Genomic DNA, 98,862 nt, shown 5'->3' on the forward strand with positions numbered 1-98,862 from the left:
GCCATGAGCATTTCCAGCATTATTGATTAAAATATCAATAGATTCAAATTCTTTGGGAAGCTCTGAAATGTTTTTAAATACGCTTTCTTTTTCTCTTACATCGAAACACAGCGTATGAACTTTTACTACAGTTTCTAATTCACTTTTTAACTGATCCAAACGCTCCTGTCTTCTTCCACATAATATTAAATTTATTTGATGTTTAGCAAGTTCAAAAGCGGTTGATCTTCCTATACCGCTAGTTGCTCCTGTTATCAATGCCGTTTTCATATATCGAATTATTTTGTTTAGTTTCTTTTTTTGCAACATTCATCTTCCTCCTTCGTCTTTTTAGAACATCATCGCGAAAGCCGATGAAAACTGTTACGTCCGTTTTTCAGTAAAAGATTTAAATATACTGTAAAATTTGGGCGTAAGCGTATTTTAGGAGGATACATTTAACCTATAATTAACAAGAACAAGAAAAATATTTTAACAATTTGCATTGCTGAAACATGAATGTTAAATTCACGCCTTTAAAAAAAAGAATAGATGGAAGAAAATAGTTCTATTGATATTGCTTCAATCAATGAGAAGATACAAAGAGAATCTGCCTTTGTCGATCTACTTACTTTAGAAATGAATAAAGTAATTGTAGGTCAAAAACATATGGTAGAACGATTACTTATAGGATTACTAGGACAAGGACATATTTTGTTAGAAGGGGTTCCCGGATTAGCAAAAACACTAGCTATTAATACCTTGTCTAAAGCGGTACAAGGAAGCTTTAGTCGTATACAGTTTACTCCAGACTTATTACCTGCAGATGTGGTAGGAACCCTTATTTATAATATGAAAGAGAATGATTTCTCTATAAAAAAAGGACCTATTTTTGCAAATTTTGTTTTGGCAGATGAGATTAATCGTGCTCCAGCAAAAGTTCAAAGTGCGCTGCTAGAAGCAATGCAGGAGAAACAAGTTACTATAGGAGATGAAACCTTTGTACTGGATAAACCATTTTTAGTAATGGCAACACAAAACCCTGTAGAACAAGAGGGTACTTATCCATTGCCAGAAGCACAGGTAGACCGTTTTATGCTAAAAACAGTGATTGATTATCCTAAGTTGGAAGAAGAGCAATTAATCGTTAGGGCCAATCTGAAAGGTAGTTTCGAAAAAGTAAATCCTGTGGTGTCCATAGATCAAATTCTTAGTGCGCAGAAAGCAGTAAGAGAAGTGTATATGGATGAAAAAATAGAAAAATATATACTCGATATTATTTTTGCTACTCGTTATCCTGAAAAATATGGTTTAGAAGATCTAAAACCTCTTATCAATTTTGGAGCTTCTCCAAGGGGAAGTATCAATTTAGCAACCGCTGCAAAATGTTTCGCTTTTATAAAAAGAAGAGGATATGTAATTCCTGAAGACGTTAGAGCAGTAGTACACGATGTATTACGTCATCGTATTGGAATTACTTACGAAGCAGAAGCAGAAAATGTTACTTCGGAGGACATTATCAATAAGATTGTAAACGAGATCGAAGTACCATAGGATTGTCATTCCTGCGAAGGCAGGAATCTCATTATTATTAGATAAGAAGTATGATTTGATAGATTCCGCATCTGGTGTGGAATGACAAAATAAAAAATGGATACTAAAGAGTTACTAAAAAAAGTTCGGAAAATTGAGATCAAGACAAGACGCTTGAGCGATCACATTTTTGGAGGAGAATACCATTCTACCTTCAAGGGTCGTGGTATGACTTTTAGCGAAGTGCGTCAGTATCAATTTGGTGATGATGTTCGAAATATTGATTGGAATGTAACTGCAAGATACAACGAGCCTTATATCAAAGTTTTTGAAGAAGAACGAGAATTGACCATGATGTTGATGGTGGATGTTTCTGGGTCTCAATTATTTGGTACAAAACAGCAATTCAAAAAAGAAATCATTACCGAAATAGCGGCTACCCTAGCTTTTTCTGCTACTCAGAATAATGATAAAATTGGATTGATTCTTTTTACCGATGAAATAGAACTTTTTATTCCACCAAAGAAAGGAAGATCTCATGTACTGCGAATTATTAGGGAGCTATTAGAATACGAACCAAAGAGCACAAAAACAGACATTACGGAAGCATTAAAGTTTTTGTCGAATGTGATGAAAAAGAAAGCAATAGTATTTGTACTCTCTGATTTTATAACAGACGATTACCAACAGACATTAAAAATAGTTGGTGGCAAACATGATGTAACAGGAATAAGAGTATATGATCAACGAGAAGAAGAAATTCCAAACCTGGGAATGGTTCAAATGGAGGATGAAGAAACTGGAGAGTTGTTGATGGTAAACACAGGTTCTAAAAAAGTACGAATGAACTATGCCAATTACTATCGTGATCGCGTAGATTATTTTAAAGACAGCTTTACTAGAAGTGGTGCTGGATCATTGAGTAGTAGAGTAGATGAAAGCTACGTAAAAAAATTATTAGGATATTTTAAACGAAGAGGATAGGCGATAATTAAGAATGAAGAATTATAAATTACTAATTATAGATAACAATATCAGTTTTCCATTTTTTGGAAAAACTACCAAAACGTTATTGCTACTGTTTTTTATGGTCTTGGGAGGATTTCAAATCAATGCCCAAGTAGTTACTAGCATTGATTCTACGTCTATTTTAATTGGAGAAGAGATAAGATATAAAATGCAGGTTGAATCTGATTCTTCGGAAATTGTAATTTTTCCAGAAGGTCAGACCTTCTCTCCGCTAGAAGTAATAGAATCTTATAAAACGGATACGACCAAAAATGGTAAAAAGTTTAATCTGATTAAAGAATATGCATTAACCCAATTCGATTCCGGGTTTTATACCATTCCAAGGCAAAAAGTAATGATAGGAGATCGAGTGTTTTTTACGGATTCCCTAAAAGTACAAGTTCGGGATGTATTGGTAGATACTACCAAGCAGAAGATGTATGAGATTAAGCCTTTGGTAGAGGTGGATGCTTCTTTTTTTAATTGGAAAAAATACCTATGGTGGATTTTAATCCCATTAATCATAGCAGGTTTGATTGTCTTTTTCGTACTGAGAAGAAAAAAGAAAAAAGAGGCTCAAGAAGATGAATTACCACCTTATGAAAGAGCAATTCTTGCATTACGAAGGATAGATGAGTCTCACCTTTTAGAACAGGATTCTCATAAGGAGTATTATTCTCAATTAAGTGATACCGCGCGTAAATATATAGACGAGGAAGTTTATGATCATGCGATGGAAAGTACCACCGATGAGTTAATTGCTCGTCTGGATGAAGAAATCAAAAAAGGTTCGTTAAATCTAGATAAACAAACTATCGAAGAGCTTAAAACCGTTCTTAAAACTGCGGATATGGCTAAGTTTGCCAAATCCAAACCTGATATCGGTACCGCAAAGGCTGATAGAAATGTGATAGAAAGAGTTATTAATGAAACTAAAGAAGCAATTCCGGAACCTACAGAAGAAGAATTATTAGCCGATGAAGAGTACCGAAAAGCTACTGCCGAGAAAAGATTAAGAAAGAGAATCATATTCGGAAGTATTGCTGGTTTTGGTGTTATTGTAATCACTTTAATGATTTTTATCTTCGTAAAAGGGTATGATGTCGTAAAGGATTCTTTACTTGGTCATCCTACAAAAGAATTGGCAGAAACCGAATGGATTAGTAGTGCGTATGGTGCTCCTCCAGTTACCATTTCTACGCCAAAAGTGTTAATCAGAAATAATTTTCAACTAACAGAAGAGCAAAAACAGATTTTAAAAGGAAATGAAACCTTCGTATACGGAAGTTTAATAGGAAACTTCTTTATCTCTGTTTCGACCGTACAGTATAATCAGAAAACTGAGGTGGATCTTAATAAGGTGGTAGAAGGAGTAGTAGGTAATTTTGAGTCTCAAGGGGCAAAAAATATTACGGTGAAAGATGAAGAATATGAAACTTTAGCCGGAGCCAAAGGCATAAAAGTATACGGTAGTTTGGAGGTAATGAATTCCTTGACTAAAAAAGAGCAAAAAAGCGATTATTTAATGCTCAATTTTGCGGAAAATGGAGGCTTTCAACAAATAATGGTCGTTTTTAATAAAGAAGACCGTTATGCCAAGGATGTGGCTCAACGTATTATAAACTCAGTAGAACTTAGAAATGCCAAATAAAAATGTTTGAAAATTTTACATTTGAAAATCCACAGTTTTTTTGGTTGTTTTTAATACTACCACTAGCAATTGCTTGGTATATATGGAAAAGGAATAAGCAGCAAGCCGAGTTAAAAATATCCAGTATAAAAGGATTTAAGGCATCTGGTAGCTTACTTGCAAAATTAAGACCCTTATTGTTACTGTTAAGATTGATAGCAATGACATTAATTATCATAGCGCTAGCAAGACCTCGAACGGTTGATGTATCAACCAAAACAAAAACTACGAGAGGAATCGATATTGTAATGGCAATTGATGTTTCTGCGAGTATGTTGGCCAGAGATTTACGACCTAATCGTTTAGAAGCACTAAAAGATGTAGCAGCCGAATTTATTCAGGGAAGACCTAATGATAGAATTGGATTGGTAATGTATGCCGCAGAGAGCTTTACAAAAACGCCTATTACCAGTGATAAGTCTATTGTGCTTAGTGCAATGAAAGAAATCGAATACAACAATTTGTTGGAAAACGGTACTGCTATTGGAATGGGATTGGCAACCTCTGTTAATCGATTAAAAGATAGCAAAGCCAAGAGTAAAGTAATTATACTGCTAACCGATGGATCTAATAATGCTGGTTTTATTGACCCTAAAATCGCTTCAGAGTTAGCGGTAGAATATGGGATAAAAACCTATACGATTGGTTTAGGAACAAACGGTATGGCATTAGCGCCTGTAGCGATTAGACCTAATGGAACTTTTCAATACGGAAACGTAAAAGTAGAGATAGATGAAGAGCTTCTTAAAGAAATAGCTAAGGTTACAAAAGGAAAATACTTCAGGGCAACAGATAATAAGAAACTGGAGCAGATATATGAAGAGATTGATAAGTTAGAAAAGACAGATGTAGAAGAGTTTAAGTTTTACAATTACGAAGAAAAGTTTAGACCCTTAGTACTATTAGCAGGAATCTTATTACTGTTTGAATTTCTTTTGAGATTTACTGTATTTAGAAGTTTTGTATAAAATTTAGAAGTTTGAAAAAAGGAATTATTATTCAAGGAAGTTCTAGAAGTAATGGAGATACACATACTGTTGTTTCTTATTTGGAGAATGTAACTGGATTTGATGTAATAGACCTTAATCAAAGAGATATCAACTATTTTGATTATGAGTTTCAGAATAAAGATGATTTTGAAATTATATTTAAAAATATGGTTCAGAATTATCAAACCATTATACTCGCAACACCTGTATATTGGTATACGATGAGTGGCGTTATGAAGGTTTTCTTAGATCGAATTTCGGATTACTTATATAGAGAGAAGGATTTTGGGCGTATGTTAAGAGGAAAAGAAATGGCTATGATTAGTTGTAGTAATGATGATGATCGAGTAGAAGAATTTAGTATGCCGTTTTCGAGAAGTGCTGCTTACTTGGGAATGGAATATGTAGGAGATGTGCATGCTTGGATAAAGAGTAACGAGCTTTCTTCGGAGGTAAAAGAAAAAATAAATGCATTTGCATTAAAAATTAAAGGTTAATAAAAGCAGGTTGAAGAGAAGTGAAATGAAATTTTATTTTGTTATTGTAGATATAGAAATCAATCGACTAAAAACCATAAACTAAGAACTATTTAAGATGTACTTATTAGAAGAGAAAATATATTTCTGGTTGTTATTGGTGATCCCGGTACTAATTGTAGTATTTATGGGTGTTTTGATATGGAAGAAAACAACACAGAAGCGATTTGCAGATAAGGAACTATTAAAAAGACTTAGCCCTAATCAATCTGTTTTTAAATCCGTATTGAAAATAGTTGTAATCAGTTTGGCATTTGCTTGTTTTGTGATCGCCTTGGTAAATCCAAAAATCGGAACGAAGCTCGAAACTGTAAAACGAGAAGGTGTGGATGTGGTGTTTGCCATAGATGTTTCTAAAAGTATGCTTGCCGAGGATATTGCTCCAAATAGAATAGAAAAATCAAAGCAATTAGTAACTCAGATCATTAATAATTTAGCGAGTGATCGAGTAGGTATCATTGCATATGCTGCAAGCGCGTTTCCGCAGTTACCTATCACAACAGATTATGGTTCTGCAAAGATGTTTTTGCAGTCTATGAATACAGATATGTTATCTTCTCAAGGAACGGCAATTAATGAAGCTATCGAATTAGCAAAGACCTATTATAACGATGAAGAACAAACGAATCGGGTTTTATTTATAATTAGTGATGGAGAAGATCATGAAGGAAATATTGGTTCTATCGCCGAAGATGCTGCTAAAGAAGGAATTAAAATATTTACTATTGGTGTTGGAACAACAAAAGGAGGTCCGATTCCGATAAAACGTAATGGAATCGTTCAGACATATAAGAAAAATAACCAAGGCGAAACCGTTATTACTAAATTGAATACCACAATTCTGCAAGAAATTGCGGAAGAGGCAAACGGAGTATACATCGATGGTACGAATACCAATGAGGTGATAGAAAATGTAACGGAGTTGTTACAGGGAATGGATAAGAAGGAGTTCGAGGCAAAGCAATTTGCAGACTTCAAGGATCAATTTCAGTGGTTTTTGGGAGCTGGATTATTGTTATTATTTTTAGATGTTTTCTTGTTAGAAAGAAAAACATCATGGGTTAAAAGATTAAACCTTTTTAATGAGGAGTAGTTAAAAAATTAAAATACTATGAGAAATTTACTTATCATATTATTATGTTTTCAAGTAGGAATTACTTTTTCTCAGGAAGAAGATAGAGCAGAGATTATCGCTGAGGCGGATAGATATGTTGCAAATGGAAATGAAGTATTACAAAAAGACGGTAATTTTCCGAAGGCAGAAGGAGAATATAGAAAGGCAATTTCTAAGAATCCTATAGATGCAGTTGCTAAATATAATTTGGCTAATGCCTATTATAATACTGAAAAATACGATGAGGCTAATAATCGTTATGTAGAGGCTGCAAAAACTGCAACTACCAAAAAAGAAAAACATAAGGCTTTTCACAACCAAGGGAATACCTTTATGGAGCAAAAGAAGTACAAGGAAGCTGTAGAAGCTTATAAAAATGCATTGAGAAACAATCCTAAGGATGATGAAACTCGATACAACCTTGCATTGGCAAAGAAGATGTTAGAAAAACAGCAGAACGAGGATAAAGGAGGAGACGGAGATAAGGATAAAGATCAGAATAAAGACGATAATAAAGACAAGGAAAACAAGGATAAGAAAGACGGAGAGAATAAGGAAGATAAGAAAGAAGGAGGCGATGAGAAGGATCAAAAAGGAGATGAAGGAGAAGATAAAAAAGATGAGAAAGGAAAGGATGAAGAAGATAAGCAGGATGATCCTAATGAAGATGGAAAAGAGAAGAAAAAAGATAATAAAGAAGGCGAAGGAAAACCTGAAGAAAAGAAGCAACAACCTCAGCAAGTACAAGGACAATTATCTCCTCAGCAGGTAAAAAGCCTTTTGGAGGCGATGAATAATGAAGAAAGAAAAGTGCAGGATAAGATAAATGCCAAAAAGGCGAAAGGAGCAAAAACAAAAACAGAAAAAGATTGGTAAACTGATGAATATAAGATTAATTTTTGTAGCATTATTTTTAGCAGTTTCCCAGCTAGGTGTGGCTCAGGTGAAGTTCGAGGCCAAAGTGAGCAAAAAGAAGTTGGGTATAAATGAGAGATTGCGTGTAGATTTCGAAATGAATCAGGATGGAGATAATTTTACCCAGCCTAGTTTCAAGGGATTTACCGTTGTGGGAGGACCGAATCAATCTATCAGTAACTCTTGGATTAATGGGAAGAGATCGTATGCAAAGACATTTAGCTATTTTTTATCTCCAACCAAAAGAGGAAACTTTACGATAGGACAAGCAACTATAGAAATTGATGGTCAAGTTTATAAAACGCTACCTGTAAAGGTTCAGGTAACTTCGGCTGTCGAAAAACCAAAAGACGGGAATAATGCCGATTATGTAGCAAGTGAAAATTTACATCTGGTTGCTGAGGTTTCTAAGACAAATCCATACCTAAATGAAGCGATTACTGTAGTGTATAAGCTTTATGTGAGTCCAAGAATTCAAATAAGTAATTTAAGAGAAATTGATAACCCAAAGTATAGTGATTTTTGGAGTCAGGCAATAAAAATAGGTCAATTAAGAGTCGAACGAGGAGAATATAAAGGTGAGCCCTACAATTTTGTAGTATGTGGAAAAACAGTGTTATACCCGCAAAAAACAGGGAAACTAGAGATAGAACCTCTTACCTTATCAATTGCTGTTGATGTTCCTACGAATCGAAGAGATATTTTTGGAGGTAAATTATACTCTACGGTTAATAAAACAGTGGCTGCAGGAACCAGAACTATTAATGTAAAGCCACTTCCGATAGAAGGAAAACCAGATGATTTTTCTGGTGCTGTAGGTTCGTTTGATTTTAAGATAACACCTAATAGAACAGAATTAGATGCAACTGAATCTTTGGAAACCAAAATTCAGGTGTCTGGTAATGGGAATCTTAAATTATTCGATTTACCGAAGTTAAGTGTACCTAATGGTTTAGAACAATATGAACCAGAACATAATGAGAGAGTAAGAACCAATATTACAGGAATGTCCGGTAGTATATCAGACTCATATACATTAGTACCACAGTTCAAAGGAACCTATCCAATTCCACCTGTTTCTTTTTCATATTTTGATTTAAAAACAGAAACCTATAAGCGAATTACTTCTCCAGAGATTGTAATTAATGTGAAAAATGGTCCTGATAGTGGAAGTATTGTAACAAACTCGGAATCTTCAGGAACTACCAAAAAACTGGTAACGCAAACAGGTAGCCAATTTAGATTTTTAAAACTGGACGCCGATTTGGAACCAATCCAAAAAGAGTACTTCTTTAAGTCTACTGGATTTTGGGTAATGCTAACAGCACCTTTACTAGCAATTCCATTGTTTATGTTCTTTGGTAAAAAGAGAGAAGAGCGATTGAGTGATGTTAGTGGAAACAGAGTTCGAAAAGCTGATAAATTGGCAAGAAAATATCTTTCTGAAGCTAAAAAGAACCTAGGAAATCAAAAGGATTTTTATATCGCAATGGAGCGAGCTCTGCATAACTATCTAAAAGCAAAGCTGAATATACAAACTAGCGAGATGAGTAAAGATCGTATCCAACGATTATTAAAAGAAAGAGATGTAGAGGATGCTACCTCAATAGAGTTTATTGCTTTACTAGAGAGTTGTGAATTTGCAAGATATACGCCATCTTCTACTTCAGCAATGCAACAGGATTATGATAAAGCATCTAGAGTGATTGCGGCAATTGATAAACAATTATAAAATATTGATAGTAGTGAAGAATTTAATTACAATAGTTGTTTTTCTAGTGAGTGTTTTGGGCTTAGCGCAAAATGATCAATTATTTGAAAAAGGAAATTCCTTTTATAATCAAGAAAAATATCAAGAGGCTATAGACGCTTATTCTGCCATTTTAGAAAGTGGTCAGGAATCAGCTTCACTATATTACAATCTAGCGAATGCTAATTATAAACTGAGTAATATAGGGCAAAGCATTTATTATTACGAGAAAGCATTAGAACTGAAACCTAATGATGAAGACATAAAGAATAACTTGGCTTTTGCTAATAATGCTACCATAGATGCAATTGATGTAATTCCTGAAGGAGTTATTTCGAGAACTATAAACAGTTTTACGAATATGTTTAGTTTTGATTCTTGGGCATGGATAGCAGTTCTTTGCGTAATCATTTTTGTAGTACTGTTTTTATTGTATTATACCGCACGTATATCTTCCAAAAAAAGACTTTTCTTCTTAGGCTCATGGGTGTCATTACTCATAGCAGTTTTTGCTGTGGTTTTTGCTTTTAAACAATATGGTTACATCACGAATAACCAATATGCCATTATTTTCGCACAAGAAAGTACAGTAAAAAGCGAACCCAACTTAAGAAGTGAAGAGGTTTTTGAACTCCATGAAGGAACCAAAGTAAAAGTTACCGAAACAGTAAATGATTGGAAGAAAATCAAACTACCTGATGGTAAAATAGGATGGATTCCAGCTACAGATTTAAAAGAGCTTTAAAACTACTTTCGGAATCGTTGAATTTTACCTTTGGTAGCACTTCGCCATGCCCATTCTAAAGGACCAAAGTAGAATTTTTGTAACCAGAATTTGCTGATTACGGATTGTATGATGATAAGGACTACAGCTATGATGACCAGGTATACAGTTTGTAATTTACCGATAAGTCCTAATCCCCATCCAAAAAGTAAAAAAGTACCGATTATGGATTGCAACACATAATTGGTAAGTGCCATTCGCCCGTATGACTCAAAAAAAGAGAAAAATCGAATCCATTTTTTGTTTGGGTAGAGCAAAAGAAAACCACACAAAATAATGCCAGTTAAGGCAATATTGGACCAATCAAAGATGTTTATGCCGATAACATGTAGCCAGCTTTTGAAATCTACAGGTTGAGGTGAAATGGCAAATATACCTGCTGTAAGTGCAAGAGCTATCAAGAAAAATATGGAGGCTCGTTTCAGCCATTTTCTAAGTAAGAGTCTTTTCTCCGTTATATTTTGAAATAGAGAAATTTTGCCTAACCATAACCCTATTAGGAAATAACCAAACGTCATATAAAATCTTGCAAATATGCCGATCTGAAAATCTATTTTGTGCAGCATTCCTTGAGTGCCGTTGGTAATAAGAACCTCCGTAATACTTCCTTCTTTCAATGTAGCGATATATGCTAAATTAGTTGCGCTGTTTCCATCCATAATAGAAGGGTGTCCGAAGGCACTTTCATTTCCTAAGATAGCAAAAGCAATAAATCTTGGAATACTGATTAAAAACAATCCAGACACCAGTAGAATCCATTTATTTGATACTCGATAAAATGGAATTAAAAAAGGTGCTAATAAAGCATATATGGTTAAAATATCTCCTTTATAAAATAATTGATGGATATAGCCAATGATCAGCAATAAAAAAGCTCTCCATAAAAAGCGTAACCCAAAATTTTCATTTCGCTTCGATGCGGAGTTCATTTGTATAAAGAAGCTCAATCCAAAAAGAATCGAAAACAATGCAAAGAATTTACCAACAATAAAAAAACCTATGATTCCGCCTAAAATTTGATCAAAAATGGTGTTGGTTACTTCCATAAGACTTTCTGATGGAGGAGATGCAATATATTGCTCATTCATATGAACTAAACAGACACCCGCCAATGCAAAACCTCGTAGAGCATCGATTACTATTATTCTATTTGAAGTCTTATTTTCCAATAGGAATAAAGTTAGCCTATAGTTACTTTTTATACAACGAGGAAAAAGTTAAAAAATGCTAATAATCAGAAGTGTAGCACGAGGGACGTATGTTTTAGGGGTAAATTGTTAATTAATTTTACAATGGATTTAACAGATTTTGAAAGTAATACTATTATTTTTATAATCCATAAAAATTATTTATGCCATCCATAAAAATAAAAATTGCTAAATTTTTGATTATTTCAGGTTTTCTTCTGAACACCTGTAATTATATCTGCAATTTGTTTGACTTTTATGGAGGAGATAGCACTGCAATTAGCTATGCAATCGATGATACCGAAGAAAAATCTGAATCTAATGAGAAAGACGGATCAGAGAAAGAAGATCTGAAAGAAAAAGATAAGATTTCTCAGCATGCAGATAGTAAGCATACAGGTATATCCTATTATAGTATAAAATACTACCCAGATCTGATATATGAAAATCTATCAGTATATCTAGAATATACAACTCCACCACCAGAATTGGGGTAATGTAAACCACACACTTAGGTCGAATAAAACGTATTATTTGACTGAGAAAATCAATTTTTCAATTTTTTAAAAAAATGTAACGACTGTTAACTTCGTTACTTATTATGTTATGAGTAATTCAAAATTATTTCAAAGTTTAAAATCAGACATACCAGCTAGTATTGTCGTGTTTTTTGTGGCGCTACCCTTATGTTTGGGTATTGCCTTGGCTAGTGGTGCTCCTTTATTTTCGGGGTTAATTGCTGGAATTGTAGGAGGTATCGTAGTAGGAGCTATTAGTGGTTCTCAAATCGGAGTAAGTGGACCAGCGGCTGGTCTTGCGGCAATCGTTTTCGCGGCGATTGTTTCTCTTGGATTCGAGGATTTTTTAGTAGCTGTTGTATTAGCGGGAGTTATTCAAATCCTATTCGGAGTTTTAAAAGCTGGTGTTATCGGGTACTTTTTTCCTTCTTCGGTGATCAAAGGAATGTTAACAGGTATCGGTATTATCATTTTCCTTAAAGAGATTCCGTATTTCTTTGGTTATATTCCTCAAAAAGGAGAAGGGTTATTTGCACCAATATACAATTCATTATTAAATATTAGTATAGGTGATACACTGATTGCAGTGGTAGGTTTAGGTATCTTATTATTATGGCAAAATGTATTGTCAAAAAAGGGTAAGATCTTTCAATTGGTACAAGGACCTTTAGTAGCTGTAGTTCTGGGGATTATATTTTATGTAGTCTTCGGAGATTCAGGAAGTTTAGCGATTAGTACAGAAAACCTGGTAAACGTTCCAGTTCCTGCGGATGCAGATTCTTTTTTAGCACAGTTTACCATGCCAAATTGGGAAGTAATTACAAAAACTGAGATCTATGTTACCGCGTTTACTATAGCACTGGTAGCAAGTTTAGAAACCTTGCTTTGTGTAGAAGCAACGGATAAGCTAGATCCAGAAAAAAGAGTAACACCTACCAATAGAGAATTAATTGCACAAGGAGCAGGAAATGTAATATCTGGATTAATCGGAGGACTTCCAATTACACAGGTAATCGTTCGTAGTTCTGCCAATATTCAATCAGGTGGTAAATCCAAAATGTCTGCCATTATTCATGGATTTTTCTTATTAATTTCTGTAATGTTAATTCCAACCTTACTTAATAAAATTCCACTTTCTGTATTAGCAGCAATCTTACTTTTAGTAGGGTATAAATTAGCAAAACCTTCTACGTTTAAAAACATGTGGACTGCTGGATGGAAGCAATTTGTTCCTTTTATCGTTACAGTAGTATTTATTGTATTTAAAGACCTTTTATGGGGAATAGGAATTGGACTTGCGGTAGGAATCGTAATTACACTTATAAAAAGTTACCAAAACTCTCACTTCCTTCATAAGGAGGAAAGCGAAGGCACTTCTAAAATTAAAATGACCTTGGCAGAAGAGGTTACTTTTTTCAATAAGGCGACCATACTAAAAGAGCTTGATGCTTTACCACAAAATTCTTATTTGGAATTAGATGTGACGAAAACAACCTATTTAGATCATGATGTGATCGAAATATTGGATGATTTTAAAGAAAAAGCAAAAAACAGAAACATCACAGTAAAGTTGATATCCCAGCGAGGTACAGAGGAAAACCCTGAAAGTTATATCGACTTTTTCAAGTTAAGACCAAAATTAAATTAATTAACAAAAAGAGTAAGAAATAACCTTATTGATGAATGATAAGATCATTGTTATTTTTAAGGAATTTTCTTTTAACATAAAAAATATTTAAAAAAAGAACATATGAAAGCACATACTAAAGATACACAAGCGGCAATAACGCCACAGATAGCATTACAATTGCTTAAAGAAGGAAACCAAAGATTTCAGGAAAAGCATATGGCAGATAGAGATCTTTTGGATCAGGTAAATGATACCAAATCAGGTCAGTTTCCTTTTGCTACGATTCTTAGTTGTATAGATTCTAGAGTGTCTTCTGAGTTGATTTTTGATCAGGGAATAGGAGACATTTTTAGCGCTAGAGTTGCAGGTAATTTCGTAAATGAAGATATTTTAGGAAGTATGGAATTTGCTTGTAAACTGGCAGGTACTAAATTAGTTTTGGTACTTGGTCATACAGCATGCGGAGCTGTAAAAGGAGCGTGTGATGATGCGAAACTGGGAAATCTTACCGCGTATTAAGTAAGATTAAACCAGCGGTAGCAGCGGTAACAGAACCTGCAGATCCAGCAGAAAGAACTTCTAAAAATATTGATTTTGTGAACGATGTTGCAGAGCAAAATGTGAATATGACAATCCAAAACATAAAAGACCAAAGTGAAGTGCTTAAGGAAATGGAAGAAAATGGTGAGATTATGATTGTTGGAGGAATGTATGACATTAGCAATGGAAGTGTAACATTTTTCGAAAATTAAATAAGATATATATCTTCTAATAGGAGAGGTCTAAAAAGTAATAAGTTCTTGTCAAACTGAGCTTGTCGAAGTTTTTAATCTGATGTTTTTCAAATGATCTTCGACAGGCTCAGACTGACAAATACGAGTTTGTAATACTTTTTAGACCTCTTTTTTGTTTTATTTTAATAGTTTTACATAAGACATTTAAACTTCTAAGGAAATAACATACGTATAATGAAAGGATTTTTTAGCAATTTTAAAGGAGATGCTTTTGGGGGATTAACTTCTGGTATCGTAGCATTACCATTGGCTTTAGCATTTGGAGTATCATCTGGATTAGGACCTACAGCGGGATTATACGGAGCTATTTTTATCAGTTTCTTCGCTGCCTTATTCGGAGGAACTAATACGCAAATCTCTGGGCCTACAGCACCAATGACTGCTGTAAGTATGGTGGTGATCGCTGGAATTATCGCAGCTAATGATGGAAGTGTAGAAAAAGCATTACCAGCCATCCTTACGATCTTTTTATTATGTGGATTGATCCAAATCCTATTAGGAGCCATCGGAATTGGGAAATACATTAAATATATTCCATATCCAGTAGTTTCTGGATTTATGACTGCGATTGGAGTGATTATCTTGTTAACCCAAATATTACCATCTGTTGGATACTATCCTAAAGAAGATGTTGAGTTTGTTTCAAAATTTAAACCAGAAGCAGAAGAAGTAATCCTAAAGAACATTTTAAAAGAAGAAGCGGGTAAAGGTATTTTGGTGCTAGAAGATTTTAAACAAACCATTACCAAAGCCGAAGCAATTTTAGAAGCTGATATCTTAAAAGAATCGCAAACATTAGCAGGAAAAGAAACCTCTGGTGCTTTAGGAACCATCAAAGCATTGCCTAGAGCTTTACAAAATATTAATTGGTTAGAGTTACTATTAGCGCTGGGAACCATTTTTATCATTTATGGTTTTAAACGAATTACAAAAGCGATACCTAGTACATTGGTGGCATTAGTAGTCATGTCTGGTATTGCCTATGGTTTCGGGTTGGATTATAGACCAATCAAAGAGATTCCAAGCGGTTTACCCATTCCAAGATGGGAAATATTTACAGGATTTAGTCTAGCTAGTGTTACACCTTATATTTTTACAGCATTTACGTTGGCATTATTAGGAGCGATTGACTCATTACTAACGAGTGTGATTGCGGATAATATGACAAAAACCAGACACAAACCGAATAAAGAATTGGTAGGACAAGGTATTGGTAACGCTATAGCATCATTGTTTGGAGGTATTCCTGGAGCAGGAGCGACCATACGAACTGTGGTAAATATCAATGCGGGTGGTAAAACCAAATTATCCGGAATGATTGCAGGATTGGTACTATTTGTAGTAATGTTGGGATTAGCACCTGTGGCTTCTAAAATACCTGCTGCTGTGCTTGCAGGAATCTTAATTACTGTAGGAATAGGTGTCATGGATTATAAAGGGCTAAAAGCAGTGCCGAGTATGCCTAAAGACATCAAACTAGGGCCTATTAAAGTAAGTTCTGAAGTATTGATCATGTTTGTAGTATTGATCTTATCTACTTTTTGGAATTTGGTGTATGCTGTAGGTATTGGATTGGTGATAGCCTGTTTGATGTTTATGAAAAAAATTGGGGATCTTACAGCAGAACGATCGGATGTAAAACCGCTGAAAGAAGAGGCTTGGAGTGATGAGAAAAACTTTCCGGAGAAGTTGAAAGAAGAGGTGTTTATTAAACATCTTAAAGGACCATTGTTCTTTGGATCTACGAGTGACTTCCAGAATTTAGCTGCGCAGATTCCGGATACGTCAAAAGTGGTGATCGTACGATTGGCCAAAATGCAGTATATGGATCAATCTGGATTATATACGATGGAAGAGATCATTCTAGGACTCCAGCAAAAAGGAATTAAAGTACTATTTGTAGGCTTGGCAAAGCAACCAAGATATATGATGGAACATATCGATATTGTACCTGATTTGGTTCCTGAAAATTATATATTCGAAGACTTTGATTCGTGTTTAGAATACATTCAGAATAATGTGAAGGATACGGTTTAAAAAATTATCTTAAACCTGTGTACTTTCTTCGGAAGTAGTGTTGTTGTCTTTTAAGATATTCGGTAAAATGGCTGGAGCCAAACTTTTTACAGGAGCATACAAAATCGATGCATCTAAGGTTTCCTGCTTAATGATTTTTAAAGATCTGTTGGCAGCGTCGATAAAGATGATGACTACACTGGCGATAAAAGCAAATTTTAATACACCAAAAGCAGCGCCCAACAACTTATTAAGAATCCCTAAGGAAGCAAAATCTGCAATTTTGGTTAGTAGTTTTCCTGCCAAAGAGATCAGAATGACAACACCGATAAATGTGATCGCAAAGGCGGTTAATTTAAGTGCACCATCGCTCCAATCCACATATTGTGCTAGATAATCACCTACGTAATAAGAAAAGTGTACAGAAATATAAATACCTGCCACTAGCGCAACTAAGGAGGCTAAGGAAACAAACAGCCCTTTGCTAAACCCTTTGATAAGTCCCCAAAGAAGTAAAATGCCAAGAATAATATCAATATAATTCATCGATGTGGTTTCTTTAGACGAATATACTGTTTTCTATTAAAATTCGTATCAACCATTTTTTTGGTATACATCTTTACATAGGTAGTATTCAAAGTCAAAAGATATTTGCACGTATTACAAATCCGCTAGATCATAATTTTGTCATTCCGCACTTGATGGGGAATCCATTTGCATAATGTAGGTTTATATAATTCGTCAAAGACGAGCGCTAGTGTGAGAACAGATGAACTATAGAAATTGTTGCGGGTAGTTTTATTCAAGTATTCGTTTTTTTAAATCCATTCTTTCATGCAAAATCCTTGTGATTTCTACATAATTTTCGTCCGTAGTTCGATAGAAAATAATATGTCGATTTGCTTTTGCTCCATAGAGATTTTTAGTAATTCTCTTGTAGTTTTTTCCTAAATCTGGATTATAAGCTATTTCTTGGCAATTGGAAATCAACATTTCATAATATTTGTCGGCTTGTTGTTCTGACCAAACCTCTAAAGTATAATCCCAAATCTTTGATAAATCCTCAACCGCTTTATTGGTCAGTTTGAATTTAGCGATTCGATTGTTTTCTTGCTTTTAGAGATTTAAGATGGTCTTTGGGGTTAAAATCATGAGCAATTCCACTGTCAATTCCTTCTTGAATAGCATTTTTTAGGGCTGCAGCTTTACTTTCCTCTTCTTCTAAAAGTCTTAGTCCTGCACGAATTACTTCACTTACATTTTTAAACCGTCCTTCCTTAATTCTACTCTGAATAAACTGATCAAAATAATTTCCAAGTGATATTGATGTATTTTTACTCATTTTAGCATTGTTTATTTCAAAAATACCAAAAATTGGTAAAAAGGGCAAATTTGGTGATTATCCACAACGGTAAATATAACGAACATAGTTGTCCAAAAGGGTAATTATGTTTGTGGGGTAGCGTTTATGTTGTCTACCTTAAAACAGTATGATCATCTTTTATTTTGGAGGTGTGCCGGAACCAATAGTAGCTTCTAAAAACCATACTTCCGTATAACTTCCTTTTTCATATTGCTTAGCGATATCACCACCATAAGTTGCTGCACCGGTATGCCAAAGCATATTTTTTTCAGGATCTTTCCCATTGGTTTGATTATAAACACCTTGTTTAAAATAAACCAACTCTCCTTTATACGCTGTGTCACGTTCTATTCCGTCTCGGCCAATAGGCACAAACATTTTCTTAACCTGTTCTGGCAAGTCTGAGCGTTTTGTATATTCAGAAGAGATAAGATTTTTAGTAAATGTTTTGGTTGTATGGCCATCACTTTTAAAGGTAAGATACATGATGCCTTTATACACGTTTACTTCATAACTAATTTGTTCTCCTAATGCTATACCGTCTTCAGGTTCTGCAGGAAACTCATCTTTGGTTGTTCCAACGACAGACATATCATATCCCCAAACGGCACTAGAATAATCCCATCTTCCTGAGTTGTCATCACCTTCGGTGTTGATTTCATAATTCCAAAAAACGGAACCTTTCGCATGACCTGGAAATTTCTTGTAAAATATTTTTAAGGGTTCATTTTCATGTCCTTCGCCACTATGAATCTGGCCAATCACCGTAGAATATGAAGCGGCAACTCTAGCATCGCCAGAAGTAGAAACATGCATAACTTTACACGTACCTGTTAGTTTACCACCTTGTTCGGGTGTCCATTCTCTTTTTTCCTGTAACTCTGTTCTTGTATTACTAGAGTTTTTAGAAGTGACTCCAGAGTTTGGAGTTTTATAAACAACCCAAGATCCTGTATTATCCATAGCAGTATAGAAAAAGTCTTTTTCTTCAAACTTATCGAGATCTTTTACATGCTTTCCATTTCCAAGGAGTATTTTAAATTTATCCATAAACGGAATTACATCGCTTGGGTATGTGATTTTTTGAGTTGGAGCAGAGACTTCTTCTTTAGTAGCGTTATTACTCGTATTAAAACAACTATTTAGGAAGACGCATCCAGTAAGCATCAAAAAAGCTGTTGATAAGTTGATGTTTTTTCTATTCATTGTATAAACTTTTTTAAAGTGTATTTTTTTAAACACAACATCCATCGCCAGCTCCCGATTTTGTCATTCCGCACTTGATGCGGAATCTATTTACATCATGTAAGGTGTACGGTACTCTATATAGACTTTAGATAGCGTAAGCTAAGCTTACAAAATATAATCCTGACGTATTATGAAATTGTACTTCCTACTCATAATGTCTAAAAGTAGTTAAAATACGCATACATAATTTTTTAAACCTATTTCGGTATACTTTTCTTACTCTTACACGGCACCCGAAAGGATTCGGGCGCTAGCGGCGGGATCGAAGGCACTGGGCATAGACGAGCGCCAGTGTGGGGTTTATTTACTCAACTTTGACACATCCTTCAATATCTCTAGGTCGCATACTTTTCAATAAGTAACAACATGTTTCATCCTCTGGGATAGCTATATAATTAGATTTACTCTGATTATCTAACCAATCTGTTTCTTTAATCAATTTCACCTTCCAGGTTGGCATACTTATCGGAGGATCAAAATTACTAGAGATTTCTTTAAGTGCAGAACTTCTAAGTTTCAATACCAGTTCTTTGAAGTAATCTCTGTATAATTCTCTACCTTTATAGTTCCCATAAATAAAATACTCTAATTCTCTATACTTCTCAATTAGACATCGTTTATTTGCACTTACGACATTCCAAAAAGACCACCAATAGCCATAATATTCATAGTTTCCATTTGAATCTGGTATCGTTAACATTGCACGTCTGAAATCGTTGTTGATATCTGTATCAACTGAAAAATGCTCCCTTATTACAGTTTCAATAGTTCTAAGTTTAGAAATTTCAAGTGATTTGCTATTAAAATTATGATCTATGCAATGTAGAGCAAACTCAATTCTTCCTTGAAGTAAATTTGTATCTTCTGTATCATGCAGTACACTTTTGGCGTCTGGGTTGTTAATAATGAGACTTGCTTTTAATCTTTCTTCGTCAATTTGTTCTCTGGCAAATGTGGATTTCACTTGATTTTCACTTAAATACAAATAAATATCATTACATCCTTTGGCTAATTCATTGACTAAGTTAATGACTCCTTCAAAGGTTTCTGGGCTCCTAATTATGGCTGGTCTCTTACCATTTTTAGTAACATCACCTCTAGAAATAATATTTCGAATAACCCTCATCCAATCAAGATATTTAGAATCTTCAAATGTCTCATGTCTAAGTAAGAATTCTATTTCAGCAAAAAATAATACTTTTTGTGAATATGATGCATTTGAACCTTCTTTTATTATCGCACTGAGAATTGAATTATCCGGTTGATGTTGAAAAAGAGGGAAATTAATTTCTGGGATACTTGATTTTAAATCTACATAAATGTCAAATACGTTTACTAAGTATTTAAATGAATCTTCAGAAAAAAAATAGGACTTTATACTATCTGGTTTTTCCTGTATTGATCTTAATCTTATTGTTCTAGAATCAGATTTCTCTAATGCTGTCCTTATCATTGCAATCGTTGAAATAAACCTAATGAAAAAACTATCTATGTTGTTTGTGGTTCTTTGTAACCAAAATAAATCAGTCCAAATGGAATCTATTTTGTTAGCGAAAGATTGCTTGAATTCAATATTCTCTTCCCATTTTTCATCACTAATTCTTTTTTCAAAGCTAGCTTTGAAATTTTCAAAAGATGATAGTAATTTCCCCCTAGCATTCATTTTAATATATAAATCATCTGTTAGTCCAATATCTTCCAGGTCTACATGATAAAAGTCTATCAGGCAATCTTCGGAGGTTAATTTTTTCCATAAATCCTGAACATTAAAATATTTATGATGAATATCATCTATCATTCGAAGCATGGAATCTATCGTAGGGTCTTTTTTCCAGGAGAGAAAAAACCAAGAAGAGTCAGTTATTTTTGAACTCAAGAGAGTTGTATCTAAATTAATTTCAATTGCATTCGAAATAAGTGATTCGCAGAACTCTCTTGAACTTATCCGGGTCTCATATTTAAATTTGGTCAATATATTTTCGAATTTTTCTCTGGGTATATCTTCTTTTATTGCAGCGTACCAATGTAGAAGATATAAAGTAGTTAATCTTTGCTGCCCATCTAAGGGTTGAAATGAGTCATTAACTATACTTCCATAAATAAAATCTAATCGAATACTTTTAGATTCGTTTAAACTATTGAAAAGAGCATTTAGAAAATTTGATCTAATCTCGTCTTTTTCTATCCTCCCTTGAGCATAATCTCTTTGAATAATAGGAATCTCTATGTTATGGGATTTGATTAATTTCCAGAAAGTAGTTATTTTCCCTTGATAAGTTTTTTGAGTCATTGCTTATATTGTTATATAGTCTTTCAAAACGTTTGTTAAGTCTTGATAATAATTATCTCTATCTTCTTGAGTCCAGAAAGATATTTTAGGAGGGTAATCACTGAAATACTTTAAAAAGACATTTTTTGTTCCTAAAGGGATAAATGTTCCGTTTTTCTCTCTATCAATTATTGTCTTTCTTTTAATAGGAAAAACAGCGTTTTTGTACCCACGATTTGTTTCTGAATCTAATAATGTTAGGTTAGATATGTCATTGACGTCTGATTCAGGTAAATATGTGTTGAAGTGTTGAATCATTCGTTTATAAATCAATTCAAATTCTTCATCGTCATCGTAACTAGTATCTTCTATTTCAGCTTTTAATTCTTCTCCGTTGGACAATGTTATATCGATGAACACTTTTGCGTCAGATAGCCATTGTTGTCTATTTATTGGTAAGCTATCTGTAACCGAAGTAATATGTTCAATGTCCCAATTTCCTGTTTTGTATATTTCGAATGGAAAATAGGAATTGTCATTTTCGTTATTTAACATTATTAATATATTATACAAAAGAAGTACGTTTTTTATTTCCTTGTCTCCATATTGCAAATCTTCCAAAGTTACTTTTTTTAAACTATGTTTAATTCTATCGTCCAAGTAAGATCTAAATTCCGTTTTAGTAAAATCTTTCGATATTTCATAGATTTCACTAATTGATAAATATTCAATAGAAACTAAATATCCAATTTTGTGATACAAATCTCTTTCTTCAAACCATTCTAAAAATCTTTGCTGATAATTTTTAATCTCTAGCCAATTATTTTCAATGGTTGAAAAGTTTTTATTTTTAAATTTTTCATTAAAGAATCGGAAAGTTGAATAATTATCATCTTGATCTATTTGATCGTTCATCAATTCAAAAATAAATTCAATTCTATTTGTTTTGGCTTGATTTGCATTAAGAAAGTACCAAAACCTGTCATCTTGCAAAGTTTGTTCAATTTGATCCCATTCCGATGATATTTCTAATTGTTTAATTCTTAATTTTTCGGGATAGCTACTGTCAAAGTTTGAACTATTTAAAAATAATGCTTTTATTAACTCCGCGTTTGTTAATGGTATCTTTCCAATATTCAATCTCGTGAATACTGCAATTGTATCTTCTTCCGAACTTTCATACCAGATAACTTTAGCACTGAATTTAAACTTCGATTCATAAGCGTTTCTATTAAAGCCGGGTTTGTTAAACCAGTTGCATATGAATCTATAGGCATTTGAGATATGATGAAAATCAATATTTTCATTATTGTCAACTTTTCTGTTTAGTTCTTCTTTCAAAAATTGAGTAGAATTACTTCTCGTCTGATAACTAAGACTGAAGAGCTTTCCTCTATTTTCTTCAGTATATACGGAATTGAGATAATGCAGTATTAAGTATATTGTAGTCAATCTTTGTTGACCGTCGATAACTTCATATTTGCCGTCCTCTCTTAGTTTTATTACGATAGGCTGCAGGCAGTACCATGTTGTTTCATCTGGATTACTCTCTAATTGTTTTGGACGAAATTCATCAATATCATTTAATAAATCTTCAACTTGCTTTTCACTCCATCTATATCCTCTTTGGTAAGCTGGAATAAAAAACTCGTAATCTTCTAATTCATATATTGCTTTTACTTCTAATTTATTATCCATTGAAATTTAAGTCTATATTTTATAAAGTTTAATATATCTGTCGTTGTGCGCCAGAATGGCACCTTACTTCTCTGATCTTTCTGGCCATTGATTAATAACATTTACCTTCTAAAATCATTATGTCTTAATAAATACAAAATAACTAGTCGATAGGTCAATTTGGTTATATGGTCTATATAAGTTGTTAGGTATAGTTTTTATTCAGTTATTTGTTTAATTAATTCAGCACCAAATTTGGAAATCCTAAAAGAGTCAGAAGCTATTATTTCATTTTCAGGAAGTTTATCAAAATTAGAATATATACTGTTATAGTTTGAATTGTCCTTAAATTTTGGAGGTTCTTCTTCAATCAATCGTAACCTTAATAAATTATCGATAAGTAATATCCCTGTGTGATAATCTGAATGACTATTTCTGATCAAATCATTTTTTTCTAAGTAAGGTCTTTCATTACTAGTTAATATAAAACTTCTAGAATTTAAGTAAGTCAAAATGTAGAATTCATTTACTGATATTTGGTTTAGGACTTGACTAAAGAGATGACAAGCATCAAATCGGTTATTTGGATTCATTGTGTTTGCCAATAATTTGGCCCAACCATCTTGCATTATTTCTTCTTCCTCAAATGAAGCAAATTCTAACAGAGTGGAAACATCTTTTATAGGTATTTTTTTTGGTATTTCGATACCTTTACTTTTTAAGAATCCACGAGCTTTAGTAATAATATTTACTTGATTTTTAAATCTCCAATACTTGACTTTATCAGTAAAAATTCCAGTTCCTTCCATTATTGGACCAGCCACAATTTTCTCAATAAAATCTAAAGCTTTTTCAGCTGCTTGTCCAATACCTTTCGCTATTTCAATTTGTGATTTCTCGTCCATATCGTTAAATTTTGCCCACGTAGTTATATTTTCAATAGTACAGCTATATTAGTTATGTTTTGTAAATACAACCCAAGTAGTACACTTACACTTATTAAACGTTCTAATATAACTAAAAATTCCCCACTTATACAATATTGTTTTTTACCAACACCCCATACGAGTATGCCCTAGTCCCCTTGGCGAACTGGTTTTAAGAATCAAATGAATACTTCGAGCTGTTAATTTTAGGGTTGTGAGCCCTTACAGAAGTGCTTCTAGGCCATTAAGTAACCCTTTTTTGCCATACAAAAAGCCTTGTATGGTATCCTAAAAGGGTTGTTAGGCCAAAGAACACTCCTTGTAAGAAGTATTGTAATCCTTCGAAATAGTTCAGTAACGCTTCGAAGTAGTTTGGTATGGGGTAGTAGGGAGTAATTAATTAGTAAGAGGTTGTTTTTTAATACCTCGAAGAGCTTTTATAAAGTTAAGAGGGTTTGTGTTCTTTGTCACACTGAGCTTGTCGAAGTGAAATTGAAAACTAAGTTTTTATAGGTCTTCGACAAGCTCAGACTGACAACAAGAATACTTAATTTAATAATATTACCCTTGGTTTGGCAATGAAAAAAAGAAAAGCAGTTTAAGGAGTAAGTGTTTATCAATACAAAAATGTATACACCTAAAAACTCATTCTAAACGTAACATTAGGCGTAATGCCCAAAGACTGTTGGCGTATGATATCTAACTCTGCATCGCCATCAGCATTTTCATCTAATTGGTAATTGATGGCTATAGGCACTTGTCTGTTATAAAGATTTAATACGGAGACTCCAATGTGTCCTTTCCAATCTTTATTTTTTATAATATCAAAATGATAGGTCAGTGAAGCATCTAACCGATGATAATTAGGTAAGTTTAGTGCATTGGGGGTACCAAATTCGATCTCCTCATCTACCAGATCGGCATCGGTAAAGGGAGCACCAGACCTCCATAGCCAACCCAAAGAAAACTCCCAATCCTTTATTTCTAAAGTATTCGAAATCCGAAAATTATGAGTGATATCATTATTGCCCGGAAAAGAAGCTTCCTGAAATTCTGGGAAGGTATACTCAATGTTATTAAAGGTATATCCAATCCAGGTTCTAAAATTTTTAAATCTTCTTTTTAATAAAACATCTACGCCTACCACATCACTTTCTCCAGTAGATAAATCATTATTAATATTATTAAATCCATTGGTAAGAGAGGTAAGACCATCAATATTTTTGTAATAACCATCGATTTCGAAATTCCAATTGTTTTTGGAGAATAAGAACCCTCCAGAGAATTGTAAGCTTTCTAAAACAGGTATTTCATCATTATCCGAATGAATCCATAAATTGTTTTCTAATCGTAATTTCGTATCTTCAAATTCTACTAGCTGGCTGATAGGTTGATATCGTAGTTCTCCAGTAGCTTTGATGCGTAAGGAATTCGTAATCGGATATTCTATATTAATACGCGGTTCTACATAGAATTGATCTACCACCGAATAATGAGAAGCACGAAATCCAAGGTTCACAGAACCTTTTTGATCAGTGGTGTATTTATAATTGCTATAAAGCGTGTTCGCACTATTTTTTATGAGGTCTGTTTCATTAATCGGAGTTTCAAAAGTTCCCTCTCTTGTAACCGTATAAGACACTTCGTTATTAGAAAACTGATATCCTAATGCTAGCGAGCGTTTGTTGTTAAATTTGTACTGCAAATCCACATCAAAACCGATATCTTCTACCGTATTTTTTCGGATGGATTGTTCCTCGATAACCGTTTCTTGTGTTTCTGTAAAGTTATAATCAGAATCATACTTAGAATAGTACCCTTTGATATTTGCCTCAATGTTGTTGAAACTGGTATGAATCCAAGAAAAACTTATGCCTTCATTTTGGATCGTAAGATTGTCTCGTAGTTGATCTTCTTCATTATTAATCTCAAAAGCGAGATCGTTTTTGGTATAAATACCGCTTACACTAAGGTTATTATGCTCGGTTATATCTGCAATGAGTTTTACACTAGTATCGTAGAAAAAGAAATTGTTATCCGAGACTTCTTCTTCGATTTCATCTTCTTCTTCGGCATCAATAGGATTTAAAGCCTCAGTGATTTTCGTATTCTGAAACACTTTTTCGAAATAAGCGGAATAGGTAGGAGTTTCGAGATAATCGGTATACGCTCTTCTTCCGGAAACAATGACTCCTATGTTTTTTCCGATAGGAGCTTTTAGAAATAGATCCGCATGAGTACCATTAATACCAGCACCGCCTTCTAATTTTTCGGGAATTTTGTGATCACTAGAAATGTCGATTACTCCAGAAACTCTGTCTCCGTATTTAGGATCAGCGCCACCTTTAAATATTTTTGCATCTGATACCACATAGGGATTAAAAGCAGAAATTAACCCAAACAAATGTCCGGTATTATACATTTTTATATGATCCCAAAGGATTAGATTTTGATCGGGAGAACCTCCTCTAATCTGAATTCCGGTAGCGGTTTCATCCGGACTATTGATGCCAGGAATGGATTGTATACTCTGAAAAACATCGGGTTCGATTTGTCCGGGTAAGATTCCCAATTCCTCATTAGTGATGATAAGGGATCCATCGATATTTTTTCCCAGTCCTTTGGTAATGTACTCTATGATAAGTACTTCGTCTAATGTGGTACTTTCTTTTATTAGCTGAATCCGTTGGCAATCTGATTTTTTAAAAGCAGTAACAGGAATGGCTTTTTCGCTATATCCCACATACTGAATGGAGATGGTAGCAGTTTTATTAATTTTTTCGAATATGAAAAAACCATTTTCATCGGAGATCACACCTTCATTAGATTCGTTTATGACAATAGTGGCATAGGATAGAGGACTGTTGGTTTCACCATCATATAGATATCCACAAATGGTTGTTTTGGTATCTGGCGTACTCACCGTAATTTGTCTTTCAGAAATCTTGTTATACGAAAGTTTTGTTAGGGATTGTAGCGTAGTTAGTATTTCATCAATAGGAGTATTATCAAGGCTAATAGAAACGGATTTGCCTTGTATAATATCATTGCTGTAAGAGAAAATCAGTCCGTAAGATTCAGAAATATCGGTAAGTACTTCTTGCAATGGAGCATTTTTATACTCCTTTACAATTTGCGCTTGTGCTGAGTAGGTTACTAGTAAAAGGAATACAATAGTTTTCTTCACGCTTGTTTTATTAAATAACGGTGGGAGTTTTTATTTATTAGACAGTTTTATTTCTTTTCCGTTTACGATATATTCAATATTCATAGGGACCAACACTGATTCTAAAGCAAGGTTGACATCGTTATGTACAAAGCCTCCAGAAAACAATTTATGTTCATCTATAGAGGTTCTCACAAAAGTTATGTTGTATTGTCGTTCTAATTCATCTAACACTTCTTTTAGTGGAATGCTATTAAATAAACTTTCTCCTTGTTTCCACAGTGGTTGGGTCTCCGAAATTTTTACTTTATTTAGGCTGTTATCCTTTAGAAGAACAGACTCGCCTTTTGTAATGATTTCTTGTACATCAGCACTGGTTTGCACCTTTACTTTTCCCTCATAACAAGCCACTTCAAAAATGTGATCTCTAGACTTTACATTAAAAATAGTTCCTAGTACTTCGACTTCTCCAGCGGTAGTTACTACTGTAAAGGTTTCTCCTTTTTTTACAGTAAACAATCCTTCACCTTTTAAATCTATTTCTCGGTTTTGAGACCAAAAGAAACGATTGTACGATAGCGATGATCCCGCATTTAGATCTGCTTTGCTACCATCTGGTAACGTGATGGCAAGTCGTTCTCCGTATGCGGCTTCATGGGTTACTTTATTAAAAAATAATCCTATCACTAGCAGTATGGATGCTGCAGCAGAAATGGTGTAAAGAATAGGTTTTAATGGAATAACCTTTTTCTTTTTTTGGTGTTGTAATTTTTCTAAGGTTACCGAAAGAGAGGTTTCTTCATCAAAAGGAGGCGCATGAAAATACTCCAGCCCTTTTACAATTTTCTCATAATCTTCAAGCTCTTCAGATGTAGAAAATTGTGCTAGCTCGTCATTGGTTAAATCATTGTTTAACCATTTTGCCAAATATGGATCTTTATCCTCTTCCATGTAGTGTAGTTATGTTTCGAATACTCAGATGTTTTAAAAATATCATTCAGGTTTAATATCCGTATAACCGGCGTTTAGCAAAATACCCTACCTCGCTTAAATATTTTTTATAATCTTTCTTAGTTTTTTAAGGGCATTGTGCATTCTTTTTTCTACTGCTTTCACCGAAATTCCTAGCATTTCGGCGATTTCGTTATATGTTTTTTTATCGATTCTATTAAGTAAAAATACTTCTCGTTGTGCTTCAGAAAGATCTCCAATAGCATTTTGGAGCTTTATCATAAACTCCTTTTCTTCTAGAATAAAATCTGGAGATTCATGGTTTCTGTCGCGATGTGAAAGTTTGGAGTAGGCTAACCTCACTTTTTGATGTTCTACCTGATTTAAAAATAAATTGGTGGATACCTTATATAAAAAAGCTCTGGCTTTTTCCAGGATTACCTTTTTACAATTATTCCATAAACGAATAAAAGATTCTTGCATGATATCTTCTGCCTGGTCAGGATCTCCACATTTATAATAGATATGATTTCTAATGGTTCTGGAGTGCGTTTTGAACAATTCGTTAAACACGTCTTGTTCACAAACAGATTTAGAGGATACACTCATATGTGAATTTTTTTTCGGTCCAGGGTAGGGTATTTTTTTTCTGCCCGGTTATACAGCCAAAAATAACTTATTATGAATTCCAAAACAAATCTTAGAACTGTGGTACTCCTAATTACAGTGATCGCCTTAACCTCTATTGCTTTTAAATTAAAACCCATCATATCTAGCTATGATGATTTTAATCCAGACAAAGTTTATAAAGTAAACTACAATTATTTTTTTAAGTCTGGAAATAAAAATACTTATGTAAAAGCATTTGTTCCGAAGAATAATTCGAGACAAAGAATTTCGGTAGGAAGCATCTATTTAGATAGTACGCTACATTTTAGTAAAAAGGAAGAACAGCATGAAAATCTAAGAGCGGTTTGGAGTACTGATAGTAAGGATTCATACCATAATGTGAATTATGAGTTTATTTTCGAAGGAAAGGATAAAAGTTATATCATCCCTAAGAATTTTCTGAAAACTGCTGGTGGATATGAGTTGTTTTTACAGCCTACAGCAAATATTCAGTCGGATCATGATATGATCACGGATTTAGCAAAACAACTGGTACAAAATGTTAGTACTGATAAGGAAATAGTTAGTACTGTTTTTGAATATGTTTCTAGCATTCCTTCGGCACCAATTATTACCCTTACGGATGCGCTTACTACGATTAAACAGAATAGAGCTTCCTGTAATGGAAAAAGTAGGTTATTTGTTGCCTTATTACGGAATTTAGGATATCCAGCTAGAATTAAAGGAGGAATTATAGCTGAGAACACAACCAAAAGAACATCCCACGTATGGGCAGAAGTGCTTATCAATGAAAATTGGATTCCATTTGATACGCTCAACAATCATTTCGCATATCTACCCTCTAATTATTTAGAAATATATCAGGGAGATGAGTTTTTAATCACACATACATCTGGAATTCAGTTTGATTATACCTATCAGATCGAAGAAATGAATCATATCGCTTTTTTGAAGATGAACTCTGAAGAAATTTCAAAGCTGTCTGGTATTTCTCTTTGGAGTATGGTGGAATCTGGCATTATCTCAAAATCTTCCTTACATCTATTATTACTATTGCCATTAGGAGGATTACTAGTAGCATTTTTAAGAAATGTTGTCGGGATAAAAACCTTTGGAATTTTTCTTCCTGTTTTAATTGCATTTTCTCTGTTACATACTGGTTTTTTTACAGGAATTATACTATTTGTTGGGTTGATTCTATTGGTTGGTTTGATCTCGTATCCATTTGATTCTATTGGATTATTGTATACGCCTAAACTGGTGGTTTCACTAACCATTATGGTAGGTTTAATGATTATTGCTACCAATATTGGGTTAACTTTTGATATCAGTTGGTTAACTACATTAACATTTTTTCCAACGATCATTTTAACCATAGCAGCCGAACGGTTTTCTAGAGCTACGGTCGAAGATGGCTATAAAATTGCAATTGACAAGCTATTCCAAACGATCTTGGCTACAACACTCTGCTATGGATTATTATCCTGGAAAGTACTGCCTTCTATCCTTATCATTTTTCCAGAAATTATTCTACTCATTATCGCGTCAGCAATGCTTTTAGGAAGATATATAGGAATTCGATGGACAGAATTATACAGATTCAAACCTGTACTACAATAGGCGTTCTTACCCTATAGCGAACATACTTTACAACAATATACCATCAATAAACAAAAGACTATGCTTTCAACATTTTTAAAAATAAAACCATCCAAAAAAAATGAAGTGGTGGGTTTAAACGAAAGGAATATAAAATTCATCTATCCCAATAATAAGAAAAAGGATTATCCCTTGGCGGATGACAAAGTTCGTACCAAAGAAATTCTACATCAGCATCAGATCCCATGTGCTAAAACATATGCAGTCGTAGCGTATAATAATGATATCAAAAAAGCTTGGGAAGTATGCAAACAATATGATGCGATGGCGATTAAACCCGCAAATGGATGCGGTGGTGGTGGAATAAAAATTATTAAAAGAGATCGTGATGGGAATTGGATCAGTAGCGGAAAAGTAATTACAGAACGACAAATATTTCAGCATATGGCTGCGATCATTATGGGATTCTTTTCTCTAGGTTCTCATGATAGGGTTTTGATTGAAGAATGCATAGAACCGCACCCTTTTTTCCATAAAATTTATGCGGCAGGAGTTCCTGATTTTAGAATCATCACACTCCATCAAAATCCCGTGATGGGAATGCTAAGAATGCCAACAGATAGATCCGATGGAAAAGCAAACCTTCATCAGAATGGAGTAGGGATTGGAGTGGATTTAACAATGGGAACATTAACGGAAGTGTATGATGGTAAAAATTACTTTGATCATCATCCCGATAGTGGATTTGTGATACAAAATATACCTATTCCCTACTGGGAAGAGATTCTTAAAATATCTATTGATACGGCAAGAGCTTTTCCTTTAAACTATCTAGGGATTGATATTGTCATAGACAAAAATAAAGGACCTCAGATTATGGAGATCAATGTGCGTCCGGGATTGGGGATTCAACTGGTGAATAAACAAGGATTAAAAAAAGCAATCAAAGAACAAATAAAAAACTATTAAAAAGGAGAAGAAATTTATGAATACAATAAAGATTTGGATAACCGTTTTGTTGGGGTTTATATATATGCAATCATTTAGTCAGATTAAAAACACCTTCAATATTGGCACTGAAGGCGGCTATGAATACAATTATTTCAGAAGTCCAAAAGAGATACGAACTGATGAAGGAATTTTAAATGAAAGTGATTTAATATCAAGTAGTTTTTATCAGGATATCGAAGTGAACTACAAATTTAGATATCGATGGAAAAACAATCGATTTAGAATTTCGGCAAATCCATTTGCAAGGATTTTTTATGAAAACATGGATGATAGCTATTGGAGCTTTAATACCGTAGCAAAATATGATTATAAGTTTAATAGAAAAACCGCTCTTATTGCCGAAGCTCGATTGATGAGAATGAATAGAGAAGGACTTGGAGGAGATCAGGATGTGCTTATTAATCCATTAGGTTATACAAATTATGGAGGAACACTAGGAATCGAGTTTACACCATTTAAAAACAACGAAAGTTTGGTAGAAGGTTTTTATAATTTTAGAAATTTTGATGCATTTGGAGTAAGAGATTTACAGTATAGTGAGTTTGGTGCTTGCTTCTCTTCTGTGCAAACATTCAAAATAGGTCGATTGAAACATAAATTAGGGTTAAATGTATATGCCAAAAAAAGACTGTATGATACGTTTAATGCCAGTGATGTTGAGCCAGATGGAGAAAGAGATTGGGATTATGTAAAAGGTACTTTGTCTTATGGATTACCAATCAATAAATACTTACAAGTAAAGCCTAGTTTTGTGTATTACATGCGAATTGATAATTCTACGAATCGCTCTGGATTTAATCAATTCGGTCCAGGAATCGCATTGAGATATAAAAATAAGAATACCAAGGTGCGTAGCTCTTTTTCATTTATAACTCGAGATTACACAGATATTGAAGCAAGAAATACTGAAGGAGTAATTGGAGAAAATTTAAAGTACGAGTATGCTAACTTCCAATTAAACGCATCTCAGAAGATCGGAGGTGGTTTTTCTATCACGACTACATTGTTTTCTAGAATTAGAAGTACAAATTATACCGATATAGACGCCAGATCATTTAGGAATTATAGAAATCAATATGCTGGTATAGGCATATTGTGGGAGTTTTAAGATTTCTCCCGAATTGATGGTTGGTTTTTTAGTTAAGCGTTACTTTTGTAGCGCTTAATTTTTTATATATAACAAGCAAAATATTTGAGTATGGCTAGAGACGAGAAGCTTAAAGAACGATGGGAGATACTAGTTCAAAAATTATCTGCTCAATTTGGTGATGGTGAAGAACTGGATTTGGATGCAATCATATATTTAATAGGTGTTCAGGAATTGGGTCAGGTGCATCGTAGATTTAAGAAAGATGAAAAATTGGATCTCATGCATATTGCTATCTGTAGATTACTAGAACCCTATGGATATTATGAATTTGATTATTTTGATGATGATGGATGGCCTCATTATATCATTAAAGAACAACTACCTAATCTGAAAGCAGGAGAACAATCCGTTTTAATGAAAGAGGCTATTGTGAATTATTTTTTGGCGAGTGAGTATATTTTTTAAAAAATGACGCAACCTATTTTATAGCTTTTCATCTAAGGTAGGTAATAATTAAAAAAACAGTCTAATGAAAAAACTTATTGTAGTATTTGTAGCAACACTTTCTTTATGTATTACTTCTTGTGGAAGTGATGATGATGGGGTAAGAGATCCATTGATCGGTGCTTGGCAGTTTACTGAAGCATTTGAAAACGGAGAGTCAATTACCTCGGATCCTTGCGACCTTCAGGATATTTTAACTTTTAACGCTGATTTTGCATATGTAGGAAGGTTTTTTGAGGATGATGGATCAGGAACTTGTATTGAATTAGAATTAGTTACAGGTACTTGGGAGAATGGTGGAAACAATGTATATAGCTTTACTAGTGAAGGTGAAACTGATACAGAAACTATTACATTCTCTGAGAATACCTTTACTATTGAGTATTCAGAAACTTTTGAGGGTACAACTACAGTATACAGAGAAGTGTATACAAGAATCTAAACGATACACAAAACAAGACCAAAAAAAGGGAGCCGATTAGGTTCCCTTTTTTTTATTGATATTTAATATTTAGTAATTATCTACTCATGGCATACCAGCAAGCCGAAGGAAGATTACTAATTAAGTCTTTTAATCCTTTCATATCAATAATCAGAATTCCAAAAAATAACTTTTTCATATCCGGCAATTTTTAATTAAACATTATACCATAGCCAACTTTTAGCTACGCACCAATACATTACATTTATTAAGTTAGGTAAGGTTGTTTGGGAAGATTGTATTAACAGATTTAATATCTATTTTAATACACTTAAATATAACAAATTATTGAAGTATTTTCAAGAGTTTTAACGAGCTTTAACGTACTTTTTTATAGTCTTTTATACTTTTATGGGAATAATCAAGGTAAAAAGTGTAAATGTCTAATGAAAAACTGACTTTTTACATATTTATCTGCACTCATTTTATCTTTTCTTTACTTATTTTTGCAAGCTCATTAATCAAAAAAAGGAATAACAATGAAGAAATTGAGCTGTTATATTTATTTTTTCCTAATCATTACTACTATATCATGTGGATCGGATGATGAAGGAAACTTACCTGAAGAAACAGGTGATATCACCAATACCCTAGAAATTCTTACTGGTGATTCACAAAAAACATGGCGTATTGAAAGTGCCAGAATTACAACAGAGGGTAAGTCGGGATCTTTTGATATATCAAATGAATCGAACGTGAAGGATGATGTATTTATTTTTTCTACTGCCATTGTGGATAATCCTGATGTATCAGAAGTACAACTATCGGTAATCTGGAAACAAAGAGAAGCTGTAAACTGGAACGCTACCTCAATAGAAGAACTCTATAAAGATGTATATGAAAAGGAAATAAGCTTTGGATTGCAAATTTTAGGAACTAATGCAAATACATTTATCGGATTCAGTGGTCTTTTTGATTTTACAGTAACCAATGATACGATTACAGGTAAGATAAAAGTTGCCGAAGGAGTCTTTTTAGAAATCACTCTAAAACCAGGTTTAGAAACTGTTATAACTGAAATCCCAAATGAATTAAGTTTAACAGAAACAGGTTTTTATAACATTGAAGGATACGGAATAGGAATGACTGGTTCTAATGAGCAAAACTCATTATACATAAGTAGACGAGGAGAAATAGATTTCGACTGTAGTACTGCTGCGCGGTTAGAAGAAATTATAGAATATAATCTAATATCAGGAGAGTTTGTTAGCAAATCTTTTTGTCAAACCTCAGGATTCTTTAATAAAGAGCCAGAAATTATTGATGGACAGTTAGTAGTAGTAGCTAGTAATGCGTTTAATAAATATTCTTTGGATCTTGCGAATGATCCTATTTCTACAGATAACGGCATTGAAACGAGAGTATTTTCAAGGCATAAAACAGCAAGTTTTGATCAAGATATCTTTGTTTTAGGATCTACGTTAGATGTCGGAGGAGGAGATGAACTTTCTGATAAACTGTATAAGTATAATGTATCTTCGGAACAAATAACTGAAGAAAGTAATTTGCCAGAATCCTTATTTTCGGCAGATGCAGAAATAGTAGATAATAAATTGTATTTGTTTGGAGGAAGCAGTGATCACGCAGAAGCTAACTCCAGAAATACGGTGCATACGTATGATATGAATACCAACAACTGGGAAAGTTTTACTTTGCCTAAAGCAGTAAACAGAACTTTTGCAGCAAGGTATCATCATCTTATATATGTGGCGGGGAATCTGGTTGAGAACAATGAACTTCAATCATTTTTTGGCGTTTTTAATACAATAGACAATACATTCACTGAAATTAGCTTGGATTTCGGAATTGCAGATATAGGCGTTATTAGGCAATTGACTATCGTAAGAAACAAAATGATTATTGTTGTTGACGATACTACCGGAGCCTCCATCAAGCTTTTTGAAACAGAATTGGATTAAAAAAGAAAGTTTTATAAAACGATCAACGCTTTCTGGAAAGAAGGCGTTTTTTTATTGTTTTAATTCGTTAAATTTGCTCTCTCTAATAAGCACAAGATCATGATCGACAAGATTAAAGAGTATATATCGGAAGTTGAAGATTTTTCAGCAAAAACCAAAGAAGAAGTAGAAGCATTCAGAATAAAGTTTTCTGGTAAAAAAGGATTGGTAAATGATTTTTTTGCAGAATTCAGAAATATAGCGAACGATCAGAAAAAAGAATTTGGTCAAGCTATCAATGCGCTTAAGGTTGCAGCTGAAGAGAAAGTGAGAGCTCTGAAAGATGAATTAGAATCTAAAGAAGAAGAAAAAGGTGCTTATGGAGATCTAACAAGACCATCAGAACCAATTGCTCTTGGTTCTAGACATCCCATATCATTGGTAAAGAATCAGATTATTGATATATTTTCTCGTATTGGTTTTAATGTAAGTGAAGGTCCAGAGATTGAAGATGACTGGCATAATTTTACCGCACTTAATTTACCAGAGTATCATCCAGCACGTGATATGCAGGATACGTTTTTTATTCAAACTGATCCTGACATCTTATTGCGTACCCATACGTCTTCTGTACAGGTGAGATATATGGAAGAGAACAAACCACCGATCAGAACGATTTCTCCAGGGCGAGTATATCGCAATGAAGCTATTTCGGCAAGGTCGCATTGTTTTTTCCATCAGGTAGAAGGATTGTATATAGATAAAGACGTTTCTTTTGCAGACCTAAAGCAAACATTACAATATTTTACTACCGAAATGTTCGGTAAATCTAAGATCAGACTACGTCCATCTTATTTCCCGTTTACAGAACCAAGTGCAGAGGTAGATGTGTATTGGGGACTAGAGACCGAAACGGATTATAAAATGACCAAAGGAACAGGTTGGTTAGAGATCATGGGTTGTGGTATGGTAGATCCTAATGTCTTAAAAAACTGCAATATAGATCCAGAGGAATATAGTGGTTTTGCGTTTGGTATGGGAATCGACCGTATTGCGTTATTATTATACGGAGTTTCGGATATTCGTATGCTTAGCGAAAATGACGTACGCTTTTTAGAACAGTTTAAATCAGCCTTATAATTGAGAAAGGACATAGAAATACCTGTTGTAAAAGATGTACACATTGCTGTGGTAAAAGAATGGAATGAAGAGTTCGGCGGATATGATTGGAACTCATATATCATTAATGATCTAGAAACACCCATAGAAATGGTATTTGTGGTAACAAAAGGCTACAATACCGAAAAAAAGACTTCTTTATTACGTCACGGAATAGGTACGGTAGAAGCCAAATCATCTGCTAAAATAGAGATGATCCAAGAAGAGTTATTCGCGATGAATAATGAGTTTGCGGTTTCGTTCTTTTCGGAAGGTAAATTATACGATAAGAAATACATCTTCAGAAAAAATACTATCAACGAGAATGCTTTTCGAGATCTTCCTGTTATGGAACAACGTGGTGTTTTAGTTTCTTAAATATTTCAGTTAAATAACTTCCTTAAAAACAGTTAAATACCCTGTGTATAGATGTGCGTAAGCATGTACATTTGTCTCGTATTTCATAATTAAAACTTTCACAAATAACTTTAAAGTGAATTGAGCATTTATAAAGTTATCAAAATCTTCCCCAGTATCATTGGTATACCAACAACCAATGGTAATGGGGATTTTTTAATCTTAAAACCTAAATAATATGAAAAAAGTATTTTTTTTAGCGATAGCAATAACGATTGGGGTATTCTACGCATGCGAAAGAGAAACTGTAGAAGAAAAAACAGAAGTTGAATCTATAGAAGCGATTGATGTAACAGACGCTGAAGGCAAAAGATATGGTAGATGTTTCTATTTAATAGAGCCAGGATTGAAGTTTCAGGGGAGATGCTATAGCACATTTCCAAGTATCTGTAAAATGTACAAAATTTGTATACCGGATATCATCTATGATCCATGTTGGTTCGTACCGTGCTGGATAGATATTTTTGATCCTTGGATTATTTATGAAAAGATAGATCCGAGAGAGTTTATTTCTATCAAGGATAAATTAGAACTGGATATTGATCCAGAAGAAGCTGTAATTCCTTTTGCTTTAAATGAAAGAATTGCTGGATTACAAGTATATAACGAAGAGGGTATACTAAAAGGAGAGACTTTTGTAATTAAAGAAAATCTCGTTTTGGATGCTGAGGTTTCTAAGGAGCTTGGATTGCAAGGGAATGTGGTAAAAGCAGGAGAGTATCCTGTTATTATTAACAAAGAGAGTGAAACTTTTAACGTCATTTTGGCTGTAGAAAAAGGTTTCGAAAGATAATATCTATGTAAAATCATCTTAAAGATTGAAATCCACAATGTGGAAAAAAAATGTTGGTAAAATAAAGGCTGGTATGTAATTCAAATACCAGCCTTTTTATAAAATGATTATTCCTTTTATTCTTGTACTTCAAATATAATAGGTAATGAGTATAAAACACTTACAGGAGCTCCATCATTAATTCCTGGTTGCATTTTAGGCAACATTTTTATGACACGCATACCTTCTTCTTCTAAGCTAGGATGAGGTCCTCTTACTTGTATATCCTCGATATCTCCGCTCTTATTTATTTTAAATCTCGCATATATTCGTAATCGTCCTGTTAGTCCAATGTCGTTACCGAGTTTGGTATTGAACTCGTTTGCTACGTGTTTACTTACCTCTTGAGAAAAACATTTTTTAGCTTCAGCACCAGATAGATCACTACAATTAGGATGTACTGGAGCAGTGTCCAATTTTATGAAAGGTACGCCTTCTACTTCTACTTTTTCAGTAATTTTAGGTTTTACCTTAGAAATAGTTTGCATTAAATTCTTGAAAATCTCGATGTTTTCAGGAGTTAATTCGTTTCCGGGCATATTATTGATATCCTGCATTAGTATAGAAAATAGCTTTTCGCTTTCTTCGGTATAAGCGCCTTCATTTTCTATTTTATTCAATAGAGATTCTGCTCTTTGGGAAATAGTGGTTAATGGAACTTCTTTGTTTTCTATTGCACGCTGATCTTCGGAACAAGAACTATATACTAACATGACGGCAATAACCGGAAATAATAGTAAATACTTTAATTGATAGATTCTTTTTGATTTTGACTTTTGTAACATAACTAGTCGACTTTTAATTAGTGAATGATTAAAAAATGTATTGATAAATGATATTTTTTCGGTTTGAAAAACTTGTGATAAAAGATCTTGGTAGTAAGCTTTTTTGTTAGTGATAGAAATAGCTTTGGCATCGGCAATATACTCCTGAAGCATTGCCATTCTATTTTGATATATATAGATTAATGGGTTGAACCAGAATAATATGCGGAGTATTTCAAAAAAGATAAGATCAAAAGAATGATATTCTTTTACGTGAATTTTTTCATGTTCTATCACATTAGTTTTTTTCAGTTGTGATAAGTTATTTCCAATATAAATGGTTTTAAAAAAGGAAAAAGCCGCGTTGGTATTGGGTAAAGAAACAAATGTAATATCTTGAGATTGAACTGTGGTCCCTGTCTTTTTTAGTTTTACAATTTTAAATATCTTGTAGATAAACAACAATAAACTAGCGGTAATACCTATATACCATATATATCCTAATATGGGTATCAGTGAGTAATAATTAAAAGCCTCGGTTTGAGAAGCTATCACTACTTCTGGAAGGTTGTAAACTTGCATAGGCGAATCTGTAATCAATACTTCGGGCAATTGAATACTATACGTATCAGGTATGCTATTTCTAATAAAATCGAACCTAAGTAAAGGAAGTAGTAAGCTTAAAATCGGTGTAAGGAGTAGATAAATTCTATTCCAGTTAAAAAAAGTTTCTTTTTTGAGAAATAGGTCATAGGTTAATAAGAAAAGTAACTGAAAAGCAATGATTTGTAAAATGTAATGTATCATAATATTATTCTTCTTCCTGATTAATTTCTTTAAGTGCATCTTCCATTTCGGCAATGCTGATATCATTTTTCTTCATAAAGAATGAAACCATGCTTTTAAAAGATCCCTGAAAATATCCATCGATTAGTTTTGTAATACTTTGATTGCTGTATTCAGTTTTCTGGACTATAGGAATATAAATGTGAATTCTTCCTTCTTTTCGGTAGTTTACAAAACCTTTATCTTCTAATATCCTAACAATTGTTGATACAGTATTATATGCTGGTTTAGGTTCTGGCAACTCTTCAAGAATCTGAACTACACTTCCTTCATGCAAATCCCATAGGATTTTCATGATGTCTTCTTCCGCTTTCGTTAATTGTTTCATTTTTGAATGATTTTTACTTTCAAACTAAGATCTTAGTTTGAGAATGCTAATGTAAACTAAATATTTAGTTTGAACTAATATTTTAGTTTTAAATTTGTGTTTTAACATGAATTAGAATTGTATTACAAGTGTTGAGAAGGTAGAAAAGCCTTTAAAAATGGTAGTTTATCGCTTAAAATAAAATATTAAAAACAAATTAAGAATCTTGCGATATAATCACTTGATCCTATTGTAAAATGAGAGTTTTAGAGATATTTTTTCTTATTGTTATAACAATTTTACCTTTTATGAAACGACCATTACTTAAGGTTGTATCTAAAAAATATACTATTTGTTTTCTTTTAGTACTAACCATATTACATCTTCTAATTGATGGTTGGCGCTGGCAGATGTTTCCTGCTTATGTAATTATGGCTATTCTGATTTGGAGAATTAATCGTACTGATTTTATGAAGGTTGTTAAACCAACCTTTATTCGTGTTTTTGGATATCTATTACTGGTTTTAGTTCTTGTTGTAGGATGGTTTCTACCGCAAGTACTTCCTGTTTTTTCTTTACCAAAACCAACAGGCATATATCAAGTAGGTAGTAAATGGATACATGTGAAAACAAACCTTGATGAAATAATTACGGAGGATCCTTTTGATAAAAGAGAACTTATGGTAAAAATGTGGTTTCCGACGGATGATATTTCAAAAGGCGAGAGAGAACCTTATGTAGATGAGGCTAATCGGTTAGGTTTTATCAGAAAGTACAGTATGGGAATTTTACCTTCATGGACCATCAATTATCTAGATCGAGTAAAGACCTATGTGTATAAAGGAGTGCCTATTGTCCAACAGAAGTTTCCTGTCTTAATTTTCTCTCCGGGTTATGGTTCTAAATCTACAGGGTATTATGCATTATTATCGGAATTAGCAAGCCATGGATATATCATTGTTAACGTATCTCATACATATGAGAGCTTGGGAACTACTTTTCCAGATGGCACCCAGAAATTTTTTGATTATGAATATCAGTACGAACAAGACGCTTCATCCATGGAACATATCTTGCCAATAAAAGAAGCTTTTAACAAAGATATCTCTTTTGAGGAGCGTCATGAAATACTAAGAGAAGCTTCTAAAGACTATTTTGTAACTCATATTGTAGAAAGATGGTCTAAAGATTTAATATCTGTTATAAATCATTTGGAAAAATTGAATAATGATGGATTTTTCAAGGAGCGACTGGATTTAGATAAAATTGGTGCTTTTGGGCATTCTAGAGGAGGTGGAGCAGCCGGTCAAACCGCATTAAAGGATAATAGGGTAAAAGCAGCGGTAAACATTGATGGAGTTCAATGGGGTGAAATGATGGATACTATATTTCAAAAACCGTTTCTATTTCTATCTGCAGATTGGCCAGAAGAACATGAGAATATTAATGCACATGCATATGTAAACAAGAGTACGGATTATTTCTATGAATGTAAATTATTGACATCTGGGCATCCTAATTTTATGGATATTCCTCTTATGATTCCTGTACAATCTATTGCTGGTACAGGCACTATTAATGCTGAATTAGGTTTAGAAATAACGAATGAGTTGGCACTGGAATTCTTTAATAAGCATCTAAAAAATGAAGCAAATGCTGATCCTGTTAAGATTGGTAAAAGACATGAATTACTCGAAATGAAGGTTCATAAAGGGGATTCTATTCAATAATAAAGTAGATAAGAAGATAATTTTATTTCTAAATGTTTACTTCTGTATTATGGATTACACTAATGGTTAAAGAACTTCACAAGACCACAACGATTAAGAGTTGTAAATGGTCCGAGAAGTTCTTTTTTATTTTTTAACTTAAAACCATATAATCATGAAAAAACGATCATTAGTAATCATTGGGGCAATGTTATTTGCGTTAGTAGCTTGTCAAAAAGAAAATGTAACAGAAGAAACTGGTATTTCTGAAATGAATGTAGAACAAAATAGTATTGACCTACAGGAAAAAAGATCTGGTGAGTTTTGTAGATTTACGTTACAGATTAATGCTAGAAGTGTAATGGATCCTATTACAGGAAATCTTGTATGCCGATATAGTGCAGGTAATGTTTGCGCTATTGTAGAATGTATACCCGATCCAGATATTATTTTTGAATTACCTCCAGTTATTTGGGATCCATGTTTAGTAGTTCCATGTGGCATAGATTTTTTAGATCCTTGGATCATCAATGAACGAATCAATCCTAAAGAGTTTGGATCCTTTAAAGAACTCTATGAGCTAAAGATAGATGAAAGCATAGAAGGCATTCCGTTTGTATTAAATAAAAATGTATTAGGAATACAGTTTTATGAAACACCAACATCTTGGTTACAAGATCATGAAATTGCTTATGGAGATCCAACTCCGCAACCAAGTGTATTCTATTTGGAAAACAAAATTGTTTTAGATCCAGTAATGTCGAAAAAAATAGGATTACAAGGAAATGTGATTCTACCTGGAAAATATCCTGTTATGGTTAACAAGGAAGATAAAACTCACAATTTATTGGTAGTAGTAGAAAATGGATTCTAAACATTTAATTGCGTAGTAAAAAATAAAAGCCAGTTAAAAACTGGCTTTTTATATCATATGTATTTGTTTAGTATCCTACTTTCTCGCGTACTCTAGAAAGTACTTGCGCTGCTACGTCTGAAGCTTTTTTTGCTCCAACTGCTAAGGCTTTATCTACTTCTTCAAGATTGTCCATATAATAACTGTAGCGTTTACGCTCTTCGGCAAACTTGGTTGTCAAAAGTTCGTACAACGCTTGTTTTGCATGTCCATATCCATAGTTACCACCTTCGTAATTTGCTCGCATTGTAGCTATTTCATCAGGTGAGGCTACTAATTGATACAATGCAAATACATTACAAGTATCCGGATCTTTCGGTTCTTCTAGTGGTGTACTATCTGTTTGAATAGACATAATATTTTTACGCAATTTTTTATCCGGTAAAAATAGATTAATGGTATTTCCTTTAGATTTACTCATTTTAGCACCATCAGTTCCAGGAACGTGCATGGTTTCTGATCTAAACTGAGCTTTAGGCAAAACAAAAATTTCTCCTACTTTATTATGTATTCTTTCAGCTACATCACGTGTAAACTCCAAATGTTGTTCTTGATCTTTTCCAACAGGAACAATTTCAGCATCATATAATAAAATATCCGCTGCCATTAGCATAGGATAAGTGAATAATCCAGCATTTACATCTTCTAATCGATCCGCTTTATCTTTAAAAGAATGTGCTAAGGTCAACCTCTTATACGGGAAAAAACAATTAAGGTACCAAGCAAGTTCTGTTACCTGTGGAACATCGCTTTGACGATAAAACACAGTTTTTTCTATATCTAAACCAAAAGCTAACCAGGTTGCAGCAGTAGAGTAGGTATTCTCCCTTAGTATGTTAGCATCTTTAATTTGTGTGAGCGAATGCATGTCTGCAATAAATAAGAAAGATTCATTCTCCGGCTGATTTGCCATCTGAATTGCAGGAATGATTGCACCTAGTAAATTTCCTAGATGAGGAGTTCCTGTACTTTGCACTCCTGTTAGAATTCTTGCCATAGTAATTTTTAGTTTGCGGCAAAGGTAATTTTTTTGTTCAGATACCTCAAACCAATTGTGTATTTTTGAAATTATGATCTTAAGGTATATATTAATACTTCTTTGGCGTATTTGGTTTTATATAATGATGGGAGTTCCTATTATTATCTTATTTCCGGTGTTGCTTATATTGACTTCTAGGGAAGAATGGTATGCTAAATTCTTTGTAGTAGCTCGTTTTTGGGCAAAGATAGTATTGTATGGCAGTGGTTTTATTCCAAAAGTTAAAAAGGAGGGAGAAGTCGACCGAAATAGAAGTTATATGTTTGTTGCTAACCATACCTCTATGGCCGACATTATGTTGATGTTATATTGTGTAAAGAATCCTTTCGTTTTTGTTGGAAAAAAGGAATTGGCAAAAATTCCCATATTTGGTTTTTTCTATAAAAGAACCTGTATACTAGTAGATAGAAGTAGTCAGAAAAGTAGAAAAGAGGTTTTTGATAGAGCTCAAGAGAGATTAAAAGGTGGTACCAGTATTTGTATCTTTCCAGAAGGAGGAGTGCCAGATGATGAATCTGTTATGTTGGACGAGTTTAAAGACGGAGCATTTAGATTAGCAATCGATCATCAAATACCTATTCTTCCGTTAACTTTTCTGGATAACAAGAAACGATTTTCTTATACTTTTTTTAGTGGAAGTCCAGGTTTGATGAGAGCCTTTGTACATAATGAAATTCCTACCAAAGATTTTACTCAGGATCAAAAAAAAGAACTTAAGAATAAAACTAGAACTGTTATTTTGAATAAATTAAGTTCAAATTCCCTGTAGATAATAGAGTTTAAAAACAAAAGCTGTTCCTCCCCAGAAACAGCTTTGTCATCATTGCTTCCCTAGAGCAATAATTTAACCTAACCAACTAAATTGACCTAACACATTTTTAGGTATTCTTTCTTTTTCATGATACTAAAACCTAAAACTTACTCCAGTATATACACCAAAATAATAAGGTCTAAAATTTTGAGCGTTATCTCTAAAACCATTAAACTGATATTTAAATATAGGCTCCATGTTGATCTTAAATTGATCTGATAATTTATAATCAAACCCTATGCCAATATTACCACTAAAGCTAACATCATTTACAGTTTGTTCTCTAGATACATTGTCATTTCTAAAACTTCCGGCAATCACGGCTACTTCATCACTTTCTAAAAATAAGGTGCTTACTCCTCCTATCATATGAATACCTATTTTAGAATCTGTAAGTGCATATTTAAGTTCTAAAGGAACTTCAATATATCCAATACTGTGATTAAGCAGTCCCGGATTTTGTGAAGTAACTAGTATTTCACTGTTAACTTCTCCAGGAGGAGGAGCAAGTGAAGAAAAACCGTTACGGTAATCAGATACTACAATACTTTGTGTATTATCTGCTCCATTTTCATCGCGTCCTAAAGAGGCAAGTCCAAAACCTACATCTTCAGTATTGTAACCCACATCTACCTTACTAACACCGGATCTTATAATCAGTTTTTTATTTATAGCATAAGCCACCTGTATTCCATAGCTAAGATTAACTTCTCCTTGTTTTGTATTATCCGAAAATTGAGGATCTATCGAAGAACCGCCAAAAGAATCATAATAAACTGGAGCAACATTAGGAGCAATGTTCCACCTTTTTTCTCCTTTAGGAACCGTGGTGGTAACTGCAGTTTCCTTATTTTCCTTTTCCTTAATGGCATCAAAAATTGATTTTTTACTTGTATTATCAGAATTCTCAATTTCTTTGGATTCCTTATTTTCGCTGGCTATAGCTTCTTTAGTGATGTTATTGTTAATAGCAGGGTCTATAAAATCGGAATTCAAATTATTATCAATTTTTGATTGCTTTTTGACCTCCGCGATTGCACTTTCCTGTACTGCTGTTTTTGGTAGTTCATCATTGTTAGAAGAGGTTGTCTTATCTTGCATCTCTGTTTTAGAATTTTTGATGCTAGTCATAGCAGCAATATCAGATGTAAGTTTCTCCTCAGAAATAGTAGTGTTTTTTCTTATATCATAACGATTTAAGTTATTTGAATTTTGTTTCCCTTTAGGTACTGATGTTAACGATGTATTTTTCTGATCAACTTTGCGATTAGAAGGGCTTGTATTATCAGTAAATGTTTGTTTTTTGTTCGAGTTAAACGTAGTGTTATCTGTAATAGCTCCATTGTTCGTGCCATTATTCTCTTGCTCACCTTGTGTGAAACCAGGCTCCCTATTTACGATGTTTTCTTTGGAATCATTTAAGGGGATATCAGGGTTTTTAGGTATAATTACGTTTTTATCCTGAATATTGTCGTTAGTAACAATTACATTATTTTTAGTCACCTTGTCAGGGAATAAAAAAGAACCTACAGATAATATAACAGCTAGTAAAGCAGCTACTCCCGCAACTTTGTACCAAAAAGGTATAATTAAAATACGTTTACGGTCATCATTTTTTCGAGCCTTGATTTTTTTCCAGACGGCATCATTAGGAGTAACTTCAAAATCTTTGAATTTCTCCTGAAATAGTCTATCTATATTTTTTTTATCATCCATCTTCATCCTTCAATTGATTGAACACGATGTTCTTGATTACTTTCTATTTTTTCTTTTAAAATATTTCTCGCCCTTGCTAAGTTAGATTTAGAGGTTCCAACAGAGATCTCTAACATTTTAGCAATCTCTTTATGAGAATAACCATCTAGAACATATAGATTAAATACCAATCTATATCTATCTGGTAATTGTTGAATAATTTCTAATAAATAGTCTAAAGAAACATGATCCTCATCTATTTCTATCTCTACATCTTCTATCTGCTCTTCGCCAATGATTTCGAATACTTTTTGTTTTCGATATTTTTGTAGAGCAGTATTTATGGTTATTCGTTTAACCCATCCTTCAAAAGAGCCTTTTCCGTTATATTGTTCTATTTTATCAAAAATTGTGATAAAAGCGTCTTGCAAAGTGTCTTCAGCACTGGTGTAATTATTCGAGTATTTTAAACATATAGAAAATAATTTACTACCATATAACCTATACAGTTGCTCTTGTGCCTTAGCATCTTGTTTTTTACACTTTTTTATGAGTTGCTCTAAACTCACGAACATTTTGTTTGAATTAATAGAATTTACAGGATTAATCCACGACTGGAATTTCCCGTACTAAAAATTGATTTTCTCCTTGAGCGTCTCTTCCTTGCCAGAATCTAAAAACATATGAATCTTCAAAGCCAACGATAAAGTCAATTGATGCGTCGATAAGATCACTTTGTAATAGGTCTTCACATTCTCGGTCATTTACAACAACATTTACTACAGAAACTGTACGTTCATTCGATAATCTATCATAATCAAAGCCACTAAATGAATGACAATCTGAAGGTCTAAAATACGAAACAGTTATTTCATAGGTTTCTCCTCTTGTAAATTCATCAGGAATATCAACTTGTTCTATAGGTATTAATTCGTAAGAGAAATTAATGCCTAAATCATCATCTGTTAAACAGCTCGATAAACAAGCTGTTAAAATGGTTAATACTATTATTTTAATCCTTTTCATACTACTAACTTTGGGGTTGTACGTACCAAATTCTACATAATAGATGAGTAGTTGGGATGAAGGTTGCGTTTAAAGTATAAAAAAAACAGTAGATTTTGAAAATTTATTGTTTCTACCGTGAAATCTGTTTTGGTTTGGTGTTTTAAATAAAAAAATCCCGAAAAGTCGGGATTTTGTATAAAATTTTAAAATTGTCTATTCGCTTACAATTTTAATAGCTTCTTTTATTTTTTCTTCTAATTCTTCCATAAGTTCGGGATTATCATTAAGTAATGATTTTACCGAATCTCTTCCCTGCCCAAGTTTTGTGTCCTGATAGCTAAACCAAGATCCACTCTTCTTTACGATTTCATAATCAACACCTATATCAATGATTTCTCCAGTTTTGGAAATTCCTGTTCCGTACATGATGTCAAACTCTGCTGTTCTAAATGGTGGAGCTACTTTGTTTTTTACGACTTTAACACGTGTTTTATTTCCTTGTACTTCGCTATTACTGTTTTTAATCTGTGTAGATCTTCTGATGTCTAATCTTACAGATGCATAAAATTTAAGCGCATTACCACCAGTGGTAGTCTCTGGATTACCAAACATAACCCCAATCTTTTCACGAAGCTGATTGATAAATATCACTGTACAATTAGTTTTACTAATAGAACTAGTTAATTTTCGTAGTGCCTGAGACATTAATCGAGCATGAAGTCCCATTTTAGAATCACCCATTTCTCCTTCGATTTCACTCTTTGGAGTTAAGGCTGCAACGGAGTCAATTACGATAATATCAATTGCTCCTGATCTGATCAAATTGTCAGCGATTTCTAAAGCTTGTTCACCATGATCAGGCTGTGAAATTATAAGATTGTCAATATCTACTCCTAATTTTTCTGCATAGAACCTATCAAAGGCATGTTCCGCATCTATAAATGCAGCAATACCTCCATTTTTTTGAGCTTGCGCTATTGCATGTAATGTCAAAGTGGTTTTTCCAGAAGATTCCGGACCAAAAATTTCTATAACTCTTCCTTTAGGATATCCTCCAACTCCAAGTGCTAAATCCAAACCTAGAGATCCTGTAGGAATAACTTCTACTTCCTGGACTGCATCATCTCCCATTTTCATTACAGTTCCCTTACCGTAAGCTTTATCTAGCTTATCTAAAGTTAGTTTTAACGCTTTTAATTTTGCATCTTTTTCTTTTTCAGTACTCATGCGCTGACTCTCTTTTGTAATTGATTTTTGCTAAAATACTACAAGTTTTTTGCATAATACTTTCAAATATTCAACTTAGGCAACTAATTTATTAACAATGATCTGGTTCTGTAATCAGCTTTATGACATAGAACTTCGTAATGAATCTTTTAGATCCCATAAAGACTAGCTTTTTCTTGATTTCAGCATAGTAGTTTATCCTAAGCTTGACAAGGGATATGGTTATATCAAAAAACCTAGTGAAGAGTTAGTATTTGCAATAGCTAAAAGATGGAATAGATTTTTCTAGTGCATAAAACGGATTTAATGCTTCATAATTTTTTTAATATTCGACGCAACCTTTTTAATTTCCTTGTATCTACATAGAAAGCAATACTAGAACAATTGTGCGTAAAGAAGATGTAGATGAAGTTTCTTAAAAGAGTCGTAAGACATAACCTTTATGGACATATGACTGCTAAAATTAGTTGTTGTATAGTAGAAGGTGGCTAGCTTCTTTATTTGATTTTAATCGTTTATATGAAATAATTATTCAAATAACGAATTAGCCAAAAAATGCCTTGAAGTGGTTTTCAAGGCATTTTTTTATGGAAACAATCATACTCTTGGATATTATAGCAGGATTTGTACTTTTGCAAAAAATTAAATTATTTCTCTAACTTAAAAATTAGTATAGCATGCAACTGTACAATAAATTAAGTGCAAAAGAGAGAGCAGCCCTTATTGATGATGCAGGTACGGATCGTCTTACGCTTTCTTTTTATAAATACGCACACATCGGTAACACCGAAATTTTCAGAAATCACTTATTTATTAATTGGAATGAATTAGATGTACTCGGTCGAATTTATGTAGCCAATGAAGGAATCAACGGTCAATTATCGGTTCCTGCACCTAACTTTAATGCTTTTAAAGAACATCTGGATAGCATTACATTTTTAGAAAATGTAAGATTAAACATTGCAAGAGAGCAAGATGTAAAATCTTTTTTAAAGTTGAAGGTAAAAGTTCGTAAGAAAATTGTCGCGGATGGATTAAACGATGATACGTTCGATGTTACCAATAAAGGAGTACATGTGGATGCAGAAAAATTCAACCAATTAATAGAAGATCCCGATACTATTTTGGTGGATATGCGTAATCACTATGAAAGTGAAATAGGACATTTTAAAGGAGCTATCACTCCAGATGTTGATACATTTCGAGATTCATTAGATATTATAGAAGAAGACTTAAAAGAGCACAAAGAGGATAAAAACCTGGTGATGTATTGCACAGGTGGAATCCGATGTGAAAAAGCAAGTGCATATTATAAGCATAAAGGTTTTAAAAAAGTATTTCAGTTAGAGGGTGGTATTATAGAATATGCTAGGCAAGTGGAAGAAAAAGGATTGGATAATAAATATTTAGGGAAAAACTTTGTTTTTGATCATAGAAGATCCGAAAGAATATCAGATGACATTATTTCTAATTGTCATCAGTGCGGAAAACCTTGTGACACCCATGTAAACTGTGCTAATGAGGCATGTCATTTGTTGTTTATTCAATGTCCAGAATGTGCTGCAAAAATGGATAATTGTTGTTCTGTGGAATGCAAGGACATTAACAGTTTGCCGTATGAAGAGCAAAAAGCACTTCGTAAAGGAAAAGGGAATAGCAATAAGATATTTAAGAAAGGGCGTTCTGAAGTATTAAAATTTAAAGGATAATTTTAACATAATATAACGATCGATTAAATTAAAAGTTGAGGTTGCAGTAGAAAAATCAGAATTGGTGTTTATAACGTAATCTTTTATTCCGAGTAAGTTATTGCCTGTTAAAGTAAAATCAATATCATCTTTAATTCGATAATTTAGCGAAGTGTCTAAAAAACTAAAAGTTTTAGACTTTGTATTTTCTAATGAAGGATTATAGAAATCATAGTTGATACCTAAAGTTAACTTTTTTAAAGGCTGATACGTTATTTTTGTTCGATATCTAAAGGAATTCAGTTTATTTGTTAAACCACTTTCGGTTTCAAAATTAGAATTTTGATGCTCGAAAGTATTGATCCAAATAACTTTCTTTTTAAAGAAGCCATTTTTTAGGACTAATGTATTTGTAAGGTTTTTAGAAGTATTATTTCTTATGTCAGAACTATTGACCAAATTTCTGTATTTCGATATAGAGTAACTAGAATTTAGTTCTGTATTGGTTCTTATAAAAGCTAGGTTTTTGTTGAGATTGAATGAAATGGTGTAATTTTTATCACTATTATTTGCAATAAAAAAACTAGAAATTGCAATATCTCTATTGATATCCTGATTAAAAATATAGTTGTCCTGAATATTATTGTACGATCCGGTTATATTAAAATTCAAAGAATTAAATGCATCTGCATAGTTAAATGAAATAGAACTGTTATTTACCTTTTTCGTGGTTAAATCTACAGTGTTTTTTCTTATGCTTCTGAATGATGTTAAAATACTTTCAGGATGTAAATTGTAGACTGATTGGGGAAACTCATTATAGGAGTAAGAAAAACTAAAAGTAGATTGCAAAGATGGTTTGAAATTTAAATCTAGTTTAGGATTAAAAACGAATCGGTTTGATTGTTGTTTTCCTAAACCAAGGTTGGTGAGGTCAAGGTTTAAATATTTAGTGTTTTGAAAGGCTCTAACAGTCCATTTTTTTGTTTTTAATGTCAAAAGAACTTGTAAGAATGGATTTAGTTGTTGGTAAGTAAGATCGTTAAGAAAAGTATTAGAATCCGCATCGATCAAATCAGTATTTAATTTTTCTTCTTGATACTCTAACCCCGTTTTAATATGAAACTTTGTTCGGTTGTTTTTATGAAAAAACGAAAAATGATTTTCGGATCTTAATTTTTCAGAAATGATATTTTGAATTGTACTGTCCGTATCGTCAATACTATTATTGTCTAGGCTTAATCCTGGCGCGATGGAATAATCCTGTGCAGAATCGTCATAGCTTAAGGTGGAAATAAATTGAAACGCAGTTTTCTCATTTGTTTTTTGAGTATACTCGATTGAATTGTTCAAAAAGGTACTCTTAGCATTAAATAGAGAAGATTGTATTTCATCATTATTTAAGATATCAGAACTCAAGTCAATGGTTTCCCATAAAAATTCACCTTGATATTTTAGAATGGATTTGTTTGAAATATCTTGTGTGATACTTAAGTTGGCATTGTGAATAACTGGCCTTTTATTAATTATACTAGTGTTATCAATAGCTAATAAGGGATCATTGTCGAAAGTAAACTCAACCTGATTGGATTGTGTTCGTTTTAAAACATCATCATAATATATATAATCGACCGCTAGTTTTGAAGTAGAGGAAAGGTTAAATAAACCATTAAAAGCTCCAGCCCAAGCATTGTTGATGTTCGCTCTTTTTTGGGATAGTGGAGTGCTGATATTTTGAATATCTAACATATTAGTAGCCCTAAGCTGATTTCTTCTACTAGAATTGTTTAAACCAGATATTTCTCTCGAAATACTACTTGTGCTTTTTCCAATGTTGTTATGTTCTACAAATGAAAATGCTTTAATACTTTTAGAGATTAAAAGTGCATTTAGATTTATATCCCTTTCATCATTATATCCATATCCTACATCAGTATTTGTAGAGATATCAGAAACGTCTTTTTTTAAGGTAAGATTCAGAGCTATTTTTTGCGAATCTTCTATATTTTTAAGCAATTTATTTTCAGAAAAGTTTTCCAGTGCTTGTATCTCGTCAATGATACCTATATTAATATTTCTTGTACCACGAGTATAATCATGGTTGAATAAATTATCTCCTTCTATAAGAACACTTTCTATTTCTTTTCCTTTAAATTTTATTCTTCCATCTTCCATTACTTTAATGCCTGGTAATTTGGTTAAAACATCTTCAATCACCTTTTCTTCTCCTGTTACAAATGAGGAAACTTTATAAAAGGTTGTGTCATTTTTGACTCGTGTTTTTCGTTCTGAAACAATATAGACTTCTTCCAACGGGATTATTCGCTTTTGAAGGCTGATATGATGTGTAAGGATTTGAGAGTTGTTTTCTTTACTATGTTCTAGGGGCTTTTTGTAGTTTTCATATCTACTGTCAACAATTGATATGTATAAATTAGCAATGTCAGATCCAATTTTCATACTAAATTTGCCTTCATGATCGCTTATTGCATAACTAATTATGGTGTTTGATATGGAGTCTTTAACCAAAATATTGATGTTTTCAATGGTTTTTCCGTTCTCTAAAGAGGTAACAACTCCATTTATAGATAGATCTTGCGATTGTATCCAAAAAGGTATCATCACAAAAAAGAATAGTATTAAAAAAAGTCTCATGTGTTTTTTAGTCTCTTCTGTAAATTAGTTTCTATCTTCTACCAATAATTCTAATTGCATTTTTGGCATAGATGCGGAATTTCCATGACCATCGCCGATCACCATATTCATAAGCCCGTAATACTTTCTTTCATATTTTTTCTTATACTGCTCCCAAGTAATCATTTTTGTGGTATCTAATGGATTTTCTAATGGTTCTATATCTTTAACGGTATTGATTCCGGTTGCGGTAATCTCAAAAACCCCATCAATAGAATATACATGTAAGATGAGACCCGGAAGCCCATAAAATTTCCATGGAGCTCCCTGTATCCCCAAGTCGGCTGTAAAATATGCTTCATATGTTCGTCCTCTAAAATTAGCAGTAGCTTTTTGACAGTTATATCCCAATACTTTTTTTGAATCGTTAGTCAACGTCCAATTAAATTTTGGTTGATCTTTAACGGTAAAGTGTCTAAATATAATATGGTCATCGTAAATTAATGTGGTATCCCCTTCTTTTCGAAAATAAAAAGCATCGGATCCTTCAACAACAATAACATTTCCTTGTGGTAGGTTGTTTGGATCTTCAACTTTTTCTTCTGGGGTAGCTCCATATTTTATCTTATATAGCGCACTATTTTTAGGCTGAATAAATAAAGAAGAAGGAGATGTAAAAGAAGTAGGTGATTGTTTAAAGGCTTTTTTAAGATCATAATCGATGATATAAGTAGTTTCTTGAGCAAAACTACAGTGAATGCTGAGTATAAAAATAAATAAAGTGAGAGTGTATTTCATGTGATAAATTACATAAGTTGTTTAGCAATAGTTACTGGTTAGTTGGATGAATGTTACATTTTATTTATCATTTTTATTGTTCGCCTTGTAGGTGGACTATCTCCTTTCCTCATTATGTTCTAACTATTTTGTTTGAGTTAAAGATCTAACAATTATGCCAACGGTATAAGGTATCTTACTACTCTAGGTTATTAAGAATGTATTTTTTCAATAGTTTTCTGGTCTTTAAAATCGTTAATAACCATGTTTACAGAGATATCTTGCAAAGAAATCACAATAAAAAGTAATAGTATTACAAAATGTCTTATGAGCTTTTTAGTATCTTCATTAAATTAATTTCTATCCTCGACCAATAATTCTAATTGCATTTTTGGCATAGAGTCGTAGTCTCCAGTACCACTACCAACGACCATATTCATAAGCTCGTAATACTTTCTTTCATATTTTTTCTTATACTGATTCCAAGTAATCATTTTTGTGGTATCCAATGGATTTTCTAAAGGTTCTATATCATTAAAGGTTTTGATTCCAGTTGCGGTAATTTCAAAAACCCCATCTATAGAATATACATGTAATATGACGCCTGGAAGCCCATGAAATTTCCAAGGAGCTCCTTGTATCCCCAAATCGGTTGTAAAATACGCTTCATATGTTCGCCCTCTAAAATTAGCAGTTGCTTTTTGACAGTTATATCCTAATACTTTTTTTGAATCTTTGGTTAATGTCCAATTAAATTTCGGTTCATCTTTAACAGTAAAGTGTTTAAATATAATATGGTCATCGTAAATTAATGTTGTATCCCCTTCGTTTCGGAAATAGAAAGCGTCGGATCCTTCAACAACAATAACATTTCCTTGTGGTAGGTTGTTTGGATCTTCAACTTTTTCTTCTGGGGTAACTCCATATTTTACTTGGTATAAAGTACTATTGCCTGTTTGAATGAAAAGGGAAGATGGAAAAGTTGAAGAAGTTGGTAATTGTTTAAATGCCTTTTTTAGATCGTAATCGATAACATAAGTAGTTTCTTGAGTAAAACCACAGCGAATGCTGAATATAAAAATAAATAAAGTGAGAGTGTATTTCATGTGATAAATTATTTAAGTCTTTTAATAATAATTACTAGTCAGTCGGATGAATGTTACATTTTATTTATTATTCATTATGTCCTCCGCCTGGTGTTGGTGGAGTACCTCCTTGTCCTGCAATATAATTGTTGGCAGCTGATTGTGCTCTTCCACAAGCCATTGTTCTTGCTTCTCTTAACGTTCCTGCAGATGCGGTTCGAGTAAAGGTTCTTACTACTACTCCTTCGTAAGACACTGTTGCACTACAGGTTACAGTGAAAACATCATCATTTAAGATATTGATGTCTTTTTTGGTTTCTACGGTATCAAATTTCAACGATTCCGTATCTATTTTCGGATTATTGTTGGCATAAATGTTCATTGTAAAAATGCCTAACAAAATTAAAATTAAATTTATTTTTTTCATGATTTTGAATTTTTATGTTTTGACTGACTAGTAATTTTACGATTTGTTTTATAATTAGGTTTGTTATTTTTTGTAAGGGAAATTTTCTGTAATTGTTGAAATTATAGATGCCTTACTTTAACTGGTGTGTTGATTTATGGATGTGATACCTGTAGATTTCTTTTTTAACGTTTTTTTAACTAAATAAAAAATCAGGAATGTGATTTGCGAATACATTTCTTTTAAAAGTATCTTTGCAGCAACTTAATTGAGATAGGAGTTAGCTTGTATAAGATATTACAGCTTATATATTTTTATAGTATCTTTATCGATTAAGTGAATGTTGGATGATGAACATCCGACCTGAGTAGGAATCATATTTGTTGCATATTTTGCGAGCAAATTATAATATATAGAGGTATATGGGGTGTAGTAGTTGTTCCTCCGGGAAAGACGGACAGCCAAAAGGATGTAAGAATAATGGTACTTGTGGCACAGATGGTTGTAATAAGTTAACTGTTTTTGATTGGTTAGCTAATATGTCACTTCCAAGTGGTGTAGCTCCTTTTCATTGTGTAGAAGTTCGTTTTAAAAACGGAAGAAAGAGCTTCTTTAAAAATACAGAAAATTTATCGTTGAGTATAGGAGATATTGTTGCTACAGAAGCTTCTCCTGGTCATGACGTGGGTATCGTATCACTTACAGGCGAATTGGTGCGTATCCAAATGAAAAAGAAAAAGGTAGATATCGATAGTGATGATGTAAGAAAGATTTACAGGAAAGCATCGCAAAAAGATATTGATATCTGGCAAAAAGCTAGGGATCGTGAGAAACAGATTCAGGTTAGGTCTAGAGAAATTGCTATTCGTTTAAACTTGCAAATGAAAATCTCTGATATAGAATTTCAGGGAGATGAATCCAAATGTACTTTTTATTATACTGCCGAGGAACGAGTGGATTTTAGGCAACTTATTAAGGAGTTTGCACAAGAATTCAGTACTAGAATAGAAATGAGACAAATAGGCTTTCGTCAGGAAGCAGCTCGTTTAGGAGGTATTGGATCTTGTGGTCGCGAATTGTGCTGTTCTACATGGCTTACAGACTTTAGGTCTGTGAATACTAGTGCTGCTAGATATCAGCAGTTATCTCTTAATCCTCAAAAGTTAGCAGGACAATGTGGGAAATTAAAGTGTTGTTTGAATTATGAATTGGATGCTTATATAGATGCACTAAAAGAGTTTCCAAAGACCGAAGTAAAATTGCAAACCGAAAAGGGTACAGCTGTTTGCCAGAAAATTGATATTTTCAAAGGATACTTATGGTATGCTTATGAAGGAGAATGGATGAATTGGCATAAAATATCTGCGGATCATGCAAACGAAATTATAGAGGCTAACAAGAAAAATGAAAAAGTACTTGGTCTAGAGGAATTTGCTTCTGAACTATTAGAAGATACTAAAGTAGATTTTGAAAACGTTGTAGGACAAGATAGTTTAACAAGATTTGATCAACCTAAAAGAAGTAAAAGAAGAAGAAATAAGAATAGGAATAGAAATAAGAAAAAGGTTACTGCAGATACTGCTGCTAAAAAGCAAAACCCGCAAAAAACTAAAGAGAATCCTTCCAATACCAATACTAAAAATTCTAATAGGAAAAAGAATAATCAACGTAATAAAAAACGAAAACCACAGCAACGAAAAAATAATGATAAATCTTAGACTTATTATACTACTTTTTTTAGGTGTTGGCTTGTATTCATGCGATGATGCAAGGGTTTTTGATGAATATAAAACAGTTTCCAGTTCTTGGGAAAAACAAGAAAAAGTTACTTTTAATTTACCAGAATTAGACTCTATAGAAAACTATAACTTATTCATTAATATAAGAAATAATAATGATTATAAATTCAGTAACCTTTTCTTGATTAGTGAAATGGAATTTCCAAACGGTAAGATTGTTACAGATACATTAGAATATGAAATGGCAAAACCAAATGGAGAATGGTTAGGAGTAGGTTTTTCTGATGTAAAAGAGAATAAGCTGTGGTATAAGGAGAACGTTAGTTTTACAGAAAATGGGGTGTATAAAGTTACGCTTCAGCATGCTATGAGAAAAAACGGAGAGGCATTTGGTATTAATGAACTCGAAGGAATTACAGATATTGGTTTTAGAATAGAATTTGCACAAAATCCTAAATAATAATGGCAAAAGCAACACCTAAATCGACTAGGAAAAAGTCGGCATCAAAAGAAATCAGTGTTTTAAAATATATTAAGTGGTTTTGGATCACTTTTGCTTCGGGAATTGGCCTGGTAATTCTGATATTTCTTTTTGCAAGTTGGGGATATTTTGGTGAGATGCCTGGTTTTGATGAGTTAGAGAACCCACAGAATGATTTAGCGACTCAGATTATTTCTTCAGACGGAAAACAAATAGGAACTTTTTTCAAGGAAAACAGAACTCCAGTGAGTTTTGAAGATTTATCTCCTAAGTTAGTAGAAGCTTTAGTTGCCACAGAAGATGTGCGTTATTATGATCATTCTGGGATTGATGCTAGAGGTACGTTAAGAGCTGTTACATTTTTGGGAAGTAAAGGTGGAGCTAGTACGATTACACAGCAATTAGCTAAGCTTCTTTTTACAGGCACAAGATCTCGTGGTTGGCAACGATATACCCAAAAAATTAAAGAATGGGTGATTGCAGCACGACTGGAAAGACAGTACACTAAGGACGAGATTATGGCAATGTATCTTAATAAATATGATTTCCTTAATCAGGCCATTGGAATTAGTTCTGCTTGTCGAATTTATTTTAATAAGACTCCTAAAGAGTTAAAACAGGAAGAAGCTGCGGTATTGGTAGGGATGTTAAAAAATTCTTCTTTGTTCAATCCGCTCAGACGTCCAGAATTAGTTAAAAATAGAAGAGATGTCGTACTGTCACAAATGGCAAAATATGAATACATCACAGAAAAGGAAAAAGACAGCTTGCAGCAGTTGCCTTTAACGTTAGATTATTCACCAGAAGGACATTCGGATGGAATAGCAACTTACTTTAGAGAATATGTAAGAAGTTGGATGGGAAATTGGGTAAAGAAGAATCCAAAAGGAGAAGATGAAGAGGGAAATACTCAGTTTTATAATATTTATAGAGACGGTCTAAGAATTAATGTAACTATCGACTCTCGAATGCAAAAATATGCTGAAGAGGCGGTGCAGGAGCATATGGCAAATCTTCAGAAAGAATTTGATAAGCAGGAAGAGAAAAATAAAACGGCACCGTTTAGAGACCTTACAAAACAAGAAGTGGATGGTATTATCAAAAGAGCCATTAGAAGTTCTGCGAGAAGAAAAAAGATGTTGTCTCAAAATAAAAGCGAAGAGGAGATTGTAAAATCTTTCGACGTTAAAACGGAGATGAAGGTATTTTCTTGGAAAGGGTATATAGACACCATTATGACTCCTAGGGATTCTATTTTGTATTATAAGAGTTTTTTAAGATCTGGAATGATGTCTATGGAACCGCAAACGGGACAAGTTAAGGCTTGGGTTGGGGGAGTAGATATTAAGCATTTTCAATATGATCATGTGTATCAAGGAGCACGTCAGGTAGGTTCTACATTTAAGCCTTTTGTGTATGCTACTGCAATTGATCAATTAAAATTATCTCCTTGCGACACACTCCCAATGTCACAGATTACAATACCAGCGGGATCTCATGGAGTTATGGAGGATTGGACTCCAAAGAATAGTGATGCTGATTATACGGGATATCTAAGTTTAAAGGAAGCATTGGCAAAATCGGTAAATACGATATCTGCACGTTTAATGGATCGTATTGGGCCTGAACCCATTGTGAGATTAGCAAAAAAATCTGGCGTTGAATCAGAAATTATTGAAGTGGCGTCCATTGCATTAGGATCTGTAGATCTTAAACTATCAGAGATGGTAGGCGCCTACAGTACTTTTGCTAATGAAGGTATTTATAATAAACCAGTAATGATCACTAGTATTGAAGATAAGAATGGTACAACATTATACCAATTCGAGCCAGAAACACGTGATGTTATTAGTAAGGAGGCAGCTTATGTTACGTTAAATTTATTAGAAGGAGTTACACAATCAGGATCCGGAGCTCGTCTTAGATCGGGACCTTCTAATAGATACGATTATAAAAACGTAATAACAGGTTATCCTTATCAATTTACAAATCCTATCGCTGGTAAGACGGGAACTACTCAGAATCAAAGTGATGGATGGTTTATGGGAATTGTGCCAAATTTATGTACAGGTGTATGGGTTGGTGGTGATGATCGTGCTACACATTTTAATTCTACTAGATATGGTCAGGGAGCGACTATGGCTTTACCAATCTGGGCATTGTATATGAGAAAATGTTATGCAGATAAATCGCTAAAGGTATCTAAATCAGCTTTTAGTAAACCTGAAAACTTAACCATTGAGGTCGATTGTAAAGAGTTTAAGAAAAGGATTAAGGTTGAAGATCCAGTAGAAGACGAATTCGGTCTTTAAAATAAATTTCTGTTATCCATGATGGAGAACAAGGATACAAGCATAAAAGAACAAAAAGGATTTGTGAATCTGGATCAGAGGCTATATATCAAGTGTTTTTGGATCAGCTTTGTTTCTTTGGTCGGCATTGGGATTATGTTATTTCTTTTGGCTAGTTGGGGTGTTCTTGGAAAAATGCCAACTTTTGAAGATCTGGAAAATCCTAGAACGGATTTAGCAGCACAAATAATTTCTTCAGATGGTGTGCAGTTGGGAACAATTTTTCAACCAAACGAAAACAGAACTCCTATTGTATATGATGATTTACCACAACATTTGGTAGATGCTCTAATTGCTACTGAAGACGCACGTTTTTATGAGCATTCTGGAGTAGATGCTAGAGGTACATTACGAGCATTTACATCATTAGGAAAAAAAGGTGGGGCTAGTACCATTACGCAACAGCTAGCAAGATTACTTTTTATAGGTCTTAGATCAAAAAATATTGATAAGTATACTCAAAAAATTAGGGAGTGGGTTATTGCTGCACGTCTAGAAAGGCAGTATACGAAGAATGAGATCATAGCAATGTATCTGAACAAATATGATTTTGCGAGACAGGCAATAGGTATAGGATCAGCATCCAGAATTTATTTTAATAAGAAGCCCAAGGATCTAAAAATAGAAGAAGCCGCAGTGCTTATAGGAATGTTGAAAAGCGCTACGTATTATAATCCTATTACAAAACCTGAACGTGCTCTGAACAGGAGAAATACGGTTCTGGGGCAAATGGCAAAATATGGATATCTAAAATTTAAGGATAAGGATAGTCTTAAGAAGTTGCCTATTCAATTACAGTATACTCCCGAAGGATATTCCGAAGGAAATGCTACCTATTTTAGAAATGTCGTAAAGAAAAAAGTCCAAGCTTGGATTAAGAAAAATCCAAAAGGTGAAGATAATAATGGTAATACAGAGTTTCATAATATTTTTAAAGATGGACTAAAGATTTATGTTACGTTAGATTCTCGTATGCAAAAGTATGCAGAAGAATCCGTTAAAGAACACATGACGAATCTCCAAGAGGAGTTTAATAAACAAGAAAAAGCTAATAGAACTTCACCTTTTAGAGGTATTTCTTCTGGGCAAATACAAGATATCGTAAATAGAGCGATTAAAAGTTCTTCGAGAAGAGCAATAATGAAATCGCAAGGTGTGAGTGAAGAAGAGATTATTGCTTCGTTTGATAAGCCAACCAAAATGAGGGTATTTTCTTGGAAAGGAACTATCGATACGATCATGACGCCTAGGGATTCTATCCTATACTATAAACGGTTTTTACATACAGGATTGATGTCAATGGATCCTCACACCGGAGAAGTTAAAGCTTGGGTAGGTGGAATTAATAACAGATATTTTAAATATGATCATGTAAATCAGGGAGCCAGACAAGTAGGTTCTACATTTAAGCCTTTGGTATACGCTACCGCTATAGATCAGTTGAATTATGCTCCTTGTTATAGGATACCTAGGGCAAAAATTACTATACCAGTGGGCAGACATGGTGTTTCTGGAGAGGATTGGACTCCAACAAATCCTGATAATAATTATACGGGCTCTGTTACATTAAAAGAAGGTTTGGCAGGATCGATTAATACAGTTTCAGCTAGATTAATTGATAGAATCGGACCTGCACCTGTGATTAATCTTGCAAAAAAGTTGGGTATTACCACTCCTTTGGATACAGTTGCTTCTATTGTTCTAGGGACTGAGGCTATAAAACTTTCGGAAATGGTTGGAGCTTATAGCGTTTTTGCAAATGAGGGAATTTATAGTGAACCTTATATTATCTCTCATATAAGGGATAAAAATGGAGCTTTATTATATGAGAATGTTCCGAACAAAAAAGATGTTATAAATAAAGAATCTGCTTATCTAACACTCAATTTGATGCAGGGAGTAACAGAAACAGGTTCAGGAAAACGATTACGGACTGAAGCTTCTAATTCATACGTTTATAAGAAGTTGGTAACAGGATATCCTTATAAATTTGAGAATCCTATAGCAGGTAAAACAGGAACTACCCAGAATCAAAGTGATGGATGGTTTATGGGAATCGTGCCAAATTTATGTACGGGAGTCTGGGTTGGTGGTGATAATCGTTCTACCCATTTCGAATCAATTACCTATGGGAATGGGGCTACAATGGCATTGCCAATTTGGGCACTTTATATGAGAAAATGTTATGAAGATCCGGTCTTAAATATATCCAAATCAGAATTTAAAAAACCACAAAATCTTTCTGCGGAATTAGATTGCGATATTTATAAAAAAGAGGTTAAGTACGAAGACGAGCTGCGCTTTTAAAACGTATTTCTCTATCTCTTAAATATTTCCAAAACTATAAGTTTTCAAACGTTTTAGTACTGTTTTTTTTGGTACATTTAATCCGCTAAAAATAGAATAATATGATTCGTAAAATAGTTAACGGAGTTCAGGAAGCTACCGAAGGAGTCAAAGATGATATGACTTTTATGCTAGGTGGTTTTGGGCTTTGTGGAATACCAGAAAACGCGATAGCAGAATTAGTCCGAAAAAACATCAAAGGGTTAACTTGTATCTCTAATAACGCAGGTGTAGATGATTTTGGATTAGGTTTGCTACTACAGCAAAAGCAAATAAAGAAAATGGTTTCTTCTTATGTAGGAGAAAATGATGAATTCGAAAGACAGATGTTAAGCGGAGAATTGGATGTAGAGTTGATCCCTCAGGGAACATTAGCAGAAAGATGTAGAGCTGCGCAAGGTGGATTTCCGGCATTTTATACACCTGCAGGATATGGAACTGAAGTAGCAGAAGGGAAGGAGACAAGAGAGTTTAATGGCAAAATGTACATACTCGAAGAAGCTTTTAAAGCTGATTTTGCCTTTGTTAAAGCCTGGAAAGGTGATGAGGCCGGTAATCTGATTTTTAAAGGAACGGCAAGAAACTTTAATCCTTGCATGTGTGGAGCGGCAAAAATTACAGTGGCTGAGGTGGAAGAACTAGTCCCTGCAGGAACACTAGATCCTGATCATATTCATATCCCAGGTATTTTTGTACAAAGGATTTTCGAAGGAAAGAACTATGAAAAAAGAATAGAACAAAGAACAGTACGAAAAAGATAAATCATATGTTAGATAAAAACGGAATAGCTAAACGTATAGCAAAGGAACTGGAAGACGGTTATTTTGTGAATTTAGGAATTGGAATTCCAACGTTAGTAGCCAATTATATACCAGATGGGATTGCAGTGGAGTTTCAAAGTGAGAATGGAGTATTAGGTATGGGGCCTTTTCCTTACGAAGGAGAAGAAGACGCAGACATCATTAATGCAGGAAAGCAGACAATTACAACAATGCCAGGAGCTTCTTTTTTCGATTCTGCTACAAGTTTTAATATGATTCGTGGTCAACATGTAGATCTAACTATTTTGGGAGCAATGGAAGTGGCAGAGAACGGAGATATTGCAAACTGGAAAATTCCTGGTAAGATGGTGAAAGGAATGGGGGGTGCAATGGATTTGGTGGCTAGTGCAGAAAATATCATCGTAGCCATGATGCATACAAATAGGGCAGGTGCTTCTAAATTACTTTCTAAATGTTCTTTGCCTTTAACAGGAGTGAAATGTGTGAAAAAAGTAGTTACTAATTTAGCGGTATTAAGTATAACTGAAGATGGTTTTAAATTGTTAGAAAGAGCTCCAGGAGTAAGTGTAGAAGAAATTCAAAAAGCTACCGAAGGAAAGCTAATAATTGAAGAAAATGTGCCGGAAATGATTTTAGATTGATCAAATCGAATTCTATGTAGAAATGAACACTTTTCTAAGTTTAGAAAACGAATAATCAATGGGGTTGTATTTTTTTGTAAAGATAGACTTACAAAAAAACAATATTTGTAAGATAATACTTACTTAATAAATACATTTTTATCTTACCTAAACCTTTGCTTTAACTTGTAAATAGGCTCTAAATGTTATTAAATGTTAAAATTTTGTGTTTTTTGTCGATTTTAATTGTATTTAAACGTAATTTTCAAATTAATTTTGGATATTAGCAATCCCTTGAAAGTAGTACAGTTAAATGTTCTCTTTTAAAAATTAATTAAATTTTTAACCCTCACACATTGCCCTATTATGAAAAAGCGTTTAAATCGTATTCAGAAATCAGTTAAACCTACAATCGAATTGATTTCTAACTGTATGTATTTAGCAAAAAAAGTATTTTTGTTTTAACGAAAAGTTTACCTTTTTGTTATGTGATTTTTTGTTGTTAATAAATCGCAACCTCCCCAAGTCGCGATGAATATAAAAAACCTGTTAGTCTATAGAGCTTAACAGGTTTTTTATATTTTAAAGTTATTTGATTTCTGCGATAATAACACCAAAGTTACCTTCTATTTGTTCCCAGCTTTTAGAGGGTAAGTAGGTTTTTGATACAAAACCATCCAAATATAGTGCATTCTTACAACCTTTCTCCTTAAAGTAGGAAGCGAAGTCATAAAAATTTATTCTTTCTTTGGACATTGCAAATAATAAATTACCGTTTGGTAATATTCCAACTCCGTTCCTAATATGAACATTCGGTGATCCTTGGTTAAATTTCTCATGAACTTTTCCTTCTATCAGTAACATAGGACCTGATTGGGTGGCATAGATTATATTTTTTTCAAAAGTGAAGTTTTTGGTAGTTACAATATGTGGGGTATTTTGGGTAATATAGAAAATCCCATTCGGTTGTAGATAAAAGTTGCCATATGCATTTTGAATAGTATCTAGTGGCGATTTTATAATACTATTTTCTATATACAATCCTTGTGGAGATAAGTCTTTCTTATACATTCCTCCATTCATAGCAAAAATGAGCTCCTTGCCATCATCATTTAGGGCTTTCTTAAGCTTCTGAAAACTTTCATAATTTTTATTGTTTCTATTTTTCCAAAAGAAATGTAATTGTTGATTCTTTAGATCAACTTCATAGCTTATGAATTTTGTATCATTATTCGTTTTCTGCGAATAGCTGAAACCTATGTAGATAAAATATATTAAGACAAGAAGTGAATATTTATTTTTCATAGTTATGAAATATGGAACCAGAGTGTATAATTGTATTTTATAGGTATGATATGATGCTACGAATTAGTTTTGTATTCATATAACATTAATTTTTCATCGTCATTAGGAATTGTAATGATCTTTATGAAATCGAAGTCTAGTTTTTCCAATAACTTCTGAGAGGATTTATTTTCTGGAATTGTAATAGCGCTAATTTTTTTGATTTTAAATTGTGTAATAGCAACTTGTTTTAGTTTAGAAGCACTTTCGTAAGCGTACCCCATTTTTTCATATGCCGGTAGAAAGGCAAAACCTATGTCAAATCCATCAATTCCTTCTCGGTCATAGAGACCGCAACACCCAAGTTTTATGTTGTCGGATTTTCGTATTACCGTATAATTCGAAAACCCAAGTTTTTCTAATTGGGGGAGCATTTTTTGTTCTATATAAGCTTTTGAATCTTCAATAGATTTTACATTGCGATCACCAATGTTTTGTAACCACTTTGGTGTATTTAGAAGTTCTAAATAAAACGAAGCGTCTCCGATACTTGAGGGTATTAATAATAATCTATCGGTCTCAAAGTGTTTCATATATGATACAAACTTGTAATGTTAGGAATGGTAATATACAAAAAGCCCAGAAACGAAAGTTTCTGGGCTTTTTTATAAAAATTAAGGTTATCTATCTATAATTTTTATTCTACGATAAAACGAGCTTTTTGAGTATCTACTTGTAGCATGTATACACCTGCTTCAAGATTTTGAACATTTATAGTGTTGGAAAAAGTTCCTTTTAGAACTGTTTGTCCAAGCATATTATAAATGATATAGTTTTGAGAACCTGATTTACCGTTATTAACATTAAGAGTTGGTCCTGTTACAGGGTTTGGATATAGAGATAATCCTAATGGTGGTCCAACAAGAGCATCAGATGTTGTTGCAAATGATGTTGTAGTTCCACAAGGCCCTAAATTCGTCCATCCTGTAGCAGTTCTTTCGTATAAGTTACCTTGATATGTAACTTTATCACCTACTTGATAAGTTTGACTAGAACTCCATGCAGGAACACCAGCACATTGGTCTACTGGTCCGCTAGAATCACTTAAAGATACATTGTCAATAGCGATATCTGCTTGCCAGGTACTACCAGTAATTCTGTTAAATCGTAACTGAACTCCTCCACCTACATAAGATGCAAGATCAATAGTAGCTGTTTGCCAAGAATTTCCTTGGTTTCCTGTTTCGCTCCAGATACTAGTCCATGTAGCTCCTTCATCTGTACTTGCTTCAACAGCAATACTACCCATATCTGAAGCTCCATACATATGATAAGCGAATGAGAAATTAGCTTGGCTAAGTCCACTTAAATCAAAACATGGAGAAGTGATGATAGCTTGTTTGCTAGGATAACCTGTTCCATTTCCTGAAGCTTCTACATAAATATAGTAAGATCCTTGAGTAGCAGATGATGGTCCTGTACTGCTAGATGGAGTACCATTAGCATCAACAGTCCAATTAAGGTCATCTGCTGTAGATTGTGTCCAATCTCCTATGGTGTTTTCGAATCCTTCACTATATGGGAAAGAAGAAATTCCTGAAGTACATCCACTTCCGGAACCTCCACCAGTTGTCGTAACATTTACTGTATTACTTGCTCCCGATACATTTCCAGCAGCATCTTTTGCACGTACGCTAAAAGAGTAAGAAGTATTAGCGGTAAGTCCTGTTACATTTGCAGTAGTATTTGCGGTAGAACCGATAACACTACTTCCTTGATAAACATCGTATTCAGTAACACCTACATTATCAGTGGATGCATTCCAGCTTAATGTTAGAGTAGTTTCTTCTACATTAGATGCAGATAAACTAGTTGGTGCAGTTGGAGCCTGAGTATCAGCAGTTGAACCACCAATAGTAACAGTGTAATCTTCTACTTCACCATATTGAAAAGATTCACAAGAAGTAGGCACTCCATTATATTTCATAGATACACGCATTCTCGTATTTCCGTCTGTAGCCCCACTTGGCACAGTAAAACTTCCACTTACAGGAGTTGTTTGTGTAGCACTTTGTGTCCATACCTGTTCTCCAGAGTCCGTAAAGTCACCATCTTGGTTGTAATCTATCCAAACGCTATATCCTTCACTATATATTGTTCCTGTCCAAGTAGGAGTTACCGTAATTGTGTAAGAATCACCTTTTGCTAATCCAGTAGCAGCAGAAGTAAAATCTGAATATCCACCACTTCCAGCACCAGATGCGTTATCTATAGTTCCTAATTGAACTCTACTAATATATTCGTCTGCAACACTATTTCCGTTAGAATCACAATATGTTAATTGGAATTCTGTTGTGGTAAAGCTTGCTGTGCTGCTATAGGAAGATGTAGTTCCATCAGAACACTTACTTCTTACTTGCACTTCATATGAAGTTAATTGAGTTAATCCACTAAGAGCAGTAGAAGTACCACTTACATCACTTAATGTAGTCCAAGAAGAAGTTCCTGCTACTCTATATCTAACATCGTAAGTAGCCGCTGGTACTGATGTCCAGTTTATAGTCGCACTATCATAAGAAATATTCGATGCTCCAACTCCAGTAGGAACCGTAGCGTTACAAACTACTGGAGTTCCTGTTAATCCAGTTACAATTAGAGAGAAGTTTTGACTTCCTCCTGTTAATGATCCCTTATGAGTTACTGTAATTGTATATGTTCCAGAAGCACTACCTACATCAATTCTTTCGAATGGATCTACAGTATTGTCACCTGTTCCGTTAGTTGTAATGCTTGTTAATCTATATGGTTGGAATGTAGTAGATCCTTGAGTTACTCTAATATCAAGATCATTTACTAATACAGCATTGTTAGAGTTGGTAGCTGTAACTGCAGTACCTGGTCTATCTGTCCAAGAAATAGATGCCATTAACGGATTAGTTCCGTCAGAATCAACAGTAATTGTGTACGTCTGTCCACTGTTTAAAGTTAACTCTTCAATCTTTGTTTCGTTTCCTGCATTTGTAATAGTCTCAGCAGCTCTTTTAGCATTTAATAATCCCCATCCGTAAACAGCGTCAGGACCAGAAGGTCCAGCATCATCTGCAGTATGTAGAGCTAAACCTTTTAAAGTAGCAGCTCTCATTAGATTACCATTTGTATTGTCATAATGTTGTTGTAATAATAACAATGATCCAGCAACATTTGGTGATGCCATAGAAGTACCCGTAATACTGGCGTATGCTGTATTACTGCTTTCGTATGTAGAATAAACTCCAGTACCATTTCCAGTAATGTCTGGTTTGATACGGTAATCATCAGTTGGTCCTTCACTACTTGAAGAGTTAATAGAAACACTATTTAAACTACCATCAGAAGCGATATTAGCATCTTGAGCATTTGCAACAACTAAATTATTTTTAGAAGTAGAATGTCCAGTAAGTTTATCATAAGAAGAATTCCCATCTAGCGGTTGACCGTTGTAACCATTTTGGTTACCATCGTTACCTGCGGCTACAACCATTAGATAGAAAGGAGCGTTAAACATTACTTCATCCCAATCTCTAGAAGTATCTATATAAGCACCAAAATATTGATCAGGTACAAGATCTCCTCTAAATCCGTAAGAGTGGTTAGAAATAATCATTCCATTCGCTGCAGCGCTGGTAGCTTCTGCAACATCGTTGTTCCACATATATCCATTTACTCTTGCCTGAGGCGCCATTCCTTTTGCCGCAGCTTGAACACCAGAAGCCATAATGGTTCCTGTTACGTGCGCAGCATGGAAGTTTAATTGAGTTCCACCTTCAGATGCAGCATCTTGGATAGTAACACGATTGTTACCTCCAGGCCCATCATATTCTTGGTGAGATGCTCTAGCATGACCACCGTCCCAAACGTGAGCCGTCATGTTCTGTCCATCTAAGTTTAATCCTAAAGAACCTCCAGAATTAAGATGATTTGTTCTTGTTGATTCTGCGGCATCCACATTATAGGTTACGTAATAAATAGGCTTACCATCAACAACTTTTTGTAATTCTGCAAAACTTCCGTTTTTAAGAGTGGTTTGAACAGGCCATCCATTTTGTTTTGCAGCCTGAATAGCTTCTTTCTTTTGAATAGCAGCTTTTTCAGCATTTTGTACTTGTAACTTGTTAAGTTCCGACAAGTTACTGCTCTTCATAATTTTTGACTTTTGTGCTGGTGTTTGAGCAAATGCTCCAGCGGAAAGAAGAAACATTGTGGAAAACGCGAAAGTTCGAAGTTTTCCAAACCTTTTTGGCATAGTGCCAAAAACCCCAATAAGGTTTTTGTAACTTTTTTTCATTTTTATTGAGTTTGAGTTAGCTTTAATTAAATTTCTCTGATGATTTATCTGAGAAACAGCCAAAACTCTTAAATTATTCCTAATTGGCAAAAGATTTTCGATAAAGGGTTTAATAATGACTACACAAAACCTTAACAAAGAGTTAACGTTTGTTTCATTTATTCGATAAGTAGGTAAAGGATTACAAAAAGTAATAACTTAACTGTTTAATCTAATGTTTTTTGCACAAATTCTATAGCTCTATACTCGTTGTAAAAAATTCCTGAAGGCATATAAAAACCTACATGACCTCCAAAATCTGGGGTTTCTAAATAGAGGTCTGAATTTCTTTGAGCTTCATTGTGTGGATAACAAGTAGTTCCTAGAAAAGTGTCATTTTTAGCATTGATGATTAGTGTAGGGATGGTAATGTCTTTTAGAAATTGATTGCTACTACACTTGGTATAATAATCAATAGCATCGACATAGCCATGAGCAACACTTGTGTATAAATTGTCAATATCGATAAGGGAGCTACAAGCTTTGATATCGGATATGCTAATTTCATTTGGAAATACCTGTTGTCTTTCTAACAACTTCTTTTTTAAACTCTGAATAAAACGTTGCTGATAGATAAAGTTTCTAGGTTTATTAATTTCATTTAATGAGTTGTAAAGATCACAAGGTACGGATACAGCTACAGCTGATTTTACTTGTTTAGGTGTTTTTCTTTCGCCTAAATATTTTAATGTGATATTACCACCAAGACTAAACCCACATATAGAGATAGAATGATAGTCTTTTTCTGTAATATGAGATATAATAGAAGCAAGATCATCACTTACTCCAGCATTATAGGATCGGTATAATCTATTTACTTCACCGCTACAATTTCTAAGATTTATGGCAGCTACATTCCATCGGTTTTTAACAAAGTGTTTGGCAAGACCTAGGATATATTGCCTCTGTGCGTTTCCTTCTAGTCCATGAACCAAAACAGCTACTTTTCCTTTAGATCTGGGATCATTAGAATAGCTCCAATCGATATCGATAAAATCTCCGTCTTTTAGTTCTACTCTTTCTCGATTTTGTTCTATACCTTTTACTGTTCTAACCAGATTTGGATAGATGGTGGAAAAATGACCATTTCGGAAAAAATATGGTGGTTTGTAGTTTGAGGTGACTAAAGGCATTAGTATAAAATATTATCCTTTGGTTGTACTTTTTCGGGCAGATTTATTTCATCCAACATATCTCGTAAATCGATTTCTATAGTTCTACATAATGCAGTCATAGGAACATCGTTCACTCTTCCTTCAAAAGGGTCTTCACTGTTACTACCTACTTTTTCCATTGTAGTAAATATCCAAGAAATTAGTACCGATAAAGGAATCATTAAAAAGATAAACCAAGGCTGTAAATGTTGCGACATATCACCAAGCTCACTTTCAAAAACATTTAATAATCCAAATGGTAATAGTAATACAAAGATCCAAGTAAAAACAGTACTGAAATATGCATATTGTCTAGGAAAAGGGGTGTTTTTTATACGTTCACATTTACCTTGTAAGTTATATAATTCTTCCAATACACCATGTAGCAGCTGGTTATCAAATGGGCTTATTTTTTCGGAACTTAATAATTCTTTTAGATGTAGTCCCTGATTCTTTACAAGATGAGTAGCTGCATTTTTTCTTTTTAGAAGGTCATTGTATTCTTCTTCAGAAACAAAACTTTTAGTAGCATCACAGGCAGGATTTCGCTCTCCATGTTTTTGAAGTAAACGCTCTACCGAGGCATTTTCTTTCATCGAAAAAGAAGAGGGTTGTCTTAGTTGTATTCGTAAAGCGTTGATCCAAGCGATATGACGATATATTAATATTCTCTTGGTTTCTGGAGAATCATCTACTAAGCTCAAAACCTGATTTGCCCAAGTTCTACTATAATTTACAATACCTCCCCAAATTTTACGTCCTTCCCAGAATCGATCATAACTCTGACTGTTTTTAAAACCTATATAAAAAGCCACTGCAATCCCAATGACAGATAAAGGTTGAAAAGGGATGTCTATAAATTGTAAGTCGAAAAAATAATAGAGAGAAAAAATTCCTGCGGTATAGAGAATAAAGAAGAGTATATTTTTCCAAGCAAATCTTAAAATAAGTCCCCAGCCAATATTACGTTTGATATACATGTGTGATTTTTTGTTCTAAAGTAATAAGACCTCGTTGGTTTTCAAAATAGAAATATTTAAAAATCTAGTTCAATGTTGGGAGATAATATTAACTAAAGTTTATTATGCAAGCATATTATCTGTTTTGTATTTTTGACCCAATAAAATCTTAAGTATGTATTTAAAAGAGTTCGAAATTCGATGGAATGATATTGATGCTAATCGTCATTTAGCAAATAAGGCGTATATAGAATATGCTGCGCATACCAGAATGACATTTTTATCTCAGCTAGGTTTTGATCAAAGACTCTTAGGTAAGCTTAATATAGGTCCTGTTGTTTTTTACGAACACATCTATTATTTCAAAGAAGTTTTTTATGGAAGACCCGTTAGAGTTTCTTTGGAACTTGTAGGTATGAGTGAAGATGGAAAGTTTTTTGAATTCTTGCATAACTTTTATGATTACAAAGGAAGAAATTTTGCAAGATGTGAAATGATGGGGGCTTGGTTAGATTTGAAAACACGTAAATTAATTCCACTTCCTGAAGAAATGCGCGAATTTATGGATAAAGTAGAGCGTCCGGATAGCTTCAAAATACTTACGAAAGAGGACACACGAAAGTTTGCCAAAATCCCAACTGATTTAAGTTAGTTTTTTGGGTTTTTTAGTAACTAGATAAACTCCTACGAAAACTAGTATTGCCGCTATTATTTGAATCAGTTTTAAAGAATCTGCTCCCATTGCCATGGCAAAACTTATGGCTAATAATGGTTGTAGATATATGAAAGCGCCAATTGTAGACGCTTTTAAAGTTTTTAAAGCAAATACATTTAGCAGGTAAGTAAAAAAAGTGGTTCCTATTACTACAAATACCATTTTCCAAATAACATCATGGGGTAGTGATGTCCATTGAACTTCATTAAATTCTGAAATCGTAACAGGGAAATTAATAATAACACCTAATAAGAAAAACCATTTCATTAAGGTGATAGCATGATATTTAGCCGTTAATGGTTTTACCATTACAAGATAAATCGCGTAAGAAGCAGCATTTACTATAAATAGGGCGTTTCCTAATGGAATATTAGGGGCGTCTTGTCGTACTTCGGCTCCAAATAGTATAAGTCCTAATGCACCCGAGAAGCCTAATAAAATTCCAATAGATCGTAACCATGTTATTTTTTCATTCAGAAAAATGGCAGATAAGATAAATACCAAAATTGGCGCTATGGTAATCATTACCGAACTATTAATAGGAGTTGATAGTTGTAGACCTTTGAAAAACATCAACATATTAATAGCCATCCCAAAAATTGCACATCCAAAAATTCTTAACCAATCGGATCGATCAATTTTTTGTTTTGGCACCCATATAGAGGCAAGCCAAAAAAGTAAAGTAGCTCCTATAACTCTAAGAAAGATAAACCCAAAAGGTTTAATGTAGGTAGGCATAACACCTTTAGCCAATGTATGGTTGATGGCGTAAATCAAACTTGCCCCAAAAGCAGCTAATAGTGCTATGGTTCTTTTATCCATTAATCTGCTTATTTGCCGCTTCAACCACTTTTTTACTGTTTCCAATAAAAATTTGGTTGTCATATATAATCACCGGACGTTTTAAGAAGGTGTAATGTTCTAGAATTAAGTCTTTGTAATCGTTCTCTGAAAGAGTCTTATTTTTTAAATCTCTTTCTTTATAAAGTCTTGCTCTTTTGCTAAACAGAGATTCATACGTTCCAGAAAGTGATTTCATTTCTTCTAGTTGAGATTGGGTAATAGCTTCACTTTTAATGTCTTGTAAAACAAAGTCTGAAGTAGGGTTTAATTCTTTTAAAATTCGTTTACAAGTGTCACAAGTGGATAGATGGTATATTTTTTTCACGAGAAAAATAGTTAAAATGTCAAAATCCATACAAAGGAAATTCATTTCACGATGAAAACTTATATTTTTGGCTAAAAATTAAGAACATCATCATTACATTTAAAAAGAAGCAATGAAAGATCAATTAGAAATTACCAGAACTAATAGAAGATTAATGTCCAAAATTATGGATAATTATTCATTAGAAGATCTTAACAAAGTTCCTGAAGGATTCAAGAATAATTTGATATGGAATATAGCTCATGTAGTGGTAACACAGCAGTTATTAGTATACAAACTTAGTGGTCTACCAATGATGATTGATGATGAATTGGTGTTAAAGTATAGAAAAGGAACTAAAACAGAGGGTTTTGTAGATCAGGCAGAAGTTGAAAAAGTAAAAGAGTTAATGTTTAGTACATTGGATCAAACTGAAAAGGATATTGAAGCTTCTATTTTTAAAGAATATCAGGAATATCCAACTAGTACAGGTTTTGTTTTAAAATCTACAGAAGATGCTATGAGTTTTAATAATTTTCATGAAGGAATACATCTTGGGTATATTTTAGCACTAAAAAAGTCATTATAATACGTTTTTATTTAAATAGGCTAACGCTTTCTCTTTACTTAATTTTATTTCAATAGGACCTTCTGCATAAGAGCTAACTTCATATTGATTATATAGAAGTATAATATGTTCTTCTGTAAATCCTATAGTAGATGGTAAATGGAAAGTGTTATTCTCAAAAAAATATCCAGTGCTATTGATAGATTCGTTTTTAGGGATATTATGAGTTTCTCTAAATACCTTTTCTGCAATATCTTTAAAACCTTTATCATCTTTGATAAATTCTTCGTTGTTTATGATGTCACCAGTTTTAAGATCGATATTTAGGTAATTAGAATTACCACTACCATGTGCACCTCCAGTAAAAATATAAGATTCGATAAGAACGGATAGCATATTTTCATTTTGAAAACTAATATCACAATTAATACTAGCCTCGTAAGGAATAATTTCATCAGGAAATTCTTTTTTCATTTCGAGATATGAACTATTAAAGCTTTTTAATGCGTTCTCAATATTGTCAACTTTGTTGTCGTCTTCAATATTTAAAGCATCACAAGCGGCTTTTTCAATTCGCTTGTTTATCTTTTCCGACAGATCGTTTTCACTTATAGATTCTAAAAGTAAAACTTCAGTAATTACGCAGTCTGTGTTTTCACAATCAAAGTAGGTTTCTATACTTATTGTTTTTTTCTGAAAACGTAGTGGTTCATGTTTTTCACAACTATAGAAATAAGATAGAATTACTAATAAGAAAATGAATTTTATTGGAGTGTTAGTTTTTCTGTTAATCATCTACTAAAGGTATTCATTGAAATATGATTAGAACGAATTAAATCATACATTTGTTCAGTTTTTTAACATATTACTATTCAAGTTGATTTTTTCGACTCTAAAAAGTAAAATTTGATTAAAGAAACGTCAAAAAATTAAGAAATATTATAAAAATCGAAACTAGTGAAATTTAATACAAAAACAATACACGGAGGTCAGGAGCATGATCCGGCATACGGAGCAGTAATGCCACCAATATACCAAACCTCTACTTATGCCCAGACTACTCCAGGAGGACATAAAGGTTTTGAATATAGTAGAACACATAATCCTACAAGAAAGGCGTTGGAGAATGCATTTGCAAGTATAGAAAATGGAAAGCATGGTTTAGCATTTGGATCTGGATTAGCAGCGATTGATGCCGTAATTAAATTACTAAAGCCAGGTGATGAAGTGATCTCTACAAATGATTTGTATGGAGGTACTTATAGGTTATTTACAAAGATATTCGAAGATTTCGGAATCAAATTTCATTTTATTGGAATGGAAAATGCCGATGCTATAGAGAATTATGTAAATGAAAACACTAAGTTAATTTGGGTAGAGACACCAACAAACCCAATGATGAATATTATAGATATCAAAGCTATTGCTGCGATTTCTAAAAAGAATGATTTGCTTTTGGCGGTGGATAATACGTTTGCAACCCCTTATTTACAAAGACCTTTGGATCTTGGAGCTGATATTGTAATGCACAGTGCAACTAAATATATTGGAGGGCATAGTGATTTGGTAATGGGTGCTTTGATTGTAAAAGATGACGAAATTGCGGAACGTTTGTATTTTATTCAAAATGCAAGTGGAGCTGTTTGTGGACCTCAGGATAGTTTTTTAGCTTTAAGAGGTATAAAAACATTACACGTTCGTATGCAACGTCATTGTGAAAATGGTGAGGCAATTGCACATTATTTAAAGAAACATCCTAAAATAGAAAAAGTGTACTGGCCAGGATTTGAGGATCATCCAAACCATGAGGTTGCTAAAGCGCAAATGGATGGTTTTGGAGGAATGATATCATTCGTAACTAAGGACAGTAATTATGATGAAGCGATAAAAATCGTGGAGAACCTTAAGATTTTCACACTAGCAGAATCTCTTGGTGGTGTTGAGAGTCTAGCAGGTCACCCAGCAAGTATGACACATGCCTCTATTCCGAAAGAGGAACGCGAAAAAACTGGTGTTGTAGATTCTTTGATTAGATTGAGTGTGGGAATAGAGGATGTAGATGATTTGATTGCGGATTTGGAACAGGCTATAGGTTAACTTGTTACTAAATTCAAAAAAATATAGGTATTATTTTGATAATATGATATATTTGACAAGTTAAATTAACCATTAAATAAGAATCTTTTAATCCTATTAACATATGCAAGCAAAAATAGATGCATTTATGGAAGAAGTAAGAGCTCGTAACTCGCACGAGCCTGAGTTCTTACAAGCGGTTCAAGAAGTTGCAGAAACTGTAATACCGTATATCGCTACACAAGAAATATATAATGGAAAAAACATTCTTTTAAGAATGGTGGAACCTGAGAGAGCGATTATGTTTCGTGTACCATGGGTAGATGATAAAGGAGAGATACACGTAAATAGAGGATATCGAATTCAAATGAACTCTGCAATAGGTCCTTATAAAGGAGGATTGCGTTTTCACCCTTCAGTAAATCTCAGTATACTTAAGTTCCTTGCTTTTGAACAAGTATTTAAAAATAGCTTAACTACACTTCCTATGGGAGGTGGAAAAGGAGGTTCGGATTTTGATCCTAAAGGGAAGTCCGATGATGAAATTATGCGTTTTTGTCATAGTTTCATGAGTGAGCTTTGTAGACATATTGGGCCTGATACCGATGTTCCTGCTGGAGACATTGGAGTAGGAGGTCGCGAAATAGGATTCTTGTTCGGTATGTATCGTAAAATACGTAATGAATTTACTGGAGTACTTACGGGTAAAGGAATTACTTGGGGAGGATCCTTAATAAGACCTGAAGCAACAGGGTATGGAGCTGTGTATTTTGCACAAAATATGTTAGCTACCAAGAATGATTCTTTTGAAGGAAAGGTAGTTACCGTTTCTGGATCTGGAAATGTAGCACAGTATGCTACAGAAAAGGCTACTCAGTTAGGAGCAAAGGTTGTTACTTTGTCAGATTCTTCGGGTTATATTTATGACAAGGATGGTATCGACGAAGAGAAATTGGCTTTTGTTATGGAGCTGAAAAATGTAAAAAGAGGAAGAGTCAGCGAGTATGTAGAGAAGTATCCTTCTGCAGAATTTCATAAAGGAGAAAGACCATGGAGTGTGAAATGTGATGTTGCACTTCCTTGTGCTACACAAAATGAACTTGATGGAGATGAAGCAGAGCAATTAATTGCAAATGGTTGTATCTGTATCAGTGAAGGAGCAAACATGCCTAGCACACCTGAAGCTATTTCTGCTTTTCATAAGGCAAAAATATTCTTTGCACCAGGGAAAGCTTCAAATGCTGGAGGAGTAGCAACATCTGGATTAGAAATGACTCAGAATTCCTTGAGATATAATTGGACGCGCGAAGAAGTAGACGAAAAATTGAAACAAATAATGGAAGATATTCACTCTTCATGTTTAGAATATGGAACTCAGGAAGACGGATATGTAGATTATGTAAAAGGTGCTAATATCGCAGGTTTCGTAAAAGTTGCAGATGCTATGTTGGCACAAGGAGTAGTGTAAAATAATAATAATTCATACTATAGAAGCCGTTCTTATAAGATTAGAACGGCTTTTTCATTATCTAAAAGCAATAATTAGTATTTTAGCGTGTTATCAAAGCAGAGTAAATAGCACTCAGAAATTATGCAGTATCTCAGACTATCAATATTTCTAATTTTCCCATTATTTCTTTTTTCTCAAGATTTCAGTAATCAATGGACTGGACATTATTCTTATTTTGAAATTAATGATATATATGCTGCCGAAGATCGTGTTTATGCAGCTTCAGAAAATTCGGTTTTTATTTTTGATGCTGAAACCAGAACTTCAGAGACATTTTCTACGATTAATGGATTGTCTGGAGAAACTATATCTTCCATTTATCATAGTTCCACTTATGATATTACTGTAGTAGGGTATGATAATGGTTTATTAGAATTAATATTAGATGATGAAGTTAGAACTTTTATTGATATAGTGGATCAACCAACAATTCCACCTACAGAAAAAAGAATTAATCATTTTTTCGAAAATGATGATAAACTTTATATTTCTACAGAATTTGGTATTGTAGAATTTAACTTGGAAAGAATAGAGTTTGGAGATACCTTCTTTATTGGTCCAGGAGGTTCCCAGATTAACGTTACAGGTACAATTGTTGCAGAAAATTCTATATATGCTACTACATTAAATAACGGAATATTTTCAGCGGATGTGACTAATCCTAATTTGGTAGATTTTAACCAGTGGGCTAATCCTATTCCTGGAAGTTTTAGAGATATAGTAATTTTCAATAATCAGATTCTGGTGCATCAAAACTTGGATCTAGTCCAGAGCTTAGAAAATAACGTACTTACTACTGTATTTACCGCTCCTTCTTCAATTAGAGATATGTATGCGGATTCTGGAAATTTAACAATTTCGTTAGTAGATAGGGCGTTGGTTCTAGATACAAACTTTTCTGAAACCGCATCCATAACGAGTACTACAGAGGATAGTTTTGAACTGAATACTTCTTTAACTATCAATAATGAGGTGTATCTCGGTACAAATACTAGAGGGTTATTAGAACTTGAATTAAGTAATCCAAATACAAAAACATTAGTTTCTCCAGAAGGGCCTTTGAGTAATTTTACTTTTGGGATCGAAGCGTTGAATAATAATTTATGGGTGGTGTTTGGTCAGTATGATGTGAATTTTAACCCATTTCCATTGCAAAGAAGAGGGATAAGCAAACTTACAGTAGATGGTTGGTTTAATATTTCTAGAGATGAAGTGTTGGGTGCAACATCTTTGTCTCATATAACCATAAATCCAAATAATGAAGATCAGGTTTTTATAAGTAGTTTGAGTAGTGGATTGATAGAAGTCAATAATAATGAAGTTACTAATTTATTTAATGATGTAAACAGTGGATTCGAATCATTTGTTCCAGATGATTCTAATTTTGTATTTCTAAATGGTTCTGTTTTTGATAATGAAGGTAATTTGTGGGTTAATAATTCTAGGGTAGATGATGGTCTCAAAAGATTTTCTCCTGGTGCTACACAAACCTTCAATGTTGATTTAAGTGGTTTAGTCTCTAACCCTTTAGGAAATCTAGGGTTTTCTGATACCGTAATCGATAGAGACGGAAACCTGTTTATTGGCGGTTGGAATTCTGGAGTTATTGGCTATAATCCCAATACAGAAAATCAAATTCAATTATCAGGAGAAGCTGAAGGTTCAAATATTCCTAGTGATTATGTATTAGCATTAGAAATAGATAGAAATAATCAATTATGGATTGGCACTTTTAGAGGGATAAGAGTTTTGTTTAATCCTTCGGGAGTTTTTCAACAAAGTAATCCACAGGCAAGTCAAATAATCATTTTGGATGATGAAGGTGTACCTCAGGAGTTGTTGTTCGATGAGACTATTACGGATATAGAGGCAGATGGTTCCAATAATAAATGGGTAGCTACCGCATCTTCTGGAGTATTTTATTTTTCTCCAGATGGGCAAGAAACATTAGCTCATTTTACAACGGATAATTCTCCTTTACCAACCAATAATGTTCGAGATATTTCTGTTGATGATTCTACTGGATCTGTCTTTTTTGCAACAGAAAAGGGCTTATTAGAGTTTAAAGGTACTGCTACGGGGCCAGAAAGTAATCTAGACAATGTTGTGGCTTTTCCAAATCCCGTGAGACCTGGATTTAATGGTCGAGTAACCATAAGAGGATTAACTAGTAGGGCTAATGTAAAAATTACTGATATAGAAGGTAATTTAGTATATGAAGAAGTAAGTGAAGGAGGTAGCATACAATGGGACACTACGGCTTTTGGTAGACATAAAGTGGCTTCTGGTGTGTATCTAATTTTGGTTACGGGAGAAGATCAAGGAGAAACTACTGTTTCTAAGCTATTGGTAGTCAGATAATGGTTGTAAAAACATCTGCAATAGTTCTTCATTCTTTGCGATATAGTGAAAGTGATTTAATTGTTTCTTTATTGACGAGGACTAATGGCTTAAAATCCTATCTATTAAAAGGAATTCTAAAATCTAAGCGAGGTAAAATTAGATCATCTTTGTTTCAACCTTTGACTTTATTAGAAATTGAAGCTAATCATAAAGATAAGGGGAATTTAGAAAGAATCCGAGAAGCAAGAATTCTAACTCCTTATTCTTCGCTGCATACAGATTTAATTAAAAACTCTTTAGTCTTTTTTCTCTCAGAGATACTTAAGAATACTATTCAGGAAGAAGAAGTTAATGATAAACTTTTTAATTACTTAGAGACTACTTTTCTATGGTTAGATGCTAACGATAATATTAGTAATTTTCATATTTCGTTTTTAATAAAGCTTACACAATATTTGGGCTTTTATCCAGATATATCGAATATTCATTTGGATGTTTTTAATATGCAAGAAGGGTGTTTTCAGAACGATACATCGAACATTTATTGTATGGATGGAAATGTGATTTCCTTATTTAAAGAATTTTTAGGCACGACATTTGAAGCAAGTATGGGTATTAAAATGTCTAGAATAGCAAGAAATGAGATTCTTGGGATGTTATTAGTATATTTTGAGCTACATTTGCACGGCTTTAAAAAACCAAAATCACTTTCGGTTTTGAACGAAATTTTTAGTTAAACAATGCGTTTATTTTTTGTTGTTGTATTCACCTTACTTTTTTTACAGGAAAGTGCTTCTCAAAGTATTACTGTGCTTAGTAGAGCAAATGGTCAGCCTATTCCTAGTGTTACAATACACAACAAATCAAAATCAAAAACTGCAATAACTGATTTTGATGGAGTGGCGGATATTTCTTCTTTTTCCGAAGACGAAAAATTATATTTTGTGCATATTTCACATATTACAACAACCGCCACAAAAGCAGAAATAGTTGCATCTTCAAACATGTTTTATATGGAGGTTGACGAAAACCAATTGTCAGAAGTGGTTATTTCAGTCTCCAAATGGGAACAGGATAAGAAAGATGTTACTCAAAAAATTGTTAGTATTACCTCTGATGAAATAGCTTTTTCTACTCCTCAAACATCTGCGGATTTATTACAAAATAGTGGTCAAGTATTTATACAAAAAAGTCAATTAGGAGGCGGGAGTCCAATTATACGTGGTTTTTCTACCAATAGGTTATTGCTTACGGTGGATGGAGTGCGAATGAATAATGCAATTTTTAGAGGGGGAAATGTTCAAAATGTAATTTCGGTGGATCCTTTTACAATAGATCGTACAGAAGTTATTCTAGGGCCTGGATCGGTGGTGTATGGTAGTGATGCTGTTGGAGGAGTTATGAATTTTTATACGGCACAACCGAAGTTTGCAATTAGTGGTAAAAATAAGCTGAGTGGTAATGCTATCATGAGATATGCTAGCGCAAGTAATGAGAAAACAGGACATGTTGACTTTAATATTGGGTTAGAAAAATGGGCTTTTCTAACAAGTGTAAGCTATACGGATTTTGATGATCTAAAAATGGGAAGTCATGGACCAGATGACTATTTAAGAACGGAATTCGTAGAAACGATTAATGGGGTTGATACTATTGTTCAAAATGATGATCCGAAGACACAGGTTTCTACAGGATATGATCAAATTAATTTTTTGCAAAAAGTACATTTCATTCCTAATGAAAGATGGGATATCAATGCAGGATTTATTTATACAGCAACATCTGATTATCCGAGATACGACCGTTTGATTAGACGTAGCGATGATCATTTAAGGTCTGCAGAGTGGTTTTATGGACCACAAAAATGGTTGATGGGAAACCTTCAATTAACCTACAAGTGGAAAAATACATTTTATAATAAACTAAAATTCACGGCTGTATACCAAAACTTTCAGGAGAGTAGGAATGATAGAGATTTTGGAGACGTGATTTTGTCAAGAACAAAAGAAAATGTGGATGCTTATTCTGCAAATCTTGATTTTGAGAAAATATTTAATGATAAAACAACCATGCATTATGGATTGGAGTATATTTTAAATCAAGTGTCTTCTGAAGGTTCAGAATTCAATATTTCTACGAATGAGTTGGTGGCTGCACCATCCAGATATCCAGATGGATCTACTTGGCAATCTATTGCAGCTTATGTAAGTCTAAAAAGTAAGCTAAGTGAAAAATTAAGATTTCAAGGTGGATTGCGATATAATAGAATTATTCTGTATTCGGAGTTTGATGATTCTTTTTTCGATTTTCCATTTACCGAAGCTAATTTGGACACTGAAGCTTTTACTGGTACAGCTGGTTTTAGTTGGCTTCCGAATGATCTTTTGCATTGGAAATTAAACTTTTCTACAGCTTTTAGAGCTCCTAATATTGATGATGTAGGTAAGATTTTTGATTCTGAGCCAGGATCAGTAGTCGTTCCTAATCCAGATTTAGAGCCAGAGTATGCGTACAATGGGGAACTAGGATTAACTGCAAATGTGGGGAAAAATTTTAAGATTGATTTAGCAACTTATTATACTCAATTGGATAATGCTTTGGTACGAAGAGATTTTTCTCTTAATGGCGAAACAGAAATTTTGTTTGGAGGAGAGTTGAGTAATGTACAGGCTATTCAAAATGCAGCGAATGCTCAAGTTTATGGGTTTGAGGCAGGGTTTCGTTATGATTTTGCTAAAAATTTAAATCTGGCGGCAAAATATACCTTTACAGGTGGAGAAGAAGAGTTGGATGATGGGTCAGTTTCGCCCTCGAGACATGTAGCTCCACAATTTGGAAGTACCAATCTAACCTATGATAATCATAAATGGATGATCGATCTTTCTGCAGTTTACAACGGTCAGTTTGATTTTGAAGACTTAGCACCTTCACAACAAAATAATGCTTTTTTATACGCATTGGACGAAAATGGAAATCCTTATTCGCCATCGTGGTATACGCTAAATGTTCGCTCTAGGTATCAATTTACAAAGAGTTTACAAGCTACTTTTACTATTGAAAATATTACTGATCAACGATACAGACCTTATTCTTCTGGAATCGCTGGTGCTGGTAGAAATTTTATTGCTTCCTTAAAATATTCGTTGTAGACTAAAGCATACATTTTGAAAGACACATTATACATTTTTGATATCGATGGAACACTTACAGATAGCGTTCCTATGTACTTGATTTCTGTTACTAAGGCGATGCAAGCTTTAGGAATTGTTGATATAGATACTGATTACAATAATTATAAACATCATACAGATAGTTATGCATTGCGTTATAATTATGAACGTAATTTTAATAAGAGTGTACCTAAGGATTTGCTTGATAAATTTGAAGATAACCTGATATCAGCAATGAACGATTTTGATCCTGTAAAGGAGATTAGTGGTGCAAAAGAATTGATAGATAGATTTAGAGGTGACAATATTCCGTTTTGTTTTGCAACAGGAGCATTACCGAAACCTGCCTTACAGAAATTAAATCAATGTGATATATGGTGCGATGAGCGATTATTAGCTACTTCTAAGACGCATGAGTCAAGAGAAGGATTTGTGAAAGATGCTATAGAAAGGGCAAAATCTTTTTATGATAAAACAGATTTTGTAAATATCGTTTCGCTAGGTGATGGTCTGTGGGATTTAAAAACGGCACAAAACTTATCTTTAGATTTTGTTGGAATAGGAGACAAGAATAAGAGAAAGCTTATCGATAATGGAGCTACTCAATGTTATCCAAATTTAGTGGAGTTTATTAAAGAGTTGTTTTAAAGTCTTATTGCGCTCTTAGTTTTTTCATTAATTCAGCGTCAAAATTTTTCTTAAGAAGGGTAATTTCTTTTACATTTTCATTTGGTATCGCTATCGAAAGAACATAATGTTTAATTTTCCATCCTTTGCTAGTTTTTTCTAAAACACCACTACCTCTACAAATACCCATTTGGGTGTCTAATAATTCATCAAACCATGCTAGATTAGAGTTTGACTGAACGAAAATGTTTCTTTCAAGTGTGCTGAAACTCCATGCTTTTCCTTTGTTAAAATATGGTTTTGAAAAAGCTTTAAATGAGGTCAAATCCCAGTTTTCTGTGGGATCAGTACCAATAAATATTGCATCTTCTGTCATTAGGGAAAAATAGTTGTCAAAAGATGCATCAGCAGCAGCCTTATGCCATTGTTCTAATACCTTATCAATTTGCTCTTTTTCCTGGGCAAAACCATAAAACGAAACAACAAATAATAAGTAAAGGATAATTTTTTTCATGGTATATTATTCTTCAATTTCAATAATGTCTTCTTCAGGGTTTTCAATAGAATCTCTTAGAATGTCTCGCTCTCTTAACAACTCTTTTTCGATATTCTCCGGAATGGCAAGAGATAATTCATTTAACTGTATTATCAGACTATTGTATGCAGTAATTAGTCTAATATTAGCGTTTATTAATTTCTGCGAATCTTGTTTTTTATTTTCGCTTAGTTGCAAAAGTAGACCCGATTCTGTAGCTAAAACGGCGATACGAGAAATAATGGTATTTACTTTAAGATCTTCAGAAATATTTTCTTTAAAATTTTGAACCATTAAATTCATGCTATCAGCATACTTTCTAACATAAAAAGGATTAGATTCTTTCATGGATACAACCAAGTTTTTAAGGTTTTGAAAATCTTCAAAACTTTCTAAGTTTTTAGACGCTTCTGGAGACAATTTTAAAACATCAATAGTAGCCTTTTCTTTAGATAAACTATCTAGTTGGATAATTTCTTTTTCTTCCTGGATAGTGTTGGTATTTTCTTTTTTGCATCCTGTACAGAAAATAGTAAGAATACATAATGTAGAAAGCAATGATCTCATCGTGTAATTTTCAATAACAGACCAAAAATAGGGAATATCGTCGCAACTAAAAATTAAAAGCCTTAAGTATATCTGCCTAAGGCTTAAAACTATGAAGTCTATGAATACTTTCGTTTTAGTTAAGAGTGATGAGAACGTTTCATGAATTAGGGTTTTGTATAGTGAGATCAGAAATGATTTGCCAAGAGTTTTCTTGATTTTTTACCAGCAAAAAAGTCACTTGCATACTGTTTTCGGGAGCTTCTAGTAGTGAAATTACTGTCGCAGAATGTTCTTTAATATCTAGATGTAAAATAGAGGTTTTATAGGATGTTCCACCAATTTTCTTTTGATTCATCAATGAAATATATCCAGCTCTTGAAATGACAGCTGTTTTATCAGAAGTAGGATATCGATTTACCACAACTCGAAAGTCTGTGTGTAGAATTTTATCAAACATAGCTGTGTTGCGTTGCATTCCTGCGGTTACAAATTTTTCTACAACAGTTTTAATTTCGTTTTCCATAACTTCTTCGTTAGTTTGAGATTTACAATCGGCCGTACATAAACATATAATACAGGCCATAATTCGTGTTAAAGTTTTCATTAGTATCAATTTTTAGAATTTTAAACGGTGTGAAACTAAGTATACGGAAGCAGGATTTTTGTGACGATGATCACAAAATGTAATTAGAGCATTCTTCTTCGAATTCTGCTCAGAGTTTCTCTAGCTATGCCAATATAAGATGCTAAATATTGAATTGGTATTTGCTGAATAAGTTCTGGATTGTGTTCTAATAAATATTTATATCGATCTTCGGGTTTCAGCGATGTTAGCATTGTTGTAAAGGTGTGCTGCTCACTTAATAAATGTTCGAGTAGTTTTCTTCCTAAACGTTCAAAGGATATTGATTTGTCATAGAGTTGTAAAAGTTCTGTTCTCTTAATAAAAAAACCTTCTGTATTACTAATGGCTACAATATTTTTGTTGGAAGTGTTTTGAGAAGCCAGGCTGGATATTTCTGTGGCAAAATTAGATACACTAAAAAAAGAAGTGTAAATCTCTTTAGTGTTAATGAGCTCGTATAGGCCCAAAATGCCCTTGGTAACAAATAAAATCCCATGATTGTATTGCCCGTTTTGTAGTAGAAATTCCTTTTTTGCTAATGTTTTGTATTCAGAAATTTTTAAAAATTCTTTAAACTCTTTGTCCGTGAGTTTATGAAAGTTATGAAGAGTGGTTTTGAGAAGATTAATAGCATCGTCCATACTACGTAAACGTACTTTTGTTTTGTGTAAAGCACTAAGGTATTGTTTTAAAAAAAAGAACACAACATTACTTATAAAGAATATAATTCGTATTTCTGCTCAATCCATTGGTTGAAATTGATATAACCTAATATGAAATTTGGTATGGGGTTTTTCTTTAGTTCTAAAGCTAACTCCCCAAAAGCATCCTTCTTTGCTTTTTCAGGAAGTTCGACAGTTTTGCTTAAAAGTTTTAACAAGAGCTTTTCATAGACTTCTATGTTTTTTTTCTTTTTAATATGTTTTTTTAGTGCATCTATCAAATATCTCATAGAAAATCCATTTCCTAGTTCGTAGTGTGTTAAAAGGTTGAGCCAGTAGGTGTAGGTGATAAGGTCTTTACGGTCTTTTTTTGTCATATTGTTTAGAATGTCATTGATCCAGTGAAGAGATTTCTGAAAATCTCTTTTTTGAAAGTAGATGTTGGCAAACTGAAATCTAAAAGAAAGCCAATAATTATCTGGAATTACATTTTTGTTTTCCTCTATAAAACCATGAATATTTTCTATAACCTCTTGTGTGTTGTGAATGTCCTTTAGGTTTCTGTGAATTTCTAATTCTATATTGTACAGCCGAAGTTTTTCCTTAATTAATGAAGCGGAATTTACTGTAATTTCTGATGCTTTTTGTTTTAAGAATAATATTCTAACAAATGCTTCTTTATATAGTTTTTCAAAGACAAGATATCCTAGATAATTATTGTAGACAGAGAAATATGTGGTAAAGTATTCTTTAAGCAATTCTGGCTGTTGTTCCCATTCTTTGATCAGTTTTTCTATGAGTTGTTTTGCCTTTTTTGGATTGTTGGAGGCAAGATGTTTTCTGTATAAATGAAGTGCTTTTAGCGTTTTGTTCTGTAGATGATTTGTTTTTTTGTGAGATAAAGACGCGTTTATGGGGTCTGTATTGGCTAATAAAAGATTGATATAGTTGGTTGTGGAGTCTAAACATTGTTTCTGCTCTGTGATAATATCTTTTAAGGTTTCGAAATCTTGAGGATGTAAGGCTTGATAAACTTTTCTTTTCCAATCTTTTATTTGAAAAAGCAATACATTTTGTTGAAAGTTGATGGCTTTTTTTTCTGCTCTTTTTAATTCACTATTGCAAATAGTATATAATCCTTTGTGAAATAAAATTTCGACATTCTTAATAATGCTGATTAATTCAGCTTGTATGGAGATTTTGGCGTGATAGTTTCTAAGAGATTGGAGAACACGTTGTTTTAGGTAGTTCTTTATGGTTGTTAGCTGGTTTATAAAAGCTTTGTCGGAGAATTGTGTTTTGATTAATGTTTCATCATAGGTCTTTTGCGCTTCTATGGCATCAAAAAGCAATAGGTATTCAGTGTCTTCTCCTCCTTTGGAACTTAGTCGAAAATAACGCTTCTCACTTTTTGTCAATGACTTAATTAAATAGAATAATTCTTCGTTTTTTTTCATTTTAGAAACCTATGTTTTTTCAAAAATAATACTTTTTTTCATGATTCTTATCGTATACCTTTGAGAGAATCTTAATCAATACTTTATTTTATTATGTCAAATGCAATTAGCTGGTTTGAAATACCTAGCACCAATTTTGAAAGAGCTGTAAAATTTTACAATGAGCTTTTAGATGTAGAACTACAACCCATGGAGATGGAATTTAAAATGGCGTTTTTTCCATACAAAGATGGTGGAGTAGGTGGCTGTGTTACGCATGGAAACGGAAATACACCATCACAAGAAGGTACATTTGCCTATCTTAATGGTGGAGATGATCTTTCCATTCCTTTAGCGAGAGTAGAAAAAGCTGGAGGAAAGATTTTAATGCCTAAAACTTCTATAGGAGAAAATGGTTTTATGGCAATTTTTCTAGATACAGAAGGAAATAGGGTTGCATTTCATTCTATGCAATAAACTATTTAATATTCCTAAAACTATCTAGAGATTTATACTATCCAACGGAAGTTCAATAAGAAATTCAGAATGTTTATGTTACTCTAGATAGTGTTTTGCTATATTTAATAACCGATACATTAGACGATGCAATATTTCACACAAGACTTTGTAGAATTTTTTAAGGAATTAGAATTTAATAATCATAAAGAGTGGTTTCATGCCAATAAAAAGAGATATGAAGCAAGTGTAAAGAGACCTTTTGAGATTTTTGTGAGTAAAATGATTCAAGAAATACAGAAGTACGACCCTACATTGCAAATTGATGCTAAAGATTGTGTACTACGTATAAACAGAGATATTCGTTTTTCGGAAGATAAATCACCGTATAATTTACATTACACGGCCTTTATATCTAAGGGTGGACGAAAAGATAAAAGTGTTCCAGGTTTGTTTTTGCGATTGTCACCTATTATGGTTGGAGTTATGGGAGGATGTTTTGGTATTACAAAGGAACAATTGTTTAATCTAAGAACTAAGATCAGTGATAATCCTAAAGATTTTAGAAAACTAATTGAAGAAAAACATTTTGTTGAGAGATTTGGAGAAATCAAAGGGAGAGCAATAAAGCGAATTCCAAAAGAATGGAAAGAAGCCTACAAAATTGAACCATTAATAGGGAACAAACAATTCTATTTTGTTGGAGAAGAACCATCTTCATTAATTATAAGTGAATCTCTGATTGATAAATTAATGGAATATTGGAAGATAATGCGTCCTGTAAATGAGTATTTAACTAAAGCAATTCAGTAATGGCGTATAGTGAGTTCCTTTCGGATCGGATTCATCAGATTTTTAAAGACAAAAGAACAAATTTCTATACCAAAAGAATGATGGGAGGTCTTTGTTTTATGGTAGATGATAAAATGTGTTGTGGAATTCATTTTGATAAAAAGAAGGAAACCGATTTATTAATGGCAAGAATAGGAGAAGAAGCCTATGCTATTGCTATCAACAGAACTGGGTGTTATCCAATGGATTTTACAGGAAGACCAATGAAAGGATATGTTTTTGTAACTCCAGAAGGTTTTGATATGGACGAAGATCTTGAATATTGGATACAATTATGTCTAGATTTTAATCCTTTAGCCAAGAGTAGTAAGAAGAAGAAATAGGTATGAAAAGTTTCTAAAATGCTATTTTATTATAGATAGTCTTTGTAATTGTTAAAGTTCGATAGCGACCTATTGCATATGTCTAAAACAATCTTTACTAAAACAAACGTATTTATTGCAATGCAGTATCTTTTTGCTAGGAAAAAACAGAGTTTTTTGGCAATGATTGGTGTGTTGTTAGGAGTAACTACTTTCATAGTGATGATTAACTTTATGACTGGAGTGAATGATTTTTTAGATGATGCTGTTTTTAATGGAAGTCCTGATATAATTATTAGTAAGGATGTAGAAAAACCGAACGCTAATTCGATATTAAGTCAAGGAAGCTTTTTAGACAACTATGATAAAATCGACTCTTTTTTAAAGGATAAGAATAATGTGCAAGGTTTTGCGCATCAAATAATCTCTCCAGCAATTTTAATAAGTGATGCTAAGCAACTTCCTGGCAGTATTAATGGAGTTTTTCCGACTCAGGAAGATACTATGGTCGATCTCGAAAGAAGATTGATAGAAGGAAAAGGGTTTCAGAGTTTATCTGCAAAAAATACCATCCTTATCGGTATAAGCTTGGCAAAAAGATTGCAAGTTTCTGTTGGGGATTCTATTAAAATGATTCTTCCTAATGGTAAAAATCAACAATTAGAAGTTTCAGGAATATTTAGTTTTGGGATTACCACAATTGATAACGTACGAACTTATACCTCTGCGGAAACATTACAACGTTTATTAGGTCAGAAGAATCATATCACTAATATTCACATTAAATTGAAGGATAGGGATGATGTGAGTATCAAAGATGATTTGGTTCAAAAATTTCAGGGGATAACTACAGAAGATTGGAAGGATAATAATAAAACTATTGTCATTGGTAATAAAGTAAGAGACATTCTAACATGGTCAGTTTCTTTTGCATTGCTTTTGGTTGCAGGATTTGGGATTTATAATATTCTAAATATCACCGTAATTCAGAAAAGAAAGGATATTGCCGTTTTGAAAACCGTTGGGTATTCTAGCAATGATATTGTATTTATCTTTTTGCTGCAATCTATTATTATTGGTGTGTTAGGGGCATTTTTAGGCATCTTATTTGGATATTGTATTAGTTATTTATTATCTACAACTCCCTTGGATACTTCGGATTTTATTATTGTGGAAACGTATCCTATTAACTTTAAGGTTTTTTACTACGTTTTGGGATTTTTCTTTGGTGTTTTGACAACTGCTTTCGCTGGATATTTCCCATCTAAAAAAGCGAGTAAAGTGGATCCAGTAACGATTATAAGAGGAATATGATTTTAAAAGCTAAACAGATCAATAAATATTTTACAGAACCAGAAAAGCATCAGGTTTTACACGATGTTTCTTTATCAATTTCTGAAGGCGAGTTAGTATCTGTATTTGGTGAGTCTGGAAGCGGTAAATCTACCTTATTATATATTTTGTCTACGTTAGATACTGATTTTGATGGTGATCTAACAATATATGATCACAAAATTAAAAGGTTAACTGCTTCGCAATTAATTGATTTTAGGAATAAACATATTGGTTTTGTATATCAATTTCATTATTTACTTCCAGAGTTTAATGTCCTTCAGAATGTAATGTTGCCTGCCATGAAGCTTTCCTTAAAAAGTAAAAAGGAGATAGAATATGATGCTATGAGTTTATTAGCCGAAGTGGGTATGAAATCCTTTGCTAAACGCCCTGCATATCAACTTTCTGGTGGACAACAACAGCGAGTAGCTATTGCAAGAGCTTTAATAAATAATCCTTCATTAATTGTTGCAGATGAACCTACTGGAAATTTAGACCAAAAAAACTCAGAATTAATATTCGATTTGCTTAAAGAAATTACAGGAACCAAAAATAAAGCTGTAGTAATTGCCACCCATAATTCTAAAATTTATCATAATTCTGATAGAAGTATTGAAATGATTGATGGAGTTATACGACTATGATCGTATAAAAACTTAAAAATCAATAAAATGGAAACTTCTTTTAATAAAAGTATTGTGATTTTCGATGGTGAGTGCAATTTATGTAATGGTGTTGTAGGTTGGTTGATGAAATTTGCTCCGAAAGATCTTTTCCATTTTACTCCTTTTCAATCTCCTCAAGGCCAAGAATTATTAAAAAAACACGGCTACCCAACTGAAAGGTTAGATACCGTGATTTTAATAGATGAAAATGGAGCACATACACACTCTGATGGTTTTATTAAGATAGTCTCTAAAATTCCAAAGTGGAAACGAGTAGCAGCCCTGTTAGCCTTTGTTCCCAGAATGATACGCGATGGAATTTATAAATTAGCTTCTCGCAACAGAGTAAAGTGGTTTGGACAGTCTACCAGTTGCACAATTAACTTTAGATAATTTTTTACTTCACTTCGCTATTGAAGGTCAATTAAAAAGAATTGCTACATTTGGATGATCACACAATACAATTCTGAATGAGCTTTTTTGTTAATAGGTATACACGAAGATGTATATTTTATTGGATGTTATTGTCTACTTTTTGGCTAAGTGCGCAGAAGGAAGAAATTATAGGAATAGATACAATCCAAAACAAAAGTATTGATCAACTAGTAGACTTGATTAAAAACTCTAGAAGGGAAAAAGCTTCTGTTTATGAAAATATATTAAAAAGCAAAAACATTTCAGGTAACGATCTTTCTGAGATTTATATCGATATTGGATACAATTTTTATAGAAAAGAAGAATCAGAAATAAGTATTTCATATTTTCAAAAAGCTATTGATGTAGCAAAAAGCAATTCGGATAATGAAACCCTCTCTAATGCATACTTAAAATTAGGAAATTCCTATTTACAAGATTGGCAAAATCAAAAAGCCTTAGATACCTATCATCAAGTGTTGCAAATGGCACAAGAACGAGGGAATCTTAAAAAAGAAATTGTTGCCAAGTCTAATATAGCTATTGTGTTACGAAGAATGAATCAATTAGAAAAAGCATTGGAAGATTGCAGAAGCTTATTGAATTTCATAGACAGAACATCATATAAGAATAAGAAAAATCATGTAAACGTACTAACTATAATAAGTGAGGTGTTTTTAGATTTAGAACAGTTCGATTCAGTTCTGAAATATGCGGATAAAGGTATAGCTATTAGTGCACCTTTAAATTATGAAATAGGGATAGCAGATTTATATACCAAAAAAGGGATTGTTTTTTTTAAAAGAAAGGACTATGATCAAGCCTTAAGTTTTTTTTACAACGCGGAAAAAATCTTAAATGAATTAGAAGTTAACGATAGATCGAATCAAAGAATTAATGTAAATTATTTTCTAGCAAGTTATTTCTATGAAAAAGAATCCTATGAAAAAACGGTTGCTTATTTATTAAAAACAATAAATGCTTTAAAAGAAAATGATCTTAGGAAAAATAGGGTAATTGATGCGCATATGCTACTTGCAAAAAGCTACAAGGAAATTGGAAATATAGATGCTTCTGTATTATGGTTTTCTAAACATCAGGAACTACAAGATCAATTTCAGAAAGATAAAGATAAGACTGTTCACAAAATCTTTGATCAAAGTACACAACAACTAGATAATAAAATTAGAAAGCTTGAAAATAAACAAGAAAAAGAACAAAAGCTTAAGAGCTATATTTTGTGGGCTTTAGTCGTGGTAGTATTATCCCTCATTTTTATACTAATTACATATTTTAGAAAGCAAAAAGCTAATAAGAAAGTTTTTAACGAATTGATTCAAAAAATTTCCGACTTTGAATTGAAAGAAAAACAAGAAAATATTGAAAGTAAAGAGTCTACTAAGGAAATTATTATCGATGATGAAAAAATTGATGCAGTTTTAAAAGGATTAGATAAACTAGAAAATCAAGAGTATTTTTTGAGTGTTGACTGCAACCTAAGATCGATAGCAAAAAAGGTGAAAACAAATGCTACCTATCTTTCTAGAATCATTAATAACTATAAGGGGAAAAGTTTTAACGATTATATAAACGATTTAAGAATTGATTATGTATTGAAACGACTTAAGAATGATAAGAAATTCAGATCGTTTTCTATTAGTTCGATTGCTAGTGAGATTGGATATAAAAGTGATAACTCTTTCACTAAACATTTTAAAGCAAAAACAGGTCTAAATCCTTCTTATTATATTAAGAATATAGAGAAATTGCCCGCAAATTAGTCAAAGGGATAAATTGGCTATATAAAATACCGCATTTTGTTCAAAATGAGGATTACCAACTATGATTTAACCACCGTAAAAACTATATTTCTAGTATCTAACAATTATTTATTATTCGCATTTGCTTATGAATAAATAAAACACAAAACATACACTCATGAAGGATAAACAAAAAAATACGATTACGTTTAAAAAGCTAACTATAGCTAGGATCAATATGGAAGCTATGAGAAAAATACAAGGTGGAGATTGTATACCAACAGAACATGAAGGTGATTCACATGTGGTTTGTCAATCTACTCGAGAAGTATTTTAGAATTAAAAATAACTAGACACATCAAAAAGAGCTTCATTCCTGAAGCTTTTTTTATGCCTTATTTTATCTAAAATGCGGAAATTATACTTTTTTGCTGCGTTTCTCTGTGCTAATTTGGTAGAAGAACAAAATGAGAAATTGTTAACAATTCATTTTTAGCAAGGGGTAACCGAAAACCTTAGAAAAAGAGTAGGTATCTTAATTAAAATTACATTCATGAAAAAATCATTGAAAAAGTTGGAGCTTAAAAAACAAACAATTAGTGACTTAAATCTTAATAAAATCAAGGGAGGTATCGACCCTACACATTGTTGTCCTACATTAGACGCTTTTAATAGTTGTCCTCCTCCAGGAAGATATTGTTTCTAATAAAATTATGTTAGGTGCTATATTTTTTTAAAATGATTTCATAGTACCTGTCATAATACAAGTTTTTTTAATATTTTGAACGCTGAAACTGCCTTACTTTTAGGCAGTTTTTTTATAGTATATTTTAAAGAGAGAAATGAATACAGAATCTATTTTATTAGATAAGCTAGAAAAAATCAGTGCTATCCTTTCAGAAAATTATACAGATAATCAACATGTAGGTGTTTTATCTGGAATATCAGGAATTGCATTGTTTCAGTTTTATTATGCAAAATTTACTGATAATGATGCTCATGCTGATGTTGGAGTAGATATGATATCTACAGTAATCGAAAAAATAAATGAAGGCTATAGCTTTCCTACCTTTTGTACTGGGATTGCAGGTGCAGGTTGGACCATAGAATTATTGGACGATGAGGGCTTTATTGATATAGATAGTGATGAGTTATTGGCGGATTTGGATGCATATCTAAGTAGTGCGATCCTACAAATGGGAGAAAAGGATAAGTTTTATGATTTCTTACATGGAACTATAGGAATTGGTTTTTATTTCTTCAAAAGATATCAAAATACAAAATCTGAGACGTTAAAAGCCAACTATAAACTAAAACTCTTAGAGCTTATTGATTCCCTCAAACGAACAGCTATAGAGGAAGGTGATACGATGAGATGGGAAACTTCAATAAGTAAAGAAACAGCAATTATTGCTGCTAATTTAAGTTTGTCTCATGGTATGGCAAGTATTATAAACTTTTTATCACGTTTAGTAAGGTACGACGATTTTAGAGATCAGGTTATGCCAATACTTCAGAAAGCAACACAGTTTATTCTAAAATACGAAAATAATGATATGTCTTGCTCTTCATCATTCCCAAGCTGGGTTTATGATGGAATGGAGAAGAGTAGTCAAGAACGTTTGGCCTGGTGTTATGGTGATTTAGGAATTGGACTTACTTTATATAGAGTGGGGAGAGCATTGGACAATGATATAATTGCCAAAAAAGGAATAAAAACAGTAGAACAATCTTGTAAACGCAGAGATCTCGAGGAAACCAGAGTAAAAGATAATGGTTTGTGCCACGGTACTTTTGGGATGGTACAGATTTACAATTATATGTATAAAGAAACTAACAATAAGATTTTTAAGGAAACGGCAAATTTTTGGATGCAACAAGGTATTGATATGGCAACGCACATAGATGGGTATGTGGGGTATAAACAATGGTTTGGAGGAGAGGATCAAGGCTGGAGAAAGGAAATGAATTTATTAGAAGGTATCGCTGGAATAGGACTAAGTATTATTTCTTATTTGGCGACATTTGAGACAAAATGGGACGAATGTTTATTAATCAGTTAATTTGAAATTGAAAATGTATGAGCTATAAAAATTTTCCTAAATATGTTTTGCGTGCTCCCCTTTTTTCTTTTTCCTTTTTTAAGGAGTTAACTGAGGGTAATGAACTAAAAGAAGAAAAGTTAAAGGAAATATGTTCTGATGTGATTATTAAAGAAGCAATTTTTTTGGCTTCACCTTCTTTATACCATGAATTTGAAAAATGGTTAGCTGGGAATCTTACCGAAAAAATGGCTTCAGAACGTATGATGCATTCCGTATTAAAGTATTTGAGCAGAATGTCCTCCAGGTGCACGCCCTTCGGTATTTTTGCAGGAACTGCAGTAGGGAACTTTTCGGAAACTGCAAACATTACACTTTCGGATAAATCAAAAAATAATCGCCATACGCGATTAGATATGAACTATCTGGTAGCGTTATCTCAGGATATTGTAAAGGATGAAAAAATTAAAGAGCAATTACTCTTCTTCCCCAATACCAGTATCTATAAAGCTGGTAAGCAATTAAGATATGTAGAATACTCTTATATAAAGAGTAGAAGGGTTCATCATATTGTAGCAGTAGAAGACTCTGAATACTTACAAATAATATTAAAACAAGCAAGAAAGGGTGCTCTTTTAAGAGATTTAGCCAAATTATTGGTAGATGACGATATAACGATAGAAGAAGCATTGGGGTTTCTGAATCAATTGGTAGAAAGTCAGTTATTGATTAGTGAATTAGAACCCTCTTTGTCTGGACCAGAATTTTTGAACCAGATAATGCCAGTTCTACAAAGATTATCGGGAACTGAGCATATTATTTCTGAATTAGAAAATGTTCAATCTACTCTAAATCGGATTGATGAAAATATTGGGAATACTGCTAATGAGTATATAAAACTTAGTGAATCACTGAAAAAACTAGGAACAGATTTTGAATTAAAATATATGTTTCAGACAGATATGAGTTTATCTGTGGAATCGAATACCCTTAGTTATGATACAATAAGAAAAATAAGAAAGGGGCTTTCTATCATTAATAAATTAACCTTACCACCAAAAGAAACTTTTATTTCTAGATTTAGGACAGCATTTTATGAAAGATACGAAAGGAGAGAAGTTTCACTGTCTAATGCTCTGGATGTAGAACTTGGTATAGGTTTTTTGCAAGATAAAGATTCAGGGGATGTAAGTCAGATAATAGATGATCTTATTTTGCCTTATAAACCAGAGAAAGTAGTTGTAAGAGATGTAAAATGGTCATCTATTAATGAAATACTTCAGAAGAAATTAGTAAAAAGTATTAAAGAAGAGGAACCGATATTGATAGTAACTGATGAAGATTTTAATGGATTAGAAGAGAATTGGGAAGATTTACCCGATACAATTTCTACCATGGTGGAGTTGGTAAAAGAGGGTTCTGAGGAAAAAATAATAATGTCTAGTTGTGGAGGTTCGAGCGGAGCAAATTTATTGGGTAGATTTTGTCACGGAGATAAGGAGCTAAATACTTATACCCAAGAAATGATCGATATAGAGACAAAGTTGAATCCAGATAAAATTCTTGCAGAGATTGTTCATTTACCGGAATCAAGAGTTGGTAATATTTTAATGAGACCTAGTTTTAGAAAGTATGAAATACCTTATTTGGCAAAATCTATTCTAAAAGATGAAGATCAGTTGTTGTTAGATGATCTTATGATCTCAGCAACTCCAAGAGGTAAAGTGAAGCTTAGATCTAAAAAATTTGATAAAGAGGTAATACCACACTTAACAAATGCACATAATTATTCTAGTAATGCTTTACCTATTTATCAGTTTTTAGCAAATATGCAAACTCAAAATTTAAGAGGCGGAATAGGATTTGATTGGGGACCTTTTGCTGATGAATACGACTTTTTGCCTAGAGTAGAGTATAAAGATGTTATACTTTCTAGTGCAATATGGAATATATCCTCTAAAGACATTAAAGAGCTTTTAGGGGTATTAAAGGATGAAGAAAAATTCTTGGAAGAATTAAACAAATTTATTGCTGACAAGAAACTGCCTAATTTCGTGTTACTTGCAGATGGCGATAATGAGTTGCTTGTAAATACTAGAAATATAACATCAATGAAAATGTTGTTGAATACCATAAAGAAAAGAAGCAAGTTTAAGTTAAAAGAGTTTTTGCATACCGAAGATAGTATTGTAAAGAGTGGAGATAAAGCATTTACAAATCAAATTGTAGTGTCCTTTTACAACGAAAAGAAACTAAAAAATATACAGAATTAATGAACAGTATACAAAGAGCTTTTATCGTAGGTAGCGAATGGTTATACTACAAAATATATACTGGTCCCAAAACTTCAGATCTGATTCTAACAGAAATTATTAAACCGATTGCGATTCATCTTTTAGAACGAGGTGTTATTGATAAGTGGTTTTTTATTCGATATAACGATCCTAAACATCATATTAGGATTAGGTTTCATTATAACAAACCTGAAAATGTAGCTGCTGTCATCAATGCATTGTATGGAGGATTAAAAGAATTTTCTGATGAAGATTTAATCTGGAAAATACAGTTGGATACGTATCAAAGAGAGATTGAACGTTATGGGATTGATACAATGGTAGCTTCAGAAGAATTGTTTTTTCTGGATAGCAAAATGATTGTAGATTTTCTCGATTTGATCGATGGAGATGAAGGAGAAGAATTAAGGTGGTTGTTTGGTATAAGGGCAATCGACCAGTTGTTAACAGATTTTGGATATGATGAGGATCAGAAATTGGTTTTAATGGAGCGGTTAAAAACTGGTTTTGGAGCAGAGTTTGGAATGAATAAAAATCTTAAAAAGCAAATGGATAAGAAGTTTAGAAATGAGCAAGATAAGATTAAAAATTTCCTAATTCTTAGTAAAGAAACAGCTCCGGATTATATACCAATTATTGAAGTGCTTGAAGAGAAAAGCAGAAATAGCAAAGCTATAGTCGAAAGTATAAAATCTAAGGTGGATAAATTAACATTAGATGATAGGATGAGTAGTTATATTCATATGCTTATGAATAGGTTGTTTAGATCTAAAAATCGTTTGCACGAGATGGTTCTATATGATTTATTGTATCGAAATTATAAAATTGCTTGGGGTATCCGAAAGTTTAATAGTAATAAATAACATGAATAAATTGTTCTTTCAAAAATCTAACTAAAAAGAACTATGTATGTGTGTTCCGGTTTTGCGCTTTTACAAAAGAATTTTTGTATTCTACAACTTCCAAAAGGACAATTTTATTCTTTGATTATTTTTTTAGTAATAGCTGCTGTTTTAGAAAATATTTTCATTAAGTATAAACCTGAATGAAATGAAGAAATATCTATACTATTAGAAATATTACGACCATCTAATGTTTTAGAAAATATTAGTTTACCCCGAATATCATAAAATTCAATACGTTCTAATTTAAAACTTAATTCACCAGATATATTGATTATTTTTTTGGATGGTATCGGATAAACTTTAAGTCTTTCTAAGAGGTTTTCATCATTAACGCTTAAGGTGTTGTCAAAATTAATTATAAATTCTGTTAAAACTGCATTTTGATTCCCATACAGATCGCTAAAACTCCCAGGATTAATATAAACTGTAACTATTCCTGTAGTGATTGCTGTTATGGTTGCCTGATAGGAGAGACCTCCTCCAGAAAAATTACTTATTGTTCCATTATCAACAATAATATCATTCAAACCAAAATCACTAATATCTTCATCAAAATTAATTGTGATTTCAAAAGAAGAGTTAGCCGTAGGATTGCTTTCGGTAGAGGTAATACTTGCAATTGGAGGTGTATCATCTATCACTAATATATTTACACTAGATGAATTAGTACAAATGTTGGCAACGGTATGTGTAATAGTATAGGTATTCGGTACTGAATTGGTTAAGTTGATTTCTCCTGTATTACTATCTATATCTAATCCTATTGGAATTGCGGTGAAAACACCACCTGTTATCCCTGTAATAATAGGAATTGCGTTTGGAGCTGTGGTTGAAAAGGCGGAATCAGTGTATAAAAATGATGCATCATCTAGATCATTAATAGTAATCTCAAAATTAGATGAGTTAGGACAAGTTCCCGTGGTAGTATAGGTTACTACATAATCCCCAGGATCACTATTTGTAATATCAATAACTCCAGAATCAGGATCAATATCCAATCCAGTTGTGCTAGCGAATATTCCGCCCGTTAATCCTGTAATAGCAGGTGTTGTTTCGGATTGATCTTTACAGTACAAAGATTGATCATAGCTAAAGCTAGCATCATCAAGTTCAGTTATATTTACATTTACTTGACTGGAGTTAGGACAAGTTCCAGTTGTGGTATAGGTTACTACATAATCCCCAGAATCACTATTTGTAATATCAATAACTCCTGAATTAGG

At 33.2% G+C, this 98,862-nt stretch carries 88 protein-coding genes and 1 pseudogene (1 of these 89 running past the window's edge); 52 read left to right on the top strand and 37 right to left on the bottom strand.

Translation table 11 applies throughout. The features are described 5' to 3' along the window. A protein-coding gene (locus ABD077_RS04310; protein ID WP_343910828.1) for an SDR family NAD(P)-dependent oxidoreductase crosses the window boundary here: on the bottom strand, positions 1–270 show its beginning. The gene continues 480 nt to the left of window position 1, outside the view; 270 of the gene's 750 nt are visible here — the first part of the coding sequence; the start codon lies at positions 268–270; its stop codon lies beyond the left edge, outside the window. 261 nt (positions 271–531) lie between these two features. Here ABD077_RS04310 and ABD077_RS04315 point away from each other — a divergent pair, with 261 nt between their 5' ends. The 9 genes from ABD077_RS04315 to ABD077_RS04355 all read left to right on the top strand — a co-directional run bounded on the left by ABD077_RS04315 (position 532) and on the right by ABD077_RS04355 (position 10,259). Beyond that, positions 532–1,533, top strand: coding sequence for an AAA family ATPase (locus tag ABD077_RS04315; RefSeq protein ID WP_299608777.1), 1,002 nt, complete (start codon positions 532–534; stop codon positions 1,531–1,533). Positions 1,534–1,629: 96 nt separating this feature from the next. Continuing rightward, positions 1,630–2,496, top strand: coding sequence for a DUF58 domain-containing protein (locus tag ABD077_RS04320; protein ID WP_343910830.1), 867 nt, complete (start codon positions 1,630–1,632; stop codon positions 2,494–2,496). 13 nt (positions 2,497–2,509) lie between these two features. Continuing rightward, positions 2,510–4,171 (top strand): DUF4381 domain-containing protein, encoded by a 1,662-nt coding sequence (locus ABD077_RS04325; RefSeq protein WP_343910832.1) that lies wholly within the window; start codon positions 2,510–2,512, stop codon positions 4,169–4,171. Between the two features lie 2 nt (positions 4,172–4,173). Further along, positions 4,174–5,178 carry a vWA domain-containing protein gene (locus tag ABD077_RS04330; protein ID WP_343910835.1) on the top strand — a complete coding sequence of 335 codons (1,005 nt, stop codon included), beginning with the start codon at positions 4,174–4,176 and terminating at the stop codon, positions 5,176–5,178. Positions 5,179–5,189: 11 nt separating this feature from the next. Continuing rightward, positions 5,190–5,696 carry a flavodoxin family protein gene (locus ABD077_RS04335; protein WP_343910837.1) on the top strand — a complete coding sequence of 169 codons (507 nt, stop codon included), beginning with the start codon at positions 5,190–5,192 and terminating at the stop codon, positions 5,694–5,696. Between the two features lie 97 nt (positions 5,697–5,793). Further along, positions 5,794–6,828, top strand: a complete 1,035-nt coding sequence (locus tag ABD077_RS04340; RefSeq protein ID WP_343910839.1) for a vWA domain-containing protein — start codon at positions 5,794–5,796, stop codon at positions 6,826–6,828. An 18-nt stretch (positions 6,829–6,846) separates the two neighbouring features. Continuing rightward, positions 6,847–7,725, top strand: coding sequence for a tetratricopeptide repeat protein (locus ABD077_RS04345; protein WP_343910841.1), 879 nt, complete (start codon positions 6,847–6,849; stop codon positions 7,723–7,725). Between the two features lie 4 nt (positions 7,726–7,729). Further along, entirely contained in the window at positions 7,730–9,496 is a 1,767-nt protein-coding gene (locus ABD077_RS04350; RefSeq protein WP_343910844.1) for a BatD family protein, read from the top strand. A 13-nt stretch (positions 9,497–9,509) separates the two neighbouring features. Then, positions 9,510–10,259, top strand: coding sequence for a tetratricopeptide repeat protein (locus tag ABD077_RS04355; protein WP_343910846.1), 750 nt, complete (start codon positions 9,510–9,512; stop codon positions 10,257–10,259). 2 nt (positions 10,260–10,261) lie between these two features. On the opposite strand, the gene ABD077_RS04360 is transcribed toward ABD077_RS04355, so the two are convergent. Then, positions 10,262–11,467, bottom strand: a complete 1,206-nt coding sequence (locus tag ABD077_RS04360; RefSeq protein ID WP_343910848.1) for a DUF418 domain-containing protein — start codon at positions 11,465–11,467, stop codon at positions 10,262–10,264. Between the two features lie 182 nt (positions 11,468–11,649). On the opposite strand from ABD077_RS04360, the gene ABD077_RS04365 reads away from it, so the two are divergent. The 4 genes and pseudogenes from ABD077_RS04365 (at position 11,650) to ABD077_RS04380 (ending at position 16,464) form a co-directional block, all read left to right on the top strand. Beyond that, the gene (locus ABD077_RS04365; protein WP_343910850.1) at positions 11,650–11,982 is read left to right on the top strand and encodes a hypothetical protein; all 333 of its coding nucleotides are present in this window, start codon (positions 11,650–11,652) and stop codon (positions 11,980–11,982) included. Positions 11,983–12,091: 109 nt separating this feature from the next. Beyond that, positions 12,092–13,651: a SulP family inorganic anion transporter gene (locus ABD077_RS04370; RefSeq protein ID WP_343910852.1), complete on the top strand. Its 1,560-nt coding sequence runs from the start codon at positions 12,092–12,094 to the stop codon at positions 13,649–13,651. Positions 13,652–13,753: 102 nt separating this feature from the next. Continuing rightward, positions 13,754–14,385 (top strand): annotated as a pseudogene (locus ABD077_RS04375) (carbonic anhydrase family protein). A gap of 216 nt (positions 14,386–14,601) precedes the next feature. Continuing rightward, entirely contained in the window at positions 14,602–16,464 is a 1,863-nt protein-coding gene (locus tag ABD077_RS04380) for a SulP family inorganic anion transporter (RefSeq protein WP_343910854.1), read from the top strand. A gap of 9 nt (positions 16,465–16,473) precedes the next feature. Here ABD077_RS04380 and ABD077_RS04385 read toward each other — a convergent pair whose 3' ends face one another. From ABD077_RS04385 to ABD077_RS04430, 10 genes are all read right to left on the bottom strand, one after another. Next, on the bottom strand, positions 16,474–16,989 hold the full coding sequence (locus ABD077_RS04385) for a CvpA family protein (RefSeq protein WP_299608738.1): 516 nt from the start codon (positions 16,987–16,989) through the stop codon (positions 16,474–16,476). Between the two features lie 252 nt (positions 16,990–17,241). Beyond that, complete coding sequence (locus tag ABD077_RS04390; RefSeq protein WP_343911968.1) at positions 17,242–17,541, bottom strand: type II toxin-antitoxin system RelE/ParE family toxin; 300 nt, start codon at positions 17,539–17,541, stop codon at positions 17,242–17,244. Then, positions 17,534–17,785, bottom strand: a complete 252-nt coding sequence (locus tag ABD077_RS04395; protein WP_299900708.1) for a type II toxin-antitoxin system ParD family antitoxin — start codon at positions 17,783–17,785, stop codon at positions 17,534–17,536. Before ABD077_RS04395 ends, ABD077_RS04390 begins: the two co-directional genes overlap by 8 nt. Before the next feature lie 159 nt (positions 17,786–17,944). Further along, on the bottom strand, positions 17,945–19,012 hold the full coding sequence (locus ABD077_RS04400; RefSeq protein WP_343910858.1) for a polysaccharide lyase family 7 protein: 1,068 nt from the start codon (positions 19,010–19,012) through the stop codon (positions 17,945–17,947). 346 nt (positions 19,013–19,358) lie between these two features. Then, positions 19,359–21,344: a GmrSD restriction endonuclease domain-containing protein gene (locus ABD077_RS04405; protein ID WP_343910860.1), complete on the bottom strand. Its 1,986-nt coding sequence runs from the start codon at positions 21,342–21,344 to the stop codon at positions 19,359–19,361. 3 nt (positions 21,345–21,347) lie between these two features. Then, the gene (locus tag ABD077_RS04410; protein WP_343910862.1) at positions 21,348–23,021 is read right to left on the bottom strand and encodes a DUF262 domain-containing protein; all 1,674 of its coding nucleotides are present in this window, start codon (positions 23,019–23,021) and stop codon (positions 21,348–21,350) included. 197 nt (positions 23,022–23,218) lie between these two features. After that, complete coding sequence (locus ABD077_RS04415) at positions 23,219–23,905, bottom strand: Abi-alpha family protein (protein ID WP_343910864.1); 687 nt, start codon at positions 23,903–23,905, stop codon at positions 23,219–23,221. 658 nt (positions 23,906–24,563) lie between these two features. Next, the gene (locus tag ABD077_RS04420) at positions 24,564–27,113 is read right to left on the bottom strand and encodes a carboxypeptidase-like regulatory domain-containing protein (protein ID WP_343910866.1); all 2,550 of its coding nucleotides are present in this window, start codon (positions 27,111–27,113) and stop codon (positions 24,564–24,566) included. A gap of 30 nt (positions 27,114–27,143) precedes the next feature. Continuing rightward, the gene (locus tag ABD077_RS04425) at positions 27,144–28,043 is read right to left on the bottom strand and encodes a FecR family protein (protein WP_343910868.1); all 900 of its coding nucleotides are present in this window, start codon (positions 28,041–28,043) and stop codon (positions 27,144–27,146) included. Positions 28,044–28,139: 96 nt separating this feature from the next. Continuing rightward, positions 28,140–28,652 (bottom strand): RNA polymerase sigma factor, encoded by a 513-nt coding sequence (locus ABD077_RS04430; protein WP_299610722.1) that lies wholly within the window; start codon positions 28,650–28,652, stop codon positions 28,140–28,142. A gap of 72 nt (positions 28,653–28,724) precedes the next feature. Here ABD077_RS04430 and ABD077_RS04435 point away from each other — a divergent pair, with 72 nt between their 5' ends. From ABD077_RS04435 to ABD077_RS04475, 9 genes are all read left to right on the top strand, one after another. After that, positions 28,725–30,293 (top strand): 7TM domain-containing protein, encoded by a 1,569-nt coding sequence (locus ABD077_RS04435; protein ID WP_343910872.1) that lies wholly within the window; start codon positions 28,725–28,727, stop codon positions 30,291–30,293. A 60-nt stretch (positions 30,294–30,353) separates the two neighbouring features. After that, positions 30,354–31,241: a sugar-transfer associated ATP-grasp domain-containing protein gene (locus tag ABD077_RS04440; protein ID WP_343910874.1), complete on the top strand. Its 888-nt coding sequence runs from the start codon at positions 30,354–30,356 to the stop codon at positions 31,239–31,241. A gap of 16 nt (positions 31,242–31,257) precedes the next feature. Then, on the top strand, positions 31,258–32,391 hold the full coding sequence (locus tag ABD077_RS04445; protein ID WP_343910876.1) for a hypothetical protein: 1,134 nt from the start codon (positions 31,258–31,260) through the stop codon (positions 32,389–32,391). Positions 32,392–32,481: 90 nt separating this feature from the next. Further along, positions 32,482–32,838, top strand: coding sequence for a hypothetical protein (locus ABD077_RS04450; protein ID WP_343910878.1), 357 nt, complete (start codon positions 32,482–32,484; stop codon positions 32,836–32,838). Between the two features lie 64 nt (positions 32,839–32,902). After that, entirely contained in the window at positions 32,903–33,319 is a 417-nt protein-coding gene (locus ABD077_RS04455) for a lipocalin-like domain-containing protein (protein WP_343910880.1), read from the top strand. Between the two features lie 518 nt (positions 33,320–33,837). Next, positions 33,838–35,277, top strand: coding sequence for a Kelch repeat-containing protein (locus ABD077_RS04460; protein ID WP_343910882.1), 1,440 nt, complete (start codon positions 33,838–33,840; stop codon positions 35,275–35,277). Positions 35,278–35,376: 99 nt separating this feature from the next. After that, positions 35,377–36,396 (top strand): phenylalanine--tRNA ligase subunit alpha, encoded by a 1,020-nt coding sequence (gene pheS / locus ABD077_RS04465; protein WP_299894042.1) that lies wholly within the window; start codon positions 35,377–35,379, stop codon positions 36,394–36,396. Then, positions 36,397–36,792 carry a hypothetical protein gene (locus ABD077_RS04470; RefSeq protein WP_343910887.1) on the top strand — a complete coding sequence of 132 codons (396 nt, stop codon included), beginning with the start codon at positions 36,397–36,399 and terminating at the stop codon, positions 36,790–36,792. A gap of 217 nt (positions 36,793–37,009) precedes the next feature. Then, complete coding sequence (locus ABD077_RS04475) at positions 37,010–37,624, top strand: hypothetical protein (RefSeq protein ID WP_343910889.1); 615 nt, start codon at positions 37,010–37,012, stop codon at positions 37,622–37,624. Between the two features lie 116 nt (positions 37,625–37,740). On the opposite strand, the gene ABD077_RS04480 is transcribed toward ABD077_RS04475, so the two are convergent. Both ABD077_RS04480 and ABD077_RS04485 read right to left on the bottom strand, forming a co-directional pair. Continuing rightward, positions 37,741–39,234 (bottom strand): M56 family metallopeptidase, encoded by a 1,494-nt coding sequence (locus ABD077_RS04480; RefSeq protein ID WP_343910891.1) that lies wholly within the window; start codon positions 39,232–39,234, stop codon positions 37,741–37,743. Between the two features lie 4 nt (positions 39,235–39,238). Then, positions 39,239–39,601 carry a BlaI/MecI/CopY family transcriptional regulator gene (locus tag ABD077_RS04485; RefSeq protein ID WP_299610748.1) on the bottom strand — a complete coding sequence of 121 codons (363 nt, stop codon included), beginning with the start codon at positions 39,599–39,601 and terminating at the stop codon, positions 39,239–39,241. 287 nt (positions 39,602–39,888) lie between these two features. On the opposite strand from ABD077_RS04485, the gene ABD077_RS04490 reads away from it, so the two are divergent. Both ABD077_RS04490 and ABD077_RS04495 read left to right on the top strand, forming a co-directional pair. Next, positions 39,889–41,310: an alpha/beta hydrolase family protein gene (locus tag ABD077_RS04490; protein ID WP_343910894.1), complete on the top strand. Its 1,422-nt coding sequence runs from the start codon at positions 39,889–39,891 to the stop codon at positions 41,308–41,310. A 154-nt stretch (positions 41,311–41,464) separates the two neighbouring features. Further along, complete coding sequence (locus ABD077_RS04495; RefSeq protein ID WP_343910896.1) at positions 41,465–42,163, top strand: hypothetical protein; 699 nt, start codon at positions 41,465–41,467, stop codon at positions 42,161–42,163. Between the two features lie 67 nt (positions 42,164–42,230). Here the strand turns inward: ABD077_RS04495 and trpS are convergent, their stop codons facing one another. Continuing rightward, on the bottom strand, positions 42,231–43,199 hold the full coding sequence (trpS, locus tag ABD077_RS04500) for a tryptophan--tRNA ligase (RefSeq protein WP_343910898.1): 969 nt from the start codon (positions 43,197–43,199) through the stop codon (positions 42,231–42,233). A gap of 73 nt (positions 43,200–43,272) precedes the next feature. Between trpS and ABD077_RS04505 the strand changes: the two genes are divergently transcribed. Then, positions 43,273–44,010, top strand: a complete 738-nt coding sequence (locus tag ABD077_RS04505; RefSeq protein WP_343910900.1) for a lysophospholipid acyltransferase family protein — start codon at positions 43,273–43,275, stop codon at positions 44,008–44,010. A 135-nt stretch (positions 44,011–44,145) separates the two neighbouring features. Here ABD077_RS04505 and ABD077_RS04510 read toward each other — a convergent pair whose 3' ends face one another. The 4 genes from ABD077_RS04510 to recA form a co-directional block, all read right to left on the bottom strand. After that, positions 44,146–45,768: a hypothetical protein gene (locus ABD077_RS04510; RefSeq protein ID WP_343910902.1), complete on the bottom strand. Its 1,623-nt coding sequence runs from the start codon at positions 45,766–45,768 to the stop codon at positions 44,146–44,148. 2 nt (positions 45,769–45,770) lie between these two features. Beyond that, a complete protein-coding gene (locus tag ABD077_RS04515) occupies positions 45,771–46,316 on the bottom strand; it encodes an RNA polymerase sigma factor (RefSeq protein WP_343910904.1) in 546 nt (181 codons plus the stop codon). Positions 46,317–46,350: 34 nt separating this feature from the next. After that, positions 46,351–46,773 carry a hypothetical protein gene (locus ABD077_RS04520; RefSeq protein WP_343910906.1) on the bottom strand — a complete coding sequence of 141 codons (423 nt, stop codon included), beginning with the start codon at positions 46,771–46,773 and terminating at the stop codon, positions 46,351–46,353. 195 nt (positions 46,774–46,968) lie between these two features. After that, positions 46,969–47,982: a recombinase RecA gene (gene recA / locus ABD077_RS04525; RefSeq protein ID WP_299610768.1), complete on the bottom strand. Its 1,014-nt coding sequence runs from the start codon at positions 47,980–47,982 to the stop codon at positions 46,969–46,971. 677 nt (positions 47,983–48,659) lie between these two features. On the opposite strand from recA, the gene trhO reads away from it, so the two are divergent. After that, positions 48,660–49,691: an oxygen-dependent tRNA uridine(34) hydroxylase TrhO gene (trhO, locus tag ABD077_RS04530; RefSeq protein WP_343910908.1), complete on the top strand. Its 1,032-nt coding sequence runs from the start codon at positions 48,660–48,662 to the stop codon at positions 49,689–49,691. Here the strand turns inward: trhO and ABD077_RS04535 are convergent. From ABD077_RS04535 to ABD077_RS04550, 4 genes are all read right to left on the bottom strand, one after another. Beyond that, complete coding sequence (locus ABD077_RS04535; RefSeq protein WP_343910910.1) at positions 49,674–52,325, bottom strand: TonB-dependent receptor; 2,652 nt, start codon at positions 52,323–52,325, stop codon at positions 49,674–49,676. The two genes, trhO and ABD077_RS04535, sit on opposite strands and share 18 nt — an antisense overlap. A gap of 24 nt (positions 52,326–52,349) precedes the next feature. Beyond that, positions 52,350–53,102, bottom strand: a complete 753-nt coding sequence (locus tag ABD077_RS04540) for a GLPGLI family protein (protein ID WP_343910912.1) — start codon at positions 53,100–53,102, stop codon at positions 52,350–52,352. 332 nt (positions 53,103–53,434) lie between these two features. Further along, positions 53,435–54,187, bottom strand: a complete 753-nt coding sequence (locus tag ABD077_RS04545) for a GLPGLI family protein (protein WP_343910914.1) — start codon at positions 54,185–54,187, stop codon at positions 53,435–53,437. Between the two features lie 67 nt (positions 54,188–54,254). Continuing rightward, positions 54,255–54,593 (bottom strand): hypothetical protein, encoded by a 339-nt coding sequence (locus ABD077_RS04550; protein WP_343910916.1) that lies wholly within the window; start codon positions 54,591–54,593, stop codon positions 54,255–54,257. Positions 54,594–54,994: 401 nt separating this feature from the next. Here ABD077_RS04550 and ABD077_RS04555 point away from each other — a divergent pair, with 401 nt between their 5' ends. The 6 genes from ABD077_RS04555 (at position 54,995) to ABD077_RS04580 (ending at position 62,912) form a co-directional block, all read left to right on the top strand. Continuing rightward, positions 54,995–56,290, top strand: a complete 1,296-nt coding sequence (locus tag ABD077_RS04555) for a PSP1 domain-containing protein (protein WP_343910918.1) — start codon at positions 54,995–54,997, stop codon at positions 56,288–56,290. Beyond that, positions 56,277–56,771 carry a gliding motility lipoprotein GldH gene (locus ABD077_RS04560; RefSeq protein WP_343910920.1) on the top strand — a complete coding sequence of 165 codons (495 nt, stop codon included), beginning with the start codon at positions 56,277–56,279 and terminating at the stop codon, positions 56,769–56,771. Before ABD077_RS04555 ends, ABD077_RS04560 begins: the two co-directional genes overlap by 14 nt. Before the next feature lie 2 nt (positions 56,772–56,773). Beyond that, positions 56,774–59,104, top strand: a complete 2,331-nt coding sequence (locus tag ABD077_RS04565; protein WP_343910922.1) for a penicillin-binding protein 1A — start codon at positions 56,774–56,776, stop codon at positions 59,102–59,104. Between the two features lie 21 nt (positions 59,105–59,125). Continuing rightward, entirely contained in the window at positions 59,126–61,450 is a 2,325-nt protein-coding gene (locus ABD077_RS04570; RefSeq protein WP_425545857.1) for a transglycosylase domain-containing protein, read from the top strand. A 101-nt stretch (positions 61,451–61,551) separates the two neighbouring features. Continuing rightward, positions 61,552–62,250: a CoA transferase subunit A gene (locus ABD077_RS04575; protein ID WP_343910926.1), complete on the top strand. Its 699-nt coding sequence runs from the start codon at positions 61,552–61,554 to the stop codon at positions 62,248–62,250. 5 nt (positions 62,251–62,255) lie between these two features. Beyond that, on the top strand, positions 62,256–62,912 hold the full coding sequence (locus tag ABD077_RS04580) for a CoA transferase subunit B (RefSeq protein ID WP_343910928.1): 657 nt from the start codon (positions 62,256–62,258) through the stop codon (positions 62,910–62,912). A 567-nt stretch (positions 62,913–63,479) separates the two neighbouring features. On the opposite strand, the gene ABD077_RS04585 is transcribed toward ABD077_RS04580, so the two are convergent. The 5 genes from ABD077_RS04585 to ABD077_RS04605 all read right to left on the bottom strand — a co-directional run bounded on the left by ABD077_RS04585 (position 63,480) and on the right by ABD077_RS04605 (position 70,672). After that, a complete protein-coding gene (locus ABD077_RS04585) occupies positions 63,480–64,196 on the bottom strand; it encodes a phosphodiester glycosidase family protein (protein ID WP_343910929.1) in 717 nt (238 codons plus the stop codon). A gap of 56 nt (positions 64,197–64,252) precedes the next feature. Next, positions 64,253–64,768 (bottom strand): GNAT family N-acetyltransferase, encoded by a 516-nt coding sequence (locus ABD077_RS04590; protein WP_343910930.1) that lies wholly within the window; start codon positions 64,766–64,768, stop codon positions 64,253–64,255. Between the two features lie 104 nt (positions 64,769–64,872). Next, positions 64,873–68,499, bottom strand: a complete 3,627-nt coding sequence (locus tag ABD077_RS04595) for a S8 family serine peptidase (protein WP_343910931.1) — start codon at positions 68,497–68,499, stop codon at positions 64,873–64,875. A gap of 206 nt (positions 68,500–68,705) precedes the next feature. After that, positions 68,706–69,671 (bottom strand): YheT family hydrolase, encoded by a 966-nt coding sequence (locus ABD077_RS04600; protein ID WP_343910932.1) that lies wholly within the window; start codon positions 69,669–69,671, stop codon positions 68,706–68,708. Beyond that, a complete protein-coding gene (locus ABD077_RS04605) occupies positions 69,671–70,672 on the bottom strand; it encodes a bestrophin family protein (protein WP_343910934.1) in 1,002 nt (333 codons plus the stop codon). Before ABD077_RS04605 ends, ABD077_RS04600 begins: the two co-directional genes overlap by 1 nt. Before the next feature lie 154 nt (positions 70,673–70,826). Here ABD077_RS04605 and ABD077_RS04610 point away from each other — a divergent pair, with 154 nt between their 5' ends. Next, positions 70,827–71,303 (top strand): acyl-CoA thioesterase, encoded by a 477-nt coding sequence (locus ABD077_RS04610; protein WP_343910935.1) that lies wholly within the window; start codon positions 70,827–70,829, stop codon positions 71,301–71,303. On the opposite strand, the gene ABD077_RS04615 is transcribed toward ABD077_RS04610, so the two are convergent. Both ABD077_RS04615 and ABD077_RS04620 read right to left on the bottom strand, forming a co-directional pair. After that, on the bottom strand, positions 71,295–72,188 hold the full coding sequence (locus tag ABD077_RS04615) for a DMT family transporter (protein ID WP_343910937.1): 894 nt from the start codon (positions 72,186–72,188) through the stop codon (positions 71,295–71,297). The genes ABD077_RS04610 and ABD077_RS04615 overlap by 9 nt on opposite strands. Beyond that, positions 72,181–72,534 (bottom strand): arsenate reductase family protein, encoded by a 354-nt coding sequence (locus tag ABD077_RS04620; protein WP_343910938.1) that lies wholly within the window; start codon positions 72,532–72,534, stop codon positions 72,181–72,183. Before ABD077_RS04620 ends, ABD077_RS04615 begins: the two co-directional genes overlap by 8 nt. Before the next feature lie 112 nt (positions 72,535–72,646). Between ABD077_RS04620 and ABD077_RS04625 the strand changes: the two genes are divergently transcribed. Next, on the top strand, positions 72,647–73,102 hold the full coding sequence (locus ABD077_RS04625; RefSeq protein ID WP_299894111.1) for a DinB family protein: 456 nt from the start codon (positions 72,647–72,649) through the stop codon (positions 73,100–73,102). On the opposite strand, the gene ABD077_RS04630 is transcribed toward ABD077_RS04625, so the two are convergent. Further along, positions 73,097–73,876, bottom strand: a complete 780-nt coding sequence (locus ABD077_RS04630) for a DUF3298 and DUF4163 domain-containing protein (protein ID WP_343910940.1) — start codon at positions 73,874–73,876, stop codon at positions 73,097–73,099. The genes ABD077_RS04625 and ABD077_RS04630 overlap by 6 nt on opposite strands. Before the next feature lie 162 nt (positions 73,877–74,038). On the opposite strand from ABD077_RS04630, the gene ABD077_RS04635 reads away from it, so the two are divergent. The 6 genes from ABD077_RS04635 to ABD077_RS04660 all read left to right on the top strand — a co-directional run bounded on the left by ABD077_RS04635 (position 74,039) and on the right by ABD077_RS04660 (position 82,828). Further along, positions 74,039–75,178 (top strand): cystathionine gamma-synthase, encoded by a 1,140-nt coding sequence (locus ABD077_RS04635; RefSeq protein ID WP_299610810.1) that lies wholly within the window; start codon positions 74,039–74,041, stop codon positions 75,176–75,178. Positions 75,179–75,281: 103 nt separating this feature from the next. Then, positions 75,282–76,625, top strand: coding sequence for an NADP-specific glutamate dehydrogenase (gene gdhA / locus ABD077_RS04640; protein WP_343910942.1), 1,344 nt, complete (start codon positions 75,282–75,284; stop codon positions 76,623–76,625). Positions 76,626–76,748: 123 nt separating this feature from the next. Then, positions 76,749–79,028 (top strand): type IX secretion system anionic LPS delivery protein PorZ, encoded by a 2,280-nt coding sequence (gene porZ / locus ABD077_RS04645; RefSeq protein ID WP_343910944.1) that lies wholly within the window; start codon positions 76,749–76,751, stop codon positions 79,026–79,028. Then, positions 79,028–79,747 (top strand): DNA repair protein RecO, encoded by a 720-nt coding sequence (gene recO, locus ABD077_RS04650; RefSeq protein WP_343910946.1) that lies wholly within the window; start codon positions 79,028–79,030, stop codon positions 79,745–79,747. Before porZ ends, recO begins: the two co-directional genes overlap by 1 nt. A 3-nt stretch (positions 79,748–79,750) precedes the next feature. Further along, positions 79,751–82,159, top strand: coding sequence for a TonB-dependent receptor (locus ABD077_RS04655; RefSeq protein WP_343910948.1), 2,409 nt, complete (start codon positions 79,751–79,753; stop codon positions 82,157–82,159). A 15-nt stretch (positions 82,160–82,174) separates the two neighbouring features. After that, positions 82,175–82,828 carry an HAD family hydrolase gene (locus tag ABD077_RS04660; protein ID WP_343910950.1) on the top strand — a complete coding sequence of 218 codons (654 nt, stop codon included), beginning with the start codon at positions 82,175–82,177 and terminating at the stop codon, positions 82,826–82,828. 4 nt (positions 82,829–82,832) lie between these two features. Here the strand turns inward: ABD077_RS04660 and ABD077_RS04665 are convergent, their stop codons facing one another. The 5 genes from ABD077_RS04665 to ABD077_RS04685 all read right to left on the bottom strand — a co-directional run bounded on the left by ABD077_RS04665 (position 82,833) and on the right by ABD077_RS04685 (position 86,635). Continuing rightward, positions 82,833–83,321, bottom strand: coding sequence for a nuclear transport factor 2 family protein (locus ABD077_RS04665; protein ID WP_343910952.1), 489 nt, complete (start codon positions 83,319–83,321; stop codon positions 82,833–82,835). 6 nt (positions 83,322–83,327) lie between these two features. Further along, positions 83,328–83,909 (bottom strand): hypothetical protein, encoded by a 582-nt coding sequence (locus ABD077_RS04670; RefSeq protein WP_343910954.1) that lies wholly within the window; start codon positions 83,907–83,909, stop codon positions 83,328–83,330. 139 nt (positions 83,910–84,048) lie between these two features. Next, positions 84,049–84,495 carry a nuclear transport factor 2 family protein gene (locus ABD077_RS04675; protein WP_343910956.1) on the bottom strand — a complete coding sequence of 149 codons (447 nt, stop codon included), beginning with the start codon at positions 84,493–84,495 and terminating at the stop codon, positions 84,049–84,051. An 83-nt stretch (positions 84,496–84,578) separates the two neighbouring features. Next, positions 84,579–85,157, bottom strand: a complete 579-nt coding sequence (locus tag ABD077_RS04680; protein ID WP_343910958.1) for a Crp/Fnr family transcriptional regulator — start codon at positions 85,155–85,157, stop codon at positions 84,579–84,581. 71 nt (positions 85,158–85,228) lie between these two features. Then, positions 85,229–86,635 (bottom strand): hypothetical protein, encoded by a 1,407-nt coding sequence (locus tag ABD077_RS04685; RefSeq protein WP_343910960.1) that lies wholly within the window; start codon positions 86,633–86,635, stop codon positions 85,229–85,231. A gap of 93 nt (positions 86,636–86,728) precedes the next feature. Here ABD077_RS04685 and ABD077_RS04690 point away from each other — a divergent pair, with 93 nt between their 5' ends. From ABD077_RS04690 to ABD077_RS04745, 12 genes are all read left to right on the top strand, one after another. Next, positions 86,729–87,091 carry a VOC family protein gene (locus ABD077_RS04690; RefSeq protein WP_299610841.1) on the top strand — a complete coding sequence of 121 codons (363 nt, stop codon included), beginning with the start codon at positions 86,729–86,731 and terminating at the stop codon, positions 87,089–87,091. A 126-nt stretch (positions 87,092–87,217) separates the two neighbouring features. Further along, positions 87,218–87,883: a DUF2461 domain-containing protein gene (locus ABD077_RS04695; RefSeq protein ID WP_343910961.1), complete on the top strand. Its 666-nt coding sequence runs from the start codon at positions 87,218–87,220 to the stop codon at positions 87,881–87,883. Next, positions 87,883–88,245 carry a TfoX/Sxy family protein gene (locus tag ABD077_RS04700; protein WP_343910963.1) on the top strand — a complete coding sequence of 121 codons (363 nt, stop codon included), beginning with the start codon at positions 87,883–87,885 and terminating at the stop codon, positions 88,243–88,245. The genes ABD077_RS04695 and ABD077_RS04700 overlap by 1 nt, the downstream gene beginning before the upstream one ends. Before the next feature lie 78 nt (positions 88,246–88,323). Then, positions 88,324–89,538, top strand: coding sequence for an ABC transporter permease (locus ABD077_RS04705; RefSeq protein WP_343910965.1), 1,215 nt, complete (start codon positions 88,324–88,326; stop codon positions 89,536–89,538). Further along, positions 89,535–90,203, top strand: a complete 669-nt coding sequence (locus ABD077_RS04710) for an ABC transporter ATP-binding protein (protein WP_343910967.1) — start codon at positions 89,535–89,537, stop codon at positions 90,201–90,203. The genes ABD077_RS04705 and ABD077_RS04710 overlap by 4 nt, the downstream gene beginning before the upstream one ends. Positions 90,204–90,230: 27 nt before the next feature. Further along, positions 90,231–90,617: a thiol-disulfide oxidoreductase DCC family protein gene (locus tag ABD077_RS04715; protein ID WP_343910969.1), complete on the top strand. Its 387-nt coding sequence runs from the start codon at positions 90,231–90,233 to the stop codon at positions 90,615–90,617. A 77-nt stretch (positions 90,618–90,694) separates the two neighbouring features. After that, on the top strand, positions 90,695–92,419 hold the full coding sequence (locus tag ABD077_RS04720) for a helix-turn-helix domain-containing protein (RefSeq protein WP_343910971.1): 1,725 nt from the start codon (positions 90,695–90,697) through the stop codon (positions 92,417–92,419). A gap of 157 nt (positions 92,420–92,576) precedes the next feature. Continuing rightward, complete coding sequence (locus tag ABD077_RS04725; protein WP_343910973.1) at positions 92,577–92,735, top strand: hypothetical protein; 159 nt, start codon at positions 92,577–92,579, stop codon at positions 92,733–92,735. 216 nt (positions 92,736–92,951) lie between these two features. Further along, the gene (locus ABD077_RS04730) at positions 92,952–93,104 is read left to right on the top strand and encodes a hypothetical protein (RefSeq protein WP_155839727.1); all 153 of its coding nucleotides are present in this window, start codon (positions 92,952–92,954) and stop codon (positions 93,102–93,104) included. A 136-nt stretch (positions 93,105–93,240) separates the two neighbouring features. Continuing rightward, entirely contained in the window at positions 93,241–94,461 is a 1,221-nt protein-coding gene (locus ABD077_RS04735; RefSeq protein ID WP_343910977.1) for a lanthionine synthetase C family protein, read from the top strand. Positions 94,462–94,478: 17 nt separating this feature from the next. Continuing rightward, on the top strand, positions 94,479–96,713 hold the full coding sequence (locus ABD077_RS04740; RefSeq protein WP_343910979.1) for a lantibiotic dehydratase family protein: 2,235 nt from the start codon (positions 94,479–94,481) through the stop codon (positions 96,711–96,713). After that, positions 96,713–97,597 carry a thiopeptide-type bacteriocin biosynthesis protein gene (locus ABD077_RS04745; RefSeq protein WP_343910981.1) on the top strand — a complete coding sequence of 295 codons (885 nt, stop codon included), beginning with the start codon at positions 96,713–96,715 and terminating at the stop codon, positions 97,595–97,597. Before ABD077_RS04740 ends, ABD077_RS04745 begins: the two co-directional genes overlap by 1 nt. Before the next feature lie 113 nt (positions 97,598–97,710). On the opposite strand, the gene ABD077_RS04750 is transcribed toward ABD077_RS04745, so the two are convergent. Continuing rightward, positions 97,711–98,862 (bottom strand): T9SS type A sorting domain-containing protein (locus ABD077_RS04750; RefSeq protein WP_343910983.1); only part of this gene is annotated, 1,152 nt, incomplete at its 5' end.

The sequence above is a fragment of the Aquimarina litoralis genome, assembly GCF_039523995.1.
Taxonomy (GTDB): Bacteria; Bacteroidota; Bacteroidia; order Flavobacteriales; family Flavobacteriaceae; genus Aquimarina; species Aquimarina litoralis.

What these genes read in the sequence shown, in the direction of transcription:
- ABD077_RS04315 (WP_299608777.1), top strand. Translation starts at nt 532, where the DNA reads ATGGAAGAAAATAGTTCTATTGATATTGCTTCAATCAATGAGAAGATA.
- ABD077_RS04320 (WP_343910830.1), top strand. Translation starts at nt 1,630, where the DNA reads ATGGATACTAAAGAGTTACTAAAAAAAGTTCGGAAAATTGAGATCAAG.
- ABD077_RS04325 (WP_343910832.1), top strand. Translation starts at nt 2,510, where the DNA reads ATGAAGAATTATAAATTACTAATTATAGATAACAATATCAGTTTTCCA.
- ABD077_RS04330 (WP_343910835.1), top strand. Translation starts at nt 4,174, where the DNA reads ATGTTTGAAAATTTTACATTTGAAAATCCACAGTTTTTTTGGTTGTTT.
- ABD077_RS04340 (WP_343910839.1), top strand. Translation starts at nt 5,794, where the DNA reads ATGTACTTATTAGAAGAGAAAATATATTTCTGGTTGTTATTGGTGATC.
- ABD077_RS04345 (WP_343910841.1), top strand. Translation starts at nt 6,847, where the DNA reads ATGAGAAATTTACTTATCATATTATTATGTTTTCAAGTAGGAATTACT.
- ABD077_RS04350 (WP_343910844.1), top strand. Translation starts at nt 7,730, where the DNA reads ATGAATATAAGATTAATTTTTGTAGCATTATTTTTAGCAGTTTCCCAG.
- ABD077_RS04365 (WP_343910850.1), top strand. Translation starts at nt 11,650, where the DNA reads ATGCCATCCATAAAAATAAAAATTGCTAAATTTTTGATTATTTCAGGT.
- ABD077_RS04370 (WP_343910852.1), top strand. Translation starts at nt 12,092, where the DNA reads ATGAGTAATTCAAAATTATTTCAAAGTTTAAAATCAGACATACCAGCT.
- ABD077_RS04380 (WP_343910854.1), top strand. Translation starts at nt 14,602, where the DNA reads ATGAAAGGATTTTTTAGCAATTTTAAAGGAGATGCTTTTGGGGGATTA.
- ABD077_RS04385 (WP_299608738.1), bottom strand. Translation starts at nt 16,989, where the DNA reads ATGAATTATATTGATATTATTCTTGGCATTTTACTTCTTTGGGGACTT.
- ABD077_RS04395 (WP_299900708.1), bottom strand. Translation starts at nt 17,785, where the DNA reads ATGAGTAAAAATACATCAATATCACTTGGAAATTATTTTGATCAGTTT.
- ABD077_RS04400 (WP_343910858.1), bottom strand. Translation starts at nt 19,012, where the DNA reads ATGAATAGAAAAAACATCAACTTATCAACAGCTTTTTTGATGCTTACT.
- ABD077_RS04405 (WP_343910860.1), bottom strand. Translation starts at nt 21,344, where the DNA reads ATGACTCAAAAAACTTATCAAGGGAAAATAACTACTTTCTGGAAATTA.
- ABD077_RS04410 (WP_343910862.1), bottom strand. Translation starts at nt 23,021, where the DNA reads ATGGATAATAAATTAGAAGTAAAAGCAATATATGAATTAGAAGATTAC.
- ABD077_RS04415 (WP_343910864.1), bottom strand. Translation starts at nt 23,905, where the DNA reads ATGGACGAGAAATCACAAATTGAAATAGCGAAAGGTATTGGACAAGCA.
- ABD077_RS04425 (WP_343910868.1), bottom strand. Translation starts at nt 28,043, where the DNA reads ATGGAAGAGGATAAAGATCCATATTTGGCAAAATGGTTAAACAATGAT.
- ABD077_RS04430 (WP_299610722.1), bottom strand. Translation starts at nt 28,652, where the DNA reads ATGAGTGTATCCTCTAAATCTGTTTGTGAACAAGACGTGTTTAACGAA.
- ABD077_RS04435 (WP_343910872.1), top strand. Translation starts at nt 28,725, where the DNA reads ATGAATTCCAAAACAAATCTTAGAACTGTGGTACTCCTAATTACAGTG.
- ABD077_RS04440 (WP_343910874.1), top strand. Translation starts at nt 30,354, where the DNA reads ATGCTTTCAACATTTTTAAAAATAAAACCATCCAAAAAAAATGAAGTG.
- ABD077_RS04445 (WP_343910876.1), top strand. Translation starts at nt 31,258, where the DNA reads ATGAATACAATAAAGATTTGGATAACCGTTTTGTTGGGGTTTATATAT.
- ABD077_RS04450 (WP_343910878.1), top strand. Translation starts at nt 32,482, where the DNA reads ATGGCTAGAGACGAGAAGCTTAAAGAACGATGGGAGATACTAGTTCAA.
- ABD077_RS04455 (WP_343910880.1), top strand. Translation starts at nt 32,903, where the DNA reads ATGAAAAAACTTATTGTAGTATTTGTAGCAACACTTTCTTTATGTATT.
- ABD077_RS04460 (WP_343910882.1), top strand. Translation starts at nt 33,838, where the DNA reads ATGAAGAAATTGAGCTGTTATATTTATTTTTTCCTAATCATTACTACT.
- pheS (WP_299894042.1), top strand. Translation starts at nt 35,377, where the DNA reads ATGATCGACAAGATTAAAGAGTATATATCGGAAGTTGAAGATTTTTCA.
- ABD077_RS04475 (WP_343910889.1), top strand. Translation starts at nt 37,010, where the DNA reads ATGAAAAAAGTATTTTTTTTAGCGATAGCAATAACGATTGGGGTATTC.
- ABD077_RS04480 (WP_343910891.1), bottom strand. Translation starts at nt 39,234, where the DNA reads ATGATACATTACATTTTACAAATCATTGCTTTTCAGTTACTTTTCTTA.
- ABD077_RS04485 (WP_299610748.1), bottom strand. Translation starts at nt 39,601, where the DNA reads ATGAAACAATTAACGAAAGCGGAAGAAGACATCATGAAAATCCTATGG.
- ABD077_RS04490 (WP_343910894.1), top strand. Translation starts at nt 39,889, where the DNA reads ATGAAACGACCATTACTTAAGGTTGTATCTAAAAAATATACTATTTGT.
- ABD077_RS04495 (WP_343910896.1), top strand. Translation starts at nt 41,465, where the DNA reads ATGAAAAAACGATCATTAGTAATCATTGGGGCAATGTTATTTGCGTTA.
- trpS (WP_343910898.1), bottom strand. Translation starts at nt 43,199, where the DNA reads ATGGCAAGAATTCTAACAGGAGTGCAAAGTACAGGAACTCCTCATCTA.
- ABD077_RS04505 (WP_343910900.1), top strand. Translation starts at nt 43,273, where the DNA reads ATGATCTTAAGGTATATATTAATACTTCTTTGGCGTATTTGGTTTTAT.
- ABD077_RS04510 (WP_343910902.1), bottom strand. Translation starts at nt 45,768, where the DNA reads ATGGATGATAAAAAAAATATAGATAGACTATTTCAGGAGAAATTCAAA.
- ABD077_RS04520 (WP_343910906.1), bottom strand. Translation starts at nt 46,773, where the DNA reads ATGAAAAGGATTAAAATAATAGTATTAACCATTTTAACAGCTTGTTTA.
- recA (WP_299610768.1), bottom strand. Translation starts at nt 47,982, where the DNA reads ATGAGTACTGAAAAAGAAAAAGATGCAAAATTAAAAGCGTTAAAACTA.
- trhO (WP_343910908.1), top strand. Translation starts at nt 48,660, where the DNA reads ATGCAACTGTACAATAAATTAAGTGCAAAAGAGAGAGCAGCCCTTATT.
- ABD077_RS04535 (WP_343910910.1), bottom strand. Translation starts at nt 52,325, where the DNA reads ATGAGACTTTTTTTAATACTATTCTTTTTTGTGATGATACCTTTTTGG.
- ABD077_RS04540 (WP_343910912.1), bottom strand. Translation starts at nt 53,102, where the DNA reads ATGAAATACACTCTCACTTTATTTATTTTTATACTCAGCATTCACTGT.
- ABD077_RS04545 (WP_343910914.1), bottom strand. Translation starts at nt 54,187, where the DNA reads ATGAAATACACTCTCACTTTATTTATTTTTATATTCAGCATTCGCTGT.
- ABD077_RS04550 (WP_343910916.1), bottom strand. Translation starts at nt 54,593, where the DNA reads ATGAAAAAAATAAATTTAATTTTAATTTTGTTAGGCATTTTTACAATG.
- ABD077_RS04555 (WP_343910918.1), top strand. Translation starts at nt 54,995, where the DNA reads ATGGGGTGTAGTAGTTGTTCCTCCGGGAAAGACGGACAGCCAAAAGGA.
- ABD077_RS04560 (WP_343910920.1), top strand. Translation starts at nt 56,277, where the DNA reads ATGATAAATCTTAGACTTATTATACTACTTTTTTTAGGTGTTGGCTTG.
- ABD077_RS04565 (WP_343910922.1), top strand. Translation starts at nt 56,774, where the DNA reads ATGGCAAAAGCAACACCTAAATCGACTAGGAAAAAGTCGGCATCAAAA.
- ABD077_RS04570 (WP_425545857.1), top strand. Translation starts at nt 59,126, where the DNA reads ATGGAGAACAAGGATACAAGCATAAAAGAACAAAAAGGATTTGTGAAT.
- ABD077_RS04575 (WP_343910926.1), top strand. Translation starts at nt 61,552, where the DNA reads ATGATTCGTAAAATAGTTAACGGAGTTCAGGAAGCTACCGAAGGAGTC.
- ABD077_RS04580 (WP_343910928.1), top strand. Translation starts at nt 62,256, where the DNA reads ATGTTAGATAAAAACGGAATAGCTAAACGTATAGCAAAGGAACTGGAA.
- ABD077_RS04585 (WP_343910929.1), bottom strand. Translation starts at nt 64,196, where the DNA reads ATGAAAAATAAATATTCACTTCTTGTCTTAATATATTTTATCTACATA.
- ABD077_RS04590 (WP_343910930.1), bottom strand. Translation starts at nt 64,768, where the DNA reads ATGAAACACTTTGAGACCGATAGATTATTATTAATACCCTCAAGTATC.
- ABD077_RS04595 (WP_343910931.1), bottom strand. Translation starts at nt 68,499, where the DNA reads ATGAAAAAAAGTTACAAAAACCTTATTGGGGTTTTTGGCACTATGCCA.
- ABD077_RS04600 (WP_343910932.1), bottom strand. Translation starts at nt 69,671, where the DNA reads ATGCCTTTAGTCACCTCAAACTACAAACCACCATATTTTTTCCGAAAT.
- ABD077_RS04605 (WP_343910934.1), bottom strand. Translation starts at nt 70,672, where the DNA reads ATGTATATCAAACGTAATATTGGCTGGGGACTTATTTTAAGATTTGCT.
- ABD077_RS04610 (WP_343910935.1), top strand. Translation starts at nt 70,827, where the DNA reads ATGTATTTAAAAGAGTTCGAAATTCGATGGAATGATATTGATGCTAAT.
- ABD077_RS04615 (WP_343910937.1), bottom strand. Translation starts at nt 72,188, where the DNA reads ATGGATAAAAGAACCATAGCACTATTAGCTGCTTTTGGGGCAAGTTTG.
- ABD077_RS04625 (WP_299894111.1), top strand. Translation starts at nt 72,647, where the DNA reads ATGAAAGATCAATTAGAAATTACCAGAACTAATAGAAGATTAATGTCC.
- ABD077_RS04630 (WP_343910940.1), bottom strand. Translation starts at nt 73,876, where the DNA reads ATGATTAACAGAAAAACTAACACTCCAATAAAATTCATTTTCTTATTA.
- gdhA (WP_343910942.1), top strand. Translation starts at nt 75,282, where the DNA reads ATGCAAGCAAAAATAGATGCATTTATGGAAGAAGTAAGAGCTCGTAAC.
- porZ (WP_343910944.1), top strand. Translation starts at nt 76,749, where the DNA reads ATGCAGTATCTCAGACTATCAATATTTCTAATTTTCCCATTATTTCTT.
- recO (WP_343910946.1), top strand. Translation starts at nt 79,028, where the DNA reads ATGGTTGTAAAAACATCTGCAATAGTTCTTCATTCTTTGCGATATAGT.
- ABD077_RS04655 (WP_343910948.1), top strand. Translation starts at nt 79,751, where the DNA reads ATGCGTTTATTTTTTGTTGTTGTATTCACCTTACTTTTTTTACAGGAA.
- ABD077_RS04665 (WP_343910952.1), bottom strand. Translation starts at nt 83,321, where the DNA reads ATGAAAAAAATTATCCTTTACTTATTATTTGTTGTTTCGTTTTATGGT.
- ABD077_RS04670 (WP_343910954.1), bottom strand. Translation starts at nt 83,909, where the DNA reads ATGAGATCATTGCTTTCTACATTATGTATTCTTACTATTTTCTGTACA.
- ABD077_RS04675 (WP_343910956.1), bottom strand. Translation starts at nt 84,495, where the DNA reads ATGAAAACTTTAACACGAATTATGGCCTGTATTATATGTTTATGTACG.
- ABD077_RS04680 (WP_343910958.1), bottom strand. Translation starts at nt 85,157, where the DNA reads ATGGACGATGCTATTAATCTTCTCAAAACCACTCTTCATAACTTTCAT.
- ABD077_RS04685 (WP_343910960.1), bottom strand. Translation starts at nt 86,635, where the DNA reads ATGAAAAAAAACGAAGAATTATTCTATTTAATTAAGTCATTGACAAAA.
- ABD077_RS04690 (WP_299610841.1), top strand. Translation starts at nt 86,729, where the DNA reads ATGTCAAATGCAATTAGCTGGTTTGAAATACCTAGCACCAATTTTGAA.
- ABD077_RS04695 (WP_343910961.1), top strand. Translation starts at nt 87,218, where the DNA reads ATGCAATATTTCACACAAGACTTTGTAGAATTTTTTAAGGAATTAGAA.
- ABD077_RS04700 (WP_343910963.1), top strand. Translation starts at nt 87,883, where the DNA reads ATGGCGTATAGTGAGTTCCTTTCGGATCGGATTCATCAGATTTTTAAA.
- ABD077_RS04705 (WP_343910965.1), top strand. Translation starts at nt 88,324, where the DNA reads ATGTCTAAAACAATCTTTACTAAAACAAACGTATTTATTGCAATGCAG.
- ABD077_RS04710 (WP_343910967.1), top strand. Translation starts at nt 89,535, where the DNA reads ATGATTTTAAAAGCTAAACAGATCAATAAATATTTTACAGAACCAGAA.
- ABD077_RS04715 (WP_343910969.1), top strand. Translation starts at nt 90,231, where the DNA reads ATGGAAACTTCTTTTAATAAAAGTATTGTGATTTTCGATGGTGAGTGC.
- ABD077_RS04720 (WP_343910971.1), top strand. Translation starts at nt 90,695, where the DNA reads ATGAGCTTTTTTGTTAATAGGTATACACGAAGATGTATATTTTATTGG.
- ABD077_RS04725 (WP_343910973.1), top strand. Translation starts at nt 92,577, where the DNA reads ATGAAGGATAAACAAAAAAATACGATTACGTTTAAAAAGCTAACTATA.
- ABD077_RS04730 (WP_155839727.1), top strand. Translation starts at nt 92,952, where the DNA reads ATGAAAAAATCATTGAAAAAGTTGGAGCTTAAAAAACAAACAATTAGT.
- ABD077_RS04735 (WP_343910977.1), top strand. Translation starts at nt 93,241, where the DNA reads ATGAATACAGAATCTATTTTATTAGATAAGCTAGAAAAAATCAGTGCT.
- ABD077_RS04740 (WP_343910979.1), top strand. Translation starts at nt 94,479, where the DNA reads ATGAGCTATAAAAATTTTCCTAAATATGTTTTGCGTGCTCCCCTTTTT.
- ABD077_RS04745 (WP_343910981.1), top strand. Translation starts at nt 96,713, where the DNA reads ATGAACAGTATACAAAGAGCTTTTATCGTAGGTAGCGAATGGTTATAC.